Source organism: Nonomuraea jiangxiensis (genome assembly GCF_900099965.1).
Classification (GTDB): Bacteria; Actinomycetota; Actinomycetes; order Streptosporangiales; family Streptosporangiaceae; genus Nonomuraea; species Nonomuraea jiangxiensis.
Map to the genome: position 1 here is coordinate 112,835 of NZ_FNDJ01000005.1, position 111,824 is coordinate 224,658.

Annotated in this window: 111 protein-coding genes (2 of these 111 running past the window's edge); 46 read left to right on the forward strand and 65 right to left on the reverse strand. The window is 72.5% G+C overall.

Translation table 11 applies throughout. From position 1 onward, the window contains the following. A protein-coding gene (locus BLS95_RS12660; RefSeq protein WP_090931143.1) for a helix-turn-helix domain-containing protein crosses the window boundary here: on the forward strand, positions 1–1,359 show its 3' portion. It extends 171 nt beyond the left edge of the window; the window shows 1,359 of its 1,530 coding nt (coding positions 172–1,530); the start codon falls outside the window, past its left edge; the stop codon is at positions 1,357–1,359. Positions 1,360–1,431: 72 nt separating this feature from the next. After that, the gene (locus BLS95_RS12665) at positions 1,432–2,460 is read left to right on the forward strand and encodes a tyrosine-type recombinase/integrase (protein WP_090931431.1); all 1,029 of its coding nucleotides are present in this window, start codon (positions 1,432–1,434) and stop codon (positions 2,458–2,460) included. A gap of 127 nt (positions 2,461–2,587) precedes the next feature. On the opposite strand, the gene BLS95_RS12670 is transcribed toward BLS95_RS12665, so the two are convergent. Further along, on the reverse strand, positions 2,588–2,839 hold the full coding sequence (locus BLS95_RS12670; RefSeq protein WP_090931144.1) for a helix-turn-helix domain-containing protein: 252 nt from the start codon (positions 2,837–2,839) through the stop codon (positions 2,588–2,590). 427 nt (positions 2,840–3,266) lie between these two features. Here BLS95_RS12670 and BLS95_RS12675 point away from each other — a divergent pair, with 427 nt between their 5' ends. Next, complete coding sequence (locus BLS95_RS12675; protein WP_143043683.1) at positions 3,267–3,749, forward strand: hypothetical protein; 483 nt, start codon at positions 3,267–3,269, stop codon at positions 3,747–3,749. Positions 3,750–3,872: 123 nt separating this feature from the next. On the opposite strand, the gene BLS95_RS12680 is transcribed toward BLS95_RS12675, so the two are convergent. Beyond that, positions 3,873–6,215, reverse strand: a complete 2,343-nt coding sequence (locus tag BLS95_RS12680) for an ATP-binding protein (RefSeq protein ID WP_245765010.1) — start codon at positions 6,213–6,215, stop codon at positions 3,873–3,875. A gap of 248 nt (positions 6,216–6,463) precedes the next feature. On the opposite strand from BLS95_RS12680, the gene BLS95_RS12685 reads away from it, so the two are divergent. Together BLS95_RS12685 and BLS95_RS12690 are read left to right on the forward strand one after the other, a co-directional pair. Next, a complete protein-coding gene (locus tag BLS95_RS12685; RefSeq protein WP_090931147.1) occupies positions 6,464–6,775 on the forward strand; it encodes an ArsR/SmtB family transcription factor in 312 nt (103 codons plus the stop codon). After that, entirely contained in the window at positions 6,772–7,551 is a 780-nt protein-coding gene (locus BLS95_RS12690; RefSeq protein WP_090931148.1) for an SRPBCC domain-containing protein, read from the forward strand. The genes BLS95_RS12685 and BLS95_RS12690 overlap by 4 nt, the downstream gene beginning before the upstream one ends. Positions 7,552–7,609: 58 nt before the next feature. On the opposite strand, the gene BLS95_RS12695 is transcribed toward BLS95_RS12690, so the two are convergent. The 6 genes from BLS95_RS12695 to BLS95_RS12720 form a co-directional block, all read right to left on the reverse strand. After that, complete coding sequence (locus BLS95_RS12695; protein WP_090931149.1) at positions 7,610–8,650, reverse strand: DUF4037 domain-containing protein; 1,041 nt, start codon at positions 8,648–8,650, stop codon at positions 7,610–7,612. Positions 8,651–8,747: 97 nt separating this feature from the next. After that, positions 8,748–9,527 (reverse strand): GNAT family N-acetyltransferase, encoded by a 780-nt coding sequence (locus BLS95_RS12700; RefSeq protein ID WP_218135732.1) that lies wholly within the window; start codon positions 9,525–9,527, stop codon positions 8,748–8,750. Beyond that, a complete protein-coding gene (purB, locus tag BLS95_RS12705; RefSeq protein WP_090931433.1) occupies positions 9,524–10,954 on the reverse strand; it encodes an adenylosuccinate lyase in 1,431 nt (476 codons plus the stop codon). Before purB ends, BLS95_RS12700 begins: the two co-directional genes overlap by 4 nt. Before the next feature lie 139 nt (positions 10,955–11,093). Then, positions 11,094–12,044, reverse strand: a complete 951-nt coding sequence (locus tag BLS95_RS12710; RefSeq protein WP_090931150.1) for a hypothetical protein — start codon at positions 12,042–12,044, stop codon at positions 11,094–11,096. A gap of 59 nt (positions 12,045–12,103) precedes the next feature. Next, on the reverse strand, positions 12,104–12,910 hold the full coding sequence (locus BLS95_RS12715) for a GNAT family N-acetyltransferase (protein WP_090931151.1): 807 nt from the start codon (positions 12,908–12,910) through the stop codon (positions 12,104–12,106). 202 nt (positions 12,911–13,112) lie between these two features. Continuing rightward, positions 13,113–13,403 carry a hypothetical protein gene (locus BLS95_RS12720; protein ID WP_143043685.1) on the reverse strand — a complete coding sequence of 97 codons (291 nt, stop codon included), beginning with the start codon at positions 13,401–13,403 and terminating at the stop codon, positions 13,113–13,115. Between the two features lie 239 nt (positions 13,404–13,642). Between BLS95_RS12720 and BLS95_RS55605 the strand changes: the two genes are divergently transcribed. Then, entirely contained in the window at positions 13,643–13,903 is a 261-nt protein-coding gene (locus BLS95_RS55605; protein WP_176993159.1) for a helix-turn-helix domain-containing protein, read from the forward strand. 31 nt (positions 13,904–13,934) lie between these two features. Here BLS95_RS55605 and BLS95_RS12730 read toward each other — a convergent pair whose 3' ends face one another. Then, entirely contained in the window at positions 13,935–14,408 is a 474-nt protein-coding gene (locus tag BLS95_RS12730) for a MarR family winged helix-turn-helix transcriptional regulator (RefSeq protein WP_090931153.1), read from the reverse strand. 57 nt (positions 14,409–14,465) lie between these two features. Between BLS95_RS12730 and BLS95_RS12735 the strand changes: the two genes are divergently transcribed. After that, positions 14,466–15,242, forward strand: coding sequence for an alpha/beta fold hydrolase (locus BLS95_RS12735; RefSeq protein ID WP_090931154.1), 777 nt, complete (start codon positions 14,466–14,468; stop codon positions 15,240–15,242). Positions 15,243–15,323: 81 nt separating this feature from the next. Here the strand turns inward: BLS95_RS12735 and BLS95_RS12740 are convergent, their stop codons facing one another. The 7 genes from BLS95_RS12740 to BLS95_RS12770 all read right to left on the reverse strand — a co-directional run bounded on the left by BLS95_RS12740 (position 15,324) and on the right by BLS95_RS12770 (position 20,744). After that, positions 15,324–15,584, reverse strand: a complete 261-nt coding sequence (locus BLS95_RS12740; RefSeq protein ID WP_218135733.1) for an SRPBCC family protein — start codon at positions 15,582–15,584, stop codon at positions 15,324–15,326. A 106-nt stretch (positions 15,585–15,690) separates the two neighbouring features. Then, a complete protein-coding gene (locus BLS95_RS12745) occupies positions 15,691–16,206 on the reverse strand; it encodes an XdhC family protein (RefSeq protein WP_090931155.1) in 516 nt (171 codons plus the stop codon). Positions 16,207–16,218: 12 nt separating this feature from the next. Beyond that, positions 16,219–16,635 (reverse strand): arsenate reductase family protein, encoded by a 417-nt coding sequence (locus tag BLS95_RS12750; RefSeq protein ID WP_090931434.1) that lies wholly within the window; start codon positions 16,633–16,635, stop codon positions 16,219–16,221. A gap of 112 nt (positions 16,636–16,747) precedes the next feature. After that, positions 16,748–17,611: a phosphotransferase family protein gene (locus tag BLS95_RS12755; protein WP_090931156.1), complete on the reverse strand. Its 864-nt coding sequence runs from the start codon at positions 17,609–17,611 to the stop codon at positions 16,748–16,750. A 125-nt stretch (positions 17,612–17,736) separates the two neighbouring features. After that, a complete protein-coding gene (locus BLS95_RS12760) occupies positions 17,737–18,285 on the reverse strand; it encodes a YceI family protein (RefSeq protein WP_090931157.1) in 549 nt (182 codons plus the stop codon). Between the two features lie 320 nt (positions 18,286–18,605). Further along, a complete protein-coding gene (locus tag BLS95_RS12765; protein ID WP_218135734.1) occupies positions 18,606–19,685 on the reverse strand; it encodes an amidohydrolase family protein in 1,080 nt (359 codons plus the stop codon). A 312-nt stretch (positions 19,686–19,997) separates the two neighbouring features. Beyond that, entirely contained in the window at positions 19,998–20,744 is a 747-nt protein-coding gene (locus BLS95_RS12770; RefSeq protein WP_090931158.1) for a maleylpyruvate isomerase family mycothiol-dependent enzyme, read from the reverse strand. Between the two features lie 198 nt (positions 20,745–20,942). Between BLS95_RS12770 and BLS95_RS12775 the strand changes: the two genes are divergently transcribed. Beyond that, positions 20,943–21,920, forward strand: coding sequence for an NAD-dependent epimerase/dehydratase family protein (locus BLS95_RS12775; RefSeq protein ID WP_090931159.1), 978 nt, complete (start codon positions 20,943–20,945; stop codon positions 21,918–21,920). 33 nt (positions 21,921–21,953) lie between these two features. On the opposite strand, the gene BLS95_RS12780 is transcribed toward BLS95_RS12775, so the two are convergent. Continuing rightward, a complete protein-coding gene (locus BLS95_RS12780) occupies positions 21,954–22,724 on the reverse strand; it encodes a PIG-L family deacetylase (RefSeq protein ID WP_090931160.1) in 771 nt (256 codons plus the stop codon). A 151-nt stretch (positions 22,725–22,875) separates the two neighbouring features. Here BLS95_RS12780 and BLS95_RS12785 point away from each other — a divergent pair, with 151 nt between their 5' ends. From BLS95_RS12785 to BLS95_RS12795, 3 genes are all read left to right on the forward strand, one after another. Then, a complete protein-coding gene (locus BLS95_RS12785; RefSeq protein WP_090931161.1) occupies positions 22,876–24,342 on the forward strand; it encodes a tetratricopeptide repeat protein in 1,467 nt (488 codons plus the stop codon). Between the two features lie 88 nt (positions 24,343–24,430). Beyond that, on the forward strand, positions 24,431–25,462 hold the full coding sequence (locus BLS95_RS12790; protein ID WP_090931162.1) for an asparaginase: 1,032 nt from the start codon (positions 24,431–24,433) through the stop codon (positions 25,460–25,462). 49 nt (positions 25,463–25,511) lie between these two features. Then, positions 25,512–26,285, forward strand: coding sequence for an SDR family NAD(P)-dependent oxidoreductase (locus BLS95_RS12795; RefSeq protein ID WP_090931163.1), 774 nt, complete (start codon positions 25,512–25,514; stop codon positions 26,283–26,285). A gap of 757 nt (positions 26,286–27,042) precedes the next feature. Here the strand turns inward: BLS95_RS12795 and BLS95_RS12800 are convergent. From BLS95_RS12800 to BLS95_RS12810, 3 genes are all read right to left on the reverse strand, one after another. Then, positions 27,043–27,741, reverse strand: a complete 699-nt coding sequence (locus BLS95_RS12800; RefSeq protein WP_090931164.1) for a hypothetical protein — start codon at positions 27,739–27,741, stop codon at positions 27,043–27,045. Between the two features lie 29 nt (positions 27,742–27,770). After that, entirely contained in the window at positions 27,771–28,268 is a 498-nt protein-coding gene (locus BLS95_RS12805) for a phage tail protein (protein WP_218135735.1), read from the reverse strand. Positions 28,269–28,388: 120 nt separating this feature from the next. Beyond that, positions 28,389–29,117: an AfsR/SARP family transcriptional regulator gene (locus tag BLS95_RS12810; protein ID WP_218135736.1), complete on the reverse strand. Its 729-nt coding sequence runs from the start codon at positions 29,115–29,117 to the stop codon at positions 28,389–28,391. Positions 29,118–29,309: 192 nt separating this feature from the next. On the opposite strand from BLS95_RS12810, the gene BLS95_RS12815 reads away from it, so the two are divergent. Both BLS95_RS12815 and BLS95_RS12820 read left to right on the forward strand, forming a co-directional pair. Next, a complete protein-coding gene (locus tag BLS95_RS12815) occupies positions 29,310–30,041 on the forward strand; it encodes a phosphatase PAP2 family protein (RefSeq protein WP_245765011.1) in 732 nt (243 codons plus the stop codon). Between the two features lie 145 nt (positions 30,042–30,186). Next, positions 30,187–31,389 carry a cytochrome P450 family protein gene (locus BLS95_RS12820; protein ID WP_245765012.1) on the forward strand — a complete coding sequence of 401 codons (1,203 nt, stop codon included), beginning with the start codon at positions 30,187–30,189 and terminating at the stop codon, positions 31,387–31,389. Positions 31,390–31,472: 83 nt separating this feature from the next. On the opposite strand, the gene BLS95_RS12825 is transcribed toward BLS95_RS12820, so the two are convergent. The 5 genes from BLS95_RS12825 to BLS95_RS12845 form a co-directional block, all read right to left on the reverse strand. Then, positions 31,473–34,823 (reverse strand): CHAT domain-containing protein, encoded by a 3,351-nt coding sequence (locus BLS95_RS12825; RefSeq protein ID WP_090931166.1) that lies wholly within the window; start codon positions 34,821–34,823, stop codon positions 31,473–31,475. 13 nt (positions 34,824–34,836) lie between these two features. After that, positions 34,837–35,721: a hypothetical protein gene (locus BLS95_RS12830; RefSeq protein ID WP_090931167.1), complete on the reverse strand. Its 885-nt coding sequence runs from the start codon at positions 35,719–35,721 to the stop codon at positions 34,837–34,839. Positions 35,722–35,730: 9 nt separating this feature from the next. After that, positions 35,731–36,105, reverse strand: a complete 375-nt coding sequence (locus BLS95_RS12835; RefSeq protein ID WP_090931168.1) for a hypothetical protein — start codon at positions 36,103–36,105, stop codon at positions 35,731–35,733. A 122-nt stretch (positions 36,106–36,227) separates the two neighbouring features. Then, a complete protein-coding gene (locus BLS95_RS12840) occupies positions 36,228–37,463 on the reverse strand; it encodes a cytochrome P450 (protein ID WP_090931169.1) in 1,236 nt (411 codons plus the stop codon). Between the two features lie 50 nt (positions 37,464–37,513). Further along, complete coding sequence (locus BLS95_RS12845; RefSeq protein ID WP_090931170.1) at positions 37,514–39,151, reverse strand: FAD-dependent oxidoreductase; 1,638 nt, start codon at positions 39,149–39,151, stop codon at positions 37,514–37,516. Positions 39,152–39,527: 376 nt separating this feature from the next. On the opposite strand from BLS95_RS12845, the gene BLS95_RS12850 reads away from it, so the two are divergent. Both BLS95_RS12850 and BLS95_RS12855 read left to right on the forward strand, forming a co-directional pair. Further along, complete coding sequence (locus BLS95_RS12850; protein ID WP_245765013.1) at positions 39,528–40,280, forward strand: sulfotransferase family protein; 753 nt, start codon at positions 39,528–39,530, stop codon at positions 40,278–40,280. Then, the gene (locus BLS95_RS12855; RefSeq protein WP_090931172.1) at positions 40,277–41,455 is read left to right on the forward strand and encodes a glycosyltransferase family 4 protein; all 1,179 of its coding nucleotides are present in this window, start codon (positions 40,277–40,279) and stop codon (positions 41,453–41,455) included. Before BLS95_RS12850 ends, BLS95_RS12855 begins: the two co-directional genes overlap by 4 nt. A 40-nt stretch (positions 41,456–41,495) precedes the next feature. On the opposite strand, the gene BLS95_RS12860 is transcribed toward BLS95_RS12855, so the two are convergent. The 4 genes from BLS95_RS12860 to BLS95_RS12875 all read right to left on the reverse strand — a co-directional run bounded on the left by BLS95_RS12860 (position 41,496) and on the right by BLS95_RS12875 (position 45,679). Continuing rightward, entirely contained in the window at positions 41,496–42,482 is a 987-nt protein-coding gene (locus BLS95_RS12860; protein ID WP_245765014.1) for an MBL fold metallo-hydrolase, read from the reverse strand. Positions 42,483–42,678: 196 nt separating this feature from the next. After that, the gene (locus tag BLS95_RS12865; RefSeq protein ID WP_176993160.1) at positions 42,679–43,371 is read right to left on the reverse strand and encodes a TetR/AcrR family transcriptional regulator; all 693 of its coding nucleotides are present in this window, start codon (positions 43,369–43,371) and stop codon (positions 42,679–42,681) included. A gap of 111 nt (positions 43,372–43,482) precedes the next feature. After that, positions 43,483–44,694 (reverse strand): cytochrome P450, encoded by a 1,212-nt coding sequence (locus BLS95_RS12870; protein ID WP_425434724.1) that lies wholly within the window; start codon positions 44,692–44,694, stop codon positions 43,483–43,485. 217 nt (positions 44,695–44,911) lie between these two features. Beyond that, complete coding sequence (locus BLS95_RS12875) at positions 44,912–45,679, reverse strand: type II CAAX endopeptidase family protein (RefSeq protein WP_090931175.1); 768 nt, start codon at positions 45,677–45,679, stop codon at positions 44,912–44,914. 123 nt (positions 45,680–45,802) lie between these two features. Here BLS95_RS12875 and BLS95_RS12880 point away from each other — a divergent pair, with 123 nt between their 5' ends. Further along, on the forward strand, positions 45,803–46,891 hold the full coding sequence (locus tag BLS95_RS12880) for a sensor histidine kinase (RefSeq protein WP_090931176.1): 1,089 nt from the start codon (positions 45,803–45,805) through the stop codon (positions 46,889–46,891). Continuing rightward, positions 46,888–47,523, forward strand: a complete 636-nt coding sequence (locus tag BLS95_RS12885; RefSeq protein WP_090931177.1) for a response regulator — start codon at positions 46,888–46,890, stop codon at positions 47,521–47,523. The genes BLS95_RS12880 and BLS95_RS12885 overlap by 4 nt, the downstream gene beginning before the upstream one ends. A 10-nt stretch (positions 47,524–47,533) precedes the next feature. On the opposite strand, the gene BLS95_RS12890 is transcribed toward BLS95_RS12885, so the two are convergent. Then, the gene (locus BLS95_RS12890) at positions 47,534–48,421 is read right to left on the reverse strand and encodes an SDR family NAD(P)-dependent oxidoreductase (RefSeq protein ID WP_090931178.1); all 888 of its coding nucleotides are present in this window, start codon (positions 48,419–48,421) and stop codon (positions 47,534–47,536) included. 200 nt (positions 48,422–48,621) lie between these two features. Here BLS95_RS12890 and BLS95_RS12895 point away from each other — a divergent pair, with 200 nt between their 5' ends. After that, positions 48,622–49,275 (forward strand): TetR family transcriptional regulator, encoded by a 654-nt coding sequence (locus BLS95_RS12895; protein ID WP_090931179.1) that lies wholly within the window; start codon positions 48,622–48,624, stop codon positions 49,273–49,275. 16 nt (positions 49,276–49,291) lie between these two features. Here BLS95_RS12895 and BLS95_RS12900 read toward each other — a convergent pair whose 3' ends face one another. The 5 genes from BLS95_RS12900 to BLS95_RS12920 form a co-directional block, all read right to left on the reverse strand. Beyond that, positions 49,292–49,783, reverse strand: a complete 492-nt coding sequence (locus BLS95_RS12900) for a hypothetical protein (protein ID WP_245765016.1) — start codon at positions 49,781–49,783, stop codon at positions 49,292–49,294. Then, positions 49,771–50,292 carry an RNA polymerase sigma factor gene (locus tag BLS95_RS12905; RefSeq protein ID WP_090931181.1) on the reverse strand — a complete coding sequence of 174 codons (522 nt, stop codon included), beginning with the start codon at positions 50,290–50,292 and terminating at the stop codon, positions 49,771–49,773. The genes BLS95_RS12900 and BLS95_RS12905 overlap by 13 nt, the downstream gene beginning before the upstream one ends. A 128-nt stretch (positions 50,293–50,420) precedes the next feature. After that, a complete protein-coding gene (locus BLS95_RS12910) occupies positions 50,421–52,196 on the reverse strand; it encodes a sugar phosphate isomerase/epimerase and 4-hydroxyphenylpyruvate domain-containing protein (protein ID WP_090931182.1) in 1,776 nt (591 codons plus the stop codon). A gap of 10 nt (positions 52,197–52,206) precedes the next feature. After that, the gene (locus BLS95_RS12915; RefSeq protein ID WP_090931183.1) at positions 52,207–53,052 is read right to left on the reverse strand and encodes a shikimate dehydrogenase; all 846 of its coding nucleotides are present in this window, start codon (positions 53,050–53,052) and stop codon (positions 52,207–52,209) included. A 383-nt stretch (positions 53,053–53,435) separates the two neighbouring features. Further along, positions 53,436–54,092 carry a maleylpyruvate isomerase N-terminal domain-containing protein gene (locus BLS95_RS12920; protein WP_090931184.1) on the reverse strand — a complete coding sequence of 219 codons (657 nt, stop codon included), beginning with the start codon at positions 54,090–54,092 and terminating at the stop codon, positions 53,436–53,438. Between the two features lie 132 nt (positions 54,093–54,224). On the opposite strand from BLS95_RS12920, the gene BLS95_RS12925 reads away from it, so the two are divergent. Then, positions 54,225–54,803, forward strand: coding sequence for a carboxymuconolactone decarboxylase family protein (locus BLS95_RS12925; RefSeq protein ID WP_090931185.1), 579 nt, complete (start codon positions 54,225–54,227; stop codon positions 54,801–54,803). Then, positions 54,800–55,657, forward strand: a complete 858-nt coding sequence (locus BLS95_RS12930; RefSeq protein ID WP_090931186.1) for an RNA polymerase sigma-70 factor — start codon at positions 54,800–54,802, stop codon at positions 55,655–55,657. The genes BLS95_RS12925 and BLS95_RS12930 overlap by 4 nt, the downstream gene beginning before the upstream one ends. A gap of 217 nt (positions 55,658–55,874) precedes the next feature. On the opposite strand, the gene BLS95_RS12935 is transcribed toward BLS95_RS12930, so the two are convergent. The 5 genes from BLS95_RS12935 to BLS95_RS12955 all read right to left on the reverse strand — a co-directional run bounded on the left by BLS95_RS12935 (position 55,875) and on the right by BLS95_RS12955 (position 60,733). Continuing rightward, the gene (locus BLS95_RS12935; RefSeq protein ID WP_090931187.1) at positions 55,875–56,777 is read right to left on the reverse strand and encodes an alpha/beta fold hydrolase; all 903 of its coding nucleotides are present in this window, start codon (positions 56,775–56,777) and stop codon (positions 55,875–55,877) included. Positions 56,778–56,918: 141 nt separating this feature from the next. After that, positions 56,919–57,683, reverse strand: a complete 765-nt coding sequence (locus tag BLS95_RS12940; protein WP_090931188.1) for a class I SAM-dependent methyltransferase — start codon at positions 57,681–57,683, stop codon at positions 56,919–56,921. Between the two features lie 315 nt (positions 57,684–57,998). Then, a complete protein-coding gene (locus tag BLS95_RS12945; protein WP_090931189.1) occupies positions 57,999–58,961 on the reverse strand; it encodes an alpha/beta fold hydrolase in 963 nt (320 codons plus the stop codon). Then, positions 58,958–59,551 carry a TetR/AcrR family transcriptional regulator gene (locus BLS95_RS12950; RefSeq protein WP_090931190.1) on the reverse strand — a complete coding sequence of 198 codons (594 nt, stop codon included), beginning with the start codon at positions 59,549–59,551 and terminating at the stop codon, positions 58,958–58,960. Before BLS95_RS12950 ends, BLS95_RS12945 begins: the two co-directional genes overlap by 4 nt. A 237-nt stretch (positions 59,552–59,788) precedes the next feature. Beyond that, positions 59,789–60,733, reverse strand: a complete 945-nt coding sequence (locus tag BLS95_RS12955; protein ID WP_143043686.1) for a hypothetical protein — start codon at positions 60,731–60,733, stop codon at positions 59,789–59,791. 347 nt (positions 60,734–61,080) lie between these two features. Between BLS95_RS12955 and BLS95_RS12960 the strand changes: the two genes are divergently transcribed. Both BLS95_RS12960 and BLS95_RS55610 read left to right on the forward strand, forming a co-directional pair. After that, positions 61,081–62,136 (forward strand): methyltransferase, encoded by a 1,056-nt coding sequence (locus tag BLS95_RS12960; RefSeq protein WP_176993161.1) that lies wholly within the window; start codon positions 61,081–61,083, stop codon positions 62,134–62,136. A 543-nt stretch (positions 62,137–62,679) separates the two neighbouring features. Beyond that, a complete protein-coding gene (locus BLS95_RS55610) occupies positions 62,680–62,889 on the forward strand; it encodes a PF20097 family protein (protein WP_281249987.1) in 210 nt (69 codons plus the stop codon). Positions 62,890–62,961: 72 nt separating this feature from the next. Here BLS95_RS55610 and BLS95_RS12965 read toward each other — a convergent pair whose 3' ends face one another. Beyond that, a complete protein-coding gene (locus BLS95_RS12965; RefSeq protein ID WP_090931193.1) occupies positions 62,962–66,201 on the reverse strand; it encodes an efflux RND transporter permease subunit in 3,240 nt (1,079 codons plus the stop codon). A 98-nt stretch (positions 66,202–66,299) separates the two neighbouring features. On the opposite strand from BLS95_RS12965, the gene BLS95_RS12970 reads away from it, so the two are divergent. Next, on the forward strand, positions 66,300–66,761 hold the full coding sequence (locus BLS95_RS12970) for a MarR family winged helix-turn-helix transcriptional regulator (RefSeq protein ID WP_245765017.1): 462 nt from the start codon (positions 66,300–66,302) through the stop codon (positions 66,759–66,761). A gap of 82 nt (positions 66,762–66,843) precedes the next feature. On the opposite strand, the gene BLS95_RS12975 is transcribed toward BLS95_RS12970, so the two are convergent. The 3 genes from BLS95_RS12975 to BLS95_RS12985 form a co-directional block, all read right to left on the reverse strand. After that, positions 66,844–69,120: a HelD family protein gene (locus tag BLS95_RS12975; protein ID WP_090931194.1), complete on the reverse strand. Its 2,277-nt coding sequence runs from the start codon at positions 69,118–69,120 to the stop codon at positions 66,844–66,846. Between the two features lie 168 nt (positions 69,121–69,288). After that, positions 69,289–69,819: a glycoside hydrolase family protein gene (locus BLS95_RS12980; protein ID WP_090931195.1), complete on the reverse strand. Its 531-nt coding sequence runs from the start codon at positions 69,817–69,819 to the stop codon at positions 69,289–69,291. Further along, the gene (locus tag BLS95_RS12985; protein ID WP_090931196.1) at positions 69,816–71,192 is read right to left on the reverse strand and encodes an MFS transporter; all 1,377 of its coding nucleotides are present in this window, start codon (positions 71,190–71,192) and stop codon (positions 69,816–69,818) included. The genes BLS95_RS12980 and BLS95_RS12985 overlap by 4 nt, the downstream gene beginning before the upstream one ends. A gap of 47 nt (positions 71,193–71,239) precedes the next feature. On the opposite strand from BLS95_RS12985, the gene BLS95_RS55615 reads away from it, so the two are divergent. Further along, on the forward strand, positions 71,240–71,410 hold the full coding sequence (locus tag BLS95_RS55615; RefSeq protein ID WP_176993163.1) for a hypothetical protein: 171 nt from the start codon (positions 71,240–71,242) through the stop codon (positions 71,408–71,410). A gap of 110 nt (positions 71,411–71,520) precedes the next feature. Continuing rightward, positions 71,521–72,282 carry an SDR family NAD(P)-dependent oxidoreductase gene (locus tag BLS95_RS12990; protein WP_090931197.1) on the forward strand — a complete coding sequence of 254 codons (762 nt, stop codon included), beginning with the start codon at positions 71,521–71,523 and terminating at the stop codon, positions 72,280–72,282. A 31-nt stretch (positions 72,283–72,313) separates the two neighbouring features. Here BLS95_RS12990 and BLS95_RS12995 read toward each other — a convergent pair whose 3' ends face one another. Next, positions 72,314–72,784 (reverse strand): pyridoxamine 5'-phosphate oxidase family protein, encoded by a 471-nt coding sequence (locus tag BLS95_RS12995; RefSeq protein ID WP_090931198.1) that lies wholly within the window; start codon positions 72,782–72,784, stop codon positions 72,314–72,316. A 99-nt stretch (positions 72,785–72,883) separates the two neighbouring features. On the opposite strand from BLS95_RS12995, the gene BLS95_RS13000 reads away from it, so the two are divergent. The 6 genes from BLS95_RS13000 to BLS95_RS13025 all read left to right on the forward strand — a co-directional run bounded on the left by BLS95_RS13000 (position 72,884) and on the right by BLS95_RS13025 (position 76,899). After that, on the forward strand, positions 72,884–73,435 hold the full coding sequence (locus BLS95_RS13000) for a dihydrofolate reductase family protein (protein ID WP_090931199.1): 552 nt from the start codon (positions 72,884–72,886) through the stop codon (positions 73,433–73,435). Between the two features lie 85 nt (positions 73,436–73,520). Continuing rightward, positions 73,521–74,282, forward strand: a complete 762-nt coding sequence (locus tag BLS95_RS13005; RefSeq protein WP_090931200.1) for a sulfite exporter TauE/SafE family protein — start codon at positions 73,521–73,523, stop codon at positions 74,280–74,282. A 48-nt stretch (positions 74,283–74,330) separates the two neighbouring features. Continuing rightward, a complete protein-coding gene (locus BLS95_RS13010; RefSeq protein ID WP_090931201.1) occupies positions 74,331–75,302 on the forward strand; it encodes a helix-turn-helix transcriptional regulator in 972 nt (323 codons plus the stop codon). A gap of 41 nt (positions 75,303–75,343) precedes the next feature. Beyond that, entirely contained in the window at positions 75,344–75,958 is a 615-nt protein-coding gene (locus tag BLS95_RS13015) for a LysE family translocator (RefSeq protein ID WP_218135737.1), read from the forward strand. Further along, the gene (locus BLS95_RS13020; RefSeq protein WP_090931203.1) at positions 75,955–76,683 is read left to right on the forward strand and encodes an alpha/beta fold hydrolase; all 729 of its coding nucleotides are present in this window, start codon (positions 75,955–75,957) and stop codon (positions 76,681–76,683) included. The genes BLS95_RS13015 and BLS95_RS13020 overlap by 4 nt, the downstream gene beginning before the upstream one ends. Before the next feature lie 3 nt (positions 76,684–76,686). Then, on the forward strand, positions 76,687–76,899 hold the full coding sequence (locus BLS95_RS13025; protein ID WP_090931204.1) for a hypothetical protein: 213 nt from the start codon (positions 76,687–76,689) through the stop codon (positions 76,897–76,899). Here the strand turns inward: BLS95_RS13025 and BLS95_RS13030 are convergent. Together BLS95_RS13030 and BLS95_RS13035 are read right to left on the reverse strand one after the other, a co-directional pair. Beyond that, positions 76,896–77,324: an SRPBCC domain-containing protein gene (locus BLS95_RS13030; protein ID WP_176993164.1), complete on the reverse strand. Its 429-nt coding sequence runs from the start codon at positions 77,322–77,324 to the stop codon at positions 76,896–76,898. The two genes, BLS95_RS13025 and BLS95_RS13030, sit on opposite strands and share 4 nt — an antisense overlap. Further along, positions 77,321–77,635: an ArsR/SmtB family transcription factor gene (locus BLS95_RS13035; protein ID WP_245765018.1), complete on the reverse strand. Its 315-nt coding sequence runs from the start codon at positions 77,633–77,635 to the stop codon at positions 77,321–77,323. Before BLS95_RS13035 ends, BLS95_RS13030 begins: the two co-directional genes overlap by 4 nt. Before the next feature lie 86 nt (positions 77,636–77,721). Between BLS95_RS13035 and BLS95_RS13040 the strand changes: the two genes are divergently transcribed. Beyond that, on the forward strand, positions 77,722–78,075 hold the full coding sequence (locus tag BLS95_RS13040; protein WP_090931207.1) for a VOC family protein: 354 nt from the start codon (positions 77,722–77,724) through the stop codon (positions 78,073–78,075). 32 nt (positions 78,076–78,107) lie between these two features. Here BLS95_RS13040 and BLS95_RS13045 read toward each other — a convergent pair whose 3' ends face one another. After that, entirely contained in the window at positions 78,108–78,956 is an 849-nt protein-coding gene (locus BLS95_RS13045; protein ID WP_176993165.1) for an SCO6745 family protein, read from the reverse strand. Positions 78,957–79,019: 63 nt separating this feature from the next. On the opposite strand from BLS95_RS13045, the gene BLS95_RS13050 reads away from it, so the two are divergent. Next, entirely contained in the window at positions 79,020–79,598 is a 579-nt protein-coding gene (locus BLS95_RS13050; protein ID WP_245765019.1) for a CGNR zinc finger domain-containing protein, read from the forward strand. 850 nt (positions 79,599–80,448) lie between these two features. Here BLS95_RS13050 and BLS95_RS13055 read toward each other — a convergent pair. The 4 genes from BLS95_RS13055 to BLS95_RS13070 all read right to left on the reverse strand — a co-directional run bounded on the left by BLS95_RS13055 (position 80,449) and on the right by BLS95_RS13070 (position 83,506). Beyond that, positions 80,449–81,066, reverse strand: coding sequence for an ATP-dependent Clp protease proteolytic subunit (locus BLS95_RS13055; protein ID WP_090931210.1), 618 nt, complete (start codon positions 81,064–81,066; stop codon positions 80,449–80,451). Between the two features lies 1 nt (position 81,067). Continuing rightward, on the reverse strand, positions 81,068–81,631 hold the full coding sequence (locus BLS95_RS13060) for a ClpP family protease (protein ID WP_090931211.1): 564 nt from the start codon (positions 81,629–81,631) through the stop codon (positions 81,068–81,070). A gap of 189 nt (positions 81,632–81,820) precedes the next feature. After that, entirely contained in the window at positions 81,821–82,684 is an 864-nt protein-coding gene (locus tag BLS95_RS13065; protein WP_090931212.1) for a DUF2268 domain-containing putative Zn-dependent protease, read from the reverse strand. Between the two features lie 51 nt (positions 82,685–82,735). Beyond that, a complete protein-coding gene (locus BLS95_RS13070) occupies positions 82,736–83,506 on the reverse strand; it encodes a hypothetical protein (protein WP_176993166.1) in 771 nt (256 codons plus the stop codon). 55 nt (positions 83,507–83,561) lie between these two features. On the opposite strand from BLS95_RS13070, the gene BLS95_RS13075 reads away from it, so the two are divergent. The 7 genes from BLS95_RS13075 (at position 83,562) to BLS95_RS13105 (ending at position 90,019) form a co-directional block, all read left to right on the forward strand. Then, positions 83,562–84,563 carry an AAA family ATPase gene (locus tag BLS95_RS13075; RefSeq protein WP_090931213.1) on the forward strand — a complete coding sequence of 334 codons (1,002 nt, stop codon included), beginning with the start codon at positions 83,562–83,564 and terminating at the stop codon, positions 84,561–84,563. Positions 84,564–84,652: 89 nt separating this feature from the next. Next, positions 84,653–85,585, forward strand: a complete 933-nt coding sequence (locus tag BLS95_RS13080; protein ID WP_090931442.1) for a DUF58 domain-containing protein — start codon at positions 84,653–84,655, stop codon at positions 85,583–85,585. Next, positions 85,582–86,529, forward strand: a complete 948-nt coding sequence (locus BLS95_RS13085; RefSeq protein WP_090931214.1) for a VWA domain-containing protein — start codon at positions 85,582–85,584, stop codon at positions 86,527–86,529. Before BLS95_RS13080 ends, BLS95_RS13085 begins: the two co-directional genes overlap by 4 nt. An 11-nt stretch (positions 86,530–86,540) precedes the next feature. Then, positions 86,541–87,131, forward strand: coding sequence for a class I SAM-dependent methyltransferase (locus tag BLS95_RS13090; protein ID WP_090931215.1), 591 nt, complete (start codon positions 86,541–86,543; stop codon positions 87,129–87,131). After that, complete coding sequence (locus BLS95_RS13095) at positions 87,128–87,667, forward strand: TrmH family RNA methyltransferase (protein ID WP_090931216.1); 540 nt, start codon at positions 87,128–87,130, stop codon at positions 87,665–87,667. The genes BLS95_RS13090 and BLS95_RS13095 overlap by 4 nt, the downstream gene beginning before the upstream one ends. 39 nt (positions 87,668–87,706) lie before the next feature. Beyond that, positions 87,707–88,504: a glycerophosphodiester phosphodiesterase family protein gene (locus BLS95_RS13100; protein ID WP_425434725.1), complete on the forward strand. Its 798-nt coding sequence runs from the start codon at positions 87,707–87,709 to the stop codon at positions 88,502–88,504. An 81-nt stretch (positions 88,505–88,585) separates the two neighbouring features. Beyond that, complete coding sequence (locus BLS95_RS13105) at positions 88,586–90,019, forward strand: MFS transporter (protein ID WP_090931218.1); 1,434 nt, start codon at positions 88,586–88,588, stop codon at positions 90,017–90,019. 9 nt (positions 90,020–90,028) lie between these two features. Here the strand turns inward: BLS95_RS13105 and BLS95_RS13110 are convergent, their stop codons facing one another. Continuing rightward, positions 90,029–90,508 carry a winged helix-turn-helix transcriptional regulator gene (locus BLS95_RS13110; protein WP_218135738.1) on the reverse strand — a complete coding sequence of 160 codons (480 nt, stop codon included), beginning with the start codon at positions 90,506–90,508 and terminating at the stop codon, positions 90,029–90,031. A 33-nt stretch (positions 90,509–90,541) separates the two neighbouring features. On the opposite strand from BLS95_RS13110, the gene BLS95_RS13115 reads away from it, so the two are divergent. The 3 genes from BLS95_RS13115 to BLS95_RS13125 all read left to right on the forward strand — a co-directional run bounded on the left by BLS95_RS13115 (position 90,542) and on the right by BLS95_RS13125 (position 92,327). Continuing rightward, complete coding sequence (locus BLS95_RS13115; RefSeq protein ID WP_090931219.1) at positions 90,542–91,051, forward strand: nuclear transport factor 2 family protein; 510 nt, start codon at positions 90,542–90,544, stop codon at positions 91,049–91,051. A gap of 113 nt (positions 91,052–91,164) precedes the next feature. Beyond that, positions 91,165–91,782, forward strand: coding sequence for a hypothetical protein (locus BLS95_RS13120; RefSeq protein WP_090931220.1), 618 nt, complete (start codon positions 91,165–91,167; stop codon positions 91,780–91,782). 200 nt (positions 91,783–91,982) lie between these two features. Next, positions 91,983–92,327: an RNA polymerase-binding protein RbpA gene (locus tag BLS95_RS13125; protein WP_090931221.1), complete on the forward strand. Its 345-nt coding sequence runs from the start codon at positions 91,983–91,985 to the stop codon at positions 92,325–92,327. Positions 92,328–92,432: 105 nt separating this feature from the next. Here BLS95_RS13125 and BLS95_RS13130 read toward each other — a convergent pair whose 3' ends face one another. The 4 genes from BLS95_RS13130 to BLS95_RS13145 all read right to left on the reverse strand — a co-directional run bounded on the left by BLS95_RS13130 (position 92,433) and on the right by BLS95_RS13145 (position 98,824). Then, a complete protein-coding gene (locus BLS95_RS13130; RefSeq protein ID WP_090931222.1) occupies positions 92,433–92,927 on the reverse strand; it encodes an FxsA family protein in 495 nt (164 codons plus the stop codon). Between the two features lie 184 nt (positions 92,928–93,111). After that, a complete protein-coding gene (locus BLS95_RS13135) occupies positions 93,112–93,861 on the reverse strand; it encodes a polyprenol monophosphomannose synthase (protein ID WP_090931223.1) in 750 nt (249 codons plus the stop codon). Beyond that, positions 93,858–96,056 carry an apolipoprotein N-acyltransferase gene (gene lnt, locus BLS95_RS13140; protein ID WP_245765020.1) on the reverse strand — a complete coding sequence of 733 codons (2,199 nt, stop codon included), beginning with the start codon at positions 96,054–96,056 and terminating at the stop codon, positions 93,858–93,860. Before lnt ends, BLS95_RS13135 begins: the two co-directional genes overlap by 4 nt. A gap of 575 nt (positions 96,057–96,631) precedes the next feature. Beyond that, positions 96,632–98,824: a HelD family protein gene (locus tag BLS95_RS13145; protein ID WP_090931224.1), complete on the reverse strand. Its 2,193-nt coding sequence runs from the start codon at positions 98,822–98,824 to the stop codon at positions 96,632–96,634. A 320-nt stretch (positions 98,825–99,144) separates the two neighbouring features. Between BLS95_RS13145 and BLS95_RS13150 the strand changes: the two genes are divergently transcribed. After that, positions 99,145–100,341 (forward strand): ROK family transcriptional regulator, encoded by a 1,197-nt coding sequence (locus BLS95_RS13150; protein WP_090931225.1) that lies wholly within the window; start codon positions 99,145–99,147, stop codon positions 100,339–100,341. Between the two features lie 103 nt (positions 100,342–100,444). Here the strand turns inward: BLS95_RS13150 and BLS95_RS13155 are convergent, their stop codons facing one another. From BLS95_RS13155 to BLS95_RS13185, 7 genes are all read right to left on the reverse strand, one after another. Continuing rightward, the gene (locus BLS95_RS13155; protein WP_090931445.1) at positions 100,445–101,785 is read right to left on the reverse strand and encodes a glycosyltransferase 87 family protein; all 1,341 of its coding nucleotides are present in this window, start codon (positions 101,783–101,785) and stop codon (positions 100,445–100,447) included. 132 nt (positions 101,786–101,917) lie between these two features. Continuing rightward, the gene (locus BLS95_RS13160; RefSeq protein ID WP_090931226.1) at positions 101,918–102,415 is read right to left on the reverse strand and encodes an Lrp/AsnC family transcriptional regulator; all 498 of its coding nucleotides are present in this window, start codon (positions 102,413–102,415) and stop codon (positions 101,918–101,920) included. 23 nt (positions 102,416–102,438) lie between these two features. Beyond that, positions 102,439–103,032 (reverse strand): GTP-binding protein, encoded by a 594-nt coding sequence (locus BLS95_RS13165; protein WP_090931227.1) that lies wholly within the window; start codon positions 103,030–103,032, stop codon positions 102,439–102,441. Positions 103,033–103,289: 257 nt separating this feature from the next. Beyond that, on the reverse strand, positions 103,290–104,156 hold the full coding sequence (locus BLS95_RS13170) for a terpene synthase family protein (protein ID WP_090931228.1): 867 nt from the start codon (positions 104,154–104,156) through the stop codon (positions 103,290–103,292). A 196-nt stretch (positions 104,157–104,352) separates the two neighbouring features. Beyond that, positions 104,353–107,112, reverse strand: a complete 2,760-nt coding sequence (locus BLS95_RS13175) for a helix-turn-helix transcriptional regulator (RefSeq protein ID WP_090931229.1) — start codon at positions 107,110–107,112, stop codon at positions 104,353–104,355. Positions 107,113–107,196: 84 nt separating this feature from the next. Next, positions 107,197–107,967, reverse strand: a complete 771-nt coding sequence (locus BLS95_RS13180) for a protein phosphatase 2C domain-containing protein (protein ID WP_090931230.1) — start codon at positions 107,965–107,967, stop codon at positions 107,197–107,199. Between the two features lie 87 nt (positions 107,968–108,054). Then, the gene (locus BLS95_RS13185) at positions 108,055–109,164 is read right to left on the reverse strand and encodes a M24 family metallopeptidase (RefSeq protein WP_245765021.1); all 1,110 of its coding nucleotides are present in this window, start codon (positions 109,162–109,164) and stop codon (positions 108,055–108,057) included. Between the two features lie 142 nt (positions 109,165–109,306). Between BLS95_RS13185 and BLS95_RS13190 the strand changes: the two genes are divergently transcribed. Together BLS95_RS13190 and BLS95_RS13195 are read left to right on the forward strand one after the other, a co-directional pair. Further along, entirely contained in the window at positions 109,307–110,506 is a 1,200-nt protein-coding gene (locus BLS95_RS13190; protein WP_090931231.1) for a PP2C family protein-serine/threonine phosphatase, read from the forward strand. 5 nt (positions 110,507–110,511) lie between these two features. After that, on the forward strand, positions 110,512–111,405 hold the full coding sequence (locus BLS95_RS13195) for a 5'-3' exonuclease (RefSeq protein ID WP_090931447.1): 894 nt from the start codon (positions 110,512–110,514) through the stop codon (positions 111,403–111,405). A gap of 140 nt (positions 111,406–111,545) precedes the next feature. On the opposite strand, the gene menD is transcribed toward BLS95_RS13195, so the two are convergent. Then, positions 111,546–111,824: the end of a 2-succinyl-5-enolpyruvyl-6-hydroxy-3-cyclohexene-1-carboxylic-acid synthase gene (gene menD, locus BLS95_RS13200; protein ID WP_090931232.1), read on the reverse strand. The gene runs 1,395 nt beyond the window's last position; the window shows 279 of its 1,674 coding nt (coding positions 1,396–1,674); the start codon falls outside the window, past its right edge — the gene reads right to left on this strand; its stop codon occupies positions 111,546–111,548.

Below are 111,824 nucleotides of genomic sequence, written 5' to 3' on the forward strand. Positions count from 1 at the left end.
GAGGCGCTCGACAGTGAGATCGTGTCGCTGGGCTATGCCGGGCCGATGCATCTGCGGGTGGTGGGCGGGCGCCGGCTGTCGGGCAGCATCGATGTGAAGACCTCGAAGAACGCGTGTGTGGCGCTGCTGTGCGCGTCGTTGCTGAACTCGGGGCGCACGATTTTGCGGAAGGTGGCGCGGATCGAGGAGGTCTACCGGATTCTGGAGGTGCTCGCCTCGGTCGGGGTGCGGGCGCGGTGGATCAACGAGGGCAGCGATCTGGAGATCGTGCCTCCGGCGCGGCTGGAGCTGGAGGCGATGGACACGGACGCGGCTCGGCGTACCAGGAGTGTGATCATGTTCCTGGGGCCGTTGATGCATCGGACGGAGCAGTTCCAGATTCCGTACGCGGGTGGGTGTGACCTGGGGACGCGGACGGTGCAGCCGCACATGTCGGCGTTGAAGCATTTCGGGTTGGACATCACGGCGACGGGCGGGTTCTATCACGCGCGGGTGGATCGGGGGGTGTCGCCGTCGCGGCCGATCGTGCTGACCGAGCGGGGCGACACGGTGACGGAGAACGCGCTGCTGGCGGCGGCGCGTCATGACGGGGTGACGGTGATCCGCAACGCCTCGTCGAACTACATGGTGCAGGATCTGTGTTTCTTCCTGGAGCAGCTCGGGGTGCGGGTGGAGGGGGTGGGGACGACGACGTTGACGGTGCACGGGGTGCCGTTCATCGAGCGGGATGTCGACTACTCCCCCTCCGAGGATCCGGTGGAGGCGATGAGCCTGCTGGCGGCGGCGGTGGTGACGTCGTCGGAGCTGACGATCTGCCGGGTGCCGGTGGAGTTCCTGGAGATCGAGCTGGCGGTGCTGGAGGAGATGGGCCTCGATCATGATCGGGGGCGGGAGTACGCGGCGGCGAACGGGCGTACGCGGCTGGTGGATCTGACGGTGCGGCCGTCGAAGCTGGTCTCCCCCATCGACAAGATCCATCCGATGCCGTTCCCGGGGTTGAACATCGACAACGTGCCGTTCTTCGCGGCGATCGCGGCCGCGGCGCAGGGGTCGACGCTGATCCATGACTGGGTGTACGACAACCGGGCGATCTATCTGACGGAGCTGACCCGGCTGGGCGCGTCGGTCAAGCTGCTGGATCCGCACCGGGTGCTGGTGGAGGGGCCGACCCGGTGGCGCAGCGCGGAGATGATGTGCCCGCCGGCGTTGCGGCCGGCGGTGGTGGTGCTGCTGGCGATGATGGCGGCCGAGGGCACGTCGGTGCTGCGGAACGTGTATGTGATCAACCGGGGTTACGAGGACCTGGCCGAGCGGCTGAACGCGCTGGGGGCGCGCATCGAGACCTTCCGCGACATCTGATTTTCTGTCGGTGCCTGCCGCTACGGTCGTGGTTGCCGGTGGTGGTGGTGCCTGACAGGGGAGGTGGCGCGGGTGCGGCCTGCGGAGCTCGAGCGGTTGACGGTGGCCGAGGCGGCTGACCGTTATGTGGAGCTGGTGCGGGCCAGGACGTCGACGGGGGCGCTGTCGCCGTCGACGGCGGAGGTCTATGCGCGGGATGTGGCGACGCTGGTGGCGCTGGCGGGTGAGCGGGCGGTGCTCGACGATCTGACCGGTGAGGACGTGGATGCGATCCTGCTGGCGTTCGCCCGCAAACCCGACGGCCGCCGTTCGGGCGGCGCGGGCGGCACGGGGGGTGAGGGCGGGCAGTCGGCGTCGTCGCAGGCGCGTTTCCGCCGGTCGGTGTCGGCGTTGTTCAAGCATGCGGCGCTGGCCGGGTGGGTGCAGGTCAACCCGATGACGACGTCGACGGTGACGGCCAAGCAGCGGGGCGGGTTGCGGCCGGAGCGGCGGGCGCTCACGCGGGAGCAGGCGCAGGGGCTGATCGGGGCGGCTCGTGCGCTGGAGGAGGCGCCGGCCTCGGGTAAGCGGCGGGATCAGCGTACGGAGTTGCGTGACGCGGTGATCGTGCTGTTGCTGGCGACGGTGGGGCCGCGGGTGTCGGAGCTGGTGCGGGCGAATGTGGAGGATTTCTTCACCAACGACGGGGTGCGTTACTGGCGGATCTTCGGCAAGGGCGGCCGCACGCGGGATGTGCCGTTGCCGGATGACGTGGCGGAGGTGCTGCAGGCGTATCTGGCGCGGGGGCGGCCGGGGGTGCAGGACAAGGCGTTGCTGTTGTCGTGGCGGGGGCGGCGGCTGGCGCGGGGTGACGTGCAGGCGGTGATCGATCGGGTGCTGCGGCGGGTGGATCCGGAGCAGCGGCGTTCGGTGACGCCGCATGGGTTGCGGCATACGACGGCGACGCATCTGCTGGCCGACGCGGTGGACATGGACGCGGTGCGGCGGGTGCTGGGGCACAGCGATCTGTCGACGCTGGGGCGTTATCGCGATGATCTGCCGGGTGAGCTGGAGGTGGCGATGCGGGCGCATCCGCTGTTGCGGGGTAAGCCGGGGTCGTGATCCGGTCCCCGGGGAGCGGTGCTTTCATTTCCCGATCATCGGTGGCGTGGTGCGCGGGTTGGGGCGTGCCGGCGCTGTGCGGGGGCCGGCGCGGGGGGTTCGGTGATCGGGGTGGTGCCGGGGTGGTTCAGGTGGAGGCGGGGGTGGAGCGGACGGCGAGGTGGTCCAGGGAGATGCCCAGGACGTCGGCCAGGGCCGCGATGGTGAAGAACGCGGGGGTGGCGATGCGGCCTGTCTCGATCTTGCGGAGTGTCTCGGCGGACATGCCGGCGGCGGCGGCGACCTCGACGATGCTGCGTTCGCCGCGGGCCTGGCGCAGGGTGTGGCCGAGTTGCTCGCCGCGGAGTCGTTCTTCGGGGGTCAGTGGAGGTCGTACCATGGTCACAACTCTATACCCGGATACAAATACCGGTATAGTTATGCGGCTCACATGCTCGGAGTTCGGTGGGCGCAGTAGTGGGCGGGTGCTGTGGTCGGCGGGGGTGCTGTCTCGGCCACGCCGGGCGGCCGCCACCTGGGCTCTACGCCAACCCGCCCCGACGTCATCGCATTCGGTCCGTCATCGCCGCCGGCTCCGTTGGGGGCCTCTGAACGCCGAGGGCCCACAGTGCATGACCAGCGGTCACGCTTGTGGCCCCGGGGTCGTCGGGGTCGGGTTGCCGGTGCCAGGTTCGGTGGGAGGTTAAACCTGATGAACCGATAAATAGGTACCTATACGGGGAGAAATCCCGTCCTTCTCTGGGGGTGCCTTCTCGCATGCTGGACATGTCGACAGGTCGCGGAGGGAGACGAACGAGGTGTACGCCATGTGTCACTCCGGTGCCGCACGCGGAGACGCTCCGCGCCGGCCCGTCATGCTGGGGCTACGGCCCTGGAACACGCTCCTGGTCATCGCGGACACCCTCGCCGTGCGGACCCGCCGGGCCGCGAACGACCACGATGTCAGCTGGACCCTGGCCGCCCGCCCCTCCGCGGTGCCCACCGCCCTGCGCCTGACCGCCCTCCGCCTGGCCGCCTGGGACCTGTGCGACCACGTGGAGACCACCCAGCGGCTCGTCGGCGCGCTCGTCGCCGACGCCCTCGACTACGCCATCGACGGCGTCCGAGTCGGCTTCCACCTCGAAGACGGGCTGCTGCGCTGTGAAGTGGAGGACACCGGCAGCGACTCGGTCCCGGCCCGGCACAACCCGATCGCCACCCGTCTGGCCTGCTGTTCCGGCGTGGCCGACAACCTCGCCTGGTTCGAGCTGGTCACCGACGAGCGCAATCACCACCACCCGCCCCGCTGACCCGCCGCCGGAATCGGCCACCACCGCCCAGACACCCGGTTCCGGCGGCGTCCCCGCCACGGATCCGCGCACCCGGAACGGTCCCCCTCCCCCCATCCCCCTACTGGGCGCCGTCGCGGGGCGTCATGCCACCTGGTCGTCGTCCTCCCGGCCGCGGGCGCCCACCCACACGGCGATCTGGGCCCGCGAGTGGAACCCCAGCTTGCTCAGGATGTGCTCGATGTGCCCCTCGGCGGTCCGCTGCGCGATCACCAGGGAGGCCGCGATCTCCTTGTTCGTCAGCCCGCGCGCCACCAGCGCCGCGATCTCCGTCTCCCGCCGGGTCAACCGCGCCCACTGCCCGCGATCGTGGCCGCCGCGCCCGCGTGCGTCCTCCCGCAACGCGTACGCCATCCCCTCCTCGTACGACAACCGCGCGCCCCGCCCGACCGCCGCCTCGAACGCCGCGTCCCCCAGCGCCGCCCGGCAGCACGCCACGCACTCATCGTGGTACCGCATCAGATGCCCGAACCCGGACATCACCGCGCCCACCGACGCCCACACGCTCTGCACGATCCCCAGCAGCCGCGCCGCCCGGTCGAACCGCCGCTCCGCGGCCGCCACCCACGCCAGCACCTCGACGCTGACGCCCACCCCCATCCAGTCGCCGATCGACCGGTCGAAGGCCAGGCTCCCGCTCGCCAGCTCCGCCGCCCGCGGCAGGTCACCCTGCCGCCACACCTCCACGCTCAGGGCCATCATCGCGTACGCCCGATGCCAGCCCTCCCCCGAGGCATCGCTCACCGCCAGCGCCTCCTCCCCGGCGGCCACCGCCCGCGCGGACTCCCCCGCGAACGAGTGCGCCAGCGACAACCGCACCAGCGCCAGCGACAACCCCGCCAGATCCCCCGTGCCGCGATGCCGGGCCAGCCCCTCCTCGTAACGCTCGACGGCCTCCGCGACCCGCCCGCGGGACATGGCGATCATGCCGGAGAACAGCGCCGCGTATCCCAGCACCGACTCGTTCTCCAGCCGCTCCCCCAGCCGGCGCGCCTCGCGCACCATGCCGTCCGCCGCCGTCATGTCCCCCTGCATGATCGTCAGCCACGCGCCCGCCCACAACGCGCGGGCGCGTACCTCTAGCGGGCCCGCCCCGGCGGCCAGCCCGCGTTCCACCCAGTTACGCCCCTCGCCCAGGTAATAACTGGTGATCCAGTGATACAGCAGGTCCGTGGCCAGGCTCAGCCCGGCGCCCGACTCGCCCGGCACGGCAAAGCACGTGTCCAGCGCCGCCCGCAGGTTGGCGTCCTCCACCTGCAGCCGGGTGAACCGCCCGACCTGCCCGGCCCCGAACACCTGCGCACGTGCCTGCTTGGCCAGCTCGCGGTAATAACCGGCGTGCCGCCGCCGCAACACCTCCTCCCGGCCGGAGGCGACGAGCCGCTCGCGGCCGTACTCGCGCAGCGTCTCCAGCATCCGGTAGCGCACTCCGCCCCGGTGGTCCTCCCGTACCAGGACGGACTTTTCCACCAGGCCGATCACCAGATCGACCACGTCCTCGCGGGCGATCCCGTCCCCCGAGCAGACGGCCTCGGCCGCCTTCAGATCCAGCCCGCCGGCGAACACCGACACCCGCTCCCACAGCAACCGCTCCTCGTCCGAACACAGCGCGTAACTCCAGTCGATCAGTGCCCGCAGCGTCTGATGCCGGGGCAACACCGTCCTCGATCCACACCTCAGCAGGCGGAACCGGTCCTCCAGCCGATCCAGCACCTGCCGCACCGACAGCGCCCGCAGCCGTACCGCCGCCAGCTCGATCGCCAGCGGCAACCCGTCCAACCGGCACACGATACGGGCCACGACCTCCCGGTTGTCCTCGGTCACCGCGAACCCCGGCACCACGGCACGGGCCCGCTCGACGAACAGCCGCACCGCCTCACCCTGCGCCAGCGCCTCCGGCGACAGGCCCGGCCGGCGCCGCTCCGGCAGCGACAGCGGCGGCACCGGCACCACGTGCTCGCCCCCGATGCCCAGCGCCTCCCGGCTGGTGGCCAGGACGCGCGCCTCACCCGCCGTCCGCAGCAGCGTCTCCGCCAGCACCGCGCACTCGGCGACCAGGTGCTCGCAGTTGTCCAGGATCACCAGCACCTGCTTGTCCCGCAGGTGCTCGGTCAGCGCAGCCAGCGGCGCCGTACTCGTCAGGTCGCGGATCTCCAGCGCCTCGGCCACCACTTCGGCCAGCAGCTCCGGGCACTGCAGCGCGGCCAGCTCCACCAGCCACACGCCGTCGCGGAAGGCCCGCCGCACCTCGTGGCCCACGCGCAGCGCCAGCCGGGTCTTGCCGACTCCGCCCACACCGGTCAAGGTCACCGCCCTGGACACGGACAGCAACTGCCTGACCTCGGCCACCTCGTGCCGACGCCCCACGAAACTCGTCACCTCGGCGGGCAGCCGGCAGACGTGCTGGCTCCGGGAGGTACTGGTCATCACCGCTGTCATGGCGCCTCAACCGACACGCGCGACCGGTGGGCCACCACCGCGCCGCGACGTCCTCATCGCCACCAGGTTATGCGCAGCCTCCGAGGTGGGGGAGCGTGTCCGAAAAGCTGCGCCAACTCTTGGCCAACGCATGGGATTACCGCGCCCCGCCCTTGACCGCCCCTCCCCCGGGCGGGAATCACCACAAGCCGTACATGCGGTTGCGGGAATATACCCGACCCCGTATATTCGCCCCCATGCGCTTCGACGTGCTAGCCGAACCCACCCGGCGCGACATCCTCGACCTCCTCCTCCAACGCCCCCACCTCGTCGGCGAACTCAGCCACCACCTCGGCCTCACCCAACCCGGCACCAGCAAACACCTGCGCGCCCTCCGCGAAGCAGGCCTCGTCACCGTCCGCAAAGACGCCCAACGCCGCTGGTACGAACTCCGCCCCCAGCCCCTCGCCGACATCGACGCCTGGCTCACCCCCTACCGCAAACTCTGGAACCACTCCCTCGACCGCCTCGAACACCACCTCGACACCATGGAGGACGACACCCCATGAACGAAAACCTCACCCTGCACCCCGACGGCCGCACCACCCTCACCATGCAACGCCGCCTCCCCCACCCACCCGCCAAGGTCTGGCGCGCCATCACCCAACCCGAGCACCTGGCCCACTGGTTCCCCGCCACCATCACCATCGACGGCGACCGCATCACCTACGGCTTCGGCCCCGACGGCCACATCACCGAGAACGACCCGCCCCGCGTCTTCGCCCACACCTGGGGCCAGGACGACCTGCGCTGGGAACTCCACGAGGACGGCCCCGGCACCCTGCTCACCTTCACCCACACCTTCACCGACCGCCACGGCGCCGCCAGCTTCGCCGCCGGCTGGCACACCTGCCTCACCGCCCTCCTCGCCCACCTCGACGAACGCCCCTTCCACGAGCCCACCGGCACCGGCCGCCTGCACGAGGACTACATCGCCATCCTCGGCCTCGACCCCGCCACCACCGACGAGCACACCACCCGCGTCGAACGCCAGCTCACCCGCCCCGCCGACCACGTCTGGCAGGTCCTCGGCGGCCCCGACGCCACCCCCGGCGCCCCGCCACCCGCCCCGTTCACCACCCCCGGCCTCCAGCCCGGCCCCGTCACCCGCGCCGAGACCGCCAAACTCCTGGAGTACGACACCACCGGCGGCACCGTGCGCTGGGAGCTCATCGCCGGCACCGGCCACGGCGCCCGCCTCGTCATCATCCACACCGGCGACCCCGCCGCCGCCCCGGCCTGGCGCAGACGGGTCGAGGAACTGGCCGCTGACCTCGCTGGCTAGGGGTTGACGGGGGTGACCTGGGTTTTTCTCCCACCCACGTCCTTTACAATGTAGATCATCAAGCGCCGAGACCCAGCGCGGCCGCCGTCACCGCCCGCGCCCGTCCCGGCACCATCAGCAGATCCGTCGAATCCGCCAGCTGGTCCACGCACCCCACCACCGGCAGCTCCCGGATCACCGGATCCGTCACCGCCGCCAGCAGCGCCTGCGCGAACCGGTCACCGCCGATCACCTCGAACGGCCGGTCGTGGAACCCCCGCACCCGCTCGTCCAGCCGCTCGGCCAGCGCCACCCGGTTCTGCAGCGCCGCCACCCGCCCGTACGCCGCCGACAACCCCTCCTGCCGGCCCCGCCACGACCGGGCCGCCATCGCGGCCCCCAGCGACTCCCCCAGCTCCGCCGACCCCGGCATCCGCGCCAGCGCGCTACCGAGCCATTTCGCGTACGGCGGGTAGCGCCGCCGCAGCAGCAGCGCCAGCCGCATCACCTCCCGCGCCAGCCGTGCCCCCACCACGGCCGACCCCAGCTCGTCCCCCACCTCACCGCACCGGCCGGGAAACGGCTCCTCCTGCGCGATCCGCCGCCACTGACACGCCAGCACATACCGCCACACATCCTCGGGATACCAGCGCAACGACCCCCTGACCGCCTCCAGCCCCGCCCCCGGCAGCCCGTCGTGGAACACCTGCCCGCACGTCACCTCCGCCAGCCGCTGCCACGGCACCGACAGCCAGTCCAGCAGCGACACCCCCGCCCGCGGATCGAACCCGAGCCGCCCCGCCAGCCACCCGTCCAGATCCGTCACCGTCACCCCGGGCCGCACCCGCCCGTGGTAGGTGAACACCGTGGGGTAGCCGTGGAAGCGCTCCGGCAGCCCCGCCTCGACCTTCGCCCCTACCTCGGCCACCGCCTCGGCCGCCACGAACACCAGCACCCGCGGCCCCCAGTCGTGATCGGCCGAGCGGGCCGTGTCGAAGGCCAGCACCTCAGAGCCGGGCCCGATCAGCGCGGCACTGTGCGCCACGCCGGGCACCAGCGGCGCCACCACCTCGGTGTAGAAGGCGCGCGACAACTCGATACCAGGTACAAAATCGGACATCACCCGGTCAACTCTGCCCCAGCGCCGCCCGAACCTCACCCGAATTTCCCCGCCCCCGCCGCCGTACGGGCCGGCCAGCAAGCGCGGCAGCCTGTGCTCAGCTCACCACGTGGGTGGCCACCACCCGCCGCCGCCGATAGCCGAGCCGCCCGTACAGCGCCAGCGCCGGCGCGTTGTCGTCGTCCACCATCAGCGCCGCCCGCCCGTACGCCGCCACCAGCTCCGCCGACACCCACCGGCACACCAGCCCGCCCAGCCCCCGGCCGCGAAACCGCGCCCGCGTGGCGACCCCCGCCAGTAACCCCACCTCCGGCGCCGACCAGGCGTCGGCCGCCACCGCCGCCAGCTCGCCGTCCACGCGCACGCCCGCCCACCGGCGCACCCCCGCCAGGCCGGGCACCGCGTAGGAGGCCGGCGCGTCGGCCGCCAGCAACCCGGCCACCTCCGCCTCCTCGCCACCGTCCAGCCAGCGCACCGCACCGCCGTCCCGGCCCTCCGCGCTCCCCCCGCCGCCGGGGACCTGCGGGGCGCCCTGGACGGGCGCGGCATCGAGGCTCATCCACGAGAAGCGGCCGCGCTCCTGCAGCAGCCCGTCCAGCTTGGCCGTCACCTCACGTACCAGCTCCAGCTCGCCGAACGGCCGGTAGGAGGGGCCCAGCTCGGCCAGCGCGTGCCGGACGAGCTCGATCGCGCCGGACGCCTCGCCCCACACACCGAGCCGGTCAGCCCGTGACAACCCCGGGCAGCCGGCCACCACCGCCTCACCCAGCGCCCACGCCCGCGCCCCGCCCCTCAGGCCCTGCGCCGCCCACACGAGCAGGTCGTCGTCCCCGCACGCCGCGCGTACCTCATCGGCGGTGCGCAGCTCGCGGATCACAGGATCGCGCCCGGACGGTACGCGGCCGCCGCCGGATGGGCCGCCACCACCTCCGCCACCTGCCGCGAGACCGCCGCCACCTGCTCGGCCGCGGCCCCCGTGAACGACACCCGGTCGGCCAGCAGCTCCTCCAGCCGCGCCCGGTCCAGCGGGAACCGCTCGTCGGCGGCCAGCAGGTCGAGCAGCGCGTTGGCGCCCCCCTGCGAGCGCATCGCCAGCGCCGCCGCCACCGCGTGCTCCTTGATCAGCTCGTGCGCCCGCTCCCGGCCCAGCCCGGCGCGTACCGCCGCCATCAGCATCTTCGTCGTGGCCAGGAACGGCAGGTAGCGGTCCAGCTCGGCCGAGATGACCGCCGGGAACGCGCCGAACTCCTCCAGCACCGTCAGCATCGTCTCCACCAGCCCGTCGAAGGCGAAGAACGCGTCCGGCAGCGCCACCCGGCGCACCACCGAGCACGACACGTCGCCCTCGTTCCACTGGTCGCCGGCCAGCTCCCCGACCATCGAGGCATAGCCGCGCAGCACCACGGCCAGGCCGTTGACCCGCTCGCACGAGCGGGTGTTCATCTTGTGCGGCATCGCCGACGAGCCGACCTGCCCCTCCTTGAAGCCCTCCGTGACCAGCTCGTGCCCGGCCATCAGCCGGATCGTCCTGGCCAGCGACGACGGCGCCGCCGCCAGCTGCACCAGCGCCGTGACCACCTCGAAGTCCAGCGAGCGGGGATAGACCTGCCCGACGCTCGTGAAGCGGTGCGCGAACCCCAGATGAGCCGCCACCCGCCCCTCCAGCTCGGCGAGCCTGCCCCGGTCGCCGCCCAGCAGGTCCAGCATGTCCTGGGCGGTGCCGACCGGGCCCTTGATCCCGCGCAGCGGGTAGCGGCCGATCAGCTCCTCCAGCCGCCGGTAGGCCACCAGCAGCTCGTCGGCGGCCGTCGCGAAGCGCTTGCCCAGCGTGGTGGCCTGCGCCGCCACATTGTGCGAACGGCCCGCCACCACCGTCGCCGTGTGCTCCTCGGCCAGCTCCGCCAGCCGGGCCAGCAACGCCACCACCCGGTCGCGCACCAGCAGCAGGCTGTCGCGCACCTGCAACTGCTCGACGTTCTCCGTCAGGTCGCGCGAGGTCATGCCCTTGTGCACCTGCTCGTGACCGGCCAGCGCGTTGAACTCCTCGATGCGGGCCTTCACGTCATGACGGCTCACCCGCTCGCGCTCGGCGATCGAGTCGAGGTCGACCTGCTCGACCACCTTGTCGTAGTCGTCGATCGCCCCGTCCGGCACCGCCACCCCCAGCTCGGCCTGCGCCCGCAGCACCGCCAGCCACAACCGCCGCTCCGCGACGATCTTGTACTCGGGAGACCACAGACGGGCCAGCTCGGGCGAGGCGTAACGAGCGGCCAGGACATCGGGGATACGCGGCTTGGAAGTCACGTTCGACAAGTGTATTCATCCCGCCGTGGGCGCCCGGCACCCAGCCTCCACGGCTCGTTGCGGGGGTTTGGGGGGTGATGGGGCGCGGGGTGACACGACCCCGGCGCCTTTACAATGTAGATCAATTAAATCCGACGGCTCACCGGACCGGGCGGACCTGGGCCGCGAGAGTGTCGGCCGAGATGGGCCGTACGGTGTCGGCGGCGGCCAGGAGGTCCGCCTCCGAGGCGCCATGGCTGTCGAGCTCGATCAGCGCGCCACCGCCGTGGGTGAAGACCGCGACCCGCCCCTCCCGTCCGTGCCGCACCCATCGGCCCCGGGAGGCCGCGGCGCACGGCGCGGCCGGGTCGTCGTCCCACGACGTGGCGTTGTACGGCGTCGCGCACGCCTGGGCGGCGGTCGCGGCCGAGGCCCGGCGGACGACCACCTGGATGCCGAGACGGCTCCCGCCCACCGTCTCCGCGCCGACGCGCCGGTATTCCAGCAGGATCAGCGGTTCGACCGTGTCGCGGACGATCGGAGGCTCGGCCGCGTACAGTCGGCGCCCGGCGATGCCGGGCGCCACCAGCGGCACTCCGAGCAGGTCGAAGGCGCGTGCCAGGTGCCAGCGCCGGACGGGCTCCTCCAGGGGCGCGGCCAGCGCGCAGACGGCGGCGAGCACGCCGAGCGAGGCCACCCCGGGCCACACTCGCCGCATGCCTGTCAGTGCCCCGGCGGCGGTGAACCCGGCCACGGCCGCCGACAGGTGCACACCGCCGAGCAGTGACCGGTCGAAGCCGTAGAAGGTGGTCTCGGGCACGAACCGCCACAGGGCCGCGCCCAGCACCAGCGTGGCGACAGCGCCGGTGAACGCGATGAGCGGCCAGTGGCGTAACCGGAGCAGGGCCGCCGAGGCCAGGCCGGTCAGGAAGACGGCCGGCACCATCGCGGGGGAGAACGGGCCGCGTACGCCCGAGTGTCCGTCCCATGGCGTGCTTGCCGCCCACAGGACGGCCTGCACGGCCCCGACGGCCAGCCCGGCCAGCGCTCCCCTGCCCCACTCCCGCATGCGGCCCATCATGGCGGACGCGGCCGGCTGATCGACGTCCACCGGCCTGCCGCGGGGCAATACGCGCCGGGGCTCCGCCTGCGATGGGAGTTGTGAGCTGGTCAAGCTGGTTGTGCGCGGACCCAGTCGCGATTCTCGCGCACGACGGTGAACCCAGCCGATCGGTAGAGCGCCACCGCGGCTTCGTTCGTGGAGGGGGTCACGACGGTGACCGCGCTAGCGCCACGGTCGGCGAGAGCCGCGCACGCGCCCAGCACGGCATCGCGCCCGTAGCCGTGCCCGCGATGGTCGGGATGGGTGCCGACCGGTTCGAGCAGCCCGCACCTGCCCTCGCCCGCGAACCATCCGGTCGCGGCGGCCGCGGGCTCCCCGGTGGGCGTGCGTACGAGCGTCTCCAGGGCCAGGCCGCCCGCCGGCGACCGCATCATCGTGTGCCAGCGCTCGATGGTGAACGTGGAACCCGTGAAGGCGGACCGCTGCACCAGCACCCGGTCGGCCGCATCGGTCTCACCGACCGGTTCGGCGCGGCTCGACACCGGCCGCGGGGTCCACGACATGACGAGCCAGGGCTCCTCCTCCTGGTCCAGCTCCCACCCGGGCACGGGCAGACCGTCGACCCGATCGTTGCCGGGCTCCAGCAGCTCCTCGGCGTCGGCCGCGAGCGCCCGGAGATCGGCGCCGGGCGCGGCGGTCACGCGCAGCACGGGGCCGTCGAGGAAGCCGGCCGCCACTGGCGCCCCATCATCGACCCAGAGGAAGACGGCCACGTCGTCGAACCGCAGGTGCCACCCCACGTCTCCTGGATGCAGGCCGCCGCCCGGGGCATCGGCCGGCGTCCACGCGCACAGCGCGCGCAGCGCCGGGCCGGTTTCTTCAGGGGCCAGGTGGTGCCGCCCGAGTGAGATCATGGACGGCAGACTAGCCAGCGCGCCCGCGGCGTCCCAAAGGCTTTTCACCAGCTGCCGCACCGCTCGACCGCCGGGCGGCTCGTAGCACGACCACGGTGTTCTGGCTAGATGAGCGGCGTTGATCTGGTCGGTCCGGCGGTGTGAGCGCAGACTGCTGGCTGACGATCCCGCGTGCTCCGGCCCGATCCCGAAGGGGGCGCCTTCATGGGTGTCCGGTTTCCGTAAGGAAGGCCGTCTGGAGGAGTCGCGGCGCGTCCGGGAGCGGGCGCACCTCACGGGCCTCCTCCATGAGGCGCGCCGCCTCATCCGGCTCGCGCCGGCCGGGGAGGCCGGGGTCGGGGGCGCGGAGGAGTTCGTCCGTGCCCTGCGCCGGGCGCTCGGGCGGGCCGAGCATGAGGTCATGTTCGTGATGTCCGGTCTGTGGCTGGGGCTGGGCCGGCGGCGGGGCGAGATCCGGCGGCAGGTGGCCGGCCTCGTCTCGGCGGGGGTGCACGTCCGGACGCTGTACGCGGCGGACTTCCTGGCCGATCGCCGCGGGCTCGGCGCGCTGGAACGGGATCTCGGCTGTGGCATGGAGGTCCGGGTGGTGGGGCAGGCGGCGCTGCCGTTCCTCGCGGTCGTCGACCGGCGGCCGGCCCTCATCGCGCTGCGGCGCCCGTCGGGAGAGGTGGGCTTCGCCGAGACCGCGGACGGGCTCGTGGCGGAGTGGCTCCGGGTCCTGGTGGAGGCGTTGTGGGAGGGGGCGAGCCGGGGGACTCGCTGCTGCGCTGCGGTGGGCTCGTCCTCGACGCGCGGCTGTCGGCGGTGCTCGGCATGCTGGGCTCCGGTGCCACCGACGAGGCGGCCGCCCGGGCCCTGGAGGTGTCGGTACGGACGTATCGGCGCCACGTCGCCGGCATCATGGCGATGCTGGAAGTCTCCTCGCGTTTCGCGGCCGGGGTCCGGGTCGCGCGGCTCGGGGTGCTCGACACCCGTCCCGGCGGCGCCGAGTGAGCCGAAGGTTCCCCTCGGCCGTGCCGCGCTGCTAGTCCATGTCGATGTCGTCGAGGTGGCGCAGCAGGCGGGAGAGTACCCGGAGGCAGGCGGTGATGTCCGCGTCGGTGAGGTCGCCGCCGATCTGGCGCAGCACCGCGCGCTCGCGGTCGAGCACGGCGGTGATGGCGGCCCGTCCCTCCGCGGTGAGCCGGATGAGCGAGGAGCGTTTGTGCGCCGGGTTGGGCACGGACTCGACCAGGCCGTGCGCGGCCGCGTCGTTGATCATGCGCTGGACGAACTGGCGGCTCAGCGCCTGGGCGCGGCCCAGCTGGGGGACCGTCATGGGCCCGTGCTCGCGGAGCATGCTGAGCACGGCCCGTACGCCCACCGACAGTCCCTCGAGGGGCGCGTCCTGCTCCACCTTGCGGTAGGCCCGCCGATACAGCGGTCCCACCAGGTCGAACACCTCGCTGAGCCGGTCGGTCGACGCTTCTGGCTCCGGGGTGGGGTCTGTGTCGCTCACCCCACCATGATGACACCTATGTTGTCATTCTGCACGAAAAATGACACCTTAGTTGTCATGACTGATCTGTTCTGGCTCGACGCCGGCAGCGGCCGGCCCGTCGTCCTGCTGCACGGCGGTTTCCTGGACCACGGCATGTGGGACGACCAGATCCCGGTCCTGGCCACCCGGTACCGCGTCATCGCCCCCGACGCCCGCGGCCACGGCCGCTCCCCCAACGCCACCGGGCCGTACCGGCTCACCGACGACCTCGCCGCGCTGCTGCGCCACCTGGACACCGGCCCCGCGATCCTGGTCGGGGTCTCCATGGGGGCGGGTCTCGCGGTCGACACCGCGCTGGAGCACCCGGACCTGGTCAGCGCCGTCGTCGTCAGCGGCGCCGGGACCAGCGAGCCGTACTTCACCGACCCCTGGAGCACCCGGCACATGGCGACCTGGCACGCGGCGATGGCCGCCGGTGACCTGGACGCCTCGGTCGAGGGGTTCATGGCCTTCGTCGCCGGTCCGTACCGCGCCCTCGACGAGCTCAAACCCGGGGTGGTGGAGCGGCTGCGCCGGATGGCCAGGGCCACCATGGCCAAGCACACCCGCGACGAGCCGAACCACCTCGTCGGCGTGCGCGAGACCTGGGAACGCCTGCCCACGATCGGCGTTCCCGTGCTGGCCGTCCACGGCGCCGTCGACTCACCCGACCACATCGGCATGGCCGAACGCCTGGTCGACGCCGTCGCCGACGGCCGGGCGACCTCGATCGACGGGGCCGCGCACTATCCCAACGTGGAGCGCCCGGACGCCTACAACAAGGTCCTCGCCGAGTTCCTCCGCGCCCTGTGACCGGGCACCATCGGTGGCCGGTCACCCGGCGGGGGCGGTGACCGGCCGGCGGTGGTCATGCCTGCCGTTCCGCCCGGTCCTTCAGCGCCCGGTTGAGCGCGGCGAAGCCTTCCTCCGTCCGGTCCAGCGTTCGCCTGAGGAAGGGGACCAGCGCGCCGGTGAAGGTCTCGCTGTGCCACCGGGCGGGCGGATGTTCAGTCTCAGGGTGGCGCCCGCCGCCGCCGTGCCCTCGGCTTGCAGGATGAACGGGTTCCACTCCTCATATTTCGCGAAATCGGTGAGGATGGCCCAGACCTCTTCGGGTGGGGCCGCGATCTCGATCGAGGAGTCGATGACGCGCATGGGTTCACGCCTTCCGGGCCCGGGATCCGTGGGTTCCCATGATCGGGGGAGGACAACCGTGCGCCTCTCACCCTTCCGGTACAGAGGGTGATCCAACGGCAGCAGGTCAGAAGGTGAAGCCGCCGGGGCGGGCGTTGCGGTCGGCGATCAGGCCGGCCAGGGTGGCGACCGCGATCTCGGGCGGGGTCTGGGAGCCGATGTTGAGCCCGATGGGCCGGTGCACCCGGGCGATCTCCTCCGCCGGGACGCCGAGGTCGGTCAGAGCCCGCACGTGTGGTCCGGTGTGGCGGGGACTGCCCATGATGCCGATCCACCGGGCGGGCGTCTTGAGCAGGTCGCGCAGGATGGGGCCGATCTCCTCCCGGTGGTGGTCGGTGAGCACCACGTCGGCCGTCGCGTCGAGGTAGTCGCCGAGCCCGGTCACGGCGGTGAATCCGGCCAGGTGACGCCCAGGGTCGGGCTCAAGGAGGATCGGGCGGAAACCCAGCTCGGCGCCGAACCTCAGCAGGCAGTCGGCCACCGGGGAGGCGAAGACGGCCACCAGCGTCCGCCCGGTCCCCTCGGCGGGAGCCCCGCCGTGGGCCACCTCACACGCCGGGTCTTCTTCATGGGTGTGGGTCATGTTCGCAGTCTGTCATGAGGTGCCGGATTCCCCGCCGAACGGCGCGGCGGCGCCGGCGCCGGTCGCGTCCTTGCGCCGCAGCGCGGCCCGTACGGCCTCCTCGGAGCGGCCGATCACGGCCGAGCCGTCGTCGGCCGTGATGATGGGCCGCTGGATCAGGATGGGGTTCGCCGCCAGGGCGCCGATCCACCGGTCGCGGGCGTGCGCGTCGCGCGGCCAGGTGTCCAGGCCGAGCTCGGCCGCCCGTGCCTCGCCGGTCCTGGTGATGTCCCAGGGTTCGAGGCCGAGCCGGGCCAGGACCGCGCGGAGCTCGGCCTCGTCGGGCGGGTCCTCCAGGTAGCGGCGCACGGTGTAGTCGGCGGCCTCGGCGTCCAGGAGGGACAGGGCCGTGCGGCACTTGGAACACGCGGGGTTGATCCAGACCTCCATGGCCTCGACCCTACCGATCAGGCGGTCACCATCGGGGGCCTTCACCCCGTGCCCAGGGCGGTGAGACCGACGCCGCGCTCGGGCGCGGCCGGCGTGCTGTGCCGGTCGGTGCCTACCCCGGGGGCAGGTCGTGGTCGCCGTACTCCTCCAGCCACGCCACGATGTGCCGTGCGTAGCTGTCGGGCAGCGGGAGGGGCTCGCCGCCGAGTTCGAGCACCGCGACGAGCTGGTTGACGCCGAAGGTCCGCGCCCAGACGCGGGCCCGCCGGTAGGTCTCGCCGCTGACCGCCCGGCGCAGGTTGTCCCAGCCGTGCCAGCTCATGAACGCGGCGTCGATCGCCGGGTCGAACAGGTGGGCCCGGTCCCAGTCGAGCACGCCGATCACCTTGCCGTCCGCGCCCCAGTGGATGTTGCCGCCGACGAGATCGCCGTGGACGAGGCGGTCGGGGACCGGCTCCAGGGCGAGCGCCTCGGCCAGCCGCCGCCGGCCGTCCTCCCGCCACGTGCCGGGGAAGCGCGGGATGATCTCGCGGGCCAGGATGCCCGCCCAGCTCAGGTCGCCCTCGTGGGCCCGCGGCGCGGGCAGCAGGGCCCGTAGTTCTTCGGTCAGGGGCAGCTCGCGCAGGGCGCCGAGCAGCTCGCCGATCCGCGCCGGGTCGCCCTGGCCCTCGGGCAGCGGAGTGCCGTCGATCCACGACACGGCGACGGCCGCCCGCGCCTCGAACATCGTCACTGGGGTCAGCGGCTCCGGCACCGCGAACGGCAGCCCGGCGGCCCCGATCGCCTGCAGCACCTCGGTACGGCGGGGCATCGCCGCGGCGTGCAGCGGACGCCGGCTGACCCGCACGGCCGCGACACCGGGGACCAGGATGACGTCGTGCACGCCTCCCCCGCCGAGCCGGGCCGCGTCGAGGGAGACGCCGGGCAGCAGCGCATCGGCGATCTCCAGCAGATCGGGGGGCACCGCGTCACTCATGTGTCGGCCATTTCCTGTCGGGCGGGCGGCCCTCGATCATAGACCGTTCGGACGGGTCCTTCCGTGGTGGTTCCTCCCGGAGGGCCGGTGAGCGGTCTCCCGGTCGGGTTGCGGACGCGGCCGGTTCAGGGGCGGGGCGTGAGGCCGAGGTCGAACCGTACCTCGACCTCGTCGCTGAGTTTGAGCGCGCCGAAGAACGCCGAGTACGGCCGGATCCCCCACCGGCTCTGCACGATGACCGCCGAACCCCGCGCCCGGCCCTCCGTCAGCATGCCCTGCACGATGACGGGCCGGGTCACGCCGGCGAGGGTGAGCTCGCCCTCGACATGGAACGACTCCGCGGTCCCGTCGACCCGGGTGGACCGGAACGTGATCTCCGGGTGCCGCTCGGTGTGGAGGACCTTGCGGCGGATGTTCTCCTGGATCTCCCGGCGGTCGCCGTCCGTGAGCGCCTTGACGCCGCCGGTTCCCTCCAGGACCTCGAACGAGCCGGCGTCGACCGTGACGGTCACCGAGGAGCCCGCTGGGTCGCCGGGGTCCACCGTTGCCTCACCGCTCCAGCGGGTGGCCTCGATGGTCAGGTCATGGCCGGCCTTCGCGCCCAGCCCGGTGCGGGTCGTGTGGACGAGAAGCCGGCCGGACTCCGGGCCCAGCGGGAAGCTACCAGCGATCATGCTCACCTTGTCAGGCTAACCGCGGCGGGAGCGCCCGGCGCGGCACGACACGACGACGCCCGCCCGCCCGCCCGCCGGGATGGTCGCCTGGGGCGATGTCTATCGCCGACACCTGGGGAGACGTCCCCGCTGGCACTTGGGGAGACTTCTCCCGCCGGCACCTGGGCGGCCCGGCTCCTGCCGGTTTTGTCGGTGGCGTGCGGCACCGGCTCCTGCAGCGAGCCGATGATCACCGCCGACCGATGGAGCACCCCATGCGGCTCTCCCCCACGTCCTACACCCCCGAGGAATGCATGAGCCGGGGGCGGAGCCGATGGTGGTCAGCGGACCAGGCGGCCTCGGATGATCACTCGGCTCGGGTGGTCCAGGACGTTCGGGTGGCGGCGGGGGTCGGCGTCGACGGCGATGACGTCCGCGGGCGCGCCCTCCTCGATGCCGGGCAGCCCGAGCCAGGAGCGGGCCGTCCAGGAGGCGGCACCGACCGCGGCCGCGCCGGGCAACCCGGCCTCGGCCAACCACCGGATCTCACCGGTGAGGTGCCCCGGCGGCAGGTCGGTGCCCGCCAGAACGGTCACCCCGGCCTCGTACGCGGCGCGGACCAGGTCGGGATGGCCCCGCCAGCCCTCACCGAACCACCGGCGCATGCCCACCGGCACCTCCGGGTCGTCCATGACCGGCGCGAGCTGCGCGAAGGTCACCGCGGTGGGGACCAGCGCGGTCCCCTGCGCGGCCATGGTCTCCAGCAGGTGTACGGGCAGGTGCATGCCGTGCTCGACGGAGTCGACGCCGGCCGCCACCGCGGCGGTGCCTCCGTCGGCGTGCTGGGTGTGCGCCGCCACCCGGCCGCCGGCCTCCCGGACCGCCCGCGTCGCCGCGGCCACGACCTGCGGGGACATGGTCGCCGCGTACCCGCCGTCCTCCGTCATCCAGTCGACGATGAGCTTGCACCAGCCGCCGGAGGCGCGAGACTCCTCCGCGGCGGCCGCGGGGATGCGATCCGCCGGAAGCCGGCGACCCCAGCCCGGGAAGAAGCCCTCCTCCGCGGCGACCGCCAGGCCCGCTCCCCACACCCGGGGCAGCTCGGGATCGCCGCCGAACCAGGACGGCAGCCGCCCCGCCGACCCCGGCACCCGTACGGCGGATATCCCGGCCGCACGAAGCTGTTCGCCGTGGGTCCGCAGTAACGCGAGGTCGAGGGGCTCCCCGATCTCCGCCGTCCCCGGATGGCAGTGGGCGTCGACGAGTCCCGGTACGAGGTAGCCGCCGTCGACGACCGTCTCGGCACCGGGCACCGGCGTGAACGTGATCCGGTCGCCATCGACGTAGATCTCGCCCGGCTCGTCGTCCGGCAGAATGACTCCCCGTAACCGCCACGCCGCGCTCCCTTCGACCACCACCACCGCGTCTCCTTGATTCTTACGGCGGATCGGGTCGCGAACGCGCCATGGCACCTAGAACGGTGCCGTGGTGGTGGAGGGCTGGTGTCTCATCGTCGAGCCGACTCGCCGTCACCTCCCTGGTGACCCTGCTGACGGAGAGCGTCCTTGAAGAGATCTTCCGAGGGCCGGCTCTGGACCCGGCTGGAAGTCCTCTACGGCCGATGGCCGGCGATAGCGTGCTCGGCGCCGCTGTTCGCCACCATGCGCCTCGGCCGGGGTCGACCTCGCCGCGGTCGTCGCCGTCCAGGGCGTGTGGGGAGGAGCGGGTACGGCCTACTGCGCCGCCTCCTTCAGGAGGTCGCGCAGCCGTTTCACCAGTTCAGGGTCACCGTCGAAGGTCAGCGCCGTGCCGTCCGCCCGTCCCCACAACCACAGCAGCACGTCCTGGGACGCGCCCGAGATCGACGCCTCTCCTGGCGTATCGTCCGTGGAGACCTCGACGCCCGAGGGGGCCAGGCGGACGAGCCGGCGTTTCGCTCCGGCCGCGATCGACACCGAGCGTCCGTCCGCGCCGGCGAGGGCGTCACCGAAGTCCTCCGGCCACTGACGGGAGGCGAAGGCGAGGAAGGTCACGAGGATCTCGTCGATGCCGTCCACGGCCAGGTCGGCCGGGATCGGCGTGATGGGCTCGCCGGCCGCCAGCTCGGCGTCCACCCGGTGCACCACCGCCTCCAGCGCCATCCTGCGGGCCCAGAAACCCACGGTCTGGTCGGGGTCGTACCAGGTCAGTGCGTGCTCCTCCGGCTTGCGGGAGGTGAGCTCGCCGCGCAGCTCGGCCATCGCGCGGTCCAGGTACGCCCCGGGGCCGCTCGGGTCGGGCGCCGGCGGCCAGGGCTTGGGCCAGGTGCCGCGGCGCATCGTCTCGACCTTGTGGAGGAAGGTGTCGCCGACATGCTTGAGCAGGTCGGCGGTGGTCCAACCTGGGCAGGAGGGCACCGCGGCGGCGAGGTCGCGGGTGGCGGTCTCGCGCATCCGCGCATAGTCCAGCTCGAGCAGCTCTAAGTACCGGCGCTGATCCATTCATCAAGTCAAGCACAGGCGCGCTGACACGCCACTGCTGCCAGCCCGGCGGCTTGTGGGCCGGGATACCGGTGGGCTGAGGTCCGTGTTTGACTTCAAGCGCTTGAGGTGTGGTCTGCTGCCCGGCATGACAACCTTCACCATTCATGATGTTTCCCGCCGCAGCGGGCTCAGTGCGGGGATCGAGGTGGTGGTGCGATGAGCCCGGTTCTGGTCACCGGCGGGTCCGGCTACCTGGCGACGCACCTGATCGCCGCACTGCTGCGGGCCGGGCGCCCGGTGCGCGCCACCGTCCGTTCGACGGCCGGCGAGACCGGCCTGCGTGCCGCGGTGCGCCGCGGCGGTGGCGACGACGGCGGCCTGGAGGTGGTCGCCGCGGACCTGATGGCCGACGGCGGCTGGCCCGCCGCGGTGGCCGGGTGCGAGGAGGTGCATCACGTCGCCTCGCCCGTCCCGGTCGCCCAGCCCGAGGACCCCGACGAGCTGATCGTCCCGGCCCGTGAGGGCACGCTGCGGGTGTTGCGTGCCGCGCGCGACGCGGGTGTTCGGCGCGTGGTGCTGACCTCGTCCTTCGCCGCCGTCGGGTACACGCCCAAACCGGGTGCCGAGTTCACCGAGGCCGACTGGACCGATCCGGACACGCCTGGCCTGGCGGCGTACCCGCGTTCCAAGGCGATCGCCGAGCGCGCCGCGTGGGAGTTGATGGGACGTGACGGCGGCGACACCGAGCTTGTCGTGGTCAATCCGACGGCCATCCTGGGGCCCGCCCTCACGGCCGACCTGCGGTCCTCGACGCAGTTGGTCAAGGCGATGCTGGACGGGACGATGAGCGTCGCGCCTCGCCAGCGGTTCGGCGTCGTCGATGTCCGGGACGTGGCCGACCTGCACCTTCGTGCCATGGCCGCGCCCGAGGCCGCGGGCAAGCGCTTCCTCGCCGTTGCCGACGGCCCGACGCTGTCCCTTCTGGAGGTGGCCCAGATCCTGCGCCGGCGGCTCGGCCCGCCGGCGCGCCGCGTACCCACGCGGGAGGCGCCGGGGGACGAGCCGCCGCGGCCGATCATCCACAACGACCGGGCCCGTGGCGAGCTCGGCTGGCGGCCCCGGGCCGTGGAGACGACGGTCGTGGAGACGGCCGAGAGCCTGTGGAAGCTCGGCCTGCTGGAGGCGGTGCCTTGACGACGGTCACCGCCGTTCCCGCGCAAGCCGCGATCAGGAGCTCAGGCGCGAAAGGGTGGTCTCGGGGGCGGCGGTGTAGCCGACGCGCCGGTACCACTCGTTCGCCAGCAGCTGGTCGCGGGCCCACGGCGGCAGTGAGGTGAGCATGGTCAGCGACGCGCCGCGCGCGACCTCGGACTCGTGCGCGTGCATCGCGGCCCACTTGCGCTCGCTCCACCGCCGGACGTCGAGGTGCGTGGTGACCTGCTCATCGGGTACGCCGGGCAGCGTGCGAACGGGATCCGGCGGCGTGCCGAACATCCTCTCCCACTGGGACACCACGACGGATCGCGGGAGGGTCGCCAGGTAGAGGGCGTGCGGCCGCCAGGGCTCGCCCGCGTCCGGGTAGAGCTGGTCGTACCCGGCCGCCTCGACCGCGGCCATGGTCACCCGGTGGGCATGGACGTGGTCGGGATGCCCGTACGAGCCGTACCCGTCATAGGTGAGCACGACGTCGGGCCTGAACGCCCGGATGTGCTGGACCACCTGCCCCACCGTCTCGTCGAGCGGCACGTCCACGAAGCGCGGGCGGCCGGGCGCGGAGGCGGGGTCGCGGGCGTCGGCGTGGCCGAGCAGCCGCGGCTCGCCCGCGCCGAGGATGTCCAGGGCGCGTCCCAGCTCCGCGGCCCGCTGGGTGCCCGGCGCCCACGTGCACGTCACGACCGCGGTCCTGGCGCCCTCGTCGGCGTACTTGGCCAGGGTCCCGCCCGTCCAGATGGCCTCGTCGTCCGGATGCGCGTGCACGCACAGAATCCCGAAATCCACCGCGAACCCCCAGACGCTGATCGGTGGCCGATCATCGTAGCGTGAGGCGGCGCGGGTGGCGGCGGTGTGCTTCGGCCGTGGGCGGGCCGCGGGAGGCGGCTGGCTGGGGAAATCAGGAAATGTCGTGATCTAGGTCTCTATACTCCCGGCTATGTCAGGATCACCCACGTCACTCGACATCGCCTTCGGCCTGCTGCAAGAGGGGCGGCTGGTCGACGCGGAGCAGGTACTGTCGCGGGAGCTGCGGGCCGCCGAGCAAAGTCACGGCCACGGGAGCGCGGAATGGGCCTCGGCCCAGTGCGATCTCGGCAACCTGCTGTTCAGCTCCGGGCAGCTCGACCGGGCGGTGCACCACTACCGCAGCGCGTGCGCCAACCCGCCCGCGGGCGATCGGGAGAGGTACCGGGACCACCTGACATACCGCCTCAACCTGGGCACCGCGCTGGCCGCCGCCAGCCGGTACGACGAGGCCGAGACCGAGCTGCGCCACAACCTGCTGGAGCGGCAGGAATTCTACGGCCGTGAGCATCCCGGCTACGCCTTCGCCCTGGAACCGCTGGCCGACGTCCTGCTCCGGCGCGGCCACCTCGACCAGGCCCGCCAGGCCATCGAGGAGACGATCGGCATCTTCTGGCACAGCGGCCACGAGCGGGTCGCCACCGCGCTGGCCCTGCGGGCGGAGATCGTCCTGGCCCAGGGCGGCGACGAACCGGTCTTCCCCGGCCTGGAGGAGCTGCCCGACGAGGTCGTCGCGCAGATGGGGTTCGCCGTAACGGGCCGGACCGGCGACGACCCCGCGGCCACCAAGGTGCTCCTCACCCTCCTGGTCACCGTCATGGAGACACGGTTCGGCCCCGACCACCCGGCGACGCTCAACGCGCTGTCCCACCTGGCCAACACGAGTCACGACGCCGGGGACGAGCCGGGGCGGGTGGCGGCGATCACGAAGGTGCTCGCCTCCTACGACCGGCAGGGCAGGACCGAGGACGCGGTCAAGGCGACGCTGGGCCTGGCCCAGGCTCTGGAGGGCGCCGGTGACCTGGAGGGGTCGCTGCGGACGTACGCGCAGGCGCGTGCCCGGGCGGACGGCATCGGCCGCCCCGAGCTCAGCGCCCAGGTGCTGCGTAACTGGGGGCTGGCGCTGTCGGATGCGGGCCGGCCGGACCAGGCGGAGCCGCCGCTGCGCGAGGCCGTGGCCGAGGCCGGACGCGGCAGCGTCCCCGAGATGCTCGGCCGCTCCCACGTCGCGCTCGGGCTCTTCCTGCAGCACCAGGAACGGCTGGCCGATGCCCGGTCGGCGGTGGAGGCGGGGTTGTCGCTGCTGGACGTCGCGCACCCCGACGCGATCACGGGGCGCAGCCACCTGGGCGCCATCATGGAGGGCCGTTCCTGCGGCTGCGGCAACGTCAAGGACGCGGTCGCCGCGGCGTTCCGCGAGTTCGTCATCGGCCGGCTACCGCGTGACCTCCTGGAGGAGCTGGAGGTGACCATCGAGAACGACGACTTCGCGCTGCAGGTCAAGCTGTGCCGCGAGCCGACCGAGGCCGAGCTGGAGCGGCTCGACGCGCTGGTCCAGAGCGCGACCGCCGAGTTCCGCGGCCGGTTGACCGCGCGGTAGCGCGAGCGGGCGCGGCTCCGCGGCCGGCGGCGCCTGTCGAGGGGTCCGTGGCCGGTCGCCGTACCGCTGTGTGACACCCTGGTGAGACATGTCGTACCGCTCCGGGGGCTCCAGGCCCCGCGTGACGGTCTTCTCCCTCGGGGGGACGATCGCCTCCACGCACCAGCCGGGCAGTCCCCCGGCGGGGGTCGTGCCCCGGCTCGGCGCCAGGGAGCTCGTGGACTCCGTACCCCGGCTGCGGGAGGTCGCCGAGCTGGAGACGGTGGCCTTCCGGCGGACGGCGTCCAGTGATCTCACCCTGCCCGACGTCGTCCGCCTGGCCGCGGAGATCGCCAGGCGCTTCGAGGCCGGCGACGCGGGAGTCGTCGTCACCCAGGGCACCGACACCGTCGAGGAGAGCTCCTTCGCCCTTGAGCTGCTGGTGCCCGGCCCGCGGCCGGTGGTCGTGACCGGTGCCATGCGCGACCCCACCCTCGCCGGACCCGACGGCCCGGCCAACCTCCTCGCCGCGGTGCGGGTGGCGGCGTCGCCGCAGGCCGCCGGGCTCGGCACGCTGGTGGTGTTCGACGACGAGATCCACGCGGCCCGCTTCGTACGCAAGACGCACACCTCCAGCACCGCGACGTTCCGCTCCCCGAGCGCCGGCCCGCTCGGCTGGGTGGTCGAGGGCCGGGTCCGCATCGCCTTTCGCGCTCCCGCGCTGCGGGGCGCGCCCACCGGCGTGAGCGTGCGGGTCCCGCCGGTGGCGCTGCTGAAGGCCACCCTGGGCGACGACTTCCGGCTGGCCGAGCGGCTGCCGGACCTCGGGTACGCCGGCCTGGTCGTCGAGGCCCTCGGCGGCGGCCACCTGCCCTCCCCCGCCGTCGAGCCCCTGGAACGGCTCGCCCGGCGGATGCCCGTCGTCCTGGCCTCCCGCACCGGCGGCGGTGAGCTGCTGCGGGAGACGTACGGCTTCCCCGGCTCCGAGCGGGACCTGCTCTCCCGCGGACTCACCCCGGCGGGATTCCTGGACGGCCCGAAGGCCCGCGTCCTGCTGAGCCTGCTGCTGTCGGCCGGGGCCGGCCCGGCCGCGGTCCGGGACTCGTTCGAGCAGGTCAACGCGTCTGTCTTCGCCTCCTGATCCCGGGGCAGGAGGCGGGTACGGCGCCCCGCCACCGCAGGAGGTCACCATGGCAGCACCGATCCCGTCCCGGGTCGCCGTCGTCACCGGCGCCGCCAGCGGCATCGGACGTGCCCTGGCCGTGGCCTACGCCGCCCACGGCGTGCGGACCGTGGTCGGCGCCTACCCCGCCGACCCGCACGACCCCGCCGAGACCGTCCGCCTGGTCGAGGCGGCCGGGGGCACGTGCGTGGTGCAGGCGGTGGACGTACGGGACGCCGCGCAGGTCGAGATGTTCGCGCAGCGGGCGATCGACGAGTGGGGCCGCCTCGACGTGGCGGTGGCCAACGCGGGGGTGCTGCGCAAGCGCGCGCTCGCGGACCTCACCGACGCCGAATGGGAGGACACGTTGCAGGTGGACCTGGCGGGGGTGCTGCGGACGTTCCGTTCCGCGGCCGCCCGGATGGACGGCGGCGGCGCGATGGTCGCCGTCTCCTCGATCGCCGGCGCCGTGTACGGCTGGGCCGGCCACGCGCACTACGCCGCGGCCAAGGCCGGAGTCGTCGGCCTGTGCCGCAGCCTGGCGGTGGAGCTCGCGCCCCGCCGCATCCGCGTGAACGCCGTGATCCCCGGGCTCATCGACACCCCGCAGTCATCCGATCCCGTGAACTCGCTGGGCCCGCGGGGACTGGCCCGTGCGGCGGACCGCATCCCCTGGGGGCGGGTCGGGCGGCCCGAGGAGGTGGCGTCCGTCATCCGGTTCCTCACCTCCGAGGACGCGGGTTACGTCACCGGCCAGGCGTTCGTCGTCGACGGCGGGCTGAGCGTGACTCTGCCCCACTGAGCCGGGACCGGGGGCGGTCCACGGCAGGTCGCGGGGGGCGGGGTCGTTGGGGCGTGCGGCCTGGGTGACCCAGCCGTCGCGGGGTGCGGGGCCGGTGGTGGTGCCCCGCCTCGCCTGCTGGGACGGCGTGGAGGAGACCAGCCGTCCTGGCAGGGCGGGCGCGGCGGGCTGCCGGGGTGGTGGGGGCGGGGTTACCGGCGAGGTCGCCCTCGGTATCCAGCCCGCATCGGCGGTCCAGCCGGCCTCGGCCGTCCATGCCGCCTCCGTCGTCCACACCGTCCCCGTTGCTGGTTCGGTCCTCCGCTCGGGCGGGGCCGCCCGCCCGGTCGGCAGTGTCCGCTCCACCACCTGGTCCGCCCATGCTGGGCACCCGGCCGGGGCCGTGCGATCAGCGGACGTGGCGGCCCGGCCGGCGGGCGCCGGCGGGCGGGTCCGCACGGGCCGCGTGGCCGGTCCGTCCGTGGTCCGGGCCGGCGAGGGGGGCCGGGCCGGCCAGGGGTCGGGGGGCCGCGGTGCCTCTGCGAACAGCACATCGGCGGCAGGCCGCGCCGGAAGGCCGCCCTGGGCCTGCGGGGCGCGTACGGGCTCATCCCCCGGGGCGGAACCGGTGGCGGGGAGCGTCAGCGGTTCGAGGAGTTCGGGGGAGCCGCAGCGCAGCGGCGGGCGGAACGACCTGGCGGCCAGCCTGTAGAGGGCGCCCTGGGATCTGTCACGATCGGCCATGCCTCTGCACTCCCTCGCGTCCGTTGAAAGGTCGTCACCGCCGGTCGTCGGCGGCAAGTGCGGCCAGGCGGCGGCGCCGGGCACGCGGGAGCGCCTCGATCGTGGCCAGGTCCCATCGGTAGGCGGAGGCCAGCAGGTGGACCTCCATGTCGAACTCCTCCAGGAGCCCCATCAGCGCCCGCACCACCACGGTCTGCACGTCGATCCCCTGCTCCACCTCCGCCCCGCACTCCGGGCAGGCGAACAGCAGCGGCCCGGCCAGCGAGTCGTCCACCAGCTCGAAGTCCGCGTCCGTGGGGGCCCGGGACGGGCTGCCGACCACGCACCGGCGCAGCAGCTCCGCCGGCCCCTCGTCCCCGGCTGGCAGTCCCAGCAGGTCGCCGTAGGTGGGCTGGCGCAGTCCGCCTCCCCGGCCGAGCAGCGCGGTACGCGGCCGGGCGGGCGGCACGGTGTCCGGCGCCAGCCGTACCGCGCTCACCTCGGCGCAGGCGTGGCAGCGCAGGGCCAGTTCGAGGTCCCGGCCGGCGAGCGCCCGGTGGGCGCGCAGCAGCATCCGGTCGCCGGCGGCCACGTCCATGGATGCCGGGTCCCGCCCGCACGCGGCCAGCACCGCCATGCACTGCTCCAGCTCGCCGGCCTCCTCCCGCAGGCCGCTCAGCGCGGCTTCCCGCAACCCGGTCAGCGAGCCGGCTCCCACGCCCGTACCCGTACCCGCTCCCGTGCCCGTGCCCATGCCTGTGCTCGTGCCTTGTCCCGGCATGCTCAGGTCTCCGCTGGGAGCACGTGCGCCGTGTCGCGTTCCCAGCTCTCCAGCTCCACCCGCAGCGTCTCGATGGGCAGCGCCGCGTGGGCCGCGTCGAGCTGGGGCAGCGTCCGGAACTCCGAGACCCAGCACCGGTTCAGCCGGTACGAGAGCACCCTCTGCCCGCCCCCGTGGAACACGTCCACGACGAGGTTCTTGCGGAACCCGCTGAGCGCGAGCGGGTCGCCCAGCAGGTGCACCAGGTTCGCCCACTCCTCGAACCGCGTGTCCAGCGTGATCCCCCGTTCCAGCGTCACCGCCTCGTACCGGGTGACGCCGGGGCTCTTGCGGTCCCGCGACAGGTCAGGGCCGCCCCGGTGCCTGACCGCCGTGGTGGTCCGGCGCAGGGCGCTCATCCTGGACACCCCGGCGACATAGGTCCGGTCCCACCGCACCCGGAACATGAAATCCTTGTACGGGTCGTAGCGGTCCACGCCGCCGACCTTGAACACCGCCACGTCACGCCTCCCCCTGGACAGGACGCCTTGCGCCAGCTTCCCCCTGCTCCGTCACGGTCTCGTCACCTCCGTGTCAGCCTGTCGGTCAATGCCGCGGCAACGGCGGGTCGATCAGAGCTCTCACGCGGTCAGCGCCGGGCGCGGCTGCACCGACGACAGCAGGTCGCGGATCGCCGAGGCGGGTTCCAGGCCCAGTTCCTCCTGGAGCAGCAGCCGGTAGCGCTCGTACTGGCGGATGGCCTCCCAGCGGTTGTCGGCCGCCAGGTGGGCGTGGATGACGACCCGGTGCGCGCTCTCGCGCAGGGGTTCGGCCTGGATGGCGGCGAGCCCGGCCACCACGGCCTCGCCGTGCCGGCCCGCGACCGTGAGCCGTTCGCAGAGGGCCTCCAAGGCGTGCAGCCGCAGCTGGTGGTGGTGGTCGCGCTCGACGAGGACCCAGTCGTCGTCGTACCAGTCGGGCAGCAGGTCGGCCGCCAGCTCGTCACGGGTCCCGCTGTGCAGGAGGTCCTCGCAGGCGTTGCGCCGGTCCAGCAGCCGCTGCGCGTTGACCCGCGCGGACCTCAGGTCCACCGCCACGACGGGGGCGAGCGCCACCTGCTGGGACGAGGTGATGATCAGCTGCCGGCAGGCGCGCTGGATGCGCCAGAGGGAGGTCCGCAGGTTGGCCTTGGCCTTCTCCGTGGTGCTCTCCGGCCAGAGCACGCAGGCCACGTACGTCCGCGTGAGCGGCCGGGCCTTCAGCGCCAGGAACGCCACCAGCCGCTGCGCCCCCCAGGCGATCGCCACGGGCTTCCCGTCCTCCGTGATCTCGAATCCCCGTAAGAGGCTCAGCGCGAGGCCTCGGCCCATCAGGCACCCCCAGAGAACAACCCAAACATGAACATAGGGCCCCAGCCGTCACCACGCTGTCACGAGGGCGTCACACTAACCGCACCGCGGGATCAGCTCCTGCGGCCTTTGACGTACGGCGTCTCCGGAGGAATTCCCTCCTTCCGCCGGGGTAGCCGAGTTTGAATGCGTAGCGGGGATACACGGAGATGGTTGAGGGGCCGCGTCGATCGTGACCGCGGCCTGGGACTGCGGCTGACCTTGGCCTGCCTCGCGGCGGCGCTCGTCATGATCCCGTTCAGCCTGCTGCTCGTCGTGGCCAAGATGCCGCTCAACTGGCTGGACGCCCAGGTCGCCGGGGAGCTGCACGCGTACGCGCTGGCCCATCCGGACGTGACGCGGGTGCTCATCGTGTGGACGGACGTGTTCGGGCCGTGGCCGTGGCGCATCGCGGTCGTCCTGTTCGCCGCCTGGTTGTTCTGGCGGGGGGCGCGCCGGCTGGCCGTGTGGGCGGTCACCACGGTGACCGTGGGCGGGGTGCTCGGCCTCGTACTCAAGATCATCGTGGCCCGGGCCAGGCCGCACCTGCCGAACCCCGTCGCGCTCGCGCCGGGCGACTCCTTCCCGTCGGGCCACGCGGTGAACGCGACGGTGGGCGCCGGCGTGGTCGTCCTGCTCGTCCTGCCGCTGCTTTCCCGGTGGGGGCGGCGGGTGGCCTGGGCCGTCGGGTGCTTCCTGGCGCTGTCGGTCGGCTACACCAGGATCGCGCTCGGCGTGCACTGGGTGAGCGACGTGGTGGCCGGGATCATCCTGGGCGCGGCCGTGGTCGCCGCCACTACGGCGGCGTTCGAGACGTGGCGGCGCGAGCACGGCCGCAGGCCCTCCTCCCCGCTGGCCGAGGGGGTGGAGCCGGAGTCGGAGAGGGTGATCCACCATCGGGACTGAGGGCCCGCGCGGCGAGCCGGGGCCCACGCCCGGGGATGACGCGTGTCATCGGCCGGTGGCAGTGCCGACTGGCCTGGTCCGGTGCTCGATACCATCGGGGGCGTGCCCGTCCCGGGCACGGCGCCGACACGACGAGGGGTGACGGGTGCGGCACGTCGAAACGGCCACGGACGGGCCGATCAGGCTCAACTCGGCGTTCTTCCAGGACCCGCATCCGGTCTACGAGCGCCTTCGCGAGTCTGGCCCGGTGCAGCCCGCGATCTTCTACCGGCAGCTGAGGGTCTGGCTGGTCACCGGGTACGCCGAGGCCAGGGAACTGCTCAACGACCCCCGGCTGGCCAAGGACAGCGCCCGGGCGGTCGCGCTGTTCCCGCCGGGCACCGCCGGCCCGTACGCCTCCTCGCTCGCGGCCCACATGCTCAACTCCGACCCGCCGGATCACACGCGGCTGCGCAAGCTGGTGAACAAGGCGTTCACCGCGCGGACGGTGGCCCGGCTGCGCCCGCGCATCGAGCAGATCACCGACGGCCTGCTCGACGACATGGCGGGGGCCGGGACGGTCGACCTGGTGGAGTCGTTCGCCTTCCCGCTGCCGATCGCCGTCATCTGCGAGCTGCTCGGCGTGCCGGCCCCGGACCGCGAGGAGTTCCGCACCTGGACCGCTCCCTTCGTCGCGGCCGCCTCGGGGGAGGAGATGCGCAGGGCGCACGAGTGGATGGTGGCCTATCTGACCGGGCTCGTCGCCGCGAAACGTACGGCGCCCGGGGAGGACCTGCTCTCCGAGCTCGTGCACATCTCCGACGAGGGGGACCGGCTCTCGCGGGACGAAGTGGTGTCGATGGCCTTCCTGCTCCTCGTGGCGGGCCATGAGACCACGGTCAACCTGATCGCCAACAGCGTGCTCGCCCTGATCGGGAACCCCGCCCAGCTGGCCGCGCTCCGCGCCGATCCCGCCCTGCTGCCGGACGCGGTGGAGGAGTTCCTGCGCTTCGACGGCCCGATCAACATAGCGACCCTGCGCTTCACCACCGAGCCGGTCCGCGTCGGCGGCGTCGAGATCCCCGCCGACGAGTTCGTCTTCATCTCCCTGCTGGCCGCCAACCGCGACGGCGGGCGCTACCCGGATCCGGACCGGCTGGATCTCGCCCGGCCCGGCGGCGGCCACCTGGCCTTCGGCCACGGCATCCACTACTGCGTCGGCGCGCCGCTGGCCAGGCTGGAGGCGCAGATCGCGATCGGCAGGCTGCTCGACCGGTTCCCCGTTCTGGAGCTCGACTCGCCGGTGCTGCGGTGGCGCACCAGCACCCTCATCCGCGGGCTGCACACCCTGCCCGTCCGACTCGGCTGACGCCGCCCGCTCACCCTGCCCGTCCGGCTCCACTGACGCCCGACCGCTCACCCTGCCCGTCCGACTCCACTGACGCCGGCCGTTCACGCTCCCGCGTGCAGGAACGCGGCCCAGGCCGAGGGCCGTCCCGGTATGGCCGCGCGCATGCGGCGGGTGGCCGTGTGCAGGGCGAGCGCGCCGGGGATGGGGGCCGGGTCGCCGATCGACTCCCCCAGCTCGCGGTGGAAGTCCGCGGCCATCGTCGCCGCGGCGTGGTCGCCGATCTCCCACAGCGTGGCGACGGCCTGGGCGTAGCCGGCCAGCTGGAAGGCCGAGGCCAGGTGGAGCGCCTCGTCGGCGAGCCGGGCGCCGCCGCGGGCGGTGGCGCAGGCCGACAGGTAGGCCAGCTCGGCCCCGTCGAGGTCGAGCCGGCCGATCTCGGTGACGCTCAGGGGCCCGTCGTGGAGCAGCAGGTGGCTCGCCGACGGCTCGTACGGGTCGCCGCCGGCGTGGCAGGCGAAGTGCGCGACGCTCGCGCCGGGCAGCGCGGCCAGTACGGCGGCCCGGGACGCCTGCGCCCCGACCAGTGCCCGGCCGTGGATCCGGGCGGTGACCTCGGCCGCCTCGCCCGCGGTCTCCGGCAGCGCGGCGTGGCCGGGCGTGACCGGCATGGCCACCGTCAGCCCGGTACGGCGCGGCGGCACAGGGCGGGCCCGGCTGTGCAGCAGCGCGCGCACGGTGGGCGTGTACGAGGAGACCGCGCGATCGAGCACCGACGCCCCCGCGATCGTGTGGTGGCCGGCGGCGTGCAGCGGCAGGGAGTTGAGCGCCCCGGCCGGCGACCACCACAGCCGCGGCCACGGCCCCTCCCCCGGCGGCCCGGTGAGGCCCAGCTCGGTCAGCACCGGCTCGGCCAGCACGTCCCACAACCAGCCGAGCGTGTCGAGCAGCACCCGCTCCGCCTGGCCCGCCAGCGGCCCCGGAGCGCCGTGCACCACGCGGATCGCGGCATGAAACGCCTCGGCCTGCTCGACCAGTTCGGCGGCACGCAGGCCCGGCAGCGGCACCAGGCGCACGCCGTCCGCGCACAGGGCCAGCGCGTCGCAGCGGCGCGGGTTGACGTTGATCGTCACCACCGGCCCTTCCGCGGCGGACGGCCGCAGGTCGGGCGCGCCCAGCGGCAGCGGCATCAGGAACCGCCCGAACGCGGGCAGCGCCTGGACCTGGCCGACCAGTTCGCTCCAGTCCTGGGCCAGGCCGCGCGTCCGGGCGAGCTCCTCCGGCCCCGGTTCGAACACGGGTTCGGCGACGGTGGCGCGCACTTGCTCGCGCAGGGCGAGGAACCGCGTGGCCAGCCGGGGGTCGGCCGCGCGCAGGTTCGCCAGCTCCCGGCGGGCGTTGAGGGCGCTGGAGAGCATGTGGGCGCGCCCTTCCTCCAGCGTCTCCAGCGCCGCCGGCGCGTCCCGGTTCTCGATCGCGGTCGCGGCCTCCTCGGAGGACAGGCGGGCCAGGCCGCTCGACCGCGGGTCGGGCTCGCCGGGCGGGGCCGCCGAGGTGGCCCGTAACCGTGCCGCCACGCCCCAGGCCAGCACGATCCGCACGGCCTCGGCCAGGTCGGCGGCGGCGATCCGGCGGGCGAGCCCGGCGGCCTCCTGGTAGACCGGCTCCTCGTGGGTGAGCTGGTACTGCAGGAACAGCGTGTGGGTGAGGGCCTTCAGCGTCGTCGTCCGCTCCGGGTGGCCCGGCGGCAGGCCGGCGAGCTTCGCGCGGTTGCGCTTCAGGCCGTCCTCGATCATGGAGAGGCTCTCGAACGGTGACAGCAGCGCGCCGCCCATCACGGCCAGGTCGCCCACCATGGTGGCGGACAGGTTCAGTGAGGCCATCAGTGACGGCAGCAGCTTCATCGTCCGCGTCAGCAGCGCGAGCGATTCCTCCAGCCCGGTCCCGTCGGGGTCGGCGAGGTCGTGCCGCTGCCGGGCCAGCTGGGTCATGAGCTGCCCGATCTCCAGCGAGGCGCGCTCGGGGAGGTCGTCCGGCAGTTCGCGCAGCACGCGTTCGTGCAGGGCGAGCACCTCGTCGAGGTCGGCCAGGTGGGAGGGGTCCGCGGGCGCCGGGGGCGTTCCGGGCGGGGCGAGGATCCGCGTCAGCATCGTGTCGAGCCGGTCGCCGGGGCTCAGGTGGCCGGATCGCCGCCGGTAGAAGTCGGCCGCCTCGCGTTCCACGTCGGTGCCGGCGGGGTCGCGCAGGAGGCGGGCCGCGAGGTCCAGCAGTTGCGCGTGGTGGCCCTGGCCGTCGGACGGGGCGACGCCGATCAGCCGGGCGGCGACGGCGAGCCAGTTGTCCGGTTCGTCCGGGGTGCCGTCGCTGGTGGCCGGGATCGTCCGGCGCATCAGGCCGGTCAGCTCCTCGACGCGGCGCCGGGTCTCGGGGCTGAGCGGGGCTCGCGCCGGCCGGGGCGCCTGCGACGCCCGCAGCCGCTCGGCCCGGGCGAGCAGTCTGAGCCGCTCGCGCCGCTCGGCGGCGCCCTCGGGAGTGTCCCGTACGGCTTCGCGCAGCACGGCGACGGCCTCGTCGAGGGCGGTGACGGCCTCGTCGGGCGCGGCGGGACCGGCGGGACCGGCGCCGCCGGCGGCCTGGATCAGCAGCGAGGAGCCCAGGTCGGTGAGCATCCGCGGCCGGTTCCCGTCCGCGGCGGTCGCCGTGTCCACGGCCAGCCGGAACAGGTCGACGGCCTCCGCCAGCAGTGCCAGGTCCCGGGTCGCCAGGCCCTTGGCCCGCACCGCCAGGGCCAGGCCGTTGGCGCAGCGGGCGTGGTTGGGGTGCTCGCGCGGGGTGTCCTGGAGCGCCTCCCTGAGCACCGTGACGGCTTCGTCGACGTTCGGCGGCCGGGTGCTCTCGTGCTCCGGCGCCATGAGCGCGTCGCCCAGCAGGAGCGCGTACCCGAGGTTGCTCAGCACCACCGGGCGGGCGGGGTGCCCGGCCGGCAGGACGCGCGTGGCCCGGCGCAGCAGGGCGGTCGCCGCTTCGCCGTCGGCGGGCCGGCGCAGCCGGGTGAAGCGTTCGAGCAGGAACATGGCCAGGTCGGAGAGCGCCTCGGCGGAGGCGTGCGCGCGCTCCTCCCCCGCCGGCTCGTCCTGGCCGTACGCCTGGGCGAAGAAGGACCGCACCTGCTCGGGCAGAGCGTCCGGCCGCGCCAGGTAGAGGGGCAGCAGCAGGCGCGCCGCGTGGCTCCACGCCTGCCGGCCCTGCTCCCCGGGCAGGAACACCGCGCGCATCCAGTGCAGCAGGCCGGCCGTGTAGAGCACCTCGTGGTCCACGCCTTCCGGCGCGGCGAGGAAGTCCAGCAGCCGCTCGGCCTCGGCCAGGGCCTCGGGGCCGACGACGCCGGCGCCGTCGCCGGTCCTGGACACCGTCGCGAAACGGGCCCGCAGGGCGGCCAGCAACTCCTCGCGCATCGTTCCCTCACCTCTAGGTGGACTTGCGGAACCTCTCGCTGATGGTCCTGCCGCGTCCCGGCCGGATCGGCCGGGTCTCGTCGTCGAACCGTTCGAGCAGGTCGTCCAGGTAGACGTCCACCGTGGCCTCGACCAGTTCGGCGTACACCTCGGCGGCCTCCCGCGCCCGCCGCCAGGCGACCAGGCCGACACACAGGCCGAGGACGGCGCTCGGCCACCACACCGCGCCGAGGGCGGTGTAGAGCACGCCCCAGCCGCCCAGGGCGGTGGCCTCGTCGAGACGCTGCCGACTCTCGGTGAGCGGCTCGCGTGCCGAGTCGGGCAGCAGCAGCCACAGCCGTGGCCAGGCGGCGCCCAGGTCGAGGCCGTACTGCTTGCGTACTCGCGTGCCGGGGGCGTGCAGCCGGTCGCCGGTCCAGGTGGGCCACCGGGGCTCGGTGAGCGCGACGGCGTTGCGTGCCTCGGCGAGCTCGCCGAGTCGGCTGTGGTCGGCGCTGTCCTCGGCGTCCCGGTAGCGCTGCCGGAGCCGGTGCCAGGCCCGCCCGCGCCGCCGGGTGAGCGCGTCCGCCAGCGGGCGCGCGACGCGCGGCCAGTTGCCGGCGAGCAGGTTCTCGACGGGTCCGGCCAGGGCGCGGGCGACGAAGGCGCTGCCCGTGGAGGCGGCCAGCAGGGCGATCAGCAGCAGCGCGGTCCGTACCAGGTCGGCCTGCCGGGGGCCGCCGAGCGTCGCGGTGAGGTCGAGCAGCCTGCGCCACAGCAGCCCGGTGTCGGCCCAGTTACGCTGGCCGAGCAGCACCGCCGTCACGGCGACGGCGGTGAAGACCAACCCGGGCAGGACGAGCAGCGCGACCCACCGTTCCGCGACCTTCTTGCCGAGTTCGGCGAGGAAGCCCGTCATGACGCGGGCTCAGTCCTCGGCCACGAAACGCAGGGCCTGCTCGTGGATGTCGCAGGTCGGCAGGTCGGCGTCGGCCTCGCGGCGCACGAGGCGGGTGCAGGTGCCCCGCGGGCACACGTAGCCGCCGACGACCGGCCTGCCCGTGGTGGCCAGCGGGGTGGGGAGCGTGGAGCGGGTGTCCGCCGGGTCCTGGTCGCTCTCGGCGGATTCGAGGCCGAGCTCGGCGAGGAAGCCGGCGATCGGCTCGCCGCGGCGCGCGGCCGTGAGGGTCCGCGTCAGGACGGCGCGGCGGGCGCCGGAGGCGGGACCGCGGAGCAACGTGCGTAAGTGCGGCAGTGCGGCGCAGAGCACGGCCAGCGCCTCCTGGTCGGGCTCCGCCGTCACGGTTCGCCTCCCGATGTGACCACTTCCCCGGCGTGACGAGAAAGATCCTAACCACGCGGCGCGGGCCACGCGAAAAAGCAGCGGCGGGCTCCTCCTCACCCCGGCCCGGCCGACGTCACGGATCAGCCGGCGGCACGCGGGTGCACGCCGTCGAGGTCGAGCGGCAGGTGCCGCGGTCCCCGGACGTTGGCGGTGCGCCGGTACGGCGGCGGGTCGGCGACGAGTCTCGGGTTGACCAGCCGGCGCGCGAGCTCGGTCAGCGCGAGCTGCGTCTCCAGCCTGGCGAGCGGGGCGCCGAAGCAGTAGTGGATGCCGCCGCCGAAACCCAGGTGCTGGTTGTCCCGGCGTTCGGGGTCGAACCGATCGGGGTCGGCGAACCGCTCCGGATCGCGGTTGCCCGAGGCCAGTACCAGGGTGATGACCGCGCCCTTGGGGATGGTCGTGCCCGCGATCTCGATGTCGGCCAGCGCGCTGCGCCGCTGCCCCGGCATCTGCACCGGCGGCTCGTAGCGCAGCAGCTCCTCGACCAGGCTGACGGCCAGGTCGGGCTCGTGGCGCAGGCGTTCGAGCACGTCGGGGTGGCGCAGCAGGGTGAGCATGCCGTTGCCGATGAGGTTGACGGTGGTCTCGTGGCCCGCGACGAGCAGCAGCGCGGCGGTGGTCAGCAGGTCCGGCCGGGACAGTTCGGGTTCGGCGGCGAGCGCGGAGAGCAGGTCGTCGCCCGGCCGCCCGCGCCGCGACTCCACCAGCTCGTTCAGGTAGCGGCCCAGCTGGGCCATGGTCCGGAAGCGCAGCAGGTTGCGGTCGACCAGCGTGCCGGTGGACGGATCATTGGTCGCGACCAGGATCTGGGACCATTCGTGGAATTTCGGCTCGTCCTCCCGCGGCACCCCGAGCAGCTCGCAGATCACCGTGAGCGGGAAGGGGTAGGCGAACTCGTCGACGAGGTCGATCCGGTCCTTGCCGGCGAATCCGTCGATGAGCTCCCCGATGATCTCCCGCATTCTGGGGGCCATGTCGCGTACCCGGCCGGGGCGGTGCGGCGGGCCGAAGTGCCTCATGGCCAGGGCGCGCAGCCGGTCATGGTCGGGCGGGTCCCGGCGGATGAACTCCGGTGGCAGTTGCGGGGCCGTCTCGTCCGGCGGCAGCTCGATGGCGGCCACCTCGGGCACGTTGCGCAGGTCGGAGCTGACCCGCGGGTCGTGGAGCAGCGCGACGATCTCCCGGTAGGTGCTCACCACGTAACTGCCGTCGGGCTGCCGCGCCACCGGCGTCCTGCGCAGCTCGGGGAACAGCCGGTACGGGTCGGCCCGGTTGTCCGGGTCGAGGAACTGCTCGAAGGCGCTGGCCCCGGTCATGATGCGGCTCCTTGGTCGGCGGGGACTCCTGGCAGGCGGCCCAGGCCGCGTCACTCGTGCCCGCGGAGCAACGTGACACGTCGTTCGTCCGGATTGTGGCCGGTCACCACCACGGTGGCGTCCTGGATCGCGGAGATCCGCTCGGGGATCCCGGCCGGCACGGGCCGCTCATCGGGTGGGCGGCCGACCATGGCGAAGTCAGGCGGGAAGGGCGCGGCCCGTTCGATCAGGTCCTGGTAGAACTCCAGCCACATCGCCTGGTCGAAGGTGACCGCGGCGCTGAGACGGCCGTGGCGGCCGTAGGCGGCCACGAACCGGCGGTCGGCGACCGACCCCTGAGTGATCATGACCTCGTCGGCGAAGGTCGGCACCCCGACCGACTTGATGTTGACGCCGAACTGGGCGGACCAGAAGACCGGCAGGGACAGGTGCGGCCAGCGGGCGGTCGGGGCGCTGATCATGTTGTGCGCCGCCACCTCGGCCTGCGTCAGGGCGTTCCCCCAGTGCTCCAGGGCCAGGAACTGGTATCCGTACACCGGGTGGGGGAAGCGCGCCACGTCACCGGCGACGAAGATGTCGTCGGAGACGATGCCGTTGACGTCGAAGGCGCGGCAGCCCGCGTCGCAGCCCACGCCCCACACGCCGGCGGCCAGCCCGGAGCCCTCCAGCCATTCGACGTTGCGTACGGCGCCGAGCGCCACCACGGCCACCTCGGCGTCGACCGTGCCGCCGTCGGACAGCCGGGCGCGGCGCAACCGTCCGTCGCCGTCCCCTTCCAGGGCGGTCACCGTCACCCCGCAGCGCAGGTCCACGCCGTGCTCGCGCTGCAGGTCCCCGGCGATCGAGCCGATCGCCTCGCCCAGCGCCCCGACCAGCGGCGCCGGGCCCCGCTCGGCGACGGTCACGTCCAGACCGAGCTCCCGGCACGCCGAGGCGATCTCCGAGCCGGTGAAGCCGCCGCCGATCACCAGCACCCTGCCCACTCCGCTGCCCGTTCCGTCGCGCAGCCGCCGGCGCAGCAGGGCCGCGTCCGCCCGGCCGCGCAGCACGTACACCCCGTCCAGGGCGGCCTCGGCCGGGTCCGGCCAGGGCCGGGCGCGCACTCCGGTGGCGATGAGCAGCCGGTCGAACCCGACGTCCCGGCCGTCTGCCAGCAGCACCCGCTTGCCCGCCAGGTCCAGCCCGGTCGCGGGGGTGCCCAGCAGCCAGTCGGCGTCGAGTTCGGCACGCATGGGGAGTACGGTCTCCTCCGCGGCGACCTCCCCGCTGAGGACCTGCTTGGACAGCGGCGGCCGGTCGTAGGGCTCGCACGGCTCGTCGCCGATGAGGGTCAGCGACCCCTGGTAGCCCTGGGTGCGCAGCGTCGCCGCGGCCCGCAGCCCGGCCAGCGAGGCCCCGACGATGACGATGCGGCCGATCCCGCCGGGCGTGCCGCCCCTGCCGGGCGTGGTCGTGGCGGTCCTGGACCCGTTGGGTTTTCTCGGCCGGCCCAGGGGGCCCAGCTCGTCGACCACCAGGGCGCGGACCGGGCAGGCCGCGGCGGCCCGCAGGACCTGATCGCGGTTGGCGTCGTCGGGGTTGAGCGTGTACATCAGCGTTTCGGCCCGCCCCATCCGGAACACGTCCGGCGCGGCGAAGGCGCACTGCCCGTAGCCCTGGCAGCGCGTGAGGTCGACGACAACTCGCACGGTGACCGTCCCCCTCCGAACCCGACGATCGCGACGCGATCCGGGGAAGCTCCCCCGCTCCCTGGATCTCGGTCCTGCCGGACGCCCTGGTCACCCTCTGTCCCAGCCTAGCAACTTCGCTTTACGGCCCGCCGGGAGCGCTCGCGGAGAGAAACGCCGCCAGGAACCCACGCGCCACCGCGGTTCGTTAACGACAGGCGAGCACGATGTTCACCCCGCGCACCTCTTCAGGCAACCCTCAGGTAAGGCAGGTAATCTCCCCCGGATGAAATGGCAGCGCACAATCAACGGAGCGCTGGCCAGGTACGCAGGATTCCAAATCAACCGAGTAGGAAAAACCGAAAAAGTGGCGCCGGCACCCGCCAAGCGAGCGGACGTGCCCATCAGACCACCCGCGGATCCGGACACCGATCGGCTGCTGACTGCCCCGGTGTTCATCATCTCGCCGGTCAGGTCGGGGTCGACGCTGCTGCGGGCGATGCTGAACGCCCATCCGGACCTCCATGCTCCGCACGAGCTGCATGTGCGCCGGTTGCGGGTGGAATTCGATACCTCGCTGGCTGAGAAGGCCATGGCGGCACTGGGACACACCCGGGCCGACCTGGAACATCTGCTGTGGGACCGGGTGCTGCACCGGGAGCTCGTACGCAGCGGCAAGCGGTTCATCGTGGAGAAGACCCCCGCGAACGCTTTCGTCTTCGACCGGCTCGCCGCCTGCTGGCCGGACGCGCGGTTCGTGTTCCTGCTGCGCCACCCGGCCTCGATCGCGTCCTCCTGGTACGAGGCCAGCCCGGACAAACGCACCCCCGAGGAGGCCGCCAAGGACGCGCTGCGTTACATGAAGGCGGTGCAGCGGGCCCGCGCCGCGCTGCCCGGGCTCACCGTGCGCTACGAGGAGCTGACCGCCGAGCCGGAGAAGATCGGCCGCGGCATCTGCGAGTTCCTCGGCCTGCCGTGGTCCCCCGAGCTGCTCTCCTACGGCACCCCGGACGTGGTGAGCAAAGGGCTCGGCGACTGGAAGGACAAGATCCGCTCCGGCAGCGTGCAGCCGGGACGTACCCTGCCCCGACCCGAGGAGATCCCCGACGTGCTGCAGGACATGTGCCGGAGCTGGGAGTACCTGCCGTGAAGATCCGCTACATGCTGCTGCACGCCTACGGCATGGGCGGCACCATCCGCACCGTGATCAACCAGGCCAACGCGATGGCGGAGGCCGGGCACGACGTGGAGATCGTCAGCACGGTGCGGCGGCGCAAGAGCCCCCAGTTCGACATCGACCCGCGGGTCCGGGTGTCCGCGCTGGTGGACCAGCGTGACGGGGTCACCGCCGACTCGCTGGCCCGCAAGGTGTGGCGCCGTGCCCGCGGCAAGATCGTCCCGTACGGGGAGTTCGCCGCCGAATACTTCACCGAGCGCGTGGAGGCGGCGGTCATCGACTACGTCTCCTCGCTCGAGGACGGCATCCTCGTCACCACCCGCCCGGCGCTCAACCTCATCTCGGCCCGCCGCGGGTCCACGAAGGTGATCCGCGTCGCCCAGGAGCACATGAACCTGGCCTCCTACCACGAGGCGGTGCGCGAGCAGATCGGCCGCCACTACGGCAGCTTCGACACGGTGGCGGTGCTCACCGAGACCAGCCGTACCGAATACCACGACCTGCTGCCGGACACCCCCGTCGTACGCATCCCCAACGCGGTCCACATGGACAACCGCCGGCACTCCGACCAGAGCAACCCGGTGGTGATCGCCGCCGGCCGGTTGGTGCCGCAGAAGGGGTTCGACATGCTCATCACCGCCTTCGCCGCCATCGCGGACGAGCATCCCGAATGGCGGCTGCGCATCTTCGGCACCGGCCCGTCGCAGGAGCGGCTGCAGGCCCGGATCGACGCGGCCGGCGTGGGCGATCGGATCCTGCTGATGGGGCGCAGCAACCAGATCCACGACGAGCTCGCCCAGTCCTCCATCTACGCGCTGAGCTCCCGGATGGAGGGCCTGCCGATGGCGATGATCGAGGCGATGGGCCACGCGCTGCCCGTCGTCGCCTTCGACTGCCCGACGGGCCCGGCCGACGTGCTGACCCCCGGGGTGGACGGGGTGCTGGTGCCGCCGCGCGACGTGGAGGCCCTGGGGGCGGCGCTGGGGCGGATGATGGACGATCGCGAGGCGCGGCTGCGCATCGGCGCCGCCGCGGCGCGGACGGCTCAGAGCTACACCCCGGCCGTGGTCATGCCGCAGTGGGAGGGGCTGTTCTCCGCCCTGTCCAGCGGCAGGCCCGTCGTCGCCGACCCCCGGACGGCCCGCTGACCCCACCCGGCAGGCCCGCCCGCAGCAGGCGGCGGGCCCGTCAGCAGCAGGCAGGCGAGGATGAGGCGGTCATGGCCGCGGGACGGGCGGTGGTCCCGGCCGCCTCGTCCGTGGCGATACGGCCGCGCAGCATGATCTCCATGACCTGCATGAAGCGCTGCGCCCTGGCCGAGCCGAGGACGAACGGGTTCGCCCTTCCCGCGGGCGCGGCACGCAACTCCTCCATGCGCACCAGGCCGTTGTCGCTCATCCCGTGGTTCATGAGCTCGACGTCCACTCCGGCCCGCCTCATCGCGGCGGCGAAGGCGAGCACGGAGGAGACGTAGGTCCGCTTCTCCGCGGTCGCGGCGGGCGGGTTGGTCCCGCCCCACAACATCGCGGTGTGCCGCCGGCCCTTCCAGCGCACCGGGAAGATCGGCGAGACGGTGCCGGGCGTGTGCCCGGGCGTGTGGTGGAACGTGATCGTCGAGTCGCCGAGGGTCAGCCGCTGACCGTGGGCGATGTCCAGGTCCCGCTTCGGGACGTGGGGCGAGGAGTCGCGGGCGACGAGGGCCCAGTCGGCCGGGGACATCATGACGCGGGCTCCGTACCGGTCGGCGAGATACTGGGCGCCGCCGAAGTGATCGCTGTGGGCGTGGGCGACCACCACGTACTTGATCGCGGAGGGGTCGGCCCCGAGAGAGCGCAGCTGCGGAACGATGATCTTCTCGGCCTGGTCCGGCGATTCCAGCGCGTCGATGAGGATCACGCCCTGGGACGTGAGGAGCGCGGTGGCCGAGACGAAGCCGGTGCTCACCACCGCCACGTTGTCGAAGATCCGCAGCGGCTTGGGGGCCTGCACCGTCGGCATCTGTGCCCCCGGGCTGAGCCCCTTGACGAGCTGCCGCAGCACCGGATCGTGGCCCGCGAGCCTGGCCGCGCGGTCGTAGTACGCCTTCGCGCTCGGTGGCGCGGCGGCCGACGCCTCGGCCCGGCCCACCGGCAGCGGCAGGAGGGCTGCGGCCGCCAGCAGGGCACGTCTGGACATGCCGGACTGCTCAAAGGTCATGCGGTGATACCTGCTTTCACTGACCCCGGGGGCCACGCGTTCCACGGCCTCGGGGTGGACGTCGATGCCCGCCTAGCAGACCAAAGCCGATCATCTGCTGTCCAATATTGACAGCGCCCGCGCGTCGATCATGGAATGGATATCAGACCTGGTCAGACGGGGTGAGGTGGGCCGGTCAAAGCCGCGGACGGGAGCGGCCGGGGCGGTCCAGGCCGGTGGCGAGCTCGGCGATCGCCACGTCGAACTGCCGGGCGAGCAGGGCCGGGGACGGCGGCCGGTCCGAGGCGGCGGCCTGCTGCAGCCACCGGTCCAGCACCACGCGGAGCGCCGACAGCACGGCGGCCGCGCACACGACCGGGTAGACCGAGTCCCCGGTGGGCTCGGCGGCCTGGGGCTCGCCGGGGTGCGGCGCCGGGAGGCCGACGCGTTCGGCGATCGCCTCGGCCAGGGCCTGCTCCTGGGCGGCGAGCACGACCAGCTGCTGAGGCACGAGTGAGGGCGCCTTGCGGATGAGCCGCAGCACCTCGATGTGGTCCCGGCTGACGGCGTCACCGTCGTCCATGGCGACGAGCACGGCCTCGCGGAACGCCCGCAGCACCGACTCGCTCCGCGGGCGGGCCCGGAACTGGGCGATGAGCTCCTCCGCGGCGGACGACACGGAGGCCATCACGGCCTCCTCCTTGCTGGAGAAGTAGTTGAAGAAGGTCCGCAGCGCGATGTCGGCCTCTTCGGCGATCTGCTCCACGGTGACGTTCTCGACGCCGTGGCGTACGCACAGGCGCAGTGCCGCCTCGCGGAGCGCGGCGCGCGTGGCCTGCTTCTTCCGTTCGCGACGCCCGACAGCCGGCGCCGCGGCAGCGTGCCCCAACCCAACCTCCTCACCCGTCACGACGTCCCATTATGAGCCTGCCACGGCCCGGCGTTGGCGACGCGGTGACCGCGCCCGGCCGGCGCCCCGGCCGGGCGGTCCGTTACGTGGTCAGGACCAGGTCACCGGGAGCGAGTGCACCCCGAAGATGAGCATCTCGTCGCGCAGCGGCACCTCCTCGGCGGGCACGGCCAGGCGCAGGTTCGGCAGGGCGGCGAACAGCTCGGCCAGGCCGATGCGCATCTCGATGCGGGCCAGCTGCTGGCCCAGGCACTGGTGGACGCCGTGCCCGAAGGCCAGGTGCGGGGTGCGGGCGCGGCTCAGGTCGAGCCGGTCGGGGTCGGGCCAGTGCTGGGGATCCCGGTTGACCTCGGGGGTGGCGATCACCACCGTGGCGCCGGCCGGGAGGTCCACGCCGCCCAGGGTGACGGGTTCGGTGGTGACCCGGTTGACCCCGAGCTGGATGATGGTCAGGTAGCGCAGCAGCTCCTCGACCGTGTTGTCGATCAGGGAGGGGTCGGCGCGCAGCGCGGCCAGCTGGTCGGGGTGCTCCAGCAGCGCGAAGGTGCCCAGGCCCAGCATGTTGGCGGTGGTCTCGTGGCCCGCGCCGAGCAGCACGAGGGCGACGTCGACCAGCTGCGCGTCGGTCAGCGGCGGGTCGGCGTCGTGGATGAGCCCGGACAGCAGGTCGTCGGCGGGGTCGGCGCGCTTGCCGGCCACCAGGCGCTGCATGAACGCGTACAGCTCGGCACCGGCCTGGGCCCGTTCCTCGGGGGTGGAGTTGGCGTTCAGCCCGACGGCGGTGCGTTCCTGGAACTCGGCCCGGTCGGCGTAGTCGACGCCGAGCAGCTCGCAGATGACCAGCGAGGGCAGCGGCAGCGCGAACGCCGGCACCAGGTCGGCCTCGGTGCCGGCCGCCTTCATCGCCTCGATGTGCTCGACGGCGATCTCGGTGACCCGCGACTCCAGCGCCCGCATCCGCCGTACGGTGAACTGGCCGGTCAGCAGCCGCCGCAGCCGGGTGTGCTCCGGCGGGTCCATGAAGACGAAGAACCCGTCCTCGCGCTCGGCCACGGCGGGGGCCGGGAGGGGTTCGCGGGCCAGGTCGGCCACCTCGTGCGGCTGCAACGACGTGGCGTCGCGGTGGCGGACCTTGTCGGCGCTGAAACGCGGGTCCGACAGCACGGTGCGGGCCTCCTCGAAGCCCGTCACGAGCCAGGCCCCCGCGCCGTTCTGCAGTCGCAACGGCTGGACCCCGCCCTTGCCACGCCGTTCCCGCAGGCCAGGCGGCGGATCGAACGGGCAGCTCCCGCGCTCCACCATGTCGGCGGGCAGGATCCGGCGCATGGCCGTGGGGCCGCCGCCCGGGGATTCCTCGGTCCGGGATTCCCCGGTCGGGGATTCCTTGGTCAAGGTGTCGTCATTCATCGGCACGTTCCTGTTCCCGGGCGCGCCGCTCGTCGGCGTCGCCCGCAGCGAAGGGCCGGACCAGGATACAAACATGCACGACGAGCATCAATGCGCGTCGTGCATGAATTTTCTATACGGGTGCGCCCGCCCGCACGTCCGGCTCGCTCGCCCGCCCCTTGAGCAGGACGGCCCCGGCCAGCGTGAGCGCGACGGTCAGCAGGACGAGGGTGACGCCGAAGTGCACCGGCTGCAGCGGCAGCGCACGCATGCCCAGGTGGAAGCCGAGGTGCACGCCCACCGCGGGCCACAAGCCGCCGCCGCGCACCCGCGCCGCCGTGCACGCGAATCCGAGCGCCACGGCCATGACCACGTACAGCAGCCGTTCCGGCAGGCCGTCCGCCGGGCTCCGGGAGACGATGTGCAGCGCGCCGAACCCGGCCGAGACGATGATCAGGACCGCGTGCGGCGACAGCCGCGCCGACAGGGTGTCGAACAGGTGGCCGCGCCAGAGCAGTTCCTCCGGGAACGCCTGGTTGAGCAGGAGCACGACGGCCACCAGCGGCAGCCAGGCGTAGCTTGCGGCATCGACCGGCACCCAGGCGGAGGCGCCCACGGCCAGCGAGAGCCCGTTGGCCGCCAGCGCCGGCACGGCGCCGGCGACGAGGCCGGTCAGCACCCCCGACGGCTTCCGCCAGCCCAGCGCCGGCCACGGCCGCCGGTCGAGGAAGCGGCGGATGAGATAGACGAGCACCAGCGCGGTGAGCGTGATGCCCAGCGCGCCGAGCGGGTCCCGCAGCGGGTTCGCCTGGTCGAGGAGCAGCGAGGCGGGCAGAGCGCCGGCGAACGCCTGGACGAACATGGCGACGACGACGAGCAGGACGGACCAGAAGACCTTCATGCCAGGCACGCTAGGAACGCGCGGCCACTGTGCGCATCGGGCCCAGGACGGAGATCGGCATGACCAACGTCATGGTGTCCCGGGTGGGATCACAGGCGATCGGCGAGATCGTAAGTTGGGCGCATGGCGTGGAAGCGTGACCCCGATCGGCCGATGCTCCTCGGCCTGGTGTTCTGGCTCGTGCTCGGCGCCACGGCCGTGATCAACCTGGTCGTGCCCAGCACGGTGCTGGAGCGGATCCTGTTCTTCGCCGACGTCGTGCTGCTGTGCGTGCTGTGGCCGATGATGCCGTGGCAGCCCGGTCGCGGCCGTCACCTGGTGGCCCCCGCCTTCCTGGCGGGCGCGCTCGCGCTGGGCCTGACCGGGTCGGCGGGCACGCACTTCCCCCTGCTGCTCATCGGCGTGGCCAACCTCGCCTTCGTGTACGGCATGCGCATCGCCAGCGCCATCCTGGTCGCGTTCGGAGCGGTCCTGATCGTCGTGCCCCTGTTCTACGGCCGGACGATCGTCGACGCGCTGGGCCAGACGGCGGTGATCGCGGTGATGAGCGTCTTCGCGATGGGCATGGCCTCGGCGGTGCTGAAGGCCCGGCAGCTCACCGACCGGGTGCGGGAGCTGACCGTCGCCGAGGAGCGCGGCAGGATGGCGGCGGAGATGCACGACTCGATCGGCCACCACCTGACCGTGATCAAGGTGGGGCTGGAGAACGCCGAGCGCTTCCGCGACCGCCGGCCCGAGGCCGCCTGGGAGGAGGTGCGCCAGGCCAAGGAGCTCACGACGGCGGCGCTGGCCGACGCCCGCCGGTGGGTGCGGGCGCTGCGCCCGCTGCCTCTCAACGGCAACTTGGGCAGCGCCGCGCTCCAGCGGCTGGCGGACTCCTTCACCGGCACCGGCGTCACGGTCACCTTCCAGGTGTCGGGCACCGAACGCGAGCTGGAGCCCGACGCCGAGCTGGTGCTCTACCGTGTGTTGCAGGAAGGGCTCACCAACGTCCTGCGGCACGCCGAGGCCGGGAGCGTGCGCGGCACGCTGACGTTCGAGAAGGGGAAGGTCGTGCTCGTGATCGCCGACGACGGCAAGGGGCGGGATCATGACCAGGGCCACGGGTTCGGGCTGAGCACGCTGGCCGACCGGGTCAGGGCCCTCGGCGGCACCCTCACCAGCGGCAACGCGGCCAAGGGCTTCGAGCTGCGGGCGGAGCTGCCGTCGTGAGGGCCGTACGGGTGCTGCTGGTCGACGATCAGGAGCTGATGCGGCAGGGGCTGCGCAAGCTGCTGGAGATCGAGGAGGACATCGAGGTCGTGGGCGAGGCGGCCGACGGGGTCGCCGCGCTGGCGGTGGCGGCCGGGACCAGGCCCGACGTGGCGCTCGTGGACGCGCGCATGCCGCGGATGGACGGCGTGGAGCTCATCGCCCGGCTGGCGGCCGAGCAGCCCTCGGTGGTCTCGATCGTGCTCAGCACGTTCGACGAGGACGACTACATCTTCGGCGCGCTGCGCGCCGGCGCCGCCGGCTACCTGCTCAAGGATTGCTCGCCCGACGAGCTGGTCGCGGCCATCCTGCGGGCCAGCCGCGGCGAGACCGTGCTGAGCAGCCCGGTCGCCGCCCGGCTGGTCGCCGGCCTGCGCCGGACGCCGGTGGAGGGCGCGTTCCGCGGCCAGGAGCTGCTGTCGGCCAGGGAGCTCGAAGTCGCGCGGATGGTGGCCGCCGGCTCCGCCAACCGGGAGATCGCCGCGCGGCTGTTCATCACCGAGGGGACGGTGAAGAACCACGTCTCCAGTGTGCTGCGCAAGCTGGGCCTGCGCGACCGCACCCAGCTCGCCCTGCACCTGACCGAACGGTAGCTCCGCGCGGTCACCTCAACGCGTCGGGCACGCTGTTGCCCCGCTGCCGGTGCCAGGAGTCGCCGGCGCCGTCGTGGTCGGTGGACCTGCTGAGCTCCTCCCAGCGGCGATCGATCTCCAGCCGCGCGCCCCAGAACTCGCGGGCGAGCTCGAAGGCGTCGCTGCCGACCAGGAGCCGCAGCGGGGGCTCCGGCAGTGCCGCCGCGGTGAGCACGAGCTGGGCGACCTTGGCCGGGTCGCCCATCGCGTCCTGTTCGAACCCGGCCATGGCGCGGGCCGCGGCGCCGACGGTCCCCTCGTAGGGCGGGCTCACCGGGGGAATCGTCATGGACGAACCCGCCCAGTCGGTACGCATGCCGCCCGGCTCCACGACCGTGACCTTGATGCCCAGGGGCGCCACCTCGACCGACAGCGCCTCGCTGAACCCGCCCACGGCCCACTTCGCCGACTGGTACGCCGTCAGGCCGGGGCTGCCTATCCGCCCGCCGATCGAGGAGATCTGGAGGATCCGGCCGCCGCCCTGCTCGCGCATGATGGGCAGGACCGCCTTGGTGACGTAGACCGTACCGAGGAAGTTGGTCTCGACCTGGCGGCGGAACACCTCCAGGGTGGTGTCCTCCAGGGCGGCCATGTCGCCCTGGCCCGCGTTGTTGACCACGACGTCGATGCGCCCGAACGCCTCCCGCGCCGCCGCGACCGCCGCCTGGGCCGCCGCCGCGTCGGTGACGTCGAGGCGGAGGGCGCGCACCTGGTCGGGGCCGTACCGGGACACGAGGTCGTCCAGGGTCTTGGGGTCGCGGGCGGTGGCCGCCACCCGGTGACCGGCGTCGAGCGCCGCCTGGACGATGGCCCGCCCGAGGCCCCGCGAGGCACCGGTGACGAAGAACACTGAGGACATGCGGAAATCCCTTCCACTTAACACAAGCTGGTTGCGTTATCGCACGCTACACCGGCCCGCGAGTTAAAGCAAAGGCGTTGCGTTATCTCTGCCGTCCTGGCCGGACACGCGGGGTGTTAACTTGATGTTTGCCCGCGCCTGGCCGGCCGCGCTGTGACCGGCGCTGTGACCGACCGCGACGAGAGGGACCGCCCGACACGATGACCACCCGGCCCATCCGCGCCCGTTCGGCGCAGGACAAGCTGCAGCGCAGCCGAGATCTGCTCGCGGCCGCCCGCAAGCTGGCCCTCGCGCACGGTGTCAAGGACGTGACGCTGACGAAGGTCACCCAGGAGGCCGGGCTGCACCCGTCGGCGCTGCGCCGCTACTTCGACTCCACCGAGGAGCTCCTCCTGGAGCTGGCCGAGGAGGCGTGGCAGTCCTGGGAGGACGACGTGCTCGGGGCGCTCGGCGGCCGGCGCGACCTGCCGGCGGGGACGGTGGCGAGCGTCCTCGCCGAGTCGCTGGAGCGCAACCCCCTGTTCTCCGACCTGCTCACGCACGTCGCCCTGAGCCTGGAGGACAGCGTCGACCTCGACCGCGCCCGCCGGTACAAGTCCAGGTCCTTCCAGGTCTTCGACCGGATCGCCGAGGAGCTGGTGACCGCCTCGGCGGACCTCGACCTGCCCGCCGCCCGTGACGTGCTGATGACGACGCTGGCCGCCGCCGCCTACCTGTGGCAGGTCTCGCACCCGTCGCAGACGCTCGCCACCCTCTACGAGCAGGAGCCCCGCTGGGGGCACGTCGCCATGAGCTTCGTGCCCACCATGACCCGGCTGGTGGAAGCGCAGATCCGCGGCGCGCGGCATTCGTGAGGGGCGTCCCCGCCGTTCACCTCCCCTCCTCGCCGGTCAGCCTGCGCTTGCGGCGCAGCAGGGCCGCGCGGCGGGCGTGAGCCCGTACGACCAGTACGACCGCCGCTCCCACGAACACCACCGAGACCCCCACGGCGGGCAGCAGGCCGCTGCCCCGCTGGACTGCGACGACCGTCACCAGCACGGCCGTGGCGGTCGAGGCGGCCACGGCGAGCCAGCCGGCGATCACCCGGTCGGTCGCGAACAGCGGCACCCTGCGCGTCAGCGTCCAGCCCCCGTAACCCGCCCAGGCCAGGCAGAACACGGTGAACACCGCGAACGCCGCGTGCGTCCGGCCCGGCAGCGGCCCCGGCTCGCTCCACCACAGGGCGGCGACGAACACCGTCCCGGCGAGCCCGGCCAGCGCCGCCGCCACCGCCCGTATCCGTGCCCACGGTGAGAGCACCGGCCCGAGCCGTTCGAACACCATGCGCGCCGGCCGGCGCGGCTCCTCGGTCATGGCTGCCATCCCTTCTCCGTCAGCTGCTCACGCAACAGGCGCCGGGCCCGGCTGAGCCGGGACTTGATCGTGCCCGCCGGCACCCGGCAGACCTGCGCGCATTCCTCCACCGACAGGTCCTCCAGGTAGAACAGGACGAGCACCTCCCGCTCCAGCACCGGCAGCGCCGACAGCCCGGCCGTCAGCTCGGCCCGCTCCACCGTCGCCTCGGCCGGGTCGTCGCTGACCGCCGCCACGTCCGCGAACGCCTCGGCCTCGGCATACTCGGCGCGCAGGCGGTCGGTGATCGACCGGCGCGCGATGGTGAACAACCACGGCGCGAACCGGTCCGGCTCCCTGAGCCGTGGCAGGCCGCGGACCACGGCCAGCCAGATCTCCTGGGCGACGTCGTCGGCCCGCTCGGCGTCCAGCATGCGCCGCACGTACGTCCACACCGGCGTGCGCCACCGGAGCACCAGCTCGGCCAGCGCCGCCCGCTCGCCCAGCTGCGCCCGCACCACCAGCAACTCATCGGTCATCTCGTCCTCCTGTCACCCTGCACAGTCGGAGAAGACGCCTCCCGGGTTCGCGGCGGCGGCGGATTTTCCGGTGAACGCCGGCCGGACCGGGCTCAGGTGCCCGCCGCCGCGCCCACGACAAGCTTCACTCAGTCGTCACCCGCATGCTGCACGGCGAGCCTGATGGGGGCGTTGACGGCACCGTATCCCTGGTATCCGCCGATCCGCTGGACGAGCTCGAAGAACACCCGGCCCACCGTGACCGTATAGAGGTGCAGGAACTCGCCGTGGTCGTCCCGGTCGTACAGGATGCCGAGGGAGCGCAGCTCGGGATCGACGTCCTGGCGGGCCTCCAGGTCGTCGTAGTAGTTGCCGGGGATGGGCAGGAGCAGCTCGGGGTGGTCCCGGCGGAGCCGGCGCGCGACGGTCACGATGTCCCGGCAGGCCACCGCCACGTGCTGCCACGGCACGTCGGCCGCGCCGACCCGGGCCAGATTGAGCACCATCCGCACACCGTCACCCGTGCCGGACCCGTGCACACTGGACATCGCGCGGCTGCGGAGGAGGCCGTACGGGTCGGGCAGTTCCACGCTCTCTTGCGGCCTCAGCCCCAGCACGCTGCGATAGAACAGCTCCGCCTCGCCGAAGTAGTGCCACGGCTGGGTCAGCGCCACATGGTCGATCCCGGTGATCGGCCCCTCGCTCCGCCCCTCGCCCGGCCCTTCGTCCGGCTCCTCGACTGGACCGGCAGGGTTGAAGTCGCCGAGCCAGGACGCGTCGCAGAAGAAGATCTCGGTGCCGTCCGGTGCGGCCACCGCCTCCAGCTTGGCCTCCTCGACGGCGCGCTCGCGCGGCAGCACCGGCGACAGCAGCGTCTCGGCGTGCTTGGCCGCCGCCCCAGGGTCGGGGCTGTCCAGGCCGATGGCGATGAGCGCGGGGTCGGCTCCGGTCGAGTTGAGCAGCAGCCGGGCCCCGCCCTGCTCCCACAGCTCGACGGGTTTGGTCGGATGCCTCCCGGTACGCGCGAAGCCCAGCGCGGTCAGCACCCCGCCGAGCGGCCCGGTGTCGGCCAGTTCGGCGAAGGCGAACCCGGTGGGCACGGCCGGATGCGCCACGCCCGCCAGGTCCTGCTCCAGCGCGATGAGCGAGCGCATGCCGTCCAGCGCGGTCCGCTCCGCCGCCGCCTGACGGAAGACGTCGTTGAACACCTCCAGCGACAGCGGCCCGGCGTACCCGGCGTTCAGGGCGTGCCGGACCAGCCCGGCGACGTCGAAGTTGCCCTGGCCGGGGAAGCAGCGGTGGTGGCGGCTCCACTGCAGCACGTCCATGGCCAGCCGCGGCGCGTCGGCCAGCTGCAGGAAGAAGATCTTCTCGCCGGGGACGGCCTCGATGCCGATCGGGTCGGAGCCGCGCGAGAGGATGTGGAAGCTGTCCAGGCAGGTGCCCAGGTTGGGGTGGTCGGCCAGGTGGACCAGGCGCCAGGCGTGCAGATACTCGTTGACGTGCCGGCCCCAGGCCAGCGCCTCGTAGGCGATCCGGATGCCGTGCTCGGCGGCGCGCTCGGCCAGCAGCCGCAGTTGCCCGGCGGCGAGCTCGTCGTCGCCGATCGCGTCGGGCGAGACGTTCGAGCAGACCAGCAGCAGGCCGGCGCCGAGCCGCTCCATGAGCCGGAACTTGTGCTCCGCCCGGCGCAGGTTACGCTCCAGCAGGTCGGCGGGCACCGCCTCGAAGTCCCGGAACGGCTGGTAGAGGTCGATGCCGAGGCCGAGGTCGGCGGCCCGGGCCCGGATCTCCTCGGGCGGGAGCGGGCAGACGAGCAGGTCGTTCTCGAAGATCTCCACGCCGTCGAACCCGGCCGCCGCGATGGCCTCCAGTTTCTCGGTGAGGGTGCCGCTGACCGATACGGTGGCGATGGTCTTGCGCATGAGCCTCTCCTCAGGCGGCGACGAGCTCGGTCAGGTGGCCGAGCATCCGCTCGGTGTCCGGGGTTCGTCCGGTGAACAGGCGGAAGGCGTGGGCGGCCTGGAAGACGACCATCCCACCGCCGTCGAGCACCCGGCAGCCGACGGCCCCGGCCTGCTTGAGCAGCTCGGTCTCCAGCGGCCGGTAGACGATGTCGGCCACCCACAGCCCCGGGTGCAGCAGCTCGGCCGGCAGCGGCAGGCCCGGATGCCGTGCCATGCCCGTCGGGGTGGCGTGTACCAGGCCGTCGGCCCCGGCCAGCAGCTCCGGCAGCTCGGCCGGGGCCGAGGGCCGCGCCCGGCCGGGGCCGAACCGGCGGGCCAGCTCGGCCGCCAGCCCGTCGGCCCGCGCCGGCTCGGCGTCCACCAGCGTGACCCGGTCGGCCCCCATCGTGAGCAGCGCGTGCGCGACCGCCGCGCCCGCGCCTCCGGCCCCGAGCTGGACGATGCGCCGGGTCGGGGCTCCGGGCAGGCCACGGGCGAACGATTCGGCGAAGCCTGTCCAGTCGGTGTTGTGACCGATGGCGCGCTCGCCGTCGAAGACCACCGTGTTGACCGCGCCGAGCAGGGCGGCGTCGGGTGACAATTCGTCCAGGTACGGGATGACGGCCTGCTTGCACGGGTGGGTGATGTTGAGCCCGTCGTAACCGAAGCGGCGCGCGGTGCGGAGCAGCTCTCCCACGTCGGGGCCGAGCCGCTCGATGTCGAGCAGCCGGTAGACGTAGCTCAGCCCGTGGTGCGCGGCCTCGCGCTCGTGCAACCGCGGGCTCAGCGAGGGACCGATGCCCGAGCCGATCAGCCCGGTCAGGAACGAGGCCATCAGTTCTTCCCTTCCAGTCAGGGCTAATGTACGTACTAGTGAGTTAAATGGCTAGACCTGACATCGGCGAGGGGCAGAGAAGAAGGGGACGGCGAGGCGGCCGGTTTCTTTGGTCGCGACCGTCGCAACGGCAGGCGGCGCGCATCGTGCGGCGCGCATCGTGCGGCGCGCATCGTGCGGCGCGCATCGTGTCTGCGCCCGCGGTCACCGGCGCTCCGGGGCAGCCGCTGAGCCGCTGAGCCGCGGAGGCTCGCCACCCAGGCCCCACTCCCCCCGGCCTGACTCCGGCCGAGCGCGGCGCGGTCCGGCGCGGTCCTTGGGCGGTACTTGTGGGACGGTACTTGTGGGGGCGGTACTTGTGGGGGCGGTATTTGTGGGGGCGGTCAGCCGAGGTAGAGCGGGAGTTTCGCGGCCAGGTCGCCCAGTTCGGCTCGCTCCGCCTCGGTCGGGGCCCGGCGTCCGGTGCCGACCAGCAGGGCGTCCTTGTCGGAGAACGACGCGGGGAACGCGGCCCCGGCGATCTTCTCCAACATCTCGCGGGCCCGGGCGAGCCCATCCGCAGGGGGGTCGGCCGCGTCCGGGAGGTACGCGATCAGGTCCAGGTGGTGCAGCGTCCACTCCATGACGTACACGGACAGGTAGTCCGCCACGGTGATGACCTCGTCGCGGGTGCCGACCCGCAGCGCCGGGTCGGCGAGTCCGGCGGCACGGCCGGCGGCGGAGCCGACGTCGTCGAGGTGGAACTTCAGCAGCCGGGGCTCCTCGTAAGCGGCGGCCAGCCGGACGGTCAGCGCGTCGAGCGGGTCCTCGCCGGTCGGCGGCGTCCGGGAGATCTCCCAGTAGGTCACCGCGTCGCGGGTCGGCGCCCCCTCCGCGGGGGTCGCGAGGGTGATCAGCACGTCCTGAGCGTCGATGACCAGGTGGCACACCAGGTCCCGGACGAGCCAGCCGGCACAGCCGGACGGCCGCGCGAAGTCCTCGTCCGGGAGTTCGGCGACCGCCGTGCGCAACGCTGCCCAGGAGCGCGAGAAGAGATCCACATCGGCACGGTATGCCGTGCGCTTGCCCCGTACAAGGCGCGATGCGGGCCCTCCGCGCGGCGGGGTGAGTGTCACATCTGGCCGCCGGGCGGTGTCTTCATGCCGAACAGGTCAACGTACTCGGAGGACACCATGACGCCACGCGTTCCGAAGGCGGAGCTTCCCGCCGAGCTCCGCGAGAGCATGATCAAGCAGTTCGGTACCGTGCCCGAGCCCCTCGAGGCGACGTGGCACCACCCCGGGGCCACCCAGGCGGCCATGGAGTTCGGGGGCAAGGCGGGCGGGTGGGACACGGCCGACGCGAGCCTGAAGTCGTTCGCGCACATGGCCGTCGCGGCCCAGGTCGGCTGCGGCTGGTGCCTCGACATCGGCTACTTCCAGGCGCGGAACGAGAACCTGGACCTGGCCAAGGCGAGCCAGGTGCCGCGCTGGCGGGAGTCGGAGGTGTTCACGCCGCTGGAGCGGGACGTACTGGAGTACGCCGAGGCCATGACGAACACGCCGCCGACCGTCACCGACGAGCTGTCCGCGCGGCTGCTCGACCGGCTCGGCCCGGCGGCGCTGATCGAGCTCACCACGTTCATCGCCTTCGCCAACTTCGCCACCCGGAGCAACACGGCGCTCGGGATCGAGTCGCAGGGCTTCTCGGCCGCGTGCGAGATCCCGCTGGCCACGCGTACGGACAAGCCGGGCGTAGCGTCGACGGCATGACCGACGATCCGTTCCTCACCCATCGCACGCTGCTGTTCACCGTCGCCTACGAGATGCTCGGGTCGGCGGCCGACGCGGAGGACGTGCTGCAGGAGTCCTGGCTGCGGTGGGCCGACGTCGACCAGTCGCAGGTGCGTGATCCGCGGCTGTACCTGATCCGGGTCGTCACGCGGCAGGCCCTCAACCGCCTGCGGACGTTGTCGCGCCGCCGCGAGGAGTACGTCGGCGAATGGCTGCCCGAACCGCTGCTGACCAGCCCCGACGTGGCCGAGGACGTCGAGCTCGCGGAGAGCGTCTCGTTCGCGATGCTGACCGTGCTGGAGACGCTCGGGCCGGCGGAGCGGGCGGTGTTCGTGCTGCGGGAGGTCTTCGAGATGCCGTACGGCGAGATCGCCGAGGCCATCGGCAAGTCCGCGCCCGCGGTGCGGCAGATCGCGCGGCGGGCACGCGAGCACGTGGCGGCCCGGCGGCCGCGGGTGCGGGTGAGCCCGTCGGAGCAGGAGGCCGTGGTGGAGCGGTTCCTGGCGGCGTTGCAGACCGGGCGGTTACAGGAGTTGCTGGAGGTCATGGCGCCGGACGTGGTCCTGATCGCCGATGGCGGCGGCGTCGTGCCCGCCGCCCGGGCTCCGCTCCACGGGGCCGCACTGGTGGCGAAGCTGCTCGCGGGCCTGCACCGCGTGGTGGCCGTACGGACGGTTTGGATCAACGGCGCACCCGCGGCCCGGGTCGAGAGCGGCAGCGCCGTGTCCGCGGTGAGCCTCGTGGTGGAGAACGGGCGGATCACCCGGATCTATGCGGTGGCGAACCCACGGAAGCTGACGCGCCTGGACGAACCGGCCGCACTCGCCAGGTAGGCCGTCGTGCGGTGTTCCGGGCACCCCTCACCACCCGGAACACCGCCGCGGCGCAGCCATTGGCGAACACCGTTCCCTTCAACGACACGGCACCTTTATCGGCACGGTGATCTTCAACACTCAGGGGACGTCAATCTCGGGGGGACGTCAACACTCAGGGGCCTTCGTCGGCGCGGTGAGCTTCACCACTCGGGAGGCTTCGTCGGCAGGGTGGGCTTCATCGGCTCGGGGACGGGCGCATCCGCGGACCCGCCACGTCTTCGGAAAAGACCCGGGACAGGAACGTGGTCAGCGCGTCCGTCACCTCCGCCGGCCGCTCCAGCGGCGGGAGATGACCGGTCGCCGGCAGGTCGATGCGGCGGGCGCCGCCGATGCCCACCGCCAGCAGGGACGCGACCTCCTGGATGCCGGGCACGTCCGACAGGCCGTTGATCACCAGAGTGGGAGCGGTGATCTCGGGCAGGCGCCCGACGGCCGGTGGGACGAGGTGGCGCTCGGTGGATCGTGGGCCGGTCCACGAACGTTCGAACACCAGGCGCAACATCTCCACCGCCGCCTGCCACACCTCGTCGGTGAGGGCGTCGCGGGTGCGGTCGGGGCCCGCCACCTGCCAGCTCGTGTGGGCCTCGGCCATCGCCAGGACGTCGGCCGGATCCACGTGTCCGGCGTCACCCTCGCGGTAGCGGGCCAGGCGGTCGGCGGGCACCGAGGAATGCACGCGTTCGCGGGCCTGGTCCAGCATCTCAGGCGGCCATTCGTGCCCGGCCAGACCGGAGCCGATCAGGGCGAGCCCGGCGACGCGCGCGGGGGCGGCGAGGGCGGCCTCGGTGGCGTACGCCCCACCCATCGAGCTCCCGACCAGTGCGGCCCGCTCGACCTCCAGTGCGTCCATGACGGCGAGGAGATCCTGGTAGTGGCACACCTCACCGGCGGCGTCACCCGAGCGGCCGTGGCCACGCTGGTCGTAACGGATCACGCGGTAGCGCTCCGCCAGGGCCTGGAACTGGTGGTCCCACATGCGCATGTCGGCCACCCCGGCATGGAGCAGCACGACGGTGCCCGCCGGCTGCGGAGGAGCGGCCTGCTCGTACGCGATCGCGACGCCGTCAATGATCAGCATGATCCGACGCTACTGCGTCCCCCAGACCCGGACGACGGCGTTCGCCACCAGCACAGCCCGCGAGCGATCGGCTGCGACAGCGGCGGCTAGAGAGTGTCTTCAAAGTCCCGTCTGCTCGGCGCTGTGTGGCGCGCACGCTCCCTAGAGCATTCCGGGAGGAACGGGCTCCGCGGTACCGCGCCGCGCCACGAACACGAACTCCCCGCCCGGCCGATCGGGTGCGTCGCGTACGTCCTCGACGACGAAACCGTGCTCATGCAGGTCCCGCTCGATCTCCGTACGTTCGCGGAAGCGAAGTGTCGATTCCGAAACCAGTACGTCCCCGTCCGCAGCGAACACGTGCGTACCCCGGAAGCTCACCAGCGGCAGGCTCACGTCCGTCAGCTCGGCCCAGGTCTCGACGTGGCCGACGCCCGGGATGTCCGTCATGCGGTACGTGGTCTCGCGCGTCCACTCCGCCCACTCCTCCCACACGCGCTGCGCCGGATCGCGCGTCTCGAAGACAAGCCGCCCGCCGGGCCGCAGCGCCTCGTACGCGCCACGCAACGTCGTACGCCATGCCTGCGGATCGGCGATGGCCTGGGCGACGTTCCCGGTCATCGTCACCAGGTCGACCTGCATGGGCGGCAGATCCCCCGCCTCGCCGTCGAGCCAGCACACCCGCTCCGCGCCCGGCTTGCCACGCGCGACGTCGACGGACGCCCGCGCGGGATCGATCCCGGTAACCGTGATCCCGCGCTCGGCGAGTAGCAGCGCGAACACGCCCGTACCGCACCCGATGTCCAGCACGGACCGCGCGCCGAACTCCTCCGCCATCGCGAGATACGCGTCGAGATCGCCGCGGTCCGGATCGAGTAGGTCGTAGATGGCGGCGAGGCGCGGATGCCCGAAAGTTGCGTCAACCATGGAGGCGAACGTATGTGGCCCCGAGCCCGCGCGGCCACTGCTTTCTTGGGTTACGGCGCCAAGCGGGCGCGGCCAAGTACGCCGCTGATCCCGTCGCCCCTATCGGGCACGGCCGTACCGAAGCGAGTCGCGGACGAGGCGGCGGTGGAGCATCAGCCGGCCGAAGGTCCGCTCGGCCACCCAACGTCGTGGCGGTCGTGCCCGTCCGGAACTTCCACACGACCCCGTTGAGCACGGTTCGGTCGTCCAGACGCTTCCGTCCGCGCAAGGCCTGGGCAGCAACGGACGGAGGAACTCCAATCAGGAACGCACGCCCTAGGCGCCCAGCACCTTGCGCAGCAGCTCCCCGAACTCCGCGGGGTGCGTGGTGAGCCCCGTGTGCCCGCCGGGGAAGAGGACGAGCTCCGTACCGAACTGCTCGGCCAGGAAGGCAGCGGGACGGTAGGGCAACTCGCCGTGGGAGTCCGCGCCGGCCGCGAGCACGAGCCGGTCCGACAGGGCGCGCAGGCGATCCACGTCCGGGGCGTAGGCCATGAAGCTCGGCACGATCCGCCCGAGGAAGTAGGGCATGTCCGCCATCGTGCGCTCAGCCCGTGCCGCTGCCTGCGGCGGTAGTTCCGTGACCGACGGGACCTCGCCGGGGCCGACGGGACCCTCGGCAGCGGCGGCAGCGACGGGAGTAGCGGCACCGGCATCACCAGGGGCACCGGTATCACCGGGGACATCGGAGCCGGGGCTCGTCTCAGACCGGCCGGGTCCCGTCTGAGGCTGGTCGGGCCGTCTGAGACCGGCCGCGAACACCGCCGCCGCCGGCATCAGCCCCTCACGACGGAACGTGTCCTGGACGCGGGCGAGCAGCGCGCGATGCTCGGCGGCGTCCGGCAGCGCCTCCACCACCGGCGGCTCGTGCGCCACGATGCGTTCGGTCCGCTCGGGATGGGTGACCAGCAGGTGCAGCGCGACGATCGCCCCCGAACTGCAGCCGGCCACCCGAGCGGGCGCGCCTGGAGACAGCAGCTCCAGCAGCCGGAACGCGTCGTCGGCGTGCTGGTTGACCCGCTGCCGCGCCTCCGGATCGTCCAGCGGGCTGCGGGACAGGCCGCGCGGGTCATAGGAGGCGACCGTGTAGTCGTCGGCCAGCAGGTCGGCGACACCGTCGAAGGCGGCCGCGCCGCCCGTGCCACCGGGGATCAGCAGCAGGAGCGGGCCTCTGCCGCGTACCTCATAGTGCAAGGTGGCGCCGTCCACGCGCAGGCGGCCGACGGTCGGGCGGGTCATGCGGGTTCTCCTTCATGGTGTTCGGGCCAGCGCTCCAGGAGGGTGTGCAGGGCGTCGAGGCAGCGGACCCAGGTGTCCTCCGCCGGGCGGGCATGCGCGAACCCGCCCGCGGCCTCGAGGCTGACGAAGCCATGGAGGGAGCTGCGCATCAACCGGACCGCGTCGGTCAGGTCGGGCTCCTCCAGTGCGTAGGCGCGCAGCATGCTGTAGGTCAGCTCGATCGCGCGTCGCGGCCCGGGCGAGCGGGCCAGCAGCTCGGGATCGATCTCCATCGGGAGCTGGGTCGCGGTGTAGCGGCCGGGGTGGTCGTGGGCGTAGGTCCGCCAGGCGTTCGCGTACGCGACCAGCGCGTCTTTCCCGGCCCGGCCGGCGGTGGCTTCCGCGATGCGGATGGTCTTCTCCTCCGCCCCCAGCAGCGCGATCCGCCCGCGCAGGTCCTCCAGGTTACGGACGTGCGCGTAGAGGCTGGCGTCCTTCACCCCGAGCCGTCGCGCCACCGCGGACATGGTCACGTGTTCCAGCCCGACCTCGTCGGCTAGCTCGGCCCCGACGAGCGTCACCCGCTCGGCCGTCAGCCCGACCCGTATCATGCGCCCACACTCCTAGGGTCACTCGCTTCTACCTAATAACCCTAGCTTACATCTAGGAGTCCTAGCCTGGCCGGTCGGTTCCTGCTGCGTTCGGGAGGGTGACCTAGGACACCGGGCGTCGAGGACGTGGTGACCTCGGGCGTTACTCACCCGTACGGACCTCGACCAAGCCCCGAGGCGCCGCAGGAGCAAGCCGAAGCCCGAACCGGGGACCACAACCGTGACGACCTTTGCCGCCTAAGCGCGACCTATACGCCTCGGTGTCCGGCCGTCGCTCGCCGACCGGAGGATTACCAGGAGGGCCCGGACGTCTTTCTGCTTGGTGAGGTGCGCCCGGCCCACGATCTCGGCAAGGTTCCGGCGGATGGACGGCTCCAGCAGTACGGCGACGCCGTGGATGTCCTCGGAAGACGTGCGTTGGTAGTCGTAGCCGAAGGCGTTCAGGGTCACGATCAGGACCAGGCGGGCGGCCAGCAAGCGCTGATATCTGAGGGTTTCCGGCCGCAGGCCGTCGAGGAACAAGAACACCGACTTGTAGACGTCCGGGTTTCGTTCGAGTTCCGCTCGGAACGCCCTACGCAGTTCGCCGGGCGCCGTACCCCTGGTCCCATCGGCCGCCGTGAGTGGCGCGACCATGTCAAGGAGCTGTCCTTGGAAGAAATGCGCCGAGGAGCGTCCGCGGTCGTAGGTCCTGCCGTCAAAAAGGCTGACGTCCGTCCACACGTCGAGGTTCAGCCGGAGGAACTTGACGAATGCGAGATCTTCGCGGGTCGCCACGGTGGCATCGATGTACAAAGCGGAATCGGCGAACTGCTGAATGGTGCTCCAGTGCGAGACCATACGCTGAGCGAACGTGGTCGAATAGATCCCACCCGGATACCGCCCTTCCAAGCGCAGCCAAGCCTTGGCATCCGGCAACCGTATGAAGTTGGCCAGCCTGTCGTTCAACTCCGAAGCGGTCTCCAGGATCCGGCCCTTGTGCTGACCGATGTGCTCTCGAAGGGCCCGGCGCTGCTCCAGCCGATACTGAAGGTCCAGCTTCCGCGACTCCAACCGGCTGTCCAGGCCGTACTTCACCACCGGCGCCAGAAGCACGGTCAGCACCGCCACGACCGCTGACACGGCAGCGGAAATCACGGCAGCCGCTAAAGACGGCTCCAGATTCTCCACCCAGTCCAGCACGCGCCACCCCCTAAAGGGCCCCACCAGCCGAAGGTAACCCGAGATTCACGCCACCGCAGCCGAAGCCCCATGTGCTTGCACCTTGCCCTCCTCGGCCGGCGCACTGGCCGAGGAGGACGCGAGCGCGGAATTACCTGGCGCTCATCAGCGGGGCGACCTCGGATGATGTCACGGACGAGGCGCAGGGACGCGATGATGACGCCGACCGGGTTGGTCGGTGCGTCGTCAGTCACGCGTACGCGTCAGCAGCCGAGGTCAGATTTGTCCAAGACCGGGTGGATCGGTCGCGTGGTAGCTTCCGGCCAAAGCAAATCCTCGACCCGCCGCAAGAGTGAGGGATCATGGCCATGACCAGCGCCGACAGCGATCAAGAAGAGCAGGGGCAGACGTCGGCCTGGGAAAGGGCCTGGAAGGTGCTGGCCCCCGTGACGGACCTGGTGACGCCCATGGCAGTACGGGTCGCGGCCTCCCTGCGGCTGACCGATCTGATGGCCGGCGACGCGGTGCCCGTCGAGGAGCTGGCACGCCGGTCCGGCACCGACGCGGACGCGCTGGGCCGGCTGCTGCGTCACCTGGCCGGCCGGGGCGTCTTCACCGAACCGCAGCCGGGCACGTTCGCGGTCAACGAACCCGCCGCGCTGCTGGCCTCCGACCACCCTTCCCACATGCGGGCGCAGCTCGACCTGGACGGCTTCGGCGGGCAGATGGACCTGGCCTTCACCGGCCTGCTGCACACCGTACGCACCGGGCGACCGGCGTGGGAGACGGTCTACGGCACCCCGTACTGGCACTATCTCGCCGCGAACCCGAAGATCAGCGCGTCGTTCGACGCGATGATGGCTTCCGGAGCGGACTACGTCGCCGACGCGGCCAAAGGGTACGACTGGTCCGGTGTGCGGCATGTCGTCGACGTCGGCGGCGGCACCGGCGCCCTGCTCGCCGAAGTCCTGCGCGCCAACCCGGACCTCCACGCCACGCTCGTGGACCTGCCGGACACGGTTGAGCGAGGCCGGCGCCACCTGGCCGAGCTCGGACTGGATGCACGGTGCGCGTTCGCCGGGCAAAGCTTCTTCGACCCGCTGCCCGCAGGAGGGGATGTATACGTGCTCAAGCGGGTGATACACGACTGGAACGACGACGACGCCCTGCTGATCCTGCGCCGATGCGCCGAGGCGGCCGGGCGGCACGGACGGGTCGTCATGATCGAGTCAGGCGGCGGCCCCGGCGGCGACCCGGCCATGGTCACCGAGATGAACCTGCGCATGCTCGTGCTCACCGGCGGCCGCGAACGCACCCTCGACGACTACCTCGCCCTCGCCACCAGAGCCGGGCTCACCCTCACCGGCGTTCACCACACCGCCCTCGGGCACATCATCCTCGACTGCACTCCGCTGAGCCCCTGACCCAAGCCCTCTGCCACGCCCGGCCCGGCAGGAACGCGCTCACCTCCCGGGAACGTCGCACGCGCCACGTATGCTCCCGAACGCCCGCCCGTGGTCCAGGTGGCGAGGGCTTTACGAATCACCACGGCGAATCGGCCGGCTGAGGACCACGGGATCGTGGGACGCGTACGACGTCGCCTACTTCTTCAGAATTTCGCGGCGCTCAGAGGGGTGGGCATCCTGGACGACCAGGTCATCGCCACCACGAGGATCCGGTTCGTCCGAGTCTGGGACACCATAAAGCCCTTCGTCGAAGGCGAGCGCGAAAAGTCAACACCCCAGGCTATTCGCTGCTGAGCATCCTCGAAGCGTATGCCGAAAAGCGTACGCGACGCGCCGCCGGGAGATGCGTCCGGCTTAAATCGGCAGCGCAGCCGACCGCTTCGGCGGTTCAGCGCCAGAACCCGCCGACTACTGCGGCCGGGACCGGGACCGCGTTCTGGTGGGTCAGATCACTGACACGCCATCAGCTGCGGCGGCACCTCAAAGGCATAGGCTCGTGACATGTCGGACGATGCGCTGCCTTGCCCCCTCTGCTCGACTTCGATGAAGCCCGGAATCGTGGTGGGCAGAAGCCCCGGCGTCAAGTTCAAGCAGAGCGTGGGGGCGCTCGGTGACCTCACCGGCATCCGGCTGACCAAAGGCTTCGGCTACCAGCACGCCGACGCCTTCCGCTGCGACGAGTGCGGCACCGTGGTCATCCCGGGAACGTGAGCACACCAGAGACGCCCCTGCGCCCGGCGGGATCCGATGATCCGCCGGGCGACCGACCAACAGGCGGCATTGTCAGGCAGGGCTGCCGGCGAGGCTCTCCTTCTCGGCCTCATCGGCGCCCGCAGGCCGCCGCTGCCCATGCGGCGGCCGCGGTCCCCGGTCGCGCTTCCTGGTGACCGCGACCACCAGGGTCGGCACGAGCACCAACGTGAGCAGCGTCGAGGAGATCAGGCCGCCGATCACCACGATCGCCAGCGGCTGCGCGATGAACCCGCCCGACCCCGTCACCCCGAGCGCCATCGGCGTCAGCGCGCAGATCGTGGCCACCGCCGTCATCAGGATCGGCCGCAACCGCTGCCGGCCGCCCTCGATCACCGCTTCCACCACGCCCATACCCTGGTCGCGATACTGGTTGATGAGGTCGATCAGCACGATCGCGTTCGTCACCACGATACCGATCAGCATCAGCATGCCGATCAGCGCCGGCACACCCATCGCCGTGTCGGTCGCCACCAGCAGCCCCACCGCGCCCGTGGCCGCGAACGGGATCGACACCAGCAGGATCAACGGCTGGACGAAGCTGCGGAACGTCGCCACCATGATCATGAACACGATCGCGATGGCCGCCAGCATCGCCAGCCCCAGGTCGGCGAACGCCTCGTCCTGCTGAGCCGACACGCCGCCGATCTCGTACGTGGCACCGGCGCCCAGCGGCAGCGCGTCCAGCTTCGTCGTCAGCGCCTGCGTCACGCTGCCCAGGTCGCTGGCCGCCGCCTTCGCCGACACCGTGGCCGAGCGCTCGCCGTCGATCCGCGACACCTGCGTCGGCCCGGCCAACTGCCGGACGTCCGCCACCGTCGACAGCTTCACGAGGCCCGCCGCCGTCGGCAGCTTCAGGTCCTCGATCGCCTTGACGTCGTCCGGCGCGTCCGCGCCCCGCAGCACCAGGTCACTGGTACGCCCGTCCAGCGTGATCTGCCCCAGCGGCGCGCCCCGGAACGCCTGCGCCACCGCCTGCCCGACCTGCGCCTCCGTCAGCCCCCGCTCGGCAGCCTCCTGCCGGTCGACCACGACCTCGACCCGCGGCGCGCTCGCCTCCAGGTTGGAGGACACGTCGCGCAGCCCCGACACCTCGCCCATCGCGACCTTGACCTTGTCGGCCGCCGCACGCAGCGCGTCGGTGTCGGGCGCCTGCACGATCACGTCGATCGAGTCGGAGCTGAACCCGCCGCCGCCAGCACCGCCCACCGTCACCTCGCCGACCCCCGACAGGGCCGAGACCTTGTCGCGCAACTCCTGCTCGACCTTCGCCGTGTCGGCGTCCTCGGTCAGCGTCACCGAGTACGACGCCCGGTCAGCGCTCCCTCCCTGGCCGCCGCCCTGCAGACCGCCGCCACCGCCACCCACGTTCACCTGGTACGACTCCACACCGCCCAGGCCGGCCAGCGCGGCCTCCACCTTCTTGGCGGCCTCGTCGGTGGTGGCCAGGTCGGTGCCCACCGGCATGCGCTGCGACATCGACAGCGTGTTCTGCCCCGAGGAGTCCAGGAAGTTCGTCTGCAACCGGCCGGCCAGGCCCATCGTGCCGACGAACACCGCTATCCCGATCAGCACCGTCACCAGCTTGAACCGGGTCGCGAACCGCAACACCGGCAGGTAGGCCCGCTGCAACGGCGACCGCAGCTCCTTGGCCTCGGCCTCCTCACGCTGCTTGCGCGCCTGCTCCGGCGTCAGGTCCGGCGCCTTCAGGAACCAGTACGCCAGCACCGGCACCACCGTCAGCGACACCAGCAACGAGGCCAGCAGCGCCACCGCCACCGTGACCGCGAAGGGGCTGAACAGCTCGCCCACCATGCCGCCCACGACCGCGATCGGCGCGAACACCGCCACCGTGGTCAGCGTCGAGGCCGTCACCGCGCCCGACACCTCGCGCACGGCCGTCAGGATCGCCTGCAGCTTGGCCTCGCCGTAGCCGAGATGTCGCTTGATGTTCTCCAGGACCACGATGGAGTCGTCCACCACCCGGCCCACCGCGATCGTCAGCGCGCCCAGGGTCAGCATGTTCAGCGAGTAGTCGCCCACGTACAGCACGATCAGCGCGATCACCACCGACAGCGGGATCGACACCGCCGTGACCAGCGTCGAACGCACCGACAGCAGGAACACCAGGATGACCAGCACCGCGAACGCCAGCCCCAGCAGGCCCTCCGTGGTGAGGTTCTCGATGGACTGCTCCACGTACGGCGCCTGGTCGAACACCACCGACACCGCCGTGTCCGACGAGTCGCCCAGCGCCTTGGTCAGGTCCGGCAGCTTGTCCGCGACGGCGTGCGAGATCGCCACCGCGTTGCCGTCGGGCACCATCGTGATCGACACGCCGAGGCTCGACTTGCCGTTCGTCCGGGTGATCGTCGTCGCGTCGGCCAGCCCGCGCGTCACCGTCGCCACGTCGCCCAGCTTCACCGGCTTCAGCGGCTTCGGCTTGACCTGCGGCAACCCGCCCTGCGGCAGGCCCCCCTGCGGCTGCCCCGGCTGCGGCCGGGCCTGAGCCTGGGCAGGGGCCTGAGCCTGCGGCTGGGCCGGCGTCAGGTACAGGTCCTTCAGCTTCTCCACCGTGTCGACCCGCGACCCCACCTGCACCGTCAGCGACCTGCTGTCCGCGGTCAGCGTGCCGGCCGGGATCGGCGTGCCGTTCGCCCGCAGCACGTCGGGGATCTGCGCCGCCGACACCCCCGCCCGGGCCATCTTCTTGTCGTCCGGCTCGATCGTCACGACCTCGTCACGGGTGCCGGTGACCGCCGCCTCCCGTACGCCCTCGACACTCTGCAGCTCCGGCACCGCGATCCTGCGCAGCTTGTCGGCCATCGCCCGCTCGTCGCCGCCGTCGCCCACCGCCAGCACCATCACCGGGATGTCGTCGGTGTTGCCCGCCACCACCTGCGGTTGCACGTTGTCCGGCAGCGTCACCCGATCCATGGCCTGCTGCATCTTGTTCAGCGACGACTCGATGTCGGTGCCGAACTCGAAGGCCACCTGGATCTGGGCCATCCCCTCCCGCGAGGTCGAGGTCATCTGCTCCATGCCGGGCAGCCCCTGGAAGGAGTCCTCGATCGGCTTGGTGACCTGCTCCTCGACGATCTCCGGCGACGCGCCGGGGAACGGCGCCACCACGAATGCGCCGGGAAACTCCAAAGACGGCAGCAACTGCTGTTTCAACTGCGGGATCGTGAACGCGCCGAACGCACTGAGCACGACCGCGACCAAGATCACTAGGCTGCGGTTGGCCAGGCTCAACCGGGCGAAAGCGGTCATAGGTTCCCCTCCAAGAGTTCGCCCCAGACTAACACTTCGCCCCGAACGAATATTTAGACAAGGTCAGCTTTCCTGATAACCTTCTCAGGAAGCGAGAGGTGAGCGTGAAAGACGAACGCGAGGACCTGATCCGCCGGATCACCGAAACCCAGCGTGGCCTCGGGCGGCTGTTCGCCCAGCACCACTCCCCCCTGTTCACCTCCAACCTCACCATGAGGCAGCTCAAGGTCGTCATGCTCGTGTCCGTCAACGGCTCCGCCTCCGGACAGGACCTCGCCCAGGACCTCGGGGTCGGCCTCGGCACCGTCACCGGCATCGTCGACCGCCTCGTGGCCCAGGGACTCGTCAGCCGGCACGAGGACCCCCAGGACCGGCGCGTACGCCGGGTGGAGCTCACCCCCGCCGGCGCCGCGCTGATCGAGGAGATCAACAACGCCGGCCTGCGGCACTATCGACGCATCATGGACCACCTCGACACCGAGACCCTGCGCGCCCTCGACCACGTCACCCGCACCCTACGGGACGTCGCCGACAAGCTCGTTCACGACGACAACGGCTGAGCGGCCCGCCCGGTTTCGCCGGAAGGTTGGAAAAGGCGGTGAGCTCGATCACATGCAGCCCACCGCCTTTACAAAGTAGATCTCAAGCCAGGCGAGCCAGCGGCTCCGGCAGCTCGGCCTCGTAGGCCACCGTCAGCCGCCGCGTCGCCCGCGTCACCGCCACGTACAGGTCCTGGCCGCCCATCGGCGACTGCGCCATGATGCCGGCCGGATCCACCACCACGACCGCGTCGAACTCCAGCCCCTTGGCCTGCCGCACCGTCAGCACCACCACCGGCGCGTCCAGGTCACCGTCCGGGAACAGGGCGGCGACCTCCGCGTGCCGCGCGTCCGGCGTCACCACCCCCATCCTGCCCTCACCGATCTCCGCCAGCTCGCCCGCCACCAGCGCGGGCAGCCCCGCCACCGGCAGCCGTACCGCGCGCGGCTCCGCCTCGCCGTCGCGTACCGACTCCGGCGGCTCCTGCCCCGGCGCGAAGGTGCGCAGCACGTCCGCGGCCACCCGCATGATCTCCACCGGCGTACGGTAGTTGACCAGCAGCCGCTCCTCCCGCCACCGCCCCTCCAGGTACGGGTCCAGCACCTCGCCCCACGAACGTGCGCCCGCCGCCGAGCCCGTCTGCGCCAGATCGCCCACCACGGTCAGCGACCGCGCCGGAACCCGCCGCATGATCATCCGCCAGGCCATCGCGGACAGCTCCTGCGCCTCGTCCACGATCACGTGCCCGTAGGCCCACGTACGGTCGGCGGCCGCCCGGTCGGCCGTCGTCAGCCCCAGGCCGTCGTCGGCGTGCCGCTCCGCCAGCATGTCGGCCCGCTCGAAGATGCCCTCCTCCGCCACGCCGGTCGTCTGCAGCACCTCCCACGCGTACAGCTCCTGCTCGGCCTGCTCCTCCCCGCTCCGCCTGGCCGCCGCCCGGCGGGCCGAGTCGTCCTCACCCAGCAGCTCGGCCGCCTCGTCCAGCAGCGGCACGTCCCCGACCGTCCACTCCGCCTCCATCGGGCGCACCAGCTCGGACCAGTCCAGGCCGGGCGGCGCCACGGACCACAACGTCTCCGGTGAGGCCAGCAGCTCCGCGATCAGCCGCTGCGGCGTCAGCTCCGGCCACAACCCGTCGACGGCACGCCGCACCTCCGGTTCGCCCCACAACCGCCGGGAGGCCAGCCGCAGGTCCACCTCGTCCAGGTCGCCCTCCAGGTCCAGCGGCTGCGACAGCTCCGGCTCGCCGTCCACCACCAGGTCCTCGATGTGCAGCGACTCCTCCAGTGCCCGCGCCTCGGCCTTGGCCAGCTCCTTGAGCAGCTCGGTGACGTACAGCTTGCGCGCCATGTTGTGCGGCAGCCGTACGGCGCGGGCGCGGTCGCGCAGCCGCAGGCACACCTCGCGCGGCACCCGCAGCCTCAGGCCGTCCAGCTCCACCTCCAACTCCCCGTCCGGCACCGCCTGGCGCAGCTCCAGCGCGCGGGCCACCACCTCGGCCATCCGCGCGTCGCCCTTGACCACCGCCGCCGCCGGCGCGTCCACCGCACTCGTCCGCACCCCGGGGAACATCTCCCCCACCGTGGACATCACCACCTGCGTCTCCCCCAGCGCGGGCAGCACCTGGCTGATGTAACGCAGGAACATCGGGTTGGGGCCCACCACCAGCACGCCGCGCCGCTCCAGCGTGTCGCGGTGGGTGTAGAGCAGGTACGCGGCCCGGTGCAGCGCCGCCACCGTCTTGCCGGTGCCGGGGCCGCCCTGCACCACCAGCGCTCCCTGCAGCGCGGCGCGGATCACCCGGTCCTGCTCGGTCTGGATCGTGGCCACCACGTCGCCCATCCGGCCCGTACGGCCCCGCCGCAGCGCCGCCAGCAGCGCCGCCTCGCCGACCAGCGTGCTGCGGTCCCCTTCGCTCATCCCCTCCAGGTCGAACACCTCGTCGTCGATGCCGACCACCATGCGGTCCCGCAGATGCAGGTGCCTGCGCCGCACCAGCCCGCCGGGATCGGTGGCCGTGGCCACGTAGAACGGCCGCGCCGCCGGCGCCCGCCAGTCGATCAGAACTGATTCGTGGCTCTCGTCCCGCAGGCCGATCCTGCCGACATAGGTGCTCTGCCCCGACCCGTCGTCGATGCGACCGAAGCACAGCCCGCGCTCCACCGCGTTGAGCTGCGCGACCCGGCGGGCCTGCTCCGAGGCCAGCGCCTCGCGCTCAACCATCGCCTGCCGGGTGCCCAGGGAGCCGCCCCTGCCGTACGCCTCGCGCAGTGCCGCCTGCGCCCGCTTCCTGGTGACGTCGAGCCGCTCGTACAGCCGGGACACAGTGCGCTGCTCGGTGTCAAGGGCTTCCGCAAGACCATCTTGACGATTAGCCATAGCGTGGTATACTCCTAACGGAGGCGTGTGGAGATTGCGCTAAAACTGCGCAGCATTCGAGCTTAACTCCCCCATCGCCGCGATCGCAACCGCCCGTGGATCAGCCGTGCTCGCGCAGCGTGCCCGCCGGAGCCGGGATCGCCGGGAACGGATTGTCCGGCAGCAGGATCACCCGCCGCACCTGCCCGTCCCGTGCCACGGCGTCCAGGTGCGGCAGCGCCGCGCCGATGCCCGCCGCCCGGTCGCGGCCCACAACCCGGCGAACAGCTCCACCAGCCCCGCCACCCCGCAACACTGGCAGGCCGTGTCCCACAACCCCGGCACCCGCCGGTACGGCACCCCGCTGGCCACGATCCCGGCCGCCAGCCGCTCGGCCCAGTCCAGGTCGCCCGGGTCGCCCGCCACCCGCGCGCCCGCCTCCGCCGCCAGCTCCTCGTAGGCCGGCAGGCCCAGCATCGACGCGGCGTGCAGCAGCGCGAGCACCACGCCGCCGTCGGCGCGCTGCGCCGGATCGCCCGACCAGCCGGGACCGCCGTCCATCGGGCGCGCCGCCCGTACCACCCGGTCCAGCGCGCCCACCGCCGCCTCTTCCGGCCCGCCGTCACCCAGCACCCACCCGACTTCGCAGAGCGCCACCGCGATGCCGCTCAGCGGGCCTCCTGTGTGGTGTGCGCCGATCAGCTCATCACACGAAATCACGGCAGCGGCGACGGCTCGGCCATGGGAGCCTCGGCGAGCCGGCGTACCCGGTACAACGGCAGCGCGGCCGCGACCAGCCCGGCGGCACTGAGCAGCACGACCGGCCACGCGTACACCGGAATGCGCACGTCGGGCGACAGCATGGACTCCAGGGTGAAGAGGTAGATGCTCAGAACTTCCACGAACGAGGACACGACGCCCGCCAGGCCGACGAGCAGCAGCAGCGTCGCCCCCGTACGGCCGAGCAGCCGCGACGGCGTGATCACCTGACGGTGGCTGAGCAGCGTCACGGCGGCGGCCGTCGTCCCGGCCAGTGGCAGGAAGGTGCCCAGGGCGTGCCACCACACGCCCCAGCCCGTCTCGGCCAGCACGAGCAGGAACGCGAACGGCTGGGTCAGCAGGAGCGACACCCAGGCCAGCCGGAAGACGTGCACCCTCCGCCGCAACACCCACACCGCCACAGCCCCGGCCGGTACCGCCAGGTAACCCAGCCAGGAGCTCGGCACGTTCCCGCGCGGCTCGACGAGTTCCCCGAGGAGCGGCTGCAGCATCGCGACCACCACGACGGACACGGCGATGGCCCTGAGCACGGGATGGGCGAAGGTGAAACGCACGCCCTCCACCGTCTCGGCCCACCAGCCCGCTCGCGGCGGCGCGGGTTCCTCGGGGACGCCGATCGCGCGGAACAGCAGCGCGCAGGCGGCCAGCACCCCGGCGGCCAGCGCCGGCCACCACATTGGTTGCTCCATGACCCCGGGGAGCAACCAGTACGCCAGTTCCGCGACGATCACCACGGTCGCGTTGACCGGGACGAGCCGGCCGTGCTCGACGGCCGCGGGCAGGTAGGCGTCCCTGGCGAGGTCCGCGGCCTGCCACAGGATCGGCACGAGCACGACGGCCAGGAGGAGATGCGGGGCGGCCGTCCAGCCCAGCCACGTGGTGACCGCGAAGGAGGCCAGCGTCGTGGCGCCCGCCAGGGCCGTGACCACCAGCGCCGGCCCGCGCCGCACCCGGTCTACCAGCACGCCGATCGGCAGCACCAGCAGGAACCCGAGCAGCGTGGCGGCCGCGGAGGCGAGCCCCGTCTCGGCGTACGACAAGGGCGCGTTCATGAGCAGGACGAAGACGAGCGTGCCCGGCGCGATGAACATGCCGAGTTCCTGGCCCGCCCCGCCGGATAAGGACAGCAGGAAGGTACGGCGGGATGGCTGGATGATCATCTCGGCATCCTCGCACGAACCGGCATTCCCACCCGGCCGCGCGATCGCCTCGATCGCGTTACCGAGCCGCCGCACCTGGTCGTCCCAGCCACGCACGCCCAGTCGCACCGGGGAACCGGCCCGTTCGAGGTGCTGGTTGCGCGACCCCGGCACGTCATCCGGTGCATCATGCCGGGCGCCGTCCTGGTCCGGAGGCCGGCGTGAGCGCGAGGCCGAAGATCGCTGCCTTGCGCGGCGGGAACGTCACCCTCGCCGCGGCCGCCGACACGGCTGCCAGGGCGGCCGAGATTCTCGCGCTCAACGTCGAGGACCTTGACCTGGAGCGCCGCGAGGTCACCGAGGTCCTGGCACCCCGCCGCCGTACGCACTGATCAACCGAGTGGCGGCTCGCCGCAGCTATAGGAGTCCCGGGCCGTACCGGGACGAGGCGGGTGCGGGGTGGGCGTGCTGGGCGGTGGGGTGGGTGCTAGCTTGGCCGGTCATGTCGGACTATCTGCGAGAGCTCTTCTCCCTGGAGGGCCGGCGCGCCCTGGTGACCGGCGGCAGCTCCGGGATCGGGTACGCCATGGCCGAGGCGATCGGGCGGGCCGGGGCCGAGGTCGTGCTGGTCGCCCGTACCGAGAGCAGGCTGGAGGCGGCCGCCGGCCGGTTGCGCGGGCACGGCGTCACCGCCTCCTGGATCAGCGCCGACCTCGGCGACCGTGCCGACGTGCAGCGGGTCTGCGCGGCGGCGGGCGACATCGACATCCTGGTCAACGACGCCGGCAACAACATCCGCAAGCCCATGGCCGACCTCACGCCCGACGACTACGAGCGGACCGTGGCGGTCAACTTCACCGCCCCCTACCTCTTCGGCCAGCACTTCGGCCCCAAGATGGCCGGGCGCGGCTGGGGACGCATCATCAACGTCGGCTCGCAGCAGTCCGTCAGCGCGTTCGGCGACAGCGGCATCTACGGCGCCGCCAAGGCCGGGCTCGCGGGCCTGACCCGCTCCCAGGCCGAGGCGTGGTCGGCCGGCGGCGTGTGCGTCAACACGATCATCCCCGGGTTCGTGCTGACCCCGCTGACCGCGCCCGCCCAGGCGATCCCCGGCCGCGTCGAGGCGCTCGCCGCCCGGCACATGGTCAAGCGCAACGGCGTGCCCGAGGACTTCGCGGGCGCGGCGGTGTTCCTGGCCGGTGACGCCTCCGCGTTCGTCACCGGCCAGATGCTCTTCGTCGACGGCGGTTTCTTCGTCCACTAGCGCCCAGGGCCCGCTGCCTTTACTTTGTAGATTACTTGCGGCGGATCTGGCGTGCGCCCACCCCTTCGCTCCAGGCGTCGATGACGAGTTCGTCGCCCTCGACCCGGGTCCACGCCACCTCCGTCAGCTCGATCCTGAACAGATGCGAGTCGGCCTCGGGCAGCTCGAACGAGGCCAGCACCTGGGGATCGGTGACCTCCACCGCCCGCCCGGCCAGCTTCAGGTCTCCCTCCCACTCCGAGGGGTCGGCCCCCTCCGGGGCCTTCGAGGTGACGTGGATCGCCATCCGGGGATCCCGCCGCAGGTCGGCGGCCTTGACGGCGTGGGACATCGAGCCGGTCCACAACTCGCCGTCCCTGAAGCTCGTCTCGATGCCGCTGACCCGAGGCGAGCCGTCCTTGCGCAATGACGCCAGGACCTTGTGCCGGTAGGCCTCCATCAAGCGCCGCGCCACTGCCGCCAACTCCGGCGCCTGCCGGTCGAACTCCCGCCATGAAGCCATGACCCCCATCATGCACTCCGGCCTCGCCGTTTGCGTGACGGGCTGTCGTCTTCTACGTTAGTAAACGAATGGACATTTACTAATAGACAGGAGACGCGCATGCCCGCCGACCGCCCGTTCACGTGCTCGGTGTTCATCGGCACGAGCCTCGACGGGTTCATCGCCCGCGAGGACGGGGACCTCGCCTGGCTCACCAGCCGGGGCGAGGCCGCCGGCGGCGACCTGGGTTACCAGAAGTTCGCCGACGGCATCGACACCGTCGTCATGGGACGCGGCACGTACGAGTCGGGCCTGGCCTTCGACACCTGGCCGCACGAGGGCAAGCACGTCGCCGTGCTCAGCACCACGCTGCCGGACGGCGCCGACCCGCGCATCACCGTCCACCGCGACCTCGACCGGCTCCTGCGGGCACTGGCCGAGCGCGGCGCCACGAGCGTGTACGTCGACGGCGGCCAGGTCATCCGTGCCTTCCTGCGCGCCGGCCTGATCGACGAGATGACGATCACCACGGTCCCGGTTCTGCTGGGCACCGGCCTGCCGCTGTTCGGCCCGGTCGGCGGCGACGTCCCGCTCACGCACCGCTCGACCCAGGTGTTCGGGGCGGGCGTCGTCCAGTCCACCTACACGGTCGAGCGCGCCACCTCCCCCTGACCTCCGATCGCGATACCGGGGGGTCGAAAGTGACCAGAGTGCGACTTGTACACTCATCCCCGTTTCGTGGGATTCGGGGGATGGCGTGCCGCTGGAGCAGGTCCTGGTGTTGCTGGCCGCGGCGGCGGGCGCCGGCTGGGTGGACGCCGTCGTGGGCGGCGGTGGGTTGCTGCAACTTCCCGCCACCCTGATGACCGGGCTGCCCACCGTTGAGGCGATGGCCACCAACAAGGTGTCCTCGATGTTCGGCACCGCCTCCGCGGCCGTGGCGTACGCGCGCTCCACGAAGATCGACCGGCACGTGGCGCTGCCCGCGACGGGCCTGGCCATGGTGAGCGCCGGGCTGGGGGCCTGGGCGGCGGCCTCGATCACGGCCGAGGTGCTGCGGCCGGCCGTCATGGTGGTGCTGCTGGCGGTGGCGGCGTTCGTGACGCTGCGGCCGGGGCTGGGGGCCGTACCGGAGCCGCGGCTGCGCACCCGGGGACGGGTGTTCGCCGCCGTGGTCACGGCCGGGGTGGTGATCGCGTTCTACGACGGGATCATGGGGCCGGGCACCGGGACGTTCCTGATCATCGCGTTCACCACCGTTCTCGGGCTGGACTTCGTGTCGGCGTCCGCCTCGGCGAAGATCATCAACATCGGGACGAACCTGGGGGCGCTGGCGGTGTTCGCGGCGCAGGGGCACGTGCACTGGGGGCTCGGGCTCGGCATGGCGGTGTGCAACGTCGCCGGCGCCCAGTTCGGGGCCCGCATGGCGCTGCGCCGGGGCGCCGCCTTCGTCCGGATCGTCCTGCTGTGCGTGGTGGTGGCCATGGTGATCAGGCTGGGCTGGCAGCAGTTCGGCTGATCCCGGCGCCCACCTGCCAGCCGCCCAGGGCGTCCATAGAATGGCGGCATGCGTGCCAGCCGCCTGCTCTCGCTGCTTCTGCTGTTGCAGACGCGCGGCCGCATGACCGCGCCTGAGCTGGCCGAGGAGCTGGAGGTGTCGGTCCGCACGGTCTACCGCGACGTGGAGGCGCTGTCGGCGGCCGGGGTACCGGTCTACGCCGACCGCGGCCCCGCGGGGGGCTACCAGCTCCTCGACGGCTACCGCACCAGGCTCAACGGGCTGACGGCCGAGGAGGCCTCGTCGCTGTTCCTGGCGGGGCTGCCGGGCCCGGCGGCGGAGCTGGGCCTGGCCGAGGTGGCGGCCGCCGCCGAGCTGAAGCTGCTGGCCGCGCTGCCGCCCGAGCCGCGCTCGCACGCGGCGCGGATGCGCGAGCGGTTCCTGCTCGACGTGCCGGGGTGGTATCGCTCGGGCGACGACGTGCCGCACCTGAGCGCGGTGGCCGCGGCGGTGTGGGATCAGCGGCCGCTGCACATGACCTACCGGCGCTGGGGCCGCCAGGTCGTGGACCGGGTGGTCCATCCGTACGGGCTGGTGCTGAAGGGCGGGTCGTGGTACATGGTGGCCGCGCCACCGGGCGGCACCCCGCGCACCTATCGGGTGGCGCGCGTGCTGACCGTGGAGACGCTGCCCGGGCGGTTCTCCCGGCCTGAGGAGTTCGAGCTGGCGGAGTTCTGGCACGGCTACACCCAGGAGTTCCGCGAGCGCATGTACACCGCGCGGGCCGTCATCAAGCTCGCCCCCGGGCGCGGCGACCTGCTGGCGTACACGATGGGCGCCGACGTGGTCACCGCCGCGCTGGACGCGGCCGGGGAGCCCGACGCCGAGGGCTGGCTGACCCTGACCGTGCCCGTCGAGTCGCTGACGCACGCGCGCTGGCTGCTGCTGCGCATGGGGACCGACGTCGAGGTGCTGGGGCCGCCGGAGCTGCGGGCCCTGATGGTCGAGGCGGTCACGGCGCTAGGCAAGATCTACCAATAAATCAGGCGATATCCGGGCGCCAGTCTGCCACGATGCCGCGCATGTATCTTCTAGCGTTCATCGGCGCGTGCGTCCTGGTGGCCATGGTGCCCGGGGTCAGCACCGCCGTCATCCTGCGCCAGACCCTGCGCGCCGGCCGGGGCTCGGGCCTGGCCGCCACACTGGGCAACGAGACCGGGATCCTGGCGTGGGGACTGGCCGCCGCGTTCGGACTGTCGGCGCTGCTGGTGGCCTCGGAGCTGGCCTACGACGTCATGCGCGTCGCGGGCGCCGTCGTCCTGGTGGTGATGGGGGCGCAGTCGTTGTGGCAGGCGCGCAAGGAGGCGCCGCAGCCGCCCGCCGGCGAGGTGGTGGCGGGCTGGCGCGGGCCGTATCTGGCGGGCGTCGGGACCTGCCTGGCCAACCCGAAGGCGGGGGTGTTCGCGATGTCGTTCCTGCCGCAGTTCGTCCCGCCGGGGCAGAGCGTGCCGCTGACGCTGGTGACGCTGGCCCTGGTGTGGGTGGTGGTGGACCTGCTCTGGTACGGGCTGCTCATCTGGGCCGTCGCGAGGGCGAAGGCGTGGCTGGACCGGCCGGGGGTCCGGCGGCGGCTGGAGCAGATCTCGGGCGTGGTGCTGATCGGGCTGGGCGTGCGGCTGGTGGTGGAGGCGCGATGACGATCTGGCATGCCGAACGGGGCACGGGTGAGCCGGTGGTGCTGCTGCACTCGTCGGCGGCGGATTCCGGGATGTGGGACGCGCAGTGGGACGCCCTGGCCGCCCGGTTCCGGGTGATCAAGGTGGATTTCCGTGGGTACGGGCGGACGCCGTTCCAGGCGGACGGGCCGTACAGCGATGCGGGAGACGTGGCCGAGGTGCTGGCCGGGCTGGGCGTGGGACGGGCGGCCGTGGTGGCGTCGTCGGGCGCCGGCCGGGCCGCGCTGGAGCTGGCCGCCGACGGGCTCGCCGACCGCCTGGTGCTGCTCAACCCGATCTCCACGCTGGAGCCGACGGCGGACGTGCGGGCGTACTGGACGGAGGAGGGGCGGCTGCTCGAACTCGGCGACACGCAGGGGGCCGCCGAGCTCAACGCGCGCACCCTGCTCGGCCCCGAGGCGTCCGAGGCCGCGTGGGAGCGGCTGGTGGGCATGCAGCGGCACGCGTTCGAGGTGCAGCTCGCCGCGGATCCGGAGCCCGAGCAGATCGAGCGCGAACTGCCGCCCGTCGACGTGCCCGCGCTGGTCGTGGCGGGGGCGCACGACCTGCCGTACTTCGTGGCCAGCGCCCGCCACCTGGCCGGCGAACTGCCGCGGGCCCGGCTGGTCGAGCTGGAGTGGGCCGGGCACCTGCCCTCTCTCGAACGTCCGGAGGAGGTCAACGCCCTGCTGCTGGACTACCTTTAGGGCATGACGAACGACCTGGCGACCCTGATGAGGCAGGCGCAGGACGACGATCCGCTGCTGGCACTGCACGCCACCACCGCGCTGCGCCGTGAGATCGAGCGCCTGGAGGCGGTCCAGGTGCGGCGGGCCCGGGTGGCCGGGCTCGCCTGGGCGCAGATCGCCAACGCGATCGGGGTGAGCAAGCAGGCCGTGCACAAGAAGTACGGCCGCCGCTAGACCCGCGCCCGCCACTGTCCGGCGAACCACCCCAGGACGATGTTCCAGGAGTAGCCGCGCCGGATCCGCCCGGCCACGTCCGGCGGCAGCGTGTCCAGGCCGCGATGCTCCAGCAGCACTTCGGTGCCGCCCTCGACCGGCCTGAAGGCGATCTCGATCTCCATCCGGCCGGTGGGGTTGAGCAGGTCGGCCCAGACGAGGCGGTGCGGGGGCTCCCAGACCACGATCCTGCCGGTGTCGACGTGGCCGCCGTCGGACCACACCTCGCGCAGGTAGCCGTCCTCGAACCGGATGCCCACGGCGCGGTCCGGGTCTACCCAGCTGTGGCGGCCGCGTACGTACCAGCGGTCGATCTCGTCGGTGAAGATCTGGAACGCGGTCGCGGGATCGACCAGGACGGTGACGCCTGCCTGGACGGAGTTCACTGCCGGCGCTCCACGTGGTCCTTGAACGAGCCGAGCTGCTCGGCCCAGAACGCCTGCACCTGGTCCAGCCACGCCTGCAGGGCGGCGAACGGCTCCTGCCGCAGGGTGTACAGGCGCAGGCGGGCGTCGGCCCCGCCCGCCTCGGCCCGTACGAGACCGCCCGCCCGCAGGACCCGCAGGTGCCTGCTGAGGGCGGGCGCGCTCATCTGCACCGCCTGGGCCAGCTCCCCGGCCGGGCGCGGCCCTTCGCGCAGCAGGTCGATCACCTTACGCCGGGTGGGGTCGGCCAGCGCGGCCAGCGTCGCGTCCACATCGTTAACGTCGTTGTTAATCTTTGCCTGCTTCCGTTAGGGTGTTAATCCTTAACGATAGCGTCAATTATTGCGGAGGTACGCGCATGTCCGTCGAACTGCACTATTACACCCTGTCCGTGGCGAACCTGGACAGGGCGGCGGCCTTCTACGGGAAGCTGTTCGGCTGGGAGTTCAGGCGGGAGCACGAGACCTACCTTCACGTCACCAACACGTCCGTGCCCATGGGTTTCACCGCCGACGGCCCCTCCTCCCAGCCGAACCTCTACTACGACGTCCCCGACGTCGACGCCGCGGCGGAGCGGGTACGCGAGCTCGGCGGCAGCACCGGTGAGATGTACGAGAGCACTTCGGGCCGCGGCTGCGCGTGCACCGACGACCAGGGCACCCGCATCAGCCTCTGGCAGCCCGCCCCCGGCTTCGCGCGCCCTCAGACCTGATCGAGCGGCGCACCGGTCGGGAGCAGTGCTGATCAATCGGGAACTCTGACGGTGGCGATGCCGAGCGTGCTCGTCATCGGCAGCATCCCGGCCTCGAAGATCGCACCGAGCAGCGGGGAGCCGAGCCGGGCCAGCCGCTCGGCCCGCTCCTCCCCGAGCAGCCGCCACGGCTCAGCGGCCAGCTCGTCAGTCATGCGCTCCACCTGGTCGCGCAGCGCCTGCCCGCGCTCGGTGGCCTGGCCGTCGGGACCGACCAGCCCGCGTGCGGCCAGCCGTTCGCTGGCGGCCGCCCATTCCTCCTCGCTCCAGCCGCGCCCGCCGAAGTTCGCCACCGGGGCCGCGCCGATCGCCGCGAACGACACCAGCGACTCGCACGGATCCAGCTCCGCGGCCAGCAGCGCCGCCACGTGGCCGTCGCCGCGGTGCTCACGCAGCACGGTGGCCGCCTGCCACAGCACCAGGTGCGGCTCGTCCGGCCAGGGCAGGTCCAGGTTGGCCGCGGCGAAGGGCCGGCCGCCCACCGTCACGCTCTCGGCGGCCCGCCTGGCCAGCTCCGCCGCCTCCTTCATCTCCGGCGCCGCCACCCCGTCACCCAGCAGCTGCCGATAGGTCCGGTCGATCGCCGCCAACCGCGTCGCCAGCACCTGCTCGGGCGAGGCCACCGCCCACACGCCGGGCACGTGCTCGGCGATCGTGCGCGGGCTGAAGCTGTAGTACGCCGCCGTGGCCAGCCGCGCGCCGGCCCGGCCCAGCGGGGCCGTGCGGTAGGCGAAGTAGCTGGGCCAGCGCGGCTCGACCTCGTAACCGAGCTCAGCCGCCGCCTCGAACGCCGGTGGCGAGAAGTACAGCACCGCGTGGAGGGGCTCAAGCTGATGCCACATGCGGCGAGCGAGCCTGGACGATGCACTCACGGCAAATCCTCACTGTCTAGGTAAGCTATGCCAGTGACGATAGACGCATGGCACATCACTGGTCAATCCCAGATAGACAGTTATGTCGGTCGGTGGGCGGAGCTGGCCGTCCTCCTGGTGAACGAACTGGCCGTCACCCAGGCGCTCGGCCGTCCGCGCACCCCGCCCGCCGACCGGTTGGCCGCCCTCTCCCAGGCGTTCGACCAGCACGGCTGGATCCCCACCCGCGCGCTCACGGCCGCCGACGCCGACCGGCTCGCCGACGTGGCCGCCGCCCTCCGCCCCGCCTTCACCGGCGCCCCGGACGCGACCGCCGTCCTCAACGAGACCCTCGTACGGCACGGCGCCGTCCCCAACCTGCACGGCGACCCGCCGATCCTGGCCTTCCACCGGCCGGGCTCGGACCTCGTGGACGCCTGGGCCGCCGACGCCGCCACGGCGCTGGCCATGGTGATCGGCGTCGGCCAGGGGCAGCGCCTGCGGGCGTGCGAGGCGGGCGGCTGCGACCTGGTCTTCCTCGACGTCACCCGCAACGCCTCACGCCGCTTCTGCGGCCTGTCCTGCCAAAACCGCGCCAAAGCCAGCGCCTACCGCGCCCGCCGCCGCACATAGCCCCCGCCGGAATGGGCACCGGGACCGCAACGGCCAGCGTCGAGACTCTCTGCGGAGATGGGCAGCGCGCAGAGGCGGGGAGCGTGCAGCAGAGGGCTGCGTAGCGCTGGGGCAGCGTGCGGCAGCAGGACGCTATGTGCGGCGGGCTTGTGGGCCGCGCGGAGCTGGATGCGGCGGCGGGCAGCTGTGGCAGAGGGGCGGCTGTGTGGCGCTGGGGCAGCTGTACCAGCCGGGGGCTACGTGCGGCGGCGGGCTTGTGGGCCGCGCGGAGCTGGATGCGGCGGCGGGCAGCTGTGGCAGAGGGGCGGCTGTGTGGCGCTGGGGCAGCTGTACCAGCCGGGGGCTACGTGCGGCGGCGGTGTTGTGTGCGGCGTGGAGTTGGGTGCGACGGGGGGTTGTGTAGGACCTCAGTGCACGAGACGCGAGGATGACCGCTGGGCAGCGCCGCACGGCGGGACGGCGGACCGGCCCGCACCGCCGGCATCCCAGCGGCCAGGGCCCGACACGCTGGATGGCGCAGCCGCGACCAGCCCGTCAGACCCGGCGAGTCGACTCCAGCACGCCGGGCACACCGAGCCCAGGCCAGCGGACCAAGGTCAGCAGGCCAAGGTCAGCAGGCCCGAGGGTTAAGGGGCTGGGGGGTGGGGGCCCGGCGGGGTTGAGGGCCCGGCGGGGTTGAGGGCCCGGGGTCGGCGGGCCAAGGTCAGCGAAACCATGGGGTTAGCGGACCCAGGGATCAGCGGACCCGGGGTTAGCGGGCCCAAGGATCAGCGGACCCCAAAGATCAGCGGACCCCGGGGATCAGCGGGCCCAAGGAACCAGCGGACCCCGGGGATCAGCGGGATCGGGGTTAGCGGGTGGGGGTCAAGGTGCGTTTTCTGGAGGCGTAGATGTCGTCGATCAGGTGGTAGGTCCGAGCCTGCTCGGCCGTGAAGATGCGATCCCGGTCGATGTCCTTCCTGATCTCCAGCACCCCCCGCCCCGTGTGCCGGGACAGGATCTCCTCCTGCTGGTCCCGCATCCGCAGGATCTCCCGCGCGTGGATCTCCAGATCGCTCGACTGCCCGCGCCCGCCCTCCGTGTGCGGCTGGTGCAGCAGGATCCGGGTGTGCGGGAGGGCGGCGCGCTTGCCGGGGGCGCCCGCGGCGAGCAGGACGGCCGCCGCCGAGGCCGCCTCGCCGATGCAGACCGTGTGGATCTCCGGCCGGACGAACTGCATCGTGTCGTAGATGGCGGTCATCGCGGTGAACGACCCGCCGGGCGAGTTGATGTAGAGGTTGATGTCCTGGTCGGGATCGAGCGACTCCAGCGTGAGCAACTGCGCCATCACGTCGTTGGCCACGGTGTCGTCGATCGGCACGCCCAGGAAGATCACCCGGTCCTCGAACAACTTGGTGTACGGATTGGACTCCTTCGTCCCATAGGAGGTCCGCTCCGTGAACGACGGCAGCACGTAACGTCCGGCCATGTCAGTTGACCCCCTCGGCGATGTGGTCGACGATCCCGTATTCCTTGGCCTCCTGGGCGGTGAACCAGCGGTCGCGGTCGGAGTCGGCCTGGATGCGCTCCAGCGGCTGGCCCGTGTGGTGGGCGATGATCTCGGCCAACCTGCGCTTGGTGTGGAGCATGTTCTCGGCCTGGATCTGGATGTCGCTGGCCGAGCCGCCGATGCCGCCGAGCGGCTGGTGCATGACGACGCGCGCGTTGGGCAGGGCGTAGCGCTTGCCCTTGGCCCCCGCCGACAGGAGCACCTGCCCCATGGAGGCGGCGAAGCCCATCGCCACCGTCGCCACGTCACACGGAATGAAGTGCATCATGTCGTAGAGCGCCAGGCCCGCCTGCACGCTGCCGCCCGGGGAATTGATGTAAAGCGTTATGTCGCGCTTGGGATCCTCGGCCGCCAGCAATAGCAGCTCCCCGCAGAGCCGGTTGCAAATCTCGTCGTCCACCTCCTGCCCGAGGACGACGATGCGCTCCTTGAGCAGGCGCTGACTGAGCTGCTCAGGCCAGGCAGCGTGCTTGGTCTCGGCCATGACGGTCGCCTTTCTACGCGGGTATTTCTGCGAAAAACGCTAGTCCCGCAAGGCGAGCGGTAAGGAATGTTTTCGCTGGCGGCGCATTTCTCTAAAAGCGCATTCCACCCAGAGCGAATTATCCTCGACAGACATTCGCCAATATGAGAAAGGGCCGCGCGTGCGCCTCACGCCTCCGCGCGTCCGCCTTTACACGTCCGCCGCCGCCCGCCGCATCAGCTCCGCCGCCGGCAGCAGCGTCGCCTCCTCGACCGACAGCCCGGTGGCGGCCAGCACACGATCGACGAGCCGCAGCCCCACCCCGTATCCCGCCATGTCCGGGATGCCGCGCGGCTCCTGCCCGAAGGTGCGCATCGCGCTGTCCCCCAGCACGTACGCCGTCGTGTGCCCCATCCCCGCCAGGTCGAAGTCCGCCATGATCAGCCGGTGGGCCTCCTCCAGCGCCTCACCGGTCACCATCGACGACCACGGCCCCATCGCCCCGGGCCCCGACAACTCCCGTACGAACGCCTCGGCCAGCCCTTCGGCCATCACGTGCTCCCCCACGGTCACCGTCGCCGGGTCCCACTCCACGTTGGTGTAGCGCACGCCGTGGTGGAACTCGTGCACCGCGCAGTGTGCGATCCGCCCGATGACCTCCTCGGACGGCCACGCCAGCAGATAGATCCAGCCCGGCGAGCCGCCCATGCCGTAGTAGCCGCCGCCCACCCTCATCAGGTGATCGTCGTCCGGATTGCCGAGCACGAACATGACCTGCAGCGACTCGGCCTGCTTGGCCCCGCTCAGCGCCTCGGAGGCGCGGGCCAGCTCCCGCCGCACCTGCCCGAGCACGTCGGCGTCGATCATGCGCCGGACGGCGGGCAGGTAACGCGGGTCCTCGGCGTCGACCCGGAAGCCGCCGCCGCGGTGGTGGAGGTCGACGATGTCGCCGGGCATGGGGATCGCCGCCCGCATGGGCGCCAGCATCTCCCGCAGCGCGCCGGGCCGCCGGTCGAGCGGCTGGGCGAGCAGGTCGGCCATCGCCGTGAGCGTGTCGTGAACGAGGAAATCCATGCAGCGCAGCCTAAAGTCTCCAGCAAGGGGAGACTCAAGCCGGCAAGACCGTCAGAGTTGTGGCTCCTCGCCCGGGTCGTCCCCCGGCGACCGGCCCGGCGTCCCCGGCCCTGACTGGCTCGGCGACGGCGAATCCGACGGCGTAGGCTGTGGCACGGGGGTCTGCGGCGTCGGCGGCGGCGTCGGCACGAACACCGTCGGCGGCAGCTGCACGGGCTGCGGCTGGCTGGCGCGCCGGCCCAGCAACAGCAGCAGCAGGATCGCCGCCACCAGGGCCAGCAGCAGCACCAGCGCGAGCGCGGCCAGCAGCACCCGCCTGCGGGTCTCGGTGGGCGGCGGGCGCCGGCGCGCCGGCCTGGGCAGCGCGGGCGCGCGGTCGGTCAGCCAGTACGGCACGAAGTCCGGCCCGTGCGCCTGCCCGATCAGCGTCCCGCCCACCATCACCTGCTCCAGGAACCACTCGGCTCCCGGCCGGCCCGGCACGTACGGGACCGCGACCCACGGCGCGCGCCCGGCGTCGTGCCCCAGCACCGCGGGCGTGCCGTCCAGCACCGCGCCCCGCGGCCTGCCCCGGCCCAGCCAGCCGCGCACCCGGGACCGCTCGCCCGGGGCGGCCTCCCTGATCGCGGCCACGAAACGCTCGCGCGCCGCGGCGTCGAGGGCGGCACCGCGCGTCAGCAGGCCCAGGGACACCGCGCGCCCGTCGGGTCCCTGGCCCAGGTACACGAACCCGGCCGGCGCCGACTGCAGGCGCGCCTGCACCACGTAGGGCCCCAACCGGGGTGGATCGCCGAACTGCAGGGGACTTGCCACGTTTGCCATGAAAGCACAGACGTGGCGTCGTGCACGTTTGCGGCACGTTTGGTGGAATGGCGTCATGAGCGTCGCCGAAGAGTTGCCAGGGGGGAATGACGCAGCCCTGTTGCGTCAGAGTCTCGACGAGGTCCGGCGGGTCATCGTCGGCCAGGAGCACATGGTCGAACGACTCGTCGTGGCCCTGCTGGCGCGCGGGCACTGCCTGCTCGAAGGGGTGCCGGGCGTCGCCAAGACGCTCGCCGCCGCCACCCTGGCCACTGTCGTGGGCGGCACGTTCGCCCGGATCCAGTTCACCCCCGACCTCGTGCCGAGCGACATCGTCGGCACCCGCGTCTTCCATCCCTCCAACGAGAAGTTCGATGTCGAGCTCGGCCCCGTGTTCGTCAACTTCCTGCTGGCCGACGAGATCAACCGCGCCCCCGCCAAGGTCCAGTCCGCGCTGCTGGAGGTGATGGCCGAGCGGCAGGTCACCCTCGCCGGGGTCACCCATCCGCTGCCCAGGCCGTTCATCGTGCTGGCCACCCAGAACCCGATCGAGTCGGAGGGCGTCTACCCGCTGCCCGAGGTGCAGCGCGACCGTTTCCTGTTCCGGGTCCGCGTGCCGCACCCCACGGCGCACGAGGAGCTGGAGATCCTGCACCGCATGAGCGTCACCCCGCCCGTGCCCGAGCGGGTGCTCGATCCCGGCAAGCTGCTGGCGCTGCAGGAGGCGGCCGAGCAGGTCTCGGTGCACCAGCTCGTCGCCGACTACGTGGTACGGCTGGTCATGTCCACCAGGGCCCCCGCCGAGTACGGCATGCCCGACCTCGCCGAGACCGTCGAGATCGGCGTCAGCCCGCGGGCCACCCTGGGCCTGGTGGCGGCCGGCCGGGCGCTGGCCCTGCTGCGCGGGCGCGACTACCTGCTGCCCGACGACGTACGCGACGTGGCCGTGGACGTCATGTCGCACCGGCTGATGCTCACCTTCGACGCCCTGGCCGACGGTGTCGACCCCGAGCAGGTCGTCCGCCAGATCCTGCACGCCGTACCCCCGCCCCTCGTCGTCTGGAACCAGAACCGTTGACCACACTGAACGAACCCGGCGCCGCGTACCGCATCGAAGCACCGGGACCCGGCACGATCCCACAGCCGACGAAGGGCGGTGACCAGCAGATGAGCACAGCGGAGCAGGCGCTGCGGCGCTTGGAGCTGACCGTCACCCGGCGGCTGGACGGGCTGCTGCACGGCGTGCACCAGGGACTCCTGCCCGGCCCCGGGAGCGAGACCGGCGACAGCCGCGTCTACGTGCCCGGCGAGGACGACGTGCGCCGCATGGACTGGGCCGTCACCGCGCGCACGACCATCCCCCACGTCCGCGACCTGATCGCCGACCGCGAGCTGGAGACCTGGGCGCTGGCCGACCTGTCGCCCAGCATGGACTTCGGCACCGCCGACACCGACAAGCGCGACCTGGTGGTGGCCGCCGTGGGCGCGATCGGGTTCCTGTCGAGCCGGATGGGCGACAAGTTCGGCGCGCTGGTGCTGCACGACGAGTTCATCCACCGCATGCCCGCCCGTACCGGCCGCCCCGCCCTCTTCGGCCTGCTGCACTCCCTCATGGACGCCCCGCGCGGCCGGATCGTGCCCGACCCTCCCGACCTGGCCGAGGGCATCGAGGTCCTGTCGGCCAGCCGGCGGCGGCGCGGCATGCGGCTGATCGTGTCCGACTTCCTCGACGCCCATCCCGACCTCGACCCCGAGGCCGAACGCGCCTGGGAGCGCCCCATCAGGCGGCTGGCCGCCCGCCACCAGGTGCTGGCGGTCGAGGTGATCGACCCGCGCGAGCTGGAGCTGCCGGACGTCGGCCGGGTCGCGTTCGCCGACCCCGAGACCGGGAAAGTACGCGAAGTGCATCTTTCTCCCAAAGTTCGGCACGCGTACGCGGAGGCGGCCGCGGCGCAACGCGAGGGCACCCGCCGGGCCCTGCGCCGCGCCGGGATCGCCCACCTGGTGCTGCGCACCGACCGGGACTGGGTGTTCGACGTGGCACAGTTCGTCCTGCGCCAGCGCCGCATGAGCCACCTCGCCCACCGGAGAGCCACATGACCTTCCTTTCCCCCGGCTGGCTGTGGCTGTTCGTGCTGGTGCTGCTGCTCGTGGCGGGTTACATCGTGTCGATGTTCGCGCGCCGCCGCTACACCGTGCGCTTCACCAACCTCGCGCTGCTCGACCTGGTCGCCCCCGCCGGCCCCGGCTGGCGCCGGCACGTCGCGCCGGGGCTGTTCCTCGTCATGATGTCGCTGCTGGTCATCGGCGCCGCCAAACCCGCCGGCGAGGTACGCGTCCCCCGCGACCGCGCCACCATCATGATCGCCCTGGACGTGTCCCTGTCCATGGACGCCGACGACGTGCAGCCCGACCGCATCAGCGCCGCCAAGGCCGCCGCCCAGGCGTTCGTCAAGGAGTTGCCCGACCGCTTCAACGTCGGCGTGGTCTCCTTCGCCCGCTCCGCCAACGTGGTCATCTCCCCCACCACCGACCACCAGGCCGTGGTGACCGCCATCGGCAACCTCACCACCCGCCCTGGCACCGCGATCGGCGAGGCCGTCTTCAACGCGCTCGACTCGCTGCGCTCGTTCGACCAGCAGGCCGCCACCGACCCGCCGCCGGCCGCCGTCGTGCTGCTGTCCGACGGGGACAACACCTCCGGCCGGTCGGTGAACGAGGCCATCGACGCCGCCCAGCAGGCCCGCGTACCGGTCTCCACCATCGCGTACGGCACCCAGGAGGGCACCGTCGCCATCGACGGCAGGCCGGTCAACGTACCGGTCAACAAGCAGACCCTGCAGTCGCTGTCCGACGGCACCAGCGGCCGGGCCTACTCCGCGGAGTCCGGCAGCGAGTTGCGCGAGGTCTACGAGCAGATCGGCACCTCGCTCGGCTACAAGCTGGTCAACCAGGAGATCACCCAGTGGTTCATCGTGGCCGCGATCCTGGCCGGGCTGCTGGTGGCGGGTGCGGCGGTCATGTTCGGCTCGCGCATCCCGTAACGTTTGGCGACGTGGCCCACTACTTCTCCGAGCAGCCGAAGACCGCGAGCAGGCCGGGTTCGGTCGATCTGGTCCTGCCCGATCTGCACCTGCGGCTGGAGACCGACAGCGGCGTGTTCTCGCCGGAGCGGGTCGACGTGGGCACGCGGGCCCTGCTGGAGAACGTCCCGCCGCCGCCGCAGGAGGGCGACCTGCTCGACCTCGGCTGCGGCTACGGGCCGATCGCGCTGACCATGGCCAGCCGGGCGCCCGGGGCGACGGTGTGGGCCGTCGACGTGAACCGGCGCGCCGTGGAGCTGACCGCGCGGAACGCCCAGGCCGCCCGCCTTGACAAAGTAAGGTCAGTGCATGTCGACGAAGTACCTGATGAAGTGAAATTTCGGGCAATCTGGTCTAATCCTGCGATCCGCATTGGGAAGCAGGCTCTGCACGAGATGCTCACCAGGTGGCTCGCCCGGCTGACTCCCGACGGCGTCGCCTACCTGGTCGTCCAGAAACACCTCGGCTCGGACTCGCTGCAGCGCTGGCTCGGCGAGCAGGGCTGGCACGCCTCCCGCGAGGCCAGCCGGGCCGCCTACCGCATCCTGAAGGTGACCCGATGAGAAGGCAACTGCGCCCCACCGATGTCAAGCGGCTCAACCGCACCTGGCGCAGGAACACCGGAAACCGCCTCAGCCTGATCATCGAGTCGGTCACCGGCCCGTTCAACATCGGCTCGATCTTCCGCAGCGCCGCCGCGTTCGGCGTCGACCAGATCTGGCTGGCCGGCAACGCCACCCCGCCGACCAACCCCAAGGCGGGCAAGACCGCGCTGGGCACCGAGCGGCTGGTCAATTGGCACGAGCCGGTGCCGGCCACCGAGGCCGTCAAGGCCGCCAGGGAGGACGGCTACACGGTGCTGGCGATCGAGCTGACCGCCGAGGCCGTGCCGCTGCACAGGGCCGACCTGGGCCGCGACGTGTGCCTGGTGGTGGGCAGCGAGGACCACGGCTGCTCCCCCGCGCTGCTCGACGCCGTCGACGGGGCCTGCTACATCCCGCAGGTCGGGCGGGTCGGCTCGTTCAACGTGGCGGTGGCCGCGGCCATCGCGCTGGCCGAAACGCGCCGCCAGGAGTGGCAGAATCTCCCCGATTCGTAACCGCACCGTTCACCCACGAAGGGCATACTTCAGGACGTGCTGAGCCGTCGATTCGCCTTTCTCGACCACCCTGGTCCGCTCGCCTTCGCACACCGAGGAGGCGCCGCCGAGGGCGCGGAGAACTCCGCGGCGGCGTTCGAGCGGGCGGTCCGGCTCGGCTACACCTACCTGGAGACCGACGCGCACGCCACCGCCGACGGCGTGCTGCTGGCCTTCCACGACCACACCCTCGACCGCGTCACCGACCGGCGGGGCCGCATCTCGGAGCTGCCCTACCGGGCGGTCCGCGACGCCCGGATCGGCGGGGTGCACGAGATCCCGCTGCTGGAGGACCTGCTCGGCACCTGGCCGGAGATCCGCTTCAACATCGACGTCAAGGAGGCGGCGGCCATCGCCCCGCTGGCCCAGGCGATCAGGCGTACCAACGCCTACGACCGCGTCTGCCTGACCTCCTTCTCCGACGAGCGGCTCGTGCTGGCCAGGTCGGCGCTGGGCCGCGAGGTGTGCTCGGCGCTCGGGCCGCGCGGCGTGGCCGCGCTCCGCGCCGCCGCCTCGACCTCCGGCTACGGCCGCATCCTGGCCCGCCTGACGCGCGCGGGCGTCCCGTGCGCGCAGGTGCCGGTGGGCTTCCGCGGCCTGCGCGTCACCACCGGCAGCCTCATCCGTACGGCGCACGCCATCGGCATGCAGGTGCACGTGTGGACGATCAACGACCCCGCCCACATGGAGCGCCTGCTCGACCTGGGTGTGGACGGCGTCATGACCGACAACGTCACCGGCCTGCGCGAGGTGCTGACCCGCCGCGACCAGTGGCATCCCGGCCGCAGGGCCGCGTAGCAGCGACACCCCCAGGACACGGCCGCACGGGCCGTCCCGAGATCCCGGCCGCACGGCCGTACACAGGAGCGATACGACATCATGCCGGTACCCGCACCCCCCGCGGCCCTCGACGACTCGCCCTCGGCCCGCCGGCGCGAGCAGCGCGGCTGGTACTTCTACGACTGGGCCAACTCCGCCTTCTACACCACGATCATCTCGGTCTTCCTGGGCCCGTACCTCATCCCGGTCGCCAAGACCGCCTCCTGCGCCCAGGACTTCCCGGGCATGGCCTCCGACCGGTGCGTGGCCGACTTCGACAAGCTGGTCGCGGCCAATCCCGGGCTCGGCTACGTCGACGTGCTGGGCGCCGACATCAGGCCGGTCGCGTACTTCGGGCTGATCACGACGGTCGCGGTGCTGCTGCAGATCGTGTTCCTGCCGATCGTGGGGGCGCTGGCCGACCACACCGGCCGCAAGAAGGAACTGCTCGGCGGGTTCGCCTATGTCGGCGCGCTGGCCGCGATGGCGCTGTTCTTCGTCGAGGGCGACCGTTACCTGCTGGGCGGCGTCCTGTTCATCGTGGCCAACCTGGCCTACGGCTCCTCGGTCGTGGTCTACGACTCGTTCCTGCCACAGATCTCCAGCCCGCAGGAGCGCGACGACGTGTCCTCGCGCGGCTGGGCCATCGGCTATCTCGGCGGCGGCCTGCTGCTGGCCCTCAACCTGGTGCTCTACCTGCAGCACGAGAGCCTGGGGCTGACCGAGAGCATGGCGGTGCGGATCTGCATGATGTCGGCGGGCCTGTGGTGGGCGACGTTCACCATCATTCCGCTGCTGCGGCTGCGCAACCGGCCCGTGCCGGCGCACGAGACCACGGCGCTGCGCTCGGTCGGGGGCAGCTTCCGCCAGCTCGGCCGTACGCTGGCCGACCTGCGGCGCTTTCCGCTGACGCTGCTGTTCCTGGTGGCCTACCTGGTCTACAACGACGGCGTGCAGACGGTGATCGGCAACAGCGCGGCCTTCGCCTCCGAGGCCCTCAAGCTCGAACAGGAGGTGCAGATCATCGCGATCCTGATGGTGCAGTTCGTGGCGTTCTTCGGGGCGCTGGCCCTCGGGCGGCTGGCCCGGAACTTCGGGACGAAGCGTACGGTGCTGGCGAGCCTGGTGGTGTGGACCGCGATCGTGGTGGCGGCCCTGTTCGTGGCCGAGGGGCAGGCGCTGCAGTTCTTCCTGATGGCGTTCGTGATCGCGATCGTGCTGGGCGGCACGCAGGCGCTGTCGCGGTCGTTGTTCTCGCAGGTGATCCCGAAGGGGCGGGAGGCCGAGTACTTCAGCCTGCTGCAGATCAGCGACAAGGGGTCGGCGTTCATCGGCTCGCTGACGGTCACGATCGCGCTGCAGCTGACCAACAGCTACCGGATCGCCATCGTCTCCATGGTGATCTTCTTCGTCATCGGCTTCGTCCTGCTGGCCCTGACGAACCTGCCGAAGGCCATCCGCGCGGCCGGCAACGAGGTGCCCGACCGGATCTGATCGCGGGGCTCAGGAAGGAGCGGACAGGATCATCGTGCCGGGGCCCTGAGCCGCTCCCGGGCCCCGCACGGCCGTCACCGTGTCCGCGGTGGCCGCACCGCCGCAGTGCGGGCAGGTGACGACCGGGGTGAACAGCTCGCCGCAGGAGTGCACCAGGAGCGCGGGCGGGCCGCCCGGCGGGGTGGACCAGCGGTCGCCCCAGGCCATCAGGGTGATCAGCGCGGGCACGACGTCACGGCCCGCCTCCGTGAGCACGTAGTCGTGGCGGACCGGACGCTCCTGGTAGGGCTCCTTCGCCACCACCCCGGCCGCGACCAGGTGGTCCAGGCGGCGGGCCAGCAGGTTGCGCGAGATCCCCAGGTCCTCGGCCAGATCGTCGAACCTGCGCACGCCCAGGAACAGGTCACGCAGGATCAGCGGGGTCCACGGCTCGCCGAGGACGCCGACGGCCTGGGCTATGGAGCAGTGCATCTCGCCGAACCTGTTCATGACACCAGGATAAAGGGTTGATAAAGTGAACTCATGACGGTTCACATTCAGGACTCACCCACCCTGGCGTACCGGCAAGCGGGCGAGGCCCACGACCTCGACGCACTCATGGCCACGCTCTCCGACGACGTGGCCTTCCACTCGCCGCTCAGCGGCACCGCCACCTTCGAGGGCAAGGAGCAGATCCGGGAGCTGTTCGCGGTCGTGCTGAGCGCCCTGTCCGGGATGCGCTACCAGACCGACGTCGGCGACGACCGGACACGGGCGCTGACGGCCACCGCCCGGCTGGACCGGATGGAGATCCACGAGTCGGCGCTCGTCCGGCTGGACGACGACGGCCTGATCAAGGACATCACCATGTGGGTGCGGCCGCTGCCCGCGCTGACCGCGATGATGGCCGCCCTCGGCCCCGGCCTCGCCCGTGCCACCGGCAGGCGGGGCCTGCCCCTGCTGGTCGGCGCGGCCGTCAGGCCACTGGCGGCGATGACCCGGCTCGGCGACAGGACCCTGGTCCCCCTCCTCACCCGCCGCCGCCCCCGCTAACCCCCGCTAGCGGATGTCACCGCTCCAAATCGAGAGCAGTGCTCTTGACATCGGCGCACCATGAGGAGAGCATTGCTCTCGCAACCGAGCGATGCCCTCCCCTAGGAGCACTGATGCCTGCACGTCTCACCTCGGCGGCCTTCGCCGCGAGCGGGGTCCTCTTCCTCGCCTATCCCGCCCTCCGCCCCTCCGGTGACGACGCCGTCGCCATGGCCTCCCCCGCCTGGGTCGCCGGGCACGCCGCCGCGATGCTCGGCTTCGTCCTGCTCGGCCTGGCGGTGCTCGGACTGCACCAGGTGCTCGGCGACCGCCTGTCACTGCGCGCCGCCGCCGTCACCTGGGCCGGGGCGGGCCTGACGCTGCCGTACTACGGCGCCGAGGACTTCGGCCTGAACGTGATCGCCCGGCGCTCCCTGCGCGACCAGGCGCCCGCGCTGATGGAGCTGGCCCAGGAGTTCAGGTACGGGCCCGTCGCGATCACCATGTTCGGCCTCGGCCTCGTCCTGCTCGCCGCCGGATCGGTGATGGCCGCGATCGCCATCTGGCGCACCGGCGTCCTGCCCAGGGCCGGCGGGATCGTCATGGCCCTGGGGTTCGTGCTCTTCATCCCGCAGTTCTTCGGCCCGTACCCGCTGCGGATCGCCCACGGCGCCCTCGTCATGGTCGGCTGCCTGTGGCCGGCGGTGGCGTTGGTGAAAGGCCGCGGGAAGCCGGCGCTCGCGGGCCGCTGACGGATCGCCGCACCGGACACAGAGATCTCTGGAGTCGCATTCCCGCAGGACCGCGGGCTATTGGAGGGCTGCCAGGAGAACCGAGGCTCCAAGCGGGATTGGATCACCCCGCGGGTGGGAATCCCATCACGGTATCAAGCGTTAGACACCGTGGGAGACAGACCCCCCACGCAAGGGGGCCCTGTAGGAGGCATTTAAACATGGGCGAGCGCGCGCTTCGTGGCACCCGGCTCGGGGCAACCAGCTACGAGAACGACCGTAACACGGATCTGGCCCCGCGCCAGGAGGTGTCCTACACCTGTCCCAAGGGCCATCACTTCGAGGTTCCGCTTGCCGCCGAGGCTGAGATCCCCGCGACCTGGGAGTGCCGCATGTGCGGCGCGACAGCGGTGCGCGTGGACGGCGAGCAGCCGGAGTCCAAGAAGACCAAGCCGCCGCGGACGCATTGGGACATGCTCCTGGAGCGACGGTCCATCGAAGACCTTGAGGAGGTGCTCAACGAGCGGCTCGCGGTCCTGCGGGCTCAGCGTCGTAAGAGCGCCTGACTTCTCTCACGGTGAAACCCCCGGGCTGCCGGCCCGGGGGTTTCGTTCTGCCCTGCCCTCAAGAAACCGAACTCACGAGGTGAGTCACGGCCCCCGCGAGGACGGTCAGCGCTCGCGGTCCTCGCGGATGACCTCGCCGTGCACCACGCGGCCGCCCTGCGCGCCGTCGTAGGTGCCCTGGGGGTCGCCCTGCCGGGGCGGGAACAGGTGCGCGTACGGCGAGGCGGCCGCCATCTTCTTGACCCTGCGGTCGAAGAACCAGGCCCCCACCCGCCGCATCAACGGCCGGGTGAACGGCAGCACGCACAGGAACCCGAACACGTCGGTGAAGAAGCCCGGCGTCAGCAGAAGCGCGCCGCCCACCAGCACCAGGCCGCCGTCGGCCAGCTCGCGGTCGGGCATCCGGCCGGACTGCAACGCCTCCTGGAGCGCCCGCCACGCCCGGCGCCCCTCACGGCGTACCAGCCAGGCGCCCAGCAGGCTGTCGGCGATGAGCAGGGCCACGGTCAGAGGCCCGCCGATCACCGAGCCGATCTGGATCAGCAGCCAGATCTCCAGCACGGGCACGACCAGGAAGGCCAGAAAGAGCAGGAGCCGCATCGTTTCCTCGTTTCCGCAACACGCGCGCTACTGCAGGAACAACGCCCGGCGACCGCCAAGCGTTCCGCCCCGGCACACGAACCCCGCCCGGGCCCCGCACCAGCCCCGGCTCCGGGCCGGATCCGCCCTGGCAGCGGGCCCGGTGACCGGATCACGGGCCGGCCGATCTCTCGGGCCTGGCCGCCTAGTCCCGGCCGCCGCCGCGCAGGCGCTTGGGCAGGCCCGTGACGCCCCACATGCCGATCCGCCACAGCGCCTCGGACATGACCTTGCCGCTCATCTTGCTCTTGCCCACCGTACGTTCCACGAACGTGATCGGCACCTCCACCACCCGCAGCCCGTGCCTGGACGTGCGCAGGGTGAGATCGACCTGGAAGCAGTAACCCTGCGACTCCACCCCCGACAACCCCACCTTCTCGAGAGTGGCGGCCCGGTAGGCGCGGAACCCGGCGGTCGCGTCGCGCACCGGGAGGCCGAGCATGACGCGGGTGTAGATGTTGGCGCCCTTGGACAGCAGCTCGCGCCGGTGCGGCCAGTTGACCACCTTGCCGCCGGGCACGTAACGGGAGCCGATCGCCAGGTCGGCGCCGTCGGCCAGCGCCTCCAGCAGCTTGGGCAGCTCCTCGGGCTGGTGGGAGCCGTCGGCGTCCATCTCGACCAGCACGTCGTAACCCTCGTCCAGGCCCCACCGGAACCCCGCGATGTACGCGGCCCCGAGCCCCTGCTTGCCCGGCCGGTGCAGGACGTGGACGTGATCGTCGGCGGCGGCGAGCTCGTCGGCGACCTCCCCGGTGCCGTCGGGGCTGGCGTCGTCGGTCACGAGCACGTGGGCGTCGGGCACGGCGGCGCGAACCCGCTCGACGATCATGGGCAGGTTGTCGCGCTCGTTGTAGGTGGGTACGACGACGAGCACCCGGCCGAGAGTCTCCATCATCCGTCGTTCCTCATCCGATCGCCTCGCCGCCTGCCACGCCACACGGCGACTCCGACCGCCGCCGCTCCTATCACCATCAATGCCCATTCGGGTAGTGCGCCCACCCTTGTGGCGATCGTTTCCTGAGTGCGAACGGGCACCTTGACCACATTCATGTCGGCCACCAGTTCGCGGGTCTGCCAGGAGACCTTACCGTCAGGTGTGACATATGCGGAGATTCCCGTGGTGGCGGCGGTGACGACGGCCCTGTTGTGCTCGACGGCGCGTATCTGGGACATGGCCAGCTGCTGCGGCGGCAGGTTGGACTCGGCGTAGGTGGCGTTGTTGGTCTGCACCACCAGCGGCGTGCCCCCGGCGCGTACGGTCTCGCGCACCGTGTCGTCGTAGGCCACCTCGTAGCAGTTGACCGCGCCGATCGTGACGGGCCCCAGCTTGAGGTCGCCCGGCTTGTTCCCCGGCACCGACTGCCTGCCGACCAGGTTGGCCCGCTCCGACAGCGCCAGCACGATGTCCTTGAACGGCGTGTACTCCCCGAACGGCACCAGACGCTGCTTGTCGTAATAGGCGCCCGGCCCGCTCGCCGGGTCCCACACGAGGCTGCGGGTGGCGCGCTCGTCGGAGCCGATGGCCACGACCGCCCCGACGAGCGTGGGCACGCCGACGTCGCGGACGGAGTCGGTGATGATCTCACGAGCGTATTCGTCGCGGTAAGGGTCGATGTCGGTGGAGTTTTCCGGCAGGACGACGATGTCGGGCTTGGGGAGCTTGCCCTCGCGTACGGCCTGGGCCAGCCGCTTCGTCTCGTTGGCATGATTGCGCAGGACGACGGCGGGTTCGTCGCCGAGGACGTACATGCCCCGGCCGGGGACGTTGCCCTGCACGATGCCGACGTTGATCGTCCGCCCCTCGTCGCCCGGCCTGGGGATCGTCAGGCTCAGCACGGGGATGGCCAGAGCCAGCGCCACCGGGACCGCCCTGCGCGCCACGGCGAACCCGGCCCCGGCCGGCCCCGCCTCGGCGGTGCCCTCCGGCGCGGGTGAGGCGGGGGCGTCCGCGCGCGAGGTGGTGCGGCGGCGCAGGGCGGCGGAGGGGCGTATCAGGGCCGCGTAGGCCAGCAGGGCGCCGCACAGGACGACGGCGAACGACACCAGCGGCGCACCGCCGAGCGCGGCGTAGGAGGTGAACAGCGTCTCGCCCTGGCTGAAGGCCACCCGCGCCCAGGGGAACCCGCCGATGGGCACCAGGCCCCTGGCCCACTCCATCGCCACCCACAACGCGCCGAACCACACCGGCCAGGCGGGCAGCCTGAACACCAGAGCGGCCAGCGCGGCCATGGCGGCGTAGAAGAGGCTTTCCACGCCGACCAGCAACAGCCAGACGTCATCGCCGATCGTCCGGACCCAGGCCAGGGTGGGCAGCAGGAACGCCACGGCGCTCAGGTAACCGAGCCAGGCGGCCCGCCTGGGGCGGGTGCCGTGCAGGGCCGCGACGATCAGGCCGATGCCGAGCGGCGCGCACAACCACCAGTCGAGCGGCGGGAACGCGGCGTAAAGGGCCACCCCACCGGCGACACCCGCCACCATCCGGGCCACCAGCACCCATCGTGACTCCCGGGCCGCTCGGGACACGGACTTAGCAGCGGCGGCCGCTCCCACGGCCTCACTCGCGACCCCGGCCCCAGCGGGCTCGGCCGCACCGGGCTCGACCGGAGTGGGCTCGACGGGAGCGGGCTCGGCGGCAGCACGCTCGACCGCACCGGGCTCGGCCGCAGCGCGCTCGACGGAAGCGGGCTCGGCCGCAGCGGGCTCCCGGACGTCCGCAGCGCTGCCGGCCACAGCGGGCGTTTCCAGGCCGGTCGTCTCGCTCAGGGCCGCGGCAGGCGGCTCCTCATCCGCGTCCGGCGCGGGCGTTTCCCCGCCGGACGCGCCATTCCCCACCACAACGGACACCGCCTCCCCGTCGGACGACACACCGTTCACCCCCGAAACGGGCGCGGCCCTGCCATTCACCGCCGGGGCGGGCGAGTCCGCCGTGGACTGGCCATTCACGGATGGGGCGGGCGGGTCGCCCTCGGTGGCGGCCGGGTGCGAGGGAGTGCCGTCGCCGCCCTGGACGGCGGCCTCGGGGACGGGGAGCCTGGTCGTGGCCGAGTCGCGCCCGGGCGCGGGCGGTAGGTTCGTCTTGTCCTGAACCACTCCGGGGTCTCCTCGCCGATCTCGCAAGCCTGCTTGCGAAAACGCTACCGCCCCGCAGCCGCGCTCAAGCCAGCGCGACGCCCCGGATCACGGCGTGGCGGCCCAGAACATCCGGCCGCGCGGCCCCAGAGGACCCAAGCCCCCGGCACGGTCAGGGAAGGCGCGGGCGCGAGGGTGATCCCGCGACGGACGGGATCACCCGGCGCAATGGCGGTCCTGCGCACGAGAGCGGGAAGAGGGCCCGGAAACCCTTCGGACCGGACCCGTCTCGTCGGCGGCGAGCGCGGAATTCCGTTGTCTACTGGGCTCCCGGACCCGCCCCGGGTCCAACCCCCCGCCCGGTTGGGGTGCCCCGACTCGACGGACCGACGGCCCTGCACCTGGCTGTGTGGACGAAGCCACGCTCCGTCACGGACGCAGGATCCGGCGATGTCAGAGACGGCCAACCGGCCAAGTCCCGTGCTGGACTGCGCAGCAAACTACCGACTCCACCTCAGATGTCAACCGTGTCCCGATCAGCAGAAACATCAAGTTTTCGCAGGTAGGACATGTTTGACCGGCCGCCGTAAAGCGGTTCAAAGCCCATTAGCCGGTGCGGACGAGCGGCTTGGCAAGTCCCGCAGCGCCTCCGACAGCGGTCGCTCGTGAACGACCCCGAGCCGCTGCGTGGCACGGGTGAGAGCAACATACAGGTCGCTCGGCCCCCGTGGCGACTGGGCGGCGATGAGGTCAGGTTCGGCCACGATCACCGAGTCGAACTCCAGCCCCTTCGCGTCGGTCACCCCCAGCACCGCCACCGGCGCGTCCAGCGCCTCCGCACCCCGCGTACGCCCCGCGCCGGGCGTCACCGCCACCGCCCCCGGCACCACCTCGGCCACGGCCGGCCCCAGCGCGGGCAGCAGCGCGTCCGGCACCACCACGGCGACCTTGCCGCCCTCCCCGACCTCGGCCTTGACCAGCTCGGGCAGCATCGACAGCGGCGCCGACCAGGGTTGCGCGCCGGCTTCGCGCACGGACGTGGGAGACTGCAGGGAGGGGTCGATGGTGGCCAGCACCCGGGCGGCCACCGCCATCAGCTCCACCGGCGTGCGGTAGTTGACGGTGAGCCGTTCCTGCCGCCACCGCCCGGCCACGTACGGGTCGAGCACCTCGGCCCACGAGCGCGCTCCGGCGGCCGAGCCGGTCTGCGCGATGTCCCCGACGATCGTCATGGAACGCGTCGGGCAGCGCCGCATCACGGCCCGCCACGCCATCGGCGACAACTCCTGCGCCTCGTCCACGATCACGTGCCCGTAGGCCCAGGTGCGGTCGGCCGCCGCGCGCTCGGCGGTGGTGAGGTAGGGGCCCTCGCCGCGCTGGCGTTCGGCCAGGCGCTCGGCCTCCATGACGTCGGACAGGCCCGTCAGCTCCAGTACCTCGCGGGCGTAGGCGAGCTCGGCCTCGCGCTCGCGCTCCTCGGCCTGCCTGGCCGCGGCCAGCTCCTCCTCGGCCTGCAGCGCGCTGGCCCGCAGCACCTGCTCGTCGATCTCGCCGAGCAGGTCGGCCGCCTCGTCGAGCAGCGGGACGTCCGACTCGGTCCACTCCCCGCCGTCCCGGCGCAGCAGCGCGCGCTCCTCGGGGGTGAACGAGGCGGCCGCGTAGCCGAGGCGCTCGGCGGAGCCGTACAGGCCGAGCAGCAGCCGCTGCGGCGTCAGGTACGGCCACAGCCGGTTGAGCGCGGCCTTGACCACCGGCTCGGTACGCAGCTCTTCCCGCAGGTCGGCCAGCTCCTCCTCGTCGATGAGCCCCTTGCCGATCTTGCGGGCCTGTTGCCTGGCCAGCGCGTTGAGCAGCGACCTGACGAACACGGCACGGGCCTGGTTGTGCGGGCGGCGTGAGCGGGTGGCCTTGTTCCTGGCCCCCTCCAGCATGGAGCGGTCGATGGTCAGCGTGATGCGGCCGATGGTGAGCTCGACCGGCTGACGCGGCACCCGCTGCCGGTCGCGTACCGCCTTGGCGATCACCTCGGCCATCCGCACGTCGCCCTTGAGCGCGGCCACCTCGGGGCGCTCCCTGGCGGTGGCGGTCAGGCCCGGGTAGAGCTCGCCGACGGTGGACAGCAGCACGTCGGTCTCGCCGAGCGAGGGCAGGACCTGCTCGATGTAGCGCAGGAAGGTCAGGTTGGGGCCGAGGATGAGCACGCCACGGCGTTCGAGGCGTTCGCGGTGGGTGTAGAGGAGGTAGGCGGCGCGGTGCAGGGCCACCACGGTCTTGCCGGTGCCGGGGCCGCCCTGGACGACCAGGACGCCGTTGAGGTCGCTGCGGATGACGCGGTCCTGCTCGGACTGGATCGTGGCGACGATGTCGCGCATGCGGCCGGTGCGCCGCTCGTCGAGCGCGGCCAGCAGCGCCGCCTCGCCGTTGAGCGTGGCGCGGTCGTCGTCGCTGAGGGAGTCCAGATCGAGCAGGTCGTCGTCGACGCCTGTCACGTCGCGGCCCTTGGTCTGCAGGTGGCGGCGCCTGGTCACGCCCATCGGCGCGGCCGCGGTGGCGCGGTAGAACGGCTGCGCCACCGGCGCGCGCCAGTCGATCAGCAGGCGCTGCTGGTCGTCGTCGGTGAGGCCGAGCTTGCCGATGTAGAGCCGGCCCTCGTCGACGTGGTCGAGCCGGCCGAACACCAGCCCGCGCTCGACCGCCCAGAGCCGCGCCAGCCTGGAGGCGTACATGTCGGCGAAGGTGTCGCGCTCCGACCGGTTCTGCATCGTGCCGACCGCGCCCGTCGCCAGCACCTCCTTGAGCTGCCGCTGGGTACGCTCGCGCAGCGTGTCGAGGCGGTCGTAGAGGCGGGTGACGTAGGTCTGCTCTCGGATGAGCTCGGTTTGACGCGTTGCCGCCTGACCATTAATGTGGTTAATGGGACACTCCGGGCCATTCTGCTTGTTGTTACGACAAACGACGACATTAGCATGCCTGTTGCGGCACTCTCCCGCCTTTCCCTCTTGATCTCCTTCGCGTTACCTCCTTTGTTTCACCTCTTGACCGCTCCGGGATTCGTCCCTACGTTGCGGGTTAGGAAAGTTTCCTAACTTTACCCCAGGGAGCAGCGCCCGTGAGCGGTCCGGTGCCGGGGACACCCAGTCTGCTACGCGCCATCAACGATCGCGCGGCCTTGCGGGCACTCCTCGAACGCGGGCCGCTGACCCGCCCCGAGCTGGGCACGCTCACCGGCCTGTCCAAACCGACGGCGTCCCAGCTCCTGGCCCGGCTGCGGGAGGCCGGTCTGGTGGTGCTGGACGGCGTCAGGGAGGGCCTGCCGGGCCGCACGGCGGAGGTCTACCGGATCAACCCGGCCGCCGCGTACGTGGGCGCGCTCGACGTCACCCCCGCCCGGATCGAGGCCAGGGTCGCCGACATCACCGGGACGGTCGTGGGCGAGCACACGCTGCCCACCGGGCGGCGGCCGGCCGGCGACCTGGTGGACCGGCTCGGCGCCGCCCTGCGGGGCGCCAACCCGCCGGGCAGGCTGCGCCGGGTCGTGATCGGCGTGCAGGCCGCGATCGACCCCACCACCGGCAGGCTCGGGTACGCCGCCGCCGAGGACGTGCCCGGCTGGCAGATCCCCGACCTGGTCCCCACGCTCAGCGCCGGGCTCGGCGTGCCGGTGGACGTGGAGAACGACGTCAACCTGGTCGCCCTGGCCGAGCAGGCGCACGGGGCGGCCCGGGACAGCCGGGACTTCGTGCTGCTCTGGGCCGACGAGGGCATCGGCTCGGCCATCGTGCTGGGCGGGCGCGTGCACCGGGGCGCCACGGGCGGCGCGGGCGAGGTGGGCTACATGCCGGCCCCCGGGGCGCCTACGGCCCGCGAGTCAGGCCGCTACGCCCGTCACGGCTTCCAGGCGCTCACCGGCGGCCCGGCCGTGCTCGACCTGCTGCGCTCGTACGGGGTGCGCGGCGCCGACGTCCGCGAGGCCGTCGCCAACGCCGTACGGGCGGCCGGCGGGCGGGGCAGGCAGGCCGAGGCGGCCGGGGCCGGGTTGAGGGAGGTCGCCGCCCGGCTGGCCGTGGGCCTGGCCGCGATCACCTCCGTCGTCGACCCCGCGCTGATCGTGCTGACCGGGGATGTGGTGCTGCCGGGCGGCGAGACCCTGCGTGAGCTGGTCGAGCAGGAGCTCTACGCGCTGACCATCCCCCGGCCCCTGGTGCGGCTGTCGAGCGTCGCGGGCAACCCCGTCCTGGCCGGCGCCCTCGACCTGGCCCTCGGGACCGTTCGCGACGAGGTCTTCAGCTCAACGGTTCGCTCCTGATCCAGGATGGGGCGATAACACCCTCCGAAATACCCCAATTAACACCGAAGGCGGAAATTCCAAGACATTTCCGGATATAAATGTGCCCGCTCCCGCAGCGCCTTCAGGAAAGCGAAGAACGACGCACGTCCCGGCGCCATCGGAGCGGCCGGGTGAGCGGCCACCGCCCGCCACGTATCGCCAGCCCCACCGCGACACCGGAAGCCGCCAGAGCGTAGGCCGGGGTGCCGAACGTGGTGAGGTAGGCCGCCGTGCCCGCCAGCGGCACGCCGAGCCACTCCCAGCGGCCGTCGAGGGCGACCAGGGCCACGACCAGCAGGGCGTACCAGGGATAGCCGGGGGTGAGCAGCAGGAACGCGGCGCCGGTGAGCGTCAGCGCGCCCTGCCACGGGCGGTCAGGATCGCCGCGCCGCAGGATGTGCAGCAGGAGGGCCGTGAGGATCACCACGGTGGCGGGCAGCGCCCACGTGTCGGGCAGGACCAGCCGCAGCAAGGCGTACCGGTCGCGGGCCCCGGCCTCCTCGTAGCCCTCCTCGGCCACGTAGCCGAACAGGTAGCCGAGCACGGAGGCGCGCGAGAGGAGCACGTAGGGCAGGTAGGCGGCGGCCACGACCAGCACGGCGGGCAGCAGCGTGCGCAGGGCGCGGCGGAACCCCCGCGCGCTCGACAGCGCCCCCGCCAGCGCGCCGGGCACCACCACGGCGGGCACCAGCTTGACCGCGACCGCCGCGCCGAGCAGCGCCCCCCGCCCGGCCGTCCCGCGGGCCACGCCGAGGGCGAGCACGACGGCGGCCACGGCGAGCATGTCCACGTGGGCGTTGTTGACCGCCTCCATGGGCACGGCCGGGCACCACCCCCAGCAGGCCGCCCACCGGGGGTCGCCCCGGCGGCGCAGGATCAGCAGCACGGCCGCCGCCAGCAGCGCGCCGGCGGCCTGCAGTGGCACGAGCCGCGCCCCGCCGGGTGAGAGCCGGTCCACGAGCAGGAAGTACGCCTCCGCCAGCGGCGGGTAGATCGTGTGCACGCTGGGCCGGTTGATCCTCGTGCACGCGCCGCCGCCGATCGGGTAGAAGTGCCCCTCCGCGCACCGGGGGAAGAGCCACGGGTCACGCAGGGAGGCGAGCGCCGGATCGGCCGGAGCGTGATCGTAGGGGGAGTTCCCGGCGGCCTGGACGCGGCCGTCCCACACGTACCGGTAGGGGTCGGTGCTGGTGACGGGCGGGCCGAGCAGGCCGGTCGCGATCACGGCCAGCCCGCCCACCAGGACCAGCCGGGCGGCCGCCTTCCCCGGCACTCCGCGCAGCGCCCACCCGGCGGCGCCGAACAGGACCCAGGCGGCCGCGTACCACCAGAACAGTCCCCGAGGGGGGCTGTGGAAGAGCACGGCGAGGACGGTCACCTGGGCGGCGACGAGCGCGGCGGCGCCGGTGGTGCGGGCGTTCATGGTGTGCAGCGTCGCACCGCCGCGCGTCCGCCGGGCGATCATCCGGCGTGGCGTCCGCGTTTCGTAAGGAACGCTGGAGCCGGCCCTGTCCGGGCTTGGGGTACGGCCCTCGCGGGCGCCGCGGGTCCCGGCCTAGGGCGCCTGGTCGCGGTCGGGTGCGAGGCGCGCGTCCGGCTCGGTGGGCTCGCCGGTCACCTCGGGGGCGCGGTGCTCGTAGGGGGTGCTCAGCACGACCGTGGTGCGGGTCGAGACGTTGGCCGAGGCGCGGATCTGCTGCAGCAGGTCCTCCAGCGCCACGGGTGAGGCCACGCGCACCTTGAGGATGTAGCTCTCGTCCCCCGCCACGCTGTGGCACGCCTCGATGGCGGTCAGGTGCGCCAGCCGCTCCGGCGCGTCGTCCGGCGCCGCCGGGTCGATCGGCTTGATCGACACGAACGCGGTCAGCGGCAGCCCCACCGCGTCATGGTCGATGATCGCGGCGTATCCGCGGACGACTCCGCGCTTTTCCAGGCGGCGTACGCGCTGGTGCACCGCTGAGACCGAGAGCCCGGTCTCCCTGGCGAGGTCGGTGAAGCTCATGCGGCCGTCGCGGGCCAGCAGCGTGACGATCCGGCGGTCGATCTCCTCCATCGGTCAAAGGTAGCCGTTGCCCGTCACGACATTGTCCCGACCGGGGTGGCGCCCCTGCGCATCGCGTGCTCGACCAGCGTGATGAGGACCTCCCTGCCGGAGTCGCGGCGGCGGGCGTCGCAGCGCACGATGGGGATGTCCGGCTCCAGCCCGATCGCCGAGCGCACCTCCCCCACGGTGAACGGCATGATGCCGTCGAAGCAGTTGAGCGCCACGATGAAGGGCTGCTCGCGCTTCTCGAAGTAGTCCACGGCCGGGAAGCAGTCCTCCAGGCGGCGGGTGTCGGCCAGCACCACCGCGCCGAGCGCGCCCAGGGCCAGTTCGTCCCACACGAACCAGAACCGCTCCTGGCCCGGGGTGCCGAACAGGTACAGCATGTAGTCGTTGCGGATCGTGATGCGGCCGAAGTCCATCGCCACGGTGGTGGTGAGCTTGCGCTCGACGCCGGACAGGTCGTCGACGTACGTGCCGACGTGGGTGAGCGCCTCTTCCGTACGCAGCGGCCGGGTCTCGGAGACGGCGCCCACCATGGTGGTCTTGCCCGCGCCGAATCCCCCGGCGATCAAGATCTTGATCGCGGTCGGCAGCCGCCAATGGTCAGAGCGACCGAATTCCATCCAGCACCGCCTGTACGTTCCCGCGCATGCCCAACCCCACCCCTGAGGTGCCGTGGTCAGTGGTATCTGTCAAGGCGCGTTGAGAAGGTTGATCCACATGCCTGGCATCGAGACACCCTAGCAACGCCACATTTTCCACTCAAGCCGCACGTTTTTACAAGAAACAAAATGTCACGGTTTGTAGCTCCAAGCCGCCTTATTCGCCGCACTTACGGCACGGGAGTCAAGTGGACTTGTCATGTAATCCGACAGGACCTTTAAGGCGACGGGTTGTAGGCCGAAATGCCGTTGTAACCGGCGTTGAAACCGATCTGTCTTCGCAGGTAGACGGCTATGCGGGGGCTGGGCTCCCGTACCGTCTCGATCAGGGCGGCCGCCTCGCGGGCCAGCTCGGCCATCGTCCCGGTCACCTCGGCGCGCGGCACGCCGAGCGCCAGCACGTTCAGGTCGCCCCAGCTCAGATCTCTGCGGTAGGAGGCGAGGTCGCCGAGCAGGTGCAGGTAACGCTGTACCTGCCTGCTGACGGCCCGCAGGTCCGCCAGGTGCGTCCTGGACCAGTCGTCGGCCGTGTAGATCCAGTGCGAGAGGTCCACGAAGCACGAGCCGCGGCTGTCGGCGTTGTCGAGATAGCGGGCCAGCGTCGGCACGGCGTTCGTGTCCCGCCACACCCAGGCCCTGGCCATGCCCGTCAGCGTGCTGGCGAGCTGGTCGCGCCAGAGCCCCCGCAGGTCGTCGAAGTCCTTGGCGGTGGCCAGCTCGTCGCGCAGGTCGGCCAGGAACCGGGTGACCGCCGAGCGGGGCACCGCGCCGGCGGCGACCGACAGGCACTCCCGGGTCAGGCGGCTGACCTGCTCGCGGGTGGTGGAGGTGTGGCCCACCAGCCGGTCCACGGCCAGGATCCACAGGGCGGTCCTGTTGAGCACCTTCAGGCGCTCGGCGGTGGCCCAGGGTGCGCTGAAGGCCGTGGTGAGGGTCAGGGAGTGGTAGAACTCGCCGTCGAAGGCCGCCTCGGGGAACAGCCCCTGGTACATCTGCGCGCAGCGACTTAGATCTCTGCGGCACTCGGCGGCCAGCGCGCATGTCCTGCCGAGCTCGAATGCGTCGTCCAGCTCGCCGTCCCGCATCCTAGGGCCGGTCCAGCGGCTCACGGATCATGGGCGACGACCCCCAATGCCTGGGATATACACCTGTTGGGGAATTGTTTCATGATCGTGCACTATCGATCAAGGTATCAGCACCGTGGCGCCCCGGGGAGAGCGACGCCGCCGTACAGGCCCAGCGGCTCATCGGCGCCGACGGGGCCGGCCGGGGTCGTGGTGACTAGGTGGGCCCGCCGGCGAGCTTGGCGGCCAGCGCCACCCGGGAGCCGATCCCGAGCTTGGTGTAGATCTTGCCGATGTGGTACTCGACGGTCTTGACACTGATGAGCAGCTCCCTGGCGATCTGCCGGTTGGTCAGGCCGCCGGCGACCAGCATGGCGGTGCTCAGCTCCTGAGGGGTGAGCCCGAGCCGTACCGTGGCCGGGGGTTCCAGCCCGCAGGCCTCCAGTTCCTGGGCGCTGCGGTCGACGAGCGGGCGCGCGCCCAGGCGTTCGAAGATGGCGCGGGCGGCGCCCAGCCGCTCGGCGGCGGCCCGGCGCCGGCCCGTGCGGCGCAGCAGCCTGCCGAGGTCCAGCAGCACGCGTGCCTCCTCCAGCGGGCACGCGCCGGACTCCACGAGCGTCAACGCGCGGGCGAAGCTCTCCTCGGCCTCACTTGGAACGTTCCTGGCCGCCAGCAGGAGACCGTGAAGCCGCAGGCGTTCGGCCCGGGCGCGCGGCCCCGCCCGGCGGGCGCCCCCGGCCCCGTTGACCCCTGCCCGGTCGACTCCAGCCCCATCCACCCCAGCCCCGTCGACCCCGGCGTTGGCGAAGCCGGCCCCGTCGAAGCCGGCCAGCGCGTGCCCGGCCTCGTCCAGCCGCCCGTCGGCGACCAGTGCCTCGATCCTGGCCGGTCGCGGGTCGGGCGCGAACACGTCATCGGCTTCCAGCGGCTCGTTGCCGGCGCCGAGCAGCGCCAGTGCCAGGGCGGCCTGGGTCTCGCCCAGCGGGTGGCGCAGGCGGCGGGCAGTGGTGCCGGCGGCGGTCGCGTGGGCGAGGGCCCGCTCGTGCTCGCCGAGCGCCGCCAGCGGCGCCACGCACACCACCTCCAGGCACGGCAGCAGCCAGCGCTGGCCGAGCGCGGCCGCCTCGGCGAGCGCCTCCTCGGCGCGGGCGGCGGCCTCGTTCCAGCGGGCGGCGCCGTGCTCGGCGACGGCGAGCAGCGCGGTGGCCAGCAGCCGGTGGTGCGGCAGCCCCGCCTTCGCGGCGGCGGCCACGGTCCTGCCGAGCACCGTGGCCGCCTCCTCGGCCGCGTCGCGTTCCAGGAGGGCGAGGGCCGCCGCGAGGCTGTCGGGCGGCGTGCCGGCGCTGGGTGCCCCTCCCAGCGCCAGCACGTCGTACGGCCTGGCGACCGGGCCCTGGATGGGCTGGTCGAGCGCCAGGCGGGCCCAGTTCACCGCCGCTTCCCTGTCCGCCGTGACCAGATGCAGCCACGCGAGCTGCTCGGCCACGTCGGCGGCGAATCCGGGTTCTCTGTGCCGCCACGCCTCGGCCAGCAGTTCGGACGCCTCGTCGAAGCGTCCGAGGGCCAGCGCGAGGCGTCCCAGCACGTACCGGCGTACCGGGCGCGGGTCGGCGTTGCGCACATCGGCGAGCTCCGCCGCCCGGATCACGTCGCCCCCGACGAGGACGTGTTCCAGAACGGACGTGCGCAGCTCGTCGCGGCGCACCGCCGACTCCGTGAGCCCGGCGGCAAGGTCCAGGTGGGCGGCGGACTCCTGCCACTGCCCGTGTTGCGCCGCCTTGGCGGCGAAGCTGGCCAGCTCCTCGGCCAGCCCCTCGTCGGGGCCGCCGGCGGCGGCCGCCCGGTGCCGCAGCGCCGCACCCGTGTCGGTCACGGCGCGGGCGGCGGCCAGGTGCAGGCGCGCCCTGGTGCCCGCGCCGAGCCCGTCGTAGGCGGCGGCCCTGGCCAGCGGCTCGGGGAAGTCGACCAGGCGGCCGGGCAGCTCGCGCAGCAGCCCGGCGGCCACGGCCGCCTCAAGGGCGTCCAGCGGCTCGCGGAGCCCGTCGGCGACGGCGGCGGCCAGGTGCAGCGGGCACGGCCCGCCCAGGACGGCGCAGGCCGCGACGAGCCGCCGGACGGCCGGGTCGCAGCCGTGCAGGCGCCGGGCGAAGGGCCGCAGGTACGTGTCCGGCGCGGGCAGCCGCACCCCTGGCTCGGCGAGGACCGCCGCGGGCACGCTCGCCAGGAGGGCACGGGCGTGCAGCGGGTTCCCCCCGGTGTGCTCCCGCAACCGCACGGCGACCTGCGGGGCAACCCTGGAGACCTGCGGGGCGAGCCCGGAAACCTGCGGGGCGAGCCCGGAAACCTGCCCGGGAGCGGGGTCGCGCACCCCGCAGGCCGGCTTGGCGTCCTCGGACTGCTGCGGCATCGCCTGCCCGGCGAGTTCGGCGAGGTCGCCGGCGCTCAGCCCGCCGAGCGTGACCCGCCGGGTGTCCGTGCCGGTGAGCAGCCGCCGCAGCCCCTCCGGCAGCCAGGGATCGGCCACGTCACGGCAGACGACCACCACGAGCACCCGCCAGGCCCGTACCCGCCGCAACATGTAGGAGAGGGCGCGCAGGGACGGCCGGTCCGCCCACTGCGCGTCGTCGACCACCACGGCCACCGGTCCCTCCGCCTGCAACCGGTCGACGACCTCGTAGAGCGCCTGCCCCGCCGCGCACGAATCCCGCCCCGCCAGGCCGATCCGCCGGGGTGTCCCCTCCCATCCGGCGGCCGCGTCCGCGAGCTGCCGTACGACGCCGAGCCTGAGCCGGCGCTCGCTCGCCTCCCCGCTGGCGGCCAGCACCCGCACACCCTCTTCGCCGAGCGTGCGGTGGACGAGCGTGGTCTTGCCGATCCCCTCCGGCCCCTCGACCACGACCGTCCGGGAGTCCCCTCCGACCGCCGCACGCAGCTGCGCACGTAAAAGGGTGAGTTCCGCGGTTCTGCCGACGAACATGCGCCCTCCCTTCGCGGCCCTCGTCTTCTCAGAGCGCCGGCGGCGGCGCCTGATACACGATCCCGTACAAGGGGTCAAATCGGCTCAGGGACTGAACGGATCCAGGCGCAACCAGGCGGCGGTGGCGTCGTCGTGCCGCTTCCCGCGCACGGGTCCCCGTGCCGCCTCCAGCTCCCGTACGGCCCCGAGGACGGCCGCCGGACCCGACGACTCCATGGCGGCCAGCAGGTCGCCCCAGCTCCACCCGTACCAGTCGACGAGCCGCGTGGCCCCGTCGGTGAACACCCCGACCCCCCGCAGGTCGTGGGCGGCCACGCTCCCGCACACCGCCTGGCGCGCCGCCTCCGGCAGCGCCCCCGCCACCCAGAACCCCCCGCGCGCGTTACGCAGGCGCCGCACCAGCTCCACCGAGTACGGCCGCCCGCCGGGCAACCGGTCCAGCCGCTCGTCGGAGACGACCTCGGCCCGCCCGTCGGCCCGGAGGAAGGCCACCGGCGAGTCCCCCAGCACGAGGTATTCCACCCGCCCGCGCGCCCCCCGCACCATCGCCACCGTCGAGGACGGCGAGTCCGGGTTGCGCAGGTCGCAGGTGCCGCGATGCGTGGCGCAGACCTCCTCGACGGCCTGTTCCAGCAGCCCGGCCAGCGACCCGTTGTGACCGGCGGCCAGCCCCGCCGCCAGCGCGCTCCCCAGCCGTCCCACCAGCCACGCGACGTCGTGCGCGCATCCGCTGTCGACCCCGGGCGCCGCCGTGGCGCCGTCGAGCACCACCGCCCAGGACGGCCCGGCGAGCACCAGGTCCTCGTTGGGCCGCTCGGACCCGGCCCGGCTGGAATGTGTGACCTCGGCGAACATGACAGCGACTGTGCCACACCGCCGATCCCCCGGCGGCAGGGGCCATGGCGGCTCAGCCGCGATGACCCCCGCTCACGATCCCGCGGGCTAGACGATCACCAGCTCGCGCGAGGTGTTGTTCAGCCGCTCGCCGCCGGTCTCGGTGCACACCAGGATGTCCTCGATCCGGGCCCCGTGCCGGCCCGGCAGGTAGATGCCCGGCTCGACCGAGAACGCGAACCCGGGCTCCATCGGCTCGCCGTTGCCGGACACGATGTACGGCTCCTCGTGCGTCTCCATCCCGATCCCGTGGCCGGTCCGGTGCACGAAGTAGTCGCCGTAGCCGGCCTCGGCGATCAGGTCGCGGGCCGCGGCGTCGATCGACTCGCACGACACGCCCGGCCGCACCGCCGCGCAGGCCGCGTCCTGGGCCTGCCGCAGCACCTCGTAGTACGCGGCGAACTCGGCGGACGGCTCGCCCACGCAGTAGGTGCGGGTGGAGTCGGAGCAGTAGCCGCTGGGGAAGGTGCCCCCGATGTCCACCACCACCGGGTCCCCGGCCTCGATCACCCGGTCGGACACGTCGTGGTGCGGGCTGGCGCCGCTCGGCCCGGAGGCGACGATCACGAAGTCGACGGTCTTGTGCCCGGCCGCCCTGATCGCCTCGGCCAGGTCGGCGGCCACCTCGCGCTCGGTGCGCCCGGCGCGCAGGAACTCCGGCACCCGCCGGTGCACGGAGTCGATCGCCTCCCCCGCCTCCCGCAGGGCCGCCACCTCGGCGGGCGACTTGCGCATCCGCAACTCCCGCAGCACGCTGCCGGCCAGCACCTGCTCGGCCCCGGGCAGCGCGGCGCGGAAGCGCAGCGACGCCATGGCCCACATCCGGTCGGCCAGGCCGACCTTGGCCGCCTTCCCGAGCCGGGCCGCCGCCATCGCGTACGGGTCGTCGGTCTCGTCCCAGGCCACGAACTCCAGCCCGAGCCGGGCGGCGGGCGAGGCCTGCGCGGAGGGCAACTCCAGGCGGGGCACCACCAGGTAGGCCTCGCCGGCGGCGGGCACCACGAGGCACGTCAGCCGCTCCGACGGCTTGGCCTCATAACCGCTCACATAGCGCAGGTCGGGCCCTGGGGTCAGCAGCAGGGCGTCGAGACCGGCCTTGGCGGCGGCTTCCTGAACGGCGGCGACACGGGACACGGGATACAGATCAGAGGACGTCACAGCCCATAATCTACTCGGAGCCCGCCTCCTAAAATCCGCGAAAAGCTCTCACAACGCAGCCAGTCATGGCTACGCTCCGTTCCATGTCGATCACGTATTGTGGGACCAATTGTCCAGTTCCACTGCGCTTGAGAGTGAGACCATGGTCGACGTCATAGGCGCGGCCGAGCTGCTCGGGCACGAAAGTGACGCCGAGATGCTGGCCATACGACTGGCACACGCCCAGCGGCTCGGCAACATGGGGTGGGCTGAATGGCACCTGCACAGCGGCGAGACGATCTGGTCCGACCAGGTGTACGTGATCTTCGGCCGCGCCCCGGCCCAGGGCCCGATCCCGCTGCCCGAGCTGGCCGCGCACATCGAGCCCGCGGACGTGGGCGCGCTCGACCGGCTCCTGTGGTCGGCCGTGCAGGGCGTGGAGCCGGTCCAGGCCGAGTTCCGCATCCGGCGCGGCGGGTGCTCCGGCGACCTGCGTGACATCCGGGTGGTGCTGGAGCCGCTGATGACCCCCGGCGGCCCGGCCGGCATGCACGGCGTCATCCAGGACATCACCGGCCGCCGCCGCGCCGAGCGCATGGTGTCGGAGTCGCGCCGCCAGCTCCTGGAGGCCCGCGAGCAGGCCGCCGAGGAGCGCCACGTCATGCTGGCCCTGCGCGAGGCCATCCTGCCCGAGCCGCCGTGCCGCCTGGACCTGCCGCACACCAGGATCGCCGTGCGCTACGTGCCCGCCGAGACGACCGCGAACCTCGGCGGCGACTGGTTCGAGGCCGCCCCCACCCCGGACGACCGCCTGCTGCTGGCCATCGGCGACGTCTCCGGGCACGGCCTGCCCGCGATCGCGCGCATGGCCCAGCTCCGCCACGCCCTGGTCGGCCTCACCATGACCGCCACGCCCGCCAACCGGCTGCTGGCCTGGCTGAACGAGCTGGTCATGCACCAGCTCAAGGACACCACCGCCACCGCGATCATCGGCCATCTGGACCCGGAGACGCGGGTGTTCGCCTGGGGCCAGGCCGGTCACCTGGCGCCCATCCTGGTGCGCGACGGGGTCGCGAGGCGGCTCGACCCGCCCAGGGGCGTGCTGCTCGGCGCCACCTCGGGCCGCCCGTACGAGCTGGCGACCACCCGGCTGCACCCCGGGGACGTGCTGCTGATGTTCACCGACGGGCTGGTGGAGCGGCGCACCCGTGACATCGACGTCGGCCTGGACCTGGCCCTGGCAGCGGCCCGCGACGTGCCGGGGCACGACCTGGACGCGGGGCTCGACCGTCTCCTGGCCGACATCGGCGGCCCGAACCCGGAAGACGACGCGTGCGTGCTGGCGGTGGGCATACTGGGCTAGTGCTCATGCTCCTGGACACACCGTCCCTCTACTTCCGGGCCTTCTTCGGCGTCCCCGACTCGATCAAGGCGCCCGACGGCTCGCCGGTCAACGCCGTACGCGGCCTCATCGACATGATCGCCACCCTGGTGCGCTCCCACTCCCCCACCGCCCTGGCGGCCACCATGGACGCCGACTGGCGGCCCGCGTTCCGGGTGGCGGCGATCCCGACGTACAAGGCCCACCGCGTCGCCCACGGCGACACCGAGCAGGTGCCCGAGGCGCTCGTCCCGCAGATCGCGGTCATCGAGCAGCTGCTCGACGCCCTCGGCATCGCCCGCCTGGAGTCGCCCGGCTACGAGGCCGACGACGTGATCGGCACGCTCACCCACCAGGCCGACGGCGCGGTGGACATCGTGACCGGCGACCGCGACCTGTTCCAGCTCGTGGACGACGCCGGCCCCGTACGGGTCCTCTACACCGCCCGCGGGATCCGCAACCTGCAGATCGTGGACGAGGCGTTCGTGACCGCCAAGTACGGCATCCCCGGCCGCGGCTACGCCGACTTCGCGACCCTGCGCGGCGACCCCAGCGACGGCCTGCCCGGCGTGCCGGGCGTCGGCGAGAAGACCGCGGCGGCCCTGATCACCCGGTTCGGCTCGCTCGCCGCCCTGCTGGAGGCGCTCGACGCGGGCGTCACCGGCGGCTTCCCCGCCGGTGCCCGCTCCCGGCTGGCCGCCGCCCGCGACTACCTGCGTGCCGCGCCCGCCGTCGTCGAGGTGGCCTCCGACTGCCCGCTGCCCGCCACCGACCTGACCCTGCCCGCCAAGCCGCGCGACCCGGACGCACTGGTCCACCTGGCCGACCGGTACGGCCTCGACGGCCCCCTCAACCGCCTCCTCGAAACCCTGGGCGGCTGACTCCCGGGGAGCGGACGCGGGCCCGGGGAACCCCGGGCCGACGAGCCCGGGACCGGCCGCCAGGGACCCCGGCCACCGACACCGGGGCCGGCACCGAGGCACGGACCGCCAGTCCGGCCTGCGCCAAAGCTGGGCCTGCGCTAGGGCTGGGTCTGCGTCTCCAGGTAGGATCGCACGGCCTCCTGCGCGGCCTCGCGGAGGCGCTCGTGCACGGCGACGTTCTCCTCGCGGTCGGTGCGCATCTCCACCACCCGCGGCCCCTCGCCCCGCAACGCCTTGGGCAGCTCGCTGATGTCACCCAGCAGCGTGTACGGGGTCCCCGTCGCGGCCGCCACGTAACCCAGGTCCACCCCGTGCGGCGTGCCGAAGACCCGTTCGAACGGATCGCGCACCGCCGCCTGGGGCAGCAGCGAGAAGAT

Coding starts and splice junctions, on each gene's coding strand:
- BLS95_RS12930 (WP_090931186.1), top strand. CDS start 54,800: ATGACCGACGATCCGTTCCTCACCCATCGCACGCTGCTGTTCACCGTC.
- BLS95_RS12715 (WP_090931151.1), bottom strand. CDS start 12,910: ATGATCTCACTCGGGCGGCACCACCTGGCCCCTGAAGAAACCGGCCCG.
- BLS95_RS12840 (WP_090931169.1), bottom strand. CDS start 37,463: ATGACCGGGGCCAGCGCCTTCGAGCAGTTCCTCGACCCGGACAACCGG.
- BLS95_RS12875 (WP_090931175.1), bottom strand. CDS start 45,679: ATGAAGGTCTTCTGGTCCGTCCTGCTCGTCGTCGTCGCCATGTTCGTC.
- BLS95_RS13170 (WP_090931228.1), bottom strand. CDS start 104,156: ATGCGGGACGGCGAGCTGGACGACGCATTCGAGCTCGGCAGGACATGC.
- BLS95_RS13025 (WP_090931204.1), top strand. CDS start 76,687: ATGACGAACGACCTGGCGACCCTGATGAGGCAGGCGCAGGACGACGAT.
- BLS95_RS12670 (WP_090931144.1), bottom strand. CDS start 2,839: ATGGTACGACCTCCACTGACCCCCGAAGAACGACTCCGCGGCGAGCAA.
- BLS95_RS12695 (WP_090931149.1), bottom strand. CDS start 8,650: ATGTCCGATTTTGTACCTGGTATCGAGTTGTCGCGCGCCTTCTACACC.
- BLS95_RS12915 (WP_090931183.1), bottom strand. CDS start 53,052: ATGGCCTCGTTCCTGACCGGGCTGATCGGCTCGGGCATCGGTCCCTCG.
- BLS95_RS12880 (WP_090931176.1), top strand. CDS start 45,803: ATGGCGTGGAAGCGTGACCCCGATCGGCCGATGCTCCTCGGCCTGGTG.
- BLS95_RS12760 (WP_090931157.1), bottom strand. CDS start 18,285: ATGATCGCTGGTAGCTTCCCGCTGGGCCCGGAGTCCGGCCGGCTTCTC.
- BLS95_RS13040 (WP_090931207.1), top strand. CDS start 77,722: ATGTCCGTCGAACTGCACTATTACACCCTGTCCGTGGCGAACCTGGAC.
- BLS95_RS12755 (WP_090931156.1), bottom strand. CDS start 17,611: ATGAGTGACGCGGTGCCCCCCGATCTGCTGGAGATCGCCGATGCGCTG.
- BLS95_RS12750 (WP_090931434.1), bottom strand. CDS start 16,635: ATGGAGGTCTGGATCAACCCCGCGTGTTCCAAGTGCCGCACGGCCCTG.
- BLS95_RS12950 (WP_090931190.1), bottom strand. CDS start 59,551: ATGATACGGGTCGGGCTGACGGCCGAGCGGGTGACGCTCGTCGGGGCC.
- BLS95_RS13070 (WP_176993166.1), bottom strand. CDS start 83,506: ATGGCAAACGTGGCAAGTCCCCTGCAGTTCGGCGATCCACCCCGGTTG.
- BLS95_RS13065 (WP_090931212.1), bottom strand. CDS start 82,684: ATGGATTTCCTCGTTCACGACACGCTCACGGCGATGGCCGACCTGCTC.
- BLS95_RS12770 (WP_090931158.1), bottom strand. CDS start 20,744: ATGGATCAGCGCCGGTACTTAGAGCTGCTCGAGCTGGACTATGCGCGG.
- BLS95_RS12785 (WP_090931161.1), top strand. CDS start 22,876: ATGTCAGGATCACCCACGTCACTCGACATCGCCTTCGGCCTGCTGCAA.
- BLS95_RS12960 (WP_176993161.1), top strand. CDS start 61,081: ATGACCAGCGCCGACAGCGATCAAGAAGAGCAGGGGCAGACGTCGGCC.
- BLS95_RS12825 (WP_090931166.1), bottom strand. CDS start 34,823: ATGCGCGAGGAGTTGCTGGCCGCCCTGCGGGCCCGTTTCGCGACGGTG.
- BLS95_RS12870 (WP_425434724.1), bottom strand. CDS start 44,694: ATGGTGGAGCGCGGGAGCTGCCCGTTCGATCCGCCGCCTGGCCTGCGG.
- BLS95_RS13060 (WP_090931211.1), bottom strand. CDS start 81,631: ATGGCCGAGACCAAGCACGCTGCCTGGCCTGAGCAGCTCAGTCAGCGC.
- BLS95_RS12810 (WP_218135736.1), bottom strand. CDS start 29,117: ATGGGCCGAGGCCTCGCGCTGAGCCTCTTACGGGGATTCGAGATCACG.
- BLS95_RS13195 (WP_090931447.1), top strand. CDS start 110,512: ATGCTCCTGGACACACCGTCCCTCTACTTCCGGGCCTTCTTCGGCGTC.
- BLS95_RS13160 (WP_090931226.1), bottom strand. CDS start 102,415: ATGGAGGAGATCGACCGCCGGATCGTCACGCTGCTGGCCCGCGACGGC.
- BLS95_RS12890 (WP_090931178.1), bottom strand. CDS start 48,421: ATGTCCTCAGTGTTCTTCGTCACCGGTGCCTCGCGGGGCCTCGGGCGG.
- BLS95_RS13110 (WP_218135738.1), bottom strand. CDS start 90,508: ATGAACAGGTTCGGCGAGATGCACTGCTCCATAGCCCAGGCCGTCGGC.
- BLS95_RS12690 (WP_090931148.1), top strand. CDS start 6,772: ATGAACGAAAACCTCACCCTGCACCCCGACGGCCGCACCACCCTCACC.
- BLS95_RS12925 (WP_090931185.1), top strand. CDS start 54,225: ATGACGCCACGCGTTCCGAAGGCGGAGCTTCCCGCCGAGCTCCGCGAG.
- BLS95_RS12740 (WP_218135733.1), bottom strand. CDS start 15,584: ATGCGCGTCATCGACTCCTCGATCGAGATCGCGGCCCCACCCGAAGAG.
- BLS95_RS13015 (WP_218135737.1), top strand. CDS start 75,344: ATGTATCTTCTAGCGTTCATCGGCGCGTGCGTCCTGGTGGCCATGGTG.
- BLS95_RS13105 (WP_090931218.1), top strand. CDS start 88,586: ATGCCGGTACCCGCACCCCCCGCGGCCCTCGACGACTCGCCCTCGGCC.
- BLS95_RS13175 (WP_090931229.1), bottom strand. CDS start 107,112: ATGTTCGTCGGCAGAACCGCGGAACTCACCCTTTTACGTGCGCAGCTG.
- BLS95_RS13075 (WP_090931213.1), top strand. CDS start 83,562: ATGAGCGTCGCCGAAGAGTTGCCAGGGGGGAATGACGCAGCCCTGTTG.
- BLS95_RS13020 (WP_090931203.1), top strand. CDS start 75,955: ATGACGATCTGGCATGCCGAACGGGGCACGGGTGAGCCGGTGGTGCTG.
- BLS95_RS12900 (WP_245765016.1), bottom strand. CDS start 49,783: ATGGCAGCCATGACCGAGGAGCCGCGCCGGCCGGCGCGCATGGTGTTC.
- BLS95_RS12895 (WP_090931179.1), top strand. CDS start 48,622: ATGACCACCCGGCCCATCCGCGCCCGTTCGGCGCAGGACAAGCTGCAG.
- BLS95_RS12935 (WP_090931187.1), bottom strand. CDS start 56,777: ATGCTGATCATTGACGGCGTCGCGATCGCGTACGAGCAGGCCGCTCCT.
- BLS95_RS13180 (WP_090931230.1), bottom strand. CDS start 107,967: ATGTTCGCCGAGGTCACACATTCCAGCCGGGCCGGGTCCGAGCGGCCC.
- BLS95_RS13095 (WP_090931216.1), top strand. CDS start 87,128: ATGAGAAGGCAACTGCGCCCCACCGATGTCAAGCGGCTCAACCGCACC.
- BLS95_RS12745 (WP_090931155.1), bottom strand. CDS start 16,206: ATGACCCACACCCATGAAGAAGACCCGGCGTGTGAGGTGGCCCACGGC.
- BLS95_RS13165 (WP_090931227.1), bottom strand. CDS start 103,032: ATGGAATTCGGTCGCTCTGACCATTGGCGGCTGCCGACCGCGATCAAG.
- BLS95_RS13135 (WP_090931223.1), bottom strand. CDS start 93,861: ATGATGGAGACTCTCGGCCGGGTGCTCGTCGTCGTACCCACCTACAAC.
- BLS95_RS12675 (WP_143043683.1), top strand. CDS start 3,267: ATGTGTCACTCCGGTGCCGCACGCGGAGACGCTCCGCGCCGGCCCGTC.
- BLS95_RS12775 (WP_090931159.1), top strand. CDS start 20,943: ATGAGCCCGGTTCTGGTCACCGGCGGGTCCGGCTACCTGGCGACGCAC.
- BLS95_RS12905 (WP_090931181.1), bottom strand. CDS start 50,292: ATGACCGATGAGTTGCTGGTGGTGCGGGCGCAGCTGGGCGAGCGGGCG.
- BLS95_RS12830 (WP_090931167.1), bottom strand. CDS start 35,721: ATGACGGGCTTCCTCGCCGAACTCGGCAAGAAGGTCGCGGAACGGTGG.
- BLS95_RS12990 (WP_090931197.1), top strand. CDS start 71,521: ATGTCGGACTATCTGCGAGAGCTCTTCTCCCTGGAGGGCCGGCGCGCC.
- BLS95_RS13010 (WP_090931201.1), top strand. CDS start 74,331: ATGCGTGCCAGCCGCCTGCTCTCGCTGCTTCTGCTGTTGCAGACGCGC.
- BLS95_RS13115 (WP_090931219.1), top strand. CDS start 90,542: ATGACGGTTCACATTCAGGACTCACCCACCCTGGCGTACCGGCAAGCG.
- BLS95_RS13120 (WP_090931220.1), top strand. CDS start 91,165: ATGCCTGCACGTCTCACCTCGGCGGCCTTCGCCGCGAGCGGGGTCCTC.
- BLS95_RS12680 (WP_245765010.1), bottom strand. CDS start 6,215: ATGACCAGTACCTCCCGGAGCCAGCACGTCTGCCGGCTGCCCGCCGAG.
- BLS95_RS12975 (WP_090931194.1), bottom strand. CDS start 69,120: ATGGCTAATCGTCAAGATGGTCTTGCGGAAGCCCTTGACACCGAGCAG.
- BLS95_RS13055 (WP_090931210.1), bottom strand. CDS start 81,066: ATGGCCGGACGTTACGTGCTGCCGTCGTTCACGGAGCGGACCTCCTAT.
- BLS95_RS13045 (WP_176993165.1), bottom strand. CDS start 78,956: ATGTGGCATCAGCTTGAGCCCCTCCACGCGGTGCTGTACTTCTCGCCA.
- BLS95_RS13130 (WP_090931222.1), bottom strand. CDS start 92,927: ATGCGGCTCCTGCTCTTTCTGGCCTTCCTGGTCGTGCCCGTGCTGGAG.
- BLS95_RS12945 (WP_090931189.1), bottom strand. CDS start 58,961: ATGACCCGCCCGACCGTCGGCCGCCTGCGCGTGGACGGCGCCACCTTG.
- BLS95_RS12800 (WP_090931164.1), bottom strand. CDS start 27,741: ATGGGCACGGGCACGGGAGCGGGTACGGGTACGGGCGTGGGAGCCGGC.
- BLS95_RS13080 (WP_090931442.1), top strand. CDS start 84,653: ATGAGCACAGCGGAGCAGGCGCTGCGGCGCTTGGAGCTGACCGTCACC.
- BLS95_RS12685 (WP_090931147.1), top strand. CDS start 6,464: ATGCGCTTCGACGTGCTAGCCGAACCCACCCGGCGCGACATCCTCGAC.
- BLS95_RS13125 (WP_090931221.1), top strand. CDS start 91,983: ATGGGCGAGCGCGCGCTTCGTGGCACCCGGCTCGGGGCAACCAGCTAC.
- BLS95_RS12910 (WP_090931182.1), bottom strand. CDS start 52,196: ATGCGCAAGACCATCGCCACCGTATCGGTCAGCGGCACCCTCACCGAG.
- BLS95_RS55610 (WP_281249987.1), top strand. CDS start 62,680: ATGTCGGACGATGCGCTGCCTTGCCCCCTCTGCTCGACTTCGATGAAG.
- BLS95_RS13155 (WP_090931445.1), bottom strand. CDS start 101,785: ATGAACGCCCGCACCACCGGCGCCGCCGCGCTCGTCGCCGCCCAGGTG.
- BLS95_RS12940 (WP_090931188.1), bottom strand. CDS start 57,683: ATGGTTGACGCAACTTTCGGGCATCCGCGCCTCGCCGCCATCTACGAC.
- BLS95_RS13190 (WP_090931231.1), top strand. CDS start 109,307: ATGGTCGACGTCATAGGCGCGGCCGAGCTGCTCGGGCACGAAAGTGAC.
- BLS95_RS12995 (WP_090931198.1), bottom strand. CDS start 72,784: ATGGCTTCATGGCGGGAGTTCGACCGGCAGGCGCCGGAGTTGGCGGCA.
- BLS95_RS12795 (WP_090931163.1), top strand. CDS start 25,512: ATGGCAGCACCGATCCCGTCCCGGGTCGCCGTCGTCACCGGCGCCGCC.
- BLS95_RS13000 (WP_090931199.1), top strand. CDS start 72,884: ATGCCCGCCGACCGCCCGTTCACGTGCTCGGTGTTCATCGGCACGAGC.
- BLS95_RS12965 (WP_090931193.1), bottom strand. CDS start 66,201: ATGACCGCTTTCGCCCGGTTGAGCCTGGCCAACCGCAGCCTAGTGATC.
- BLS95_RS12735 (WP_090931154.1), top strand. CDS start 14,466: ATGACTGATCTGTTCTGGCTCGACGCCGGCAGCGGCCGGCCCGTCGTC.
- BLS95_RS12790 (WP_090931162.1), top strand. CDS start 24,431: ATGTCGTACCGCTCCGGGGGCTCCAGGCCCCGCGTGACGGTCTTCTCC.
- BLS95_RS12860 (WP_245765014.1), bottom strand. CDS start 42,482: ATGTCCAGACGTGCCCTGCTGGCGGCCGCAGCCCTCCTGCCGCTGCCG.
- BLS95_RS13085 (WP_090931214.1), top strand. CDS start 85,582: ATGACCTTCCTTTCCCCCGGCTGGCTGTGGCTGTTCGTGCTGGTGCTG.